Here is a 112,973-nt window from a genome sequence, read left to right as displayed (position 1 = left end):
GCCGAGCAGGCCGCCGAGCAGCGCGTTCAGCACGCCGCCATTGAGGCTCGCAAGCCGTGAGCCGATCGAGAAAGCAGCAAGCTTGGAGGCCGAGGCGGTGCCGACAGCTCTGAGATCGGGGGCGTTGGTGAACGTCATGGCGAAGGCCAGCTCGGCCTTCTGGGTGATGCCGACCTTGACGGCATCATAGGGCTGCGCACCGGCGGCGAACCGGCTGCTGAGCGGCACCGAGGCATCGGCAAGATAGGTGCCGGGGGAGAAATCGGCGACGGCGTCGAACTGCTTGAGATCTGATGTCAGCGGCAGGAAGCCCTTCTTCGTGACATATCCCGTGCCGTTGCGGACGGCGATGTTCAGTCCGTTCTCATCGAAATTGGTGACCAGATTTTCGGCGGCGTGGTTGATATCGGCGGCGGCAACGATGGCGCCGATGTCGCTCAATTGCTGGAGGCGGCGTTGCTGCAGCGTCATCATGCCGTAATCGACGCCGAGGCCTAACGAATAGAGGATGAGAGGAGCGCAGAGCGCCGCCATGATGGCGATATTGCCCGATGTATCGGCAGCCATGTGCGCCAGCCGGATTTTGAGTGGGCGCATCTCAGAGCCCTCCCATCCGGATGGTGGCAAAGCGCCGGATCATGTGGTCGGGCAGGGGGAATGTGTAGAGGTTCCAGATCGGCAGTTCGTTGGCGTCGTATTCTGCCGTCACGGTGAACCGGTTGGCATTGTCGGGATCCGTATTGACGGTGACGTGCAGCTTGCTTCTCTCGATCAGCGGATGGTCGATTGTGGACCGGCTGACGAAATCGTCGACCAGTTGCGAGCGCTCCTGGCTGTTCACCCCGGCAACGGCGGTGCGCGCCGCATCGGCGGTCAGCTGCTGCACCGCATGGGCGGCGCTGAGATAGATGCCGTAGGCGATCATCGTCAGGACTGCCATGAGGAAGAGCGGTGCGATGATGGCGAATTCGATTGCGGACGTACCACGCCGATTCAAAGCAAGCGCCGGAAACTATTCATTTTTCACCTCGCAGACTGATGGTGCTGGAGATCGACCAGTGGTTGCATCGTAAATCGCAAGGTCTTAAGTTTGAATTATCTAATAAACGTACTGGCTGTAGTGGTATTTAATAAAAAGATGAGTTTTACTTGATTTTTTCCGTGCTATGCCAGAACTATGTAAGTTAATCCAACTATTGGGAATTTCTCTGCTGATATGTGTGGTACACGTAAAGGGAAATGGTGACTCCCATTTTCCGCCGCTGCGATGGGCGCAAGATCTGTGGTCTTCAAGATTCCTGATGGTTTTGTTCAGGGAAATGGATTTGACCACGGTGGCGATCGGCGGCAACGTTCTGCCTGAACGATGAGAGGGCGGTCATGACGGAACGGCATACAGGCGGCTGCCTTTGCGGTGCGGTGCGATTTTCAATCTCGGCAAGGCCCGGACCTGTCGTCGGCTGCCACTGCTCGCAATGCCGCCGGCAGACGGGGTTCTACTACGCTGCGGTCAACGTGCCGCGCGCGACCCTTTCGATCGAGGGCGATGGGGCCATCCGCTGGTATCGGTCGAGCGAAGAGGCACAGCGCGGCTTCTGCTCCAATTGCGGCTCGGCGTTGTTCTGGCAAGGCGACCAATCGGCGGAAATTTCGGTCATGGCGGGGACCTTCGACGAACCGAGCGGCCTTGCCTTCGGCCATCACATCTACTGCGGCGACAAGGGCGATTTCTACGAGATATCAGATGGCCTGCCGCAATATGACAGGAATCCCCCGTGATTGACAAAGGTCGATCGCCGAGGCTAGGTTTGTCCTGCTGCGTAGGGCGCTTCGTCGAATTTCGAAAGGGCAATGCCCGCCTACACTGTATCAACAGTTGCGCCCATGCCGAATCTCGAAAACCTCAAAAAGCAAGCCAAGCAGTATTTGCGATGGCACCGCGAAGGATACTATCCTGTTGCAGCCGAGATCAGAGCTGCGTTGCCGCGCTTCCGTCATCTCGATGACAGGCAGGTGCTGGAGGCGCGCTTCAAGCTCAGCGACGCGCAGGACCTGATCGCACGTCAAATGGGTTTCGAGGGATGGCAGGCGCTCAAGACAGGAGCCGCAGCCATGACAGATCCGAAAAACCAGCCCGCACAACAAGCGATCCTGAGTTCGCTATCGGCGCAGTTGTTCGTCACCGATATCAAGGCGTCGTGCGAATTCTTCACCGGCAAGCTCGGCTTCAGGGTCGATTTCGTCTATGGCGACCCGCCGTTTTACGGGCAGGTCATTCGCGACAATGCGCAAATCGCTCTGAGGCTGGTATGCGAGCCCGTGTTCGTCGGTGATATCAGGCAACGGGAACATCTGCTTTCAGCCTCGATCGCCGTCGATACATCAGACGAGATCAAGCGCCTGTTCCTGGATTTCCAGGCCGCAGGGGTGTCCTTCCATCAGACCCTCAGGAAGGAGCCGTGGGGCGCCAGAACCTTCATCGTGCTGGATCCGGACGGAAATCTCATCCTGTTTGCCGGCCCGGGCGGCTGATCGTCGCGCTATAAGCGCTGCCTCAGCTTCTGGCGGAAAGTTCGGCGGTGAGACGGGCGAAGTCCTCGCGCAGCGCCGTCAATTCGGTCAGCACCCGCATGTCGATCTTCTGGTGCAGGGAGAGCACTTCGAGTTCGGCCTTGAGATTGACCTCGTAATCCTTGGCGGCCTCGAAGCGGTCGCGTTCGGCCTGGCGGTTCTGCGACATCATGATGATCGGCGCCTGGATGGCGGCGAGCATCGACAGGATCAGGTTGAGGAAGACGAAGGGATAGGGGTCGAAGGCCTCGCTCATCAGGATGATGGTGTTGATGATAGTCCAGACGACGAGGAAGGCAAGGAAGGCGAGGATGAAGGACCAGGAGCCGCCGACGCGGGCGATGCCGTCGGCGACGCGCTCGCCGAAGGAGGATTCGGCCGATAGGACGGCGTTGACGTCGGTCGAGATGACCTTGCGCGCGTGCGCTTTCGCCAGCACGCGCCTTTCGATGTCGCCGAGCTCGTCGGCGGGCTTGTCGAAATGATGGTGCAAGAAGTCCGAAAGATTAGACATGGCCTGTTTCCGATACCCGTTATCGATGCGGTCGCTTTCGGCGCCAGTATTCCGCTCCGAAGGTAAATTGCAATGCGTATCGGCGCCGCGGGGCTATCGGCGATTCGTTCATAAAAATTTCGTCACTGCCGGACGCCGCATTCGGCGCGAACGTGTTGCGGTCGCGGAACGTGCAGGCTAAATAAATGACATGACACAGGAAACCGCCCTTTCTGATATCTTCCGCATCGCGGTCGGCCAACTCAACCCAACGGTCGGCGATGTTGCCGGCAATCTTGCCAAGGCGCGCGAGGCGCGCGCTGATGCTGCCCGGGAGGGCGCGCATCTGCTTGTCCTGACCGAGCTTTTCATCTCCGGTTACCCGCCTGAAGATCTGGTGCTGAAACCCGCCTTCATCCGCGCCTGCTGGAAAGCCGTGGAGAGCCTGGCCGCCGACACGGCCGATGGCGGGCCGGGCGTCGTCATCGGTTTTCCCCGGCAGGACGAGATCGGGCGCTACAATTCCGTCGCCGTGCTCGACGGCGGCAAGGTGATTGCGGTGCGCGACAAGATCGACCTGCCGAATTACGGCGAGTTCGACGAGAAGCGCGTCTTCGACCAGGGCGCCATGCCGGGGCCGGTGAATTTCCGCGGCGTGCGCATCGGCATTCCGATCTGCGAGGATATCTGGGGCGATCTCGGTGTCTGCGAGACGCTGGCTGAAAGCGGGGCCGAAATCCTGCTATCGCCGAACGGTTCGCCCTACTATCGCGGCAAGGTCGATATCCGCCATCAGGTGGTGCTGAAGCAGGTGATCGAGACCGGCCTGCCGCTGATCTATGCCGCCCAGCTCGGCGGCCAGGACGAACTCGTCTTCGACGGCGCGAGCTTCGGCTTCAATGCCGACAAGTCGCTGGCCTTCCAGATGAGCCAGTTCGAGACCGCGCTTGCGGTGACGACGTGGAAGCGCGGCGAGGGCGGCTGGCGCTGCGCCGAAGGGCCGATGGCGCATATCCCCGAGCGCGAGGAGGCCGATTACCGCGCCTGCCTGCTCGGCTTCCGCGACTACGTCAACAAGAACGGTTTCAAGACAGTCGTGCTCGGCCTTTCCGGCGGCATCGACTCGGCGATCTGCGCGGCGATTGCTGTGGATGCGCTGGGTGAAGAGCGGGTGCGCACCGTTATGCTGCCCTACCGCTATACCTCCGAGGATTCGCTGAAGGATGCTGCCGATTGCGCAAGAGCGCTCGGCTGCCGCTACGACATCGTGCCGATCGAGCAGCCGGTGACGGGCTTCAGCAATGCGCTCTCCAGCCTTTTCGAGGGCACGGACAGCGGTATCACCGAGGAGAACCTGCAGAGCCGGGCGCGCGGCGTCATCCTGATGGCGATCTCCAACAAGTTCGGCTCGATGGTGGTGACGACGGGCAACAAGTCGGAAATGTCGGTCGGCTACGCCACGCTCTACGGCGACATGAACGGCGGGTTCAACCCAATCAAGGACCTCTACAAGATGCAGGTGTATGCGCTTTCCCGCTGGCGCAACGAAAACGTGCCGCCGGATGCGCTCGGACCCTCCGGCGAGGTGATCCCACAGAATATCATCGACAAGGCGCCGTCCGCGGAGCTTCGTCCCGACCAGAAGGACCAGGATTCGCTGCCGCCCTATCCCGTTCTCGACGACATCCTCGAATGCCTGGTCGAGAAGGAGATGGCGGTCGAGGAGATCGTCGCGCGCGGCCATGACGTCGCGACCGTCCACCGGGTCGAGCACCTGCTCTATCTCGCCGAATACAAGCGCCGGCAATCGGCGCCGGGTGTAAAGATCACCAAGAAGAATTTCGGCCGCGACCGGCGCTATCCCATCACCAACCGTTTCAGGGATCGCTGACCGCATCAATTCAAAGTGCAACAGCGTCCTTTACGCGTCTGAAAGGACGTGTGGCACTGTAGGATTTTCGGGAGGAAACATGCGCAGCTCGGTTGAGATCTACAATGTCAGGACGGGCAGGGCTCGCGAAGTCTGGCAGACGGACAAGTTGGTGGAAGCGCCGAATTTCTCGCCCGACGGTTCCTACCTGCTGATGAACGGCGACGGGCTGCTCTTTCGGCTGCCGCTTAACGGTGGCGAGGTGGTCCAGGTCGATACCGGCTTTGCCGTCAACTGCAACAACGACCACGGTATTTCGCCTGACGGCACCGAGATCGTCATCTCCGACAAGACCGAATTCGGCAAGTCGGCGATCTATATCCTGCCGATCGAGGGCGGCACGCCGCGGCTCATCACACAAAACCTGCCGTCCTACTGGCACGGCTGGTCGCCGGATGGCCGCCAGCTTGCCTATTGCGGCATCCGCGACGACGTCTTCGACATCTATACCATCTCCGTCGATGGCGGCGAGGAGACACGGCTGACGCATGGCGAGGGCCGCAATGACGGGCCCGACTGGTCCGCCGACGGGCAATGGATCTATTTCAACTCCAGCCGCACGGGGCTGATGCAGATCTGGCGCATCCACCCCGACGGCACGGGTCTCCAGCAGGTGACATCCGACGATCACGGCAACTGGTTCGCCCATCCGTCACCCAAAAACGATAAGGTGCTGATCCTCTCCTACGACCCCACCGTCTTCGACCACCCGCGCGACCTCGACGTGCGACTGCGGCTGATGGATATGGACGGCGGCAATCTGAAGACCGTGTTCGAGCTCTTCGGCGGGCAGGGCACGATCAACGTGCCCTGCTGGTCACCAGATGGTGACGAGTTTGCCTATGTTAGGTACTTCCCGGCGGCTTAGCGCGTCCGCCGCCGCTCGCGCGCGGACGCTGCCAGGTCCTCCAGCACGGCGACCGACATCTCCCAATCGATGCAGCCGTCGGTGATGGACTGGCCGTAGACCAGCGGCTTACCGGGAACGAGGTCCTGGCGGCCGGCGACGAGGTTGCTTTCGATCATCATGCCCTTGATATCGCTGTTTCCGCCAGCGACCTGCGCGGCGACGGATTTGACGACGATCGGCTGGTTCATCGGGTCCTTGCCGCTGTTGGCATGGCTGGCGTCGACGAGAATGCGCGGGGCAACACTGAGCTTGACGGCTTCGCCTGTGACGGCCTCGACGTCGGCTGCCTCATAGTTCGGCCGCTTGCCGCCGCGCAGTATAATGTGGCAGTCCTCATTGCCTGTCGTCGAGGCGATGGCCGCCTGTCCGTCCTTCGTCACCGCCGGGAAGTGATGCGGCTGTGAGGCGGCAAGGATCGCGTCGAGCGCCACGCGGACGCCGCCATCGGTGCCATTCTTGAAGCCGATCGGGCAGGAGAGGCCGGAGGCGAGCTGGCGATGGATCTGGCTTTCGGTCGTGCGCGCGCCAATCGCGCCCCAACTGACGAGGTCGGCGATGTATTGCGGCGTGATCGTGTCGAGGAATTCGACGCCGGCGGGAAGGCCCATGGCATTGATATCGAGCAGCAGGCGTCTGGCGATGCGCAAGCCTTCCTCGATGCGGTAGCTGCCGTCGAGATGCGGGTCGTTCATCAGGCCCTTCCAGCCGACGGTGGTGCGCGGCTTTTCGAAATAGACGCGCATGACGATTTCGAGATCGCCGGCAAGGCGCTGCCGCTGCTCCGCAAGCCGCGCGGCATAGTCCCTGGCGGCAACGGGATCATGTATGGAGCAGGGGCCGATGACGACGATCAGGCGATCGTCTTCGCCCCGGAGAATTTGGTGGATCGCATCGCGGTTGCTGGTCACGGTCTTGCTGACATCAGCATTGCGGGGAATTTCCGCGATGATATCGGCGGGCTTGGTCAGCGGGGTGATCTCGAGAATACGCAGATCATCAATGGTGTCGGACACGGGTATGCTCCTGTTTGGTCATACCTGCGCGGAACAAAAAAGCCGCCAGGTAGACTAGCGGCTGTTCGGGTTGTCGTCGCGTCGAATTCAGTTACGCATGGACCCGCGTCCGCTGTGAGGAGCGGTACCAATAAAATCGCGAGGCGTAGATAGAAGTGATCGACATGGTGCGTATGTAGTGTCACTGCCACGCGTTGTCACGCAGAATTTTCTGCCTGAAGATATCGCCCGAAACCACACGTGCTTCCGGGCGATATTTGCTCTGCTTCAATGAGCTGACGCAGTTCCCGAGATCACAGGGCGTCGACGTTTACGCCGATGGTGATGGCGCCGATCGGGGTGCCTTTGTCGTCTGAAATCGTGACGCTGGCCTGCGATTGCAGCGTCTGGGTCGATTCGTCTTTTTCGATCTCATCGACGAAGACGGCGTCCTTGCCGGCGCCGAAGGACTTCTGGAACTTGGCTTCGTCGCCCTGCCAGTAGTCTGACGTGACATCGCTTTGGCCGACATTCAGGCCCTTTGCATCCATGACGAAGATCTCGGTGATCTTGCCGCCGGACGCAGTCTTCTTTTCCTGAAGGAATTTAGACAGCGCATTACCCAGCACGCCGTCGATCATCGAATGGTCGGAACCATCGACCTCTGCACGCCATTTCTTGTCGAGCGCGTCGATATCACCAGCGCTCAGATTGGCGTTGGTGGCGTCCTGCGCCTTGAGGGCGTCGATGATGGCAGGGTCGCTCAGCCAGGGCTTGATATCGCTCTTCACATAGTCGGCGATCGGGGCAAGCTGGGCAGCATCCTGCGCCATGGAAACGCCCATGGGGAGAGCTGAAGCGGCGCAGGTTAAAAGCAATGCGGACATAATTTTCTTCATAACTGTTCCCTTCTGATGATCAGTTGTTGAGGAATGAGGCTTGAATGAAGATGACGTCAGAATTCTTCCCAGGCGCCGGGAGAAGCGGCGACGGCGGCACTTCCGGCATGCCGCTGCGCAACGACTCTCTGCTCCTGGCGAGGCTGACGAACGGGTTGAGCGGGTTTGGGCTCGCTGGCGGTAGAGGCACCGACAGTGAACCCGGCGGCCGAATTCTGCAGCAGGCGCCCCTGCGTCAGCAGTTCTTGGCAGGCCGCATTCGTTTCCTCGACCATTGCGGCATTCTGCTGGGTCGCCTGATCCATCTGGTTGATCGCGCCGTTGATTTCCTGCAGGCCCGTCGCCTGTTCGCGGTAGGACTGAACGATGGAGGCGATGCTGTCGCTGATGCGGTTGACCTGCTCTTCGATCTTCAGCAGGGCGTCGCCGGTTTGGTTGACCAGCCCGACGCCGGCAGCAACCTCTTGCCCCGACACGTTGATCAGGTTCTTGATTTCCTTCGCCGCAGTTGCGGAGCGCTGGGCGAGTTCACGCACTTCCTGCGCAACGACCGCAAAACCCTTGCCGGCCTCGCCGGCACGCGCGGCCTCGACGCCGGCATTGAGCGCCAGCAGGTTGGTCTGGAAGGCGATTTCGTCGATCACGCCGATGATGCGGCCGATCTGGCTGGATGAGGTCTGGATCCGGTCCATCGCGCCGATCGCGTCACGCACTACGGTCGCGGAGACATGAGCGCTGCGCTTGGTTTCCTCAACCAGTTGCCCGGCATTCTCGGCCCGTTGAGACGATGTTCTGACCGTCGTCGTCACTTCATCGAGGGCTGCGGCGGTCTGCTCCAAGGCCGCGGCCTGCTGTTCGGTCCGCCTGGCGAGCTGATCGGCGGAGGAGGCAAGCTCGCTCGACCCGCTTTCGACCGCGACCGAGGCGGTCTTGATCTCCGTCAGCGCGGCTGCGACCGCTTCGACCATGCGGTTGAAATCCTGCCGCAGCTTGTCGAATTCGGGGCCGAGATCTGCGAGACTGATAGAGAAATCGCCTGCCGCAAGCCGTTCCAATGCATTCGCAAGCGTGTTCATGACCAGCCGCTGCGTGTTGCTGGCCTCTTCCGTTAGCGATGCGTTGCGTGCCCGTTCGGCGTCGAGCGAGGCGCTCTGTTCGGCTGCGGCCTGTTCTCTTTCGATCTTCGCAATCGCCTCTTCGCGGAAAACTTCCAAAGCCCGCGCCAGGAAGCCGATTTCATCACCATTTTCGCGGTAGGTGACGGGAGAGGCGAGATCGCCTTTCTGCAAGGCGCTGATCCTGCCGCTGAGGATCCTGAGGGGGCGGCCAACGAGGCTGCGCATGGCGAGAAGAAATGCGACGACGGCCAAGGCTGTTATCGCCGACTGCGTGAGCAGCGAAATGACGACCTTCTGACGAACTTCGGAAGCGATTTTTTCGACAGACCAATTCGTGAGGACGTAACCGGTGGCCTTGCCCGACTTATCCAGCGGAAGCGGCGCGATGATCGTGACCACGCCTGTCGATACGCCGTCGTCGATTGTCGTTTTTTCCGGCTTGGCACCGAGGCGCTTCTTCAAATCGTCGGCAGAAGGCAAACCGCTGACGCCGTCGCGCGTCCACGTATCGACGGCCGCGAGGTCCGCATTGAATGCGGCGAACTGGACAAGGTCGAGCGAGGGATCATCCCGGTAGAGCGAATAAGCCTCGCGAACGGCGTTCGCCTTGCCCCATTTGACGCCGCCTGCGGCCAGGGATGCAAACTGCTCGGCATCCTTGGCCCAGTTCGCCTTGGCGCCATCGACCAATGCCCGGGTTTCGTACATCCAGCTATAGGCCGCGAAGGCGGAGATGCCGCAGAGATTGACGGTGACGATGATCGCTGCCAGCTTTGCCGTCAGGGGCATCGTTTTGAGAAATTCGAACATGCCGTGGGGCCTCGAATGCAAACGCGGTCGGCTAGTCCCCGACCGGCATATCAATACGGGCATCCACGCCGGCGATCGCAGCGCGAGCACTCATGCCCACGTCCTCCTTGCGACCCAAAACGCGCAATCTTAGTCTGTATTTTTTGTGTGAAGAAATGATAAATTGAAATGGACATCGGCGCGTCCGGCTGCTGTTTCCGGATTGCCGGGCCTCGATCGCCGCGGCGCTCCCCATCGCAACCGCCTTCCAGGAATAAAAGACTAAGAGCCGCGTTCCGCCATCGCCTCTTCGGGCTCGGCCTGGCGGTGCCTGCGGCGGCGTGTCGTCAGTTCCGCGCCGGTATCGCGGGGCAGGCGCAGGAAGGTGATGCAGGCAAGCGCCGAAATCGATGTCGCAGGCAGCTTGCCGCTGAGCCGGTTTCCTGAAATAGATGCATCGTCAGGTGCCCGCCGTCGCGGCGGGAGAATCGGGAATCCGGTGCAAGACCGGAACGTGCCCAACGCTGTAAGGCCGACGCCTGCCGCTCATCATGCCACTGGCTTTTTGCCGGGAAGGCTTGCGGCAGGGGGATGACGCCAAGTCAGAAGACCGGCCTGACAAGATAGACCCAACCCGCGCGGACGGCGGGCGGTTGCGTTGTTTGGGATTTGACGATGCGACCCTTTGATGAGGATGCCCTTTCGGCGGCATCCGGCTTTTCCTTGGCCGAACGCGAGGCCGTTTATCACGCGATCATGACGCGGCGTGACGTTCGCAGCCAGTTTCTGCCCGACCCCTTGCCCGATGACGTTGTGGAGCGACTGCTGACCGCCGCTCATCACGCACCATCCGTCGGCTTCATGCAGCCGTGGAATTTCATCCTGGTCAAAAGTGCGGAGGTGAGGACGCGGGTGCGGGATGCCTTTGCCAGGGCCAACGAGGAGGCGGCGTTGATGTTCGAAGGCGAACGGCGGCAGGCCTACCGTTCGCTCAAGCTCGAAGGCATCGTCGAGGCGCCGCTCGGCATCTGCGTGACCTGCGATCCGACACGCAGCGGCAGCGTGGTGCTGGGGCGCACGCACAATCCCAGAATGGACGCTTATTCCACGGTCTGCGCCATCCAGAATCTCTGGCTTGCGGCGCGGGCGGAGGGTGTCGGAATTGGTTGGGTCAGCATCTTTCGCGAAGGCGACCTGAAGACCATTCTCGGCATACCCCATCATGTCGAGGTGGTCGCCTGGCTCTGCGCCGGCTTTGTCGACCGGCTCTATGACGAGCCGGAACTCTCGGTCAAGGGCTGGCGGCAACGGCTGCCGCTTGAAGAACTCGTCTTCCACGATGGCTGGGGACGGAGCGAGCGCTGAACTGCGTCAAGCTGAACCGGATTCAGACGATCACTGCTGCTGCGGCTGCGGGCCGGGCGTTGCCGGATTGGCAAGATCGATCGAGCCCTGGTCACCGGCGAGGAATTGCGGGCCGACCTGGCGGACCTTGTTCTGGGTGGGATCGTAGGGACGCTCCGGGACGGATGGCTGCGGCACGGCTGCTGCCGCTGCATCTTTTACCGGCGGATTGGTGTGGAGAGTGGTGATCGAGCCCTGTTGCGGCGGTTGGCTCAGGGCCTGCTTGCCGCGCATCTCATTGTAATAGGCGGTGAGATTGCAGGCGCATGCGTTCTTTTCACCGGGCGCGCGGCTCTTGTAGGCGAAGGCGTTCTTCATCGCGCTGTAGGGCGTGCCCGTCGCGACAGAGATCATGTTCGAGGCTTCGGTGCTCGTCACGTCGCGATAGAAGAGCTGGGTCTCGATGCCGGGGCACATCTTGGCGCAGGTCTGGGCATCGCGGCCGAAATCGACCGAGGTGGCATTCGAGCTGATCGGAAAGAAGCCGCCGTCGCAGCTGCGCACGCAGATGGTGCTGACGGGCGAGAGCATATCGGCCCGCGGCAGGCCGTAGCGCGGGTCAACCTCTTCACCGCCGCCGAGCGGGATGAAGGTATCGGTGCGCATCGCCTGTTCCTCGATGCTCGGGGCGGGATCGTTGGCGCTGCGCTCGGACGGGGCATAAAAATTGTCGCTGTTGCAGCCGTTGCGCTCGAGGGCGGCGGTCAGTTCGCGGCGCGCATTGTTGCTGTCATCGGTCTGGTTGCGCAGCTCGTCACGGCGATCCTGGAGATAGCGGATATTGTCGATCATCCGGGCTTCGGCCTGCGAGAGCTCGGCGCAATAATCAGCATTTTCTCCGCCGATCACGACCATGCTGCCCGAGGTGCAGTCGAAACTGCGCATATCGTTGCGAACCTTGCGCAGTTCGAGGTTCTGCTCGGCCATGGCGTTGGCATATTGGCGCGCTTCCGGCCCGTTATTGTTGCCGATCGATCGCGGCAGATCGGCCAGACGGCCGCGCAGGTCGTTGCAGATGGCGCTCGTCTGCGCGGCGGCTGGTGCTGCCAGCGCAAGAAGGAGCGCGAGAGACAGGTTTCGGCGTTTCACGGCGTCGTCCCGGAATGAGAAATAATCAATCGGTCAAAGGTGCCGTCCATCCGCCACACGTTTTCTCTTAGCGTATTTCTCTTAAGAAGCTGGGATAAATTCCTAGCGCATTTTCGCAATTTTATCCAGCAGATACGGCAATCTTCCTTTGGGGAAGGTCTGGGGTAGCTTTGCGCTGGAAGCGGTCACAGCAACCGTCAATGGCAGTTCCCTTCTTCATCCGAATTGTTATTCTCACCGCTCGCTCCTGCGGGAAATTGGCTTTCACTGGGGATAGAACACAATGCGCTATATGCTCATGCTGCATGCCGACGAAGCTGCCGGGAAGGCCATAGCACCTGAAGACATGGCACGCTTCCTCGGCCAGATGTATGCCTATCAACAGGCGCTGGAGAAAGCGGCAGCATTCGTCTCCAGCAACGCGCTCGTCAGTTCCTCCGAGGCGAGTATCGTTCGCGTTCAAGGAAATGAGGTCAGTGTTCTGGACGGCCCTTATGCCGATGTTCGCGAACAGTTCGGCGGTTACTTCATCATTGACGTCGCCGATATTGATGAAGCCAACAAATGGGCGGCACGCTGTCCTGCCGCGACCTGGGGGACGGTCGAGGTTCGTCGTATCAGGGATGCGTCGGAATATGCAGGATGACGGATTCGGGTTCCACCCTTGCCCGATCCGTTGCAGAGCGGGTGGCACGCGAGAGCTATGGCCGCCTCGTTGCCTATCTTGGCGGGCGCTTGGGTGACCTCGCGTCTGCCGAGGATGCGCTCGCGGCGGCTTTCCTCGCGGCTCTGGAGAAATGGCCTGTCGATGGCGTGCCTGACAACCCCGATGCCTGGCTGCTGACCATCGCGCGCAGGCGCAGGCTCGACGACTGGCGCAAGGACAAAGTCAGGGCGAGGAGCGCCGATCATCTCGCTCTCATCACCGAGGAACTATCAGCGGCGGCGGAACGGGCTGAAGAAATCGCGGACAGGCGACTGGCGCTCATGTTTGCCTGCGCACATCCCGACATCGATGTCTCGGTACGAACGCCGCTGATCCTTCAGACCGTGCTGGGCCTGACTGCGTCAGATATCGCCGCGCGGTTTCTCGTCTCTCCGAAAGCCATGGGGCAGAGGCTCGTGAGAGCCAAGGCGAGGATTAAGGATGAGAAAATTCCGTTCGTCGTGCCGGAAAAAGAGGAACTGTCGAACCGCTTGCCGCCGGTGCTCGCCACCATCTACGCCGCCTATACGAATGGGTGGATGGACATTGACGGGGCGGAAACGCTTGGACAAGAGGCAATCTGGCTTGCACGCGTGGTCGTATCCCTGCTTCCGCAAGAGCCTGAACCGAAAGGTCTTCTCGCGCTGATGCTTTATGCGGAGGCGCGGCGATCATCCCGCAGGGCCTCTGATGGTGCATTTGTGCCGCTGGACAGCCAGGATGTCGGACTTTGGGATCATGAGCAATTGCGCCTCGCAGAAGGTCTCTTGCGAGAGGCAAGCGCAAACGGGCCGACTGGCCGCTACCAGATCGAGGCGGCCATCCAATCTGCCCATGTCGCGCGCCGTTTGAGCGGCATCGCAAACTGGCAAGCTGTGGTTTCCCTCTATGACGTGCTGGGCAGGATTGCTCCGTCGCCCGTGGTGACACTCAATCGGTCCGTGGCGCTCATGCGGATAGGCCAGGCAGATGCGGCTCTTGGCGACATATATGCGCTTGCCGGCGATCCGAGGATGGCTGACTATCTGCCCTATTGGACGGCCCGCGCGCGGATTTGCGCCGATCTAGAGAACCATGTCGAGGCGGCAGAGGCTTTCACGGTCGCCATCGGATTGTGTTGGTCGGAGGCGGAACGACGCCACCTCGAAGAACAGCGCTCAAAAGTTTTATGTTGACCACGAAGTTTTCTCACGGCGCCTGTCGAAATCGAGAACTCCTGCACGACATCCGTCTGTCCAACCAAGGAGTACGACATGACCAACACTTCAATAGCTGTACAGAGCATCTTCGCTTCCGCCACCGTTTCCAACTTTGACGAGGCCCTCGTCTGGTACGAAAAGCTCATGGGACGCCCCGCAGATGACAAGCCGATACCGGGCATGGCCCAGTGGCGTAAAATGGGCGGGGCCGGCCTGCAGGTCTGGAAGGATGACAAACGCGCCGGCAACGGGATGATAACGATCGTCGTCCCCGAGCTCGAGGCCGAGCGCGAAAGGCTTTCGCGCCTGGGCTTGCAACTCGTCAACAGAGTGGAAGGCGACTTTGGGGTCGTGGCTCAGATATTTGATGCGGAGGGCAACCGGATCAACCTGGCTGAGCCTCCCAAGGGATCTGTGAAGAACTGATTTCGCAGTCGCCGCTTCCAGACAATTAAGTCTTCGGCCCAGAGCAATGGCTGCTTTGGGCCGAAAGCAAAGGCTGGTGATGATTGAATAGCAAGAAGTGGCTGGCGCGGATCGCCCTGGCCGGCGCGGCGGCGAGCGAAGGCGAAAAGGGCGGAGAATGACAAGCATTTCCAACGAGCTTCACCTCCCTGCGACGATATTCGGCATACCGGCAGCCCAACACGGTCTCCATATCTTCGTGGACGGTTGTTATGATCCCGGTTCCGGGCACGGGGGCTGGGCTTTTGTTGCTTATCGCGATGTCGCGGAAATCGCCTCCGGCTTCGGTGGCGTCGGAGACTCCGCCAACAATTCGATGGAATTGGCCGCCGTCCTCAAGGCCGCAATATGGATCAACAGCGAGGCGACGGACGAAGCCGCGACCATCTGGTCGGATTCCATCTACGCCGTCACAGGCTGCAACATCAGGCGACATATCTGGAAGAACAATGGCTGGAAGAAAAGCAATCCGAACGGGAATGCTCGAAGCCGAAAATGCTGAACTCTGGAAAGCGGTCGATCTTCAGCTATCCCAGAATCCGTTGGTGACTATCGCCTGGTGCAAGGGCCATTCCGGCATATCAGGCAACGAACGCGCGGATGAGCTTGCGGATAGAGGACGTCTGTCGTTAGGGGGCGGATGACTTGGCGTATCCTCGACCTCTGCCGAGGATCTGCTGCAGCTAACGCCGATGCTCGGGACAAGCCCGAGCATCGCGAACGAGATTGGCAGCCTGAGCTTCCTTACGCCGGCTGCGATGCCTCGACGACTGCCAATGCCGCCATGTTGACGACGCCGCGGGAGGTGACCGAGGGGGCGAGGATGTGGGCGGGCATGGCGGCACCGAGCAGGATCGGGCCGACATGCAGGCCGTCCGTCATCGACTTGACCACGCCGAGCGTGATGTTGGCGGCGTCGAGGTTCGGGAAAACCAGCAGGTTTGCCTCGTCGTGCAGCGTCGTGTGCGGCATGACGCGCTTGCGCAGGGCTTCGGTGATGGCGCTCTCGCCGTGCATTTCACCATCCACCTCGAGATCGGGGGCTGCGTCGCGCACGAGCTGCAGGGCGTTGCGCATCTTCGTCGCGCTCTCGGATTCGCGCGAGCCGAAGTTGGAATGCGAGACGAGGGCGGCGCGCGGCGTGATCCCGAAACGGCGGATCTCCTCGGCCGCCAGCACCGTTGCCTCGGCGATTTCTTCGGCGCTCGGATTGAAGGTGACATAGGTGTCGGTGAAGAAGGTGGCGCCGCGCTGCGAGATCATCAGGCTGAGTGCCGAGAAATCGCGGACATTCTTGCGCTTGCCGATGATCTGGCGAACGTCCCGCAGGTGCTTCTCATAGCGGCCTTCGAGGCCGCAGATCAGCGCATCAGCTTCGCCGCGCCTTAGCGCCAGCGCGCCGATGACCGTGGTGTTGGTGCGCACGATGGTACGGGCGGCTTCCGGAATGACGCCGCGGCGGCCGACGAGGGAGAAATAGAGATCGACATATTCGCGGAAGCGCGGATCGTCTTCCGGGTTGATGACCTCGAAATCCTGCAGAGGACGGATGCGCAGGCCATAGCGCTTCAGGCGCGTTTCGATGACCTGAGGACGGCCGATGATGATCGGTTCGGCGATGCCTTCCTCGATCAGAACCTGGGCGGCGCGCAGCACGCGCTCGTCTTCGCCTTCCGAGAAGATGACGCGCTTGCGCTCCGCCGTCTTTGCCGCCGTGAAGATCGGCTTCATGATGAATCCGGAGCGGAAGACGAAGCGGTTCAACTGGTCGAGATAGGCGTCGAAATCCTGGATCGGACGGCGCGCTACGCCACTCTGTTCAGCGGCTTTCGCGACCGCCGGGGCGATGCGCAGGATCAGGCGCGGGTCGAAGGGCGAGGGGATCAGGTAGTCGGGGCCGAAGACCGGGGTCTCGCCGGAATAGGCGCGGGCGGCAACATCGGAGGGTTCTTCGCGGGCGAGGGCTGCGATGGCGCGCACCGCCGCCATCTTCATTTCCTCGTTGATCGTCTCGGCGCCGCAATCGAGCGCGCCGCGGAAGATATAGGGGAAGCAGAGGACGTTGTTGACCTGGTTGGCGAAATCGGAACGACCAGTGCAGATCATCGCGTCGGGGCGGGCAGCGCGAGCGAGATCCGGCATGATCTCAGGCGTCGGATTGGCAAGCGCCATGATCAGCGGCTTTTCGGCCATCTGCGCCAGCAGCTCCGGCTTCAGCACGCCGGCGGCCGACAGGCCGAGGAAAACGTCGGCGCCGCCGATGTTTTCGGCGAGCGTGCGCGTATCGCTCTTCTGGGCATAGACGGACTTCCACTCGTCCATCAGCTCAGTGCGGCCCTCATAGACGAGGCCCTCAATATCATGGACCCAGATGTTTTCGCGCTTGGCGCCGAGCGTCACCAGGAGATTGAGGCAGGCAAGGGCGGCGGCGCCCGCGCCTGACGCGACGATCTTGACATTCTCGATCGCCTTGCCGGCGAGCTCCAGCCCGTTCAGGATCGCGGCGGCGACGATGATCGCCGTGCCGTGCTGGTCGTCGTGGAAGACGGGGATCTTCATCTTCTCGCGCAGGCGCCGCTCGACTTCGAAACATTCCGGCGCCTTGATGTCCTCCAGATTGATGCCGCCGAAGGTCGGCTCCAGCGAGGCGACGGTCGAGACCATCTGGTCGACGCCGGGCGCATCGATCTCGATATCGAAGACGTCGATGCCGGCGAATTTCTTGAAGAGCACGGCCTTGCCCTCCATAACAGGCTTGGAGGCCAGCGGACCGATATTGCCGAGACCGAGGACGGCGGTGCCGTTGGAGATGACGGCGACGAGATTGGCGCGCGAGGTATATTCGGCCGCCATTTCGGGATTGTCGCGGATGGCAAGGCAGGGGGCCGCGACTCCAGGCGAGTAGGCGAGCGCCAGGTCGCGCTGGTTGCCGAGCGGTTTGGTTGCCTGGATCTCCAGCTTGCCGGGGCGGGGATAGCGGTGGAAGAAGAGCGCCTGCTCGTCGAGATCGCCACCCGGCGCGTCCTTCTCCGTCTTGGATTTTTCCTGGTGATCCATTGCCGCCTCCGTGCACGTCTTTTGGGGAGTTCCCTCCATACATCAATCGGATACGGGCGACAGTATGGAAATGGGGGAAGGAAGAAGTTTTCGGTCGAACATCCCGGCCTGACGGACGGGATGTTCATCTTGGCTATCGGCGGTAAGCCCTCAGGCGGCGATGTTGACCCAGGCAGGCGCGATAGCGGTTCCGCGGCCGAGGCCGTAGCCGAGGCGGATGTTGAGCATGCCGAGCGGTTCCAGAAGTGTCGCGGCGTCAAGGCCGCCGGTCTTTTCGACGGCAAATCCAGAGTCGACGACCAGACGGGAAACCCTTTCCACGGCGTCCTCATCATTTCCGGCGACGAATACCGGCACTTTCGCCGTGGCGTCGCGGGGCGCATTGAAGAGTTCGGCGAAGATGGTGTTGAAGGCCTTGACGACCTTGGCGCCGGCGGCTGCCTTCTGGATCTTCTCGGCGGCGGAAGTCTCGTGGCCGAAGAGCAGGCCGGAGAAATCAGGTTTCAGCGGATTGCTGATATCGACGACGATCTTACCTGCGAGGGACGGCAAAGCGGCAATTTCAAGCGCGCTCGCATAGGGAACGGCAAGGACCACGATTCCGGCGGCGGCGATCGCTTCCGTGATGGGCGCGCGCTCGACGCCGAGGCTTTCGGCAAGGCTGCGTGCAGCCGTATCGTTGCGGCCGGCGATAACGAGATCAGTCTTGCCGGCGAGACGCGCGGCCAAGCCCTTGCCCATGTTTCCAATGCCGATAATTGCTGTTTTCATTGTGCTTTCTCCTGTGATCCGATGGGATAACAAAGAGATACATCCAAGCAATCCATTCGTTAATTGCATTGATTGCGATAACAGACCTGCATAAAAGTATCGAATGACCGATCTTTTGAACCTGCAGACCCTCATTGCCGCCGCGACATCGGGAAGCTTTGCCGGAGCGGCGAAGCGGCTTGGCATTTCGCCCGCGATGGTTGGCCGACGCATCCAGGCGCTGGAGCAGGAATACGGGGTCAAGCTGATCGAACGCACCACGCGCACGCAGCGGCTGACCGAGATCGGGTCTCGTTTCCTCGTCAAGGCAAACAGGATCATCGACGAGCTGGAGGAGCTCAACGACATCTCCCGCCCTGATGCCGAGGCCCTGTCTGGACGCCTGCGTGTAAGCGCTCCGACGACGCTGGGGATCAAGCGGCTCGCGCCTGTCATGGCCGAGCTCGCGGAGCGGCATCCGGCGCTTTTCGTCGAGCTCAATCTCAGCGACCGCAATGTCGACCTCGTGGCCGAGGGTTACGATCTGGCGATCAGGATCGGCGAATTGAAGCCATCTTCCCTGATTGCGCGCCGGGTCGGCAGCTATCATTTCGTCTGCTGCGCCTCTCCGGCCTATCTTGAACGATTTGCTGCGCCGGAGCGGCCTGAGGATCTTCGCCTCGGCCGCTGCATCCTCAATCTCAATCTCGTTCCGCGCGACGAATGGCCGTTCGAGACGGAGGACGGAGAGAGTTTCACGGTCGCGGTGCGCGGCAACATAGAGATCGACAACGGTGAGGCACTCAGGACGGCAGCGCTCGCCGGCGCAGGCATCATCTACATCCCTGTCGATCTCGTTGCGGAAGACATAGCCGATGGAAGGCTTGTCGAGGTTCTCTCCGGCTGGCGAAAACTGGTGCTGCCGATCCACGCCGTCCATCCATCGCGTCGGTTCGTGCCGGGGCGGATCGGCGCGGTGATCGATGCCATCGCCCGCGGGCTGCGGGGTTAGATATCTGTCGGCTCGCGGCAGGGATTGCCGTCCGCGAACACCAATTTCCGAGTGAAGTCAATGGAATGCCACTTCTGCGGTTGCAGCCGCAGGGAGCTAATCCTTTTCGGAACTTGTTTGGCGGCCCCAGCAAGCGCAAAATGCCGCCGCGACGGGGCGGGGCGCCGGTTGCAAGGAGGAAATCATGGACAATTTGAACCTGACGACCCTGCAAAAGGGACAGACGATGGTCAATGACATGGCCATGGATGCGTTTGCCACTGGTTTTCGCGGCAGTCTCCTGACCAGTCAAGACGCCGATTACAACGAGGCGCGGGCGATCTGGAATGCGATGATCGATCGCCGGCCCGGCCTTATCGCGCGTTGCTCAGGTGCGGCCGATGTCATGCGCGCGGTGCGTTTTGCGCGCGACAACAATCTGCTTGTTTCGGTGCGCGGCGGTGGCCACGGCATTGCCGGCAATGCGGTCTGCGAGGGCGGCGTCGTCATCGATCTGTCGCCGATGAAATCGGTGCGGGTGGATCCTCAGACGCGCCGCGCCCGGATCGAACCTGGCGCCACACTCGGTGACGTCGACAAGGAAACGATGGCCTTCGGGCTGGCACTGCCGACCGGCATCAATTCCACGACCGGCATTGCCGGACTGACGCTCGGAGGTGGTTTCGGCTGGCTCACCCGCAAATTCGGGCTGACGCTCGACAATCTGCTTTCGGTTGACGTGGTGACGGCCGATGGTGAGCTGGTCAAGGCGAGCGAGACCGAAAAGCCGGACCTCTTCTGGGCGCTGCGCGGCGGCGGCGGCAATTTCGGCGTCGTGACCTCCTTCGAGTTCAAGCTCAACCCTCTCAATACAGAGGTTCTGGCCGGGCTGGTCGTGCATCCCTTCGCTGACGCGGAAAAGGTGCTCAGGGAATACCGGCAGGCATTGGAAGCAGCACCTGACGAACTGACCTGCTGGGTGGTGATGCGCCAGGCGCCGCCGCTGCCGTTCCTTCCGGCCGAATGGCACGGCAAGGAAATCGTGGTGCTCGCCATGTGCTATTGCGGGGATATCGCGGCGGGAGAAAAGGCTGCGGCCAGATTGCGCGGGATCGGAACGCCGATCGCCGATGTCGTCGGCCCGGTGCCGTTCACCGGCTGGCAGCAGGCATTCGACCCACTTCTGACGCCTGGGGCGCGCAATTACTGGAAGAGCCAGGATTTCGCCTCCCTTTCCGATGCGGCGATCGAGGTACTCCTCAACGCCGTGCGCAAACTGCCCGGACCGGAATGCGAGATCTTCATCGGCCATGTCGGCGGCGCCGCCGGCCGCGTTCCCACCGAGACCACCGCATTTCCGCAACGCAGCTCGCATTTCGTCATGAACGTGCATGCGCGCTGGCGGGAAGCCGGAATGGACGCAAGCTGCATCGGCTGGGCGCGCGAACTTTTCGAGGCAACCAAGCCGCATGCCGTGGGAACCGCCTATATCAACTTCATGCCTGAGGACGAGACCGATCGTGTCGAAATGGCATACGGCGCCAATTACCACCGCCTTGCCGAAGTCAAGCTGCGCTACGATCCGAACAATCTGTTCCGCATGAACCAGAACGTGAAGCCGATGGCGGCCGTGCGGGCTGCGTGAGAGGATTGAGCGAAGTCAACAAGGTGAAATTTCCGCCGCGCATGTTGATGCGCGGCGTTCCATGATGGGCGTTCGAAAGGTGCGATGCCATCGCTCCATGATGAGCCGGCTACTTATCGCCTTCCACTGAGTTGACCAACAGATGTTGGATTAGCCATTGCTATCGTTATCCGCCGGGCTTCGGCGTAATCGTCACCTCCGCGCCATAAGCGTCGCGCAGTTGGCCTTCCTGTCCCGGCTGCCGGTCGGCGGCCTGATGCAGCAGGATCGTCTCGTATCCTTGTGAACGGGTGCCTTCGATCAGCGTGATATCGGCATTCCCGGGGTTGTCGGAGCGTTCGAACCACTCGACAGGGCGGTGCAGGAAGTTCATTTCCACCGCCCGGTTGGTGACGCCGTGGCCGACGATTGCGACATTATGGTCGCTGCTCTCGGCATCGCGCATGACGGTCTGGAGGAACAGGCGCACGCGCTGCGCCACATCCGCCCGGCTTTCGCCATCCGGCGGCCGAGCGTAGAATTTGCCGCTGTTGCTGCGCAGCCGCGCCCATTTTTCGAATTCCTCGGGGAATTTCTGTTTCTGCTCGGCATGGTCGTAAATTTCGGTGAAGAGACCGAAATCCTGCTCGCGCAGGAGATAATCCTCCCTGACATCGCCAACGAAGTTTTCAGGCAGGGCTTCGAGCAATGCATCCTTGCTCTGGCGCGTGCGCAGAAACGGCGAGTACCAGATGTGCAGCTTCTGGAAGCCCGGGCTCGGCAATCCCTTCAGATATGAGGCGATCACGCCGCCGGCCTCGGCCGCCTGGCGATAGCCCCACTGCGTCAGCGGCACGTTGTGATCGCCGAATTGGCGATAGGCCCGTTCGTTGATGTTGCCGAGGGATTCGCCGTGGCGAACGAGGAAGAGACGCATCAGCCGTCCCGCTTTGTCGGATATGGAATCGCTGTCATCATGAACGCGCTTGACCCACAGGGCAACATTGCCGGCAGGATAGAAAGGGTCGAAGCGCTTGGTCTCCGCTCGCCCGACCGTCCTGATGGTCTTTTGCGTCGAGTGAGAGCGAGACGTTCCGGGTTCTCGCTCTGCTTTGCATGACCTTCCTAGATATCAGCGGCCTTGAAAGATCTTAATGAGCTTTGGTGTGAACCGGTGCGCCTTAATATCTAGGAAATCTTGATAGTTGGCGCGACCGGAGGTTATGGCCGCCAGATACCGCTGGCAGGCAACCCTCGGAGCGTCCTTGTCGGAGACGTTCGTCACAATCCCGGCAACACGACGCTCATTCGCATCGAAACCCTTTGAGCAGTCCTTGATGACTTCATTTCTCGCTCTCGCGCTGCCCTGCAGCAGCGTGACGGTCGCATCGTAGTCCTGCTGCGTCGGTACGCAGCCTGTAAGCAGTGCCATAGACATCATTATCGTCGCGGTGCGGGCGCGCATCATCAATTCCCCCGGTTAAGCCTCAATCGGCACTTGCTGTTAATTTGATTCTCGCTATGCGGGAAAAATCATGAGCCTGTCAACATGATCGGATCGTTGGTCGTTGATGTTGCGAGCTTCACTGCCGACCGGGTCCGGCCGGGATTATCTCTACGGAATGGACAGGTTTGCAGGGCTTTTCCCCAGCTTGTCATCTTCCTGAAACACGAGTCTGGTTTTGGAAGGCTAGATGAAAGATGGGACATGAGCCGTAGCTCGTGACAGACATGATGGAACCCAGACATTTCCGCACGCTCTTCATTTCCGATGTCCATCTCGGCTCGAAGGCCGCGAAGGCCGATTTCCTGCTGGACTTCCTGCGCTACCACGAAGCCGATACGATCGTGCTCGTCGGCGACATCATCGACGGCTGGCGCCTGAAGCGCAGTTGGTACTGGCCGCAGGTTTGCAACGACGTCGTCCAGAAGGTGCTTCGCAAGGCGCGCAAGGGCACACGCGTCGTCTACATCCCTGGCAATCATGACGAATTCCTGCGCGATTTCCCGGGCATGCATTTCGGCGGCATCGAGGTCGTCGAGCGCATGATCCATGACGGCGCCGACGGCAAGAAATACCTAATCCTGCACGGCGATGGATTCGACGTCGTCGTCCGCAACGCCCGCTTGCTCGCCTATCTCGGCGACTGGGCCTACGATACGGCGATCCGCATCAACATTTTGCTGGCGGCCGTGCGCCGTCGTCTCGGCATGCCCTACTGGTCGTTCTCGGCCTGGGCCAAGCTGCAGGTCAAGCATGCCGTCAACTTCATCGGCGAGTTCGAGCGTGTCGTGGCCGAAGAGGCCCGCAAGAGCGGCGCCGACGGCGTGATCTGCGGCCATATCCACCATGCCGTCATCCAGGATATGGACGGCATTCGCTACATCAACACCGGCGACTGGGTGGAAAGCTGCACTGCGGTGGCCGAACATGAGGACGGCACGTTCGAACTGATCACCTGGCGCGCGCTCGCCAGCGCCGTGCCGGCGCTTGCCGCCATCGAGATGCATGACGAGGGCGAACTGGCTCCGCAGGCTGCGTGATTTTGGCGCCGGCGCGTCCGCGGCGGCACTCCAGCAATTTAGCCGTTACCGTCAGGTGACAGGCCCTATTTATTTTCTAAAACGTTTCAGGAAGGCTATTTCTCGCAATAGTCGCCCCCGGGGTGGTGTGTTAGGACAGCGGCCAGTTTCCTTCAGGTCCAGCCATGATTCCCGCTCAACATTCCCCGAGTGAGGGAGCGCCGCCGCGCTTCCGGTTGCTCAGCGCGCTTTCCTATTGCGCACCGCTGCTCGTCAATGGCATCGTCCTGCCGTTCTTTCCCGTCTGGCTCGCAACCCACAGCTTCAGCGATCACGAGATCGGCATCATCCTTGCCATACCGATGGTGGTGCGCGTGCTGGTGGCGCCTGTCGTCGCCATGATCGCCGACCGTCTGAAGGAGCGCGCCGACGTGCTGCTCTGGTCGGGCGGACTGTCGCTGCTGACGGCGATCGCGCTCTACTGGACGACGAGTTTCTGGCCGGTGGCGATCGTCTTCGCGCTTCAGGGCGCCACCTTCGCGCCCTATCTGCCCGTCGTCGAATCGATCGTCATTTCGGGCGTGCGCCGCTGGGGGCTCGATTACGGGTCGATGCGCGTCTGGGGCTCGATCGCCTTCATCGTCTCGACCCTCGTCGGCGGCCAGCTGATCAGCCGGTGGGGCGGCAGCATGGTGCTTGCCGTCATGGTGTTCGGTTTTGGCATGACCGTCGTCATGGCGATCTTCTGTCCGCGCATCGGACCGACACGGCGGCGCGGCCAGCCGATCGACCTTCCCGCCGCCACCGGCAGCGGTTTGCGCGAGCCGCATTTGCTGCTGCTCCTGATCGGTGTCGCCATCCAGCAGTCGAGCCATGCCGTGCTCAACGCTTTTTCCTCGATCTATTGGCATCAGCTCGGCTTTTCCGGCACGGAGGTCGGCCTGCTTTGGAGCGCCGGCGTCGCTTCGGAGGTGACGGTGTTCTTCCTGTCGAAGCGGCTCAACCGGCGCTTCGACGCCTGGACGCTGATTCGCTTCGGCTGCGCCGTCAGCGTCTGCCGCTGGATCCTGTTTCCCATGAATACGGGCTTTGCCGGGTTCTTCCTGCTGCAATGCTTCCACGGCTTCACCTATGCCTTCGTGCATACGGGCGTGCAGCGACGGATCGTGGCGACGGTGCAGGAGACGAAGGAATCCTCGGCGCAGGGCGCCTATTTCTTCTATGTCGGCATGGCGATGGGGCTGATGACCATCGCGTCGGGTTATCTCTACGCCTGGCTGGGCGTCGTCAGCTATTACGTCATGGCGCTGATTGCGCTTTCCGGCCTCGGCCTCGTCATCTCAGCTTACTACCTTCAGCCCCAGAGGCTGCTTTCAGGCGGAAAAACCAGGGAAGCGGCGTAGCGCAGGCCGGGCTCGCGGTCGCGGGCCAGCAGCAGCGGACCGTCGAGATCCACGAAATCGGCATTCTGGGCGAGCAGCACGGCTGGCGCCATGGCAAGAGAGGTGCCGACCATGCAGCCGATCATGATGGCAAAACCGAGCCGCTCGGCTTCGGCTTTCATCGCCAATGCCTCTGTCAACCCGCCCGTTTTGTCGAGCTTGATATTGATCGCGTCGTAGCGGTCGGCAAGGCTTGCGAGATCACCGGTGTGATGGACGCTCTCGTCGGCGCAGACGAGGAGCGGGCGGCGGATTTCGGCAAGCAGGGCATCGCGGCCGGCCGGCAGCGGCTGCTCGACAAGGGCGACGCCGGCTTGCGCCGCGATATTCAGGTGACGTTCCAGCACCGCCTCCGGCCAACCCTCATTGGCGTCGAGGATGATTGCGGCATCGGGTGCGGCGGCGCGGACGGCGCGGATGCGGCTTTCATCGTCGCCGGTTCCGACCTTGACCTTCAGCAGTGCGCGGTCGGCATGTTCGCGCGCCTGCGCGGCCATCACCTCCGGCTCGCCGAGCGAGATGGTGTAGGCTGTCGTGAGCGGCTTTAGAGCGTCGAGGCCGAGGCGGGCGGCGACGGTTTGGCCTGTCTGTTTGGCTTCGAGATCCCAGAGCGCGCAATCGACGGCGTTGCGAGCCGCACCCGGCGGCATCGCCGACAAGAGATCACGGCGCGAAATGCCGGCCTCAACAAGCGGCCGCGCCGCCTCGATCTGGGCGAAAACGCTCTCCATGGTCTCGCGGTAGCGGCGGTAGGGCACGCATTCGCCAAGCCCCTGCGCCCCGTTTTCGGCGAGCATGCAGGTGATGACCTCAGCTTCGGTCTTTGCTCCGCGCGAGATGGTGAAGGTCCCGGCAATCGGAAAGGAATTCATCTGGATATCGAGGGTGCGCGGCATTATTGCTATCCTGCGAGCATGGAAATTGGACGTTGCTTCTGTATATTGACGCGCCGGACGAACGATCGTTTCCGCGATTCGGCAATGTCACTGTAAGCCTTGAGAGACACAAGTATCTTGAACGCCGAGAATCGCAACGCCGCCTCGCTTGACGTGGACGACCATGCCGATGGTTCGGGGCAGCATGTGCGTCTTCGCGGCAACTGGCGTAGCGCCTATGTGCATTTCGTGCTGCGCGATTTGGAAAAGCTGCTGCACCAGAAGGCCGGCGACCTGACGGTCGACCTCTCCGATATATCAGATATCGACACCGCCGGCATCTGGCTCCTGTGCCGGTTGAGAAAGGAAGAGGAGGCGGCCGGGCGCGCGGTTCGCTTCGTCGGTACCAATCCGCATATCGACGAAATGCTGGTGATGTTTTCCGAGGAGCCTGCTAAGGCCGAGCCGGAGCAGAAGGAAAAGGTCTCGCTTGTCGCGCGCATTTTCGCGCCTGTGGGCAAGATGACCTACGACGTCTGGGATAATTTCGCCGCCGCCATGTATATCCTGGGTTCGGCGGTGCGCGGCGCGCAGATGAAGTTTGGCCGCGGCAGCGGTGTTTCGCCGGCTTCGATCGTCAACCAGATCGACCGCATGGGCGTCCGCGCCGTTCCGATCATCCTGCTGATGTCGTTTCTGATCGGGGCGATCATCGCCCAGCAGGGCGCCTTCCAGCTACGGTATTTCGGCGCTGAGGTTTTCGTCGTCGATCTCGTCGGCATCCTGCAATTGCGCGAAATCGGTGTGCTTCTGACCTCGATCATGATTGCCGGCCGGTCCGGCAGCGCGATCACTGCCGAAATCGGCTCGATGAAGATGCGCGAGGAGATCGACGCGCTGAAAGTGATGGGGCTGAACCCGATCGGCGTCTTGATCTTCCCGCGGCTGGTGGCACTGACGATTGCGCTGCCGCTTCTGACGGTGCTGGCGAATTTCGCATCGCTTGCGGGGGCTGCCGGCGTGGCTTGGGGGTATTCCGGCATCACCTTCGCCAACTTCCTGTCGCGCCTGCATGAGGCGGTGACGCTGTCGACGGTCCTGTCGGGCATGATCAAGGCGCCGTTCATGGCGCTCGTCATCGGGATCGTCGCGGCGGTCGAAGGGTTGAAGGTCGGCGGCAGTGCCGAGTCGCTCGGTCAGCACGTGACGGCCGCGGTGGTGAAGGCGATTTTCGTCGTCATCCTGATGGACGGGCTTTTTGCGATGTTCTATGCAGCGATCGACTTCTAGCATGGCGGGCGGCGTGAACGAGCAACCGATCGAAAGCGAAGGACAGGGCAGGGATGTCGTGCTTTCGGCGCGCGACGTCACGGTCGCCTTTGGCCCGAAGGTGGTGCTCGACAATCTGAACCTTGATATCTATCGCGGCGAGATCCTCGGATTCGTCGGCGCGTCCGGCACCGGCAAATCGGTGCTGATGCGCACGGTGCTGCGGCTACTGCCGCGCCGCTCCGGCACGATCAAGATCCTCGGCCAGGATTTCGACGAACTCGACGAACCGCAGCGCAACGCACTCGACATGCGGCTCGGCGTGCTGTTCCAGCAGGGGGCGCTGTTCTCGTCGCTGACGGTGAAGGAAAATATCCAGGTGCCGATGCGCGAATATCTCGACCTGCCGCGCTCGCTGATGGACGAACTGGCGCATCTGAAGATCCGCATGGTGGGCTTGGCGGCTGACGCTGCCGACAAATACCCTTCGGAACTGTCAGGCGGCATGATCAAGCGCGCAGCCCTTGCCCGCGCTCTGGCGCTCGATCCGGAACTGGTTTTCCTGGACGAGCCGACCTCGGGTCTCGATCCCATCGGCGCGGCCGAATTCGACGAACTGATCGCCAACCTGCGCGATAGTCTGGGACTGACCGTGTATATGGTGACGCATGACCTCGACAGCCTGTTTTCGGTCTGCGACCGTATTGCCGTGCTTGGAAAGAAGCGGGTAATGGTGGAAGGCACGATCGACGACATGCTGGCCTATGACGATTCGTGGGTGCAGGCTTACTTCAAAGGCAAGCGGGCGCGGTCGATCGTACCGCGGAACGATGGCGCGCAGCACGGCAGCAGCGGGAAGTGACCGGATAAGATGGAAACCAAAGCCAATTATACGATTGTCGGTTTTTTCACGGTGCTGGTGATCGCGGCGGCCTTCGGCTTCGTCTACTGGATGGCCGAATATGGCCGCGGCGGCCCGATGACGGAGCTGATCGTGCGCATTCCGGGTTCCGCCAACGGCCTCAGCGTCGGTTCGCCGGTGCGCTTCAACGGCATCCAGGTGGGCTCGGTGCAGACGCTGTCGATCGATGCCGATGATCCGCAATATTCGCTGGCTTTCACTCAGGTGCGCACCGATGCGCCGATCTACCCTTCGACGAAGGCCGCTCTTGAAATCCAGGGCTTGACGGGAGCTGCCTATATCGAACTGTCAGGCGGCCGCAAGGGCGAGGAAAGTATCCTCCAACATGCGATCGACAACGGCAAACGCGCCGTCATCGTCGCCGACCAGTCGAGCGTCACCAACCTGCTGGCGACCGCCGACAAGATCCTCGACCGCGCCAACGATGCGGTCGGCGATCTTCAGGGCTTCATCCAGGATTCGCGCGGGCCGCTGACCGAGACCTTCAAGAATGCCGAGACCTTCTCGGATGCGCTTGCCAAGAATTCCGACAATATCGACTCTTTCCTGCAGAGCGTCGGCGAGCTCTCCAATACGGTGAAGGCAGTCTCCGGCCGTGTCGACTCGACGCTTCAAGCTGTGGAATCACTGGTGAAGGCGGTCGATGCTCAAAAGATCGACCATATCGTCTCCAATGCCGAGAAGATCACCGCCAACGTCGCCGATGCCTCCGGCGACCTCAAGGGCGCGATCCAGAAGTTCGACGAAACGGCCACGACCTTCAACGATTTCGGCAAGCAGGCGCAGGCGACCCTCGACCGCGTCGACACGCTCGTCGCCCAGATCGATCCGGCCAAGATCAAGGGCTCGGTCGACGATATCTCGCAGGCGACCAAGGATGCACGCGTGGCCGTCGCCTCGATCCGCGACGTCGCCAACACGGTTTCGGCGCGCCAGAAAGATATCGACCAGACGATCCAGGACGTGTCGCAGCTTGCCAACAAGCTGAACTCGGCCTCGACCCGCATCGACGGCATTCTCATCAAGGTCGACGCGCTGCTCGGCACCGACAATACGCAATCGCTGTTTACCGAAGCGCGCGATACGCTTGAGTCCTTCAAGAAGGTCGCCGACAATCTGAATTCACGGATCGGCCCGATCGCCGACAATCTGCAGAAATTCTCGAGCGGCGGCTTGCGTGACGTGCAGACGCTCGTCAACGACATGCGCGGAACCGTCAGCAATCTGAACGATACGATCACCAACTTCGACCGCAATCCGCAACGCCTGATCTTCGGCGGGGAGACGGTCAAGCAATATGACGGCCGGACGCGGCGTTAACAGGGGAAGTCAGGGGTAGCCTAATATGGTCGCATCGCATCTGTTGTCGCGCCGTTCATGGATCAGGGGAACGGTGATCGCGCTGCCGCTGACGGCGCTGATCCTTTCCGGGTGCGGCACGTCGGCCAAGAACGACACCTACGACCTGTCCGCCGCCGTCGATGGCGACGGACCCGCGGCCAAATCCCGCCAGATCCTGATTGCCGGCCCGACGGCGCTGAAGGCGCTCGACAGCGAGCAGATCCTGATCCGCGTTTCGCCCTCGGAAATCCAGTATCTCTCTCGCGCGCAATGGGGCGACAAGCTGCCGCGCATGGTGCAGTCCAAGCTGGTGGAGGCTTTCGAGAATTCCGGCAAACTCGGCGGCGTCGGCATGCCGGGGCAGGGACTGGCGATCGACTACCAGGTCGTCACCGATATCCGTTCCTTCGAGATCGACGCTTCGAGCGGCAACCAGGCAGTGGTCGAAATCTCCGCCAAGATTCTCAACGACCGCAACGGCTCCGTGCGCGCCCAGAAGGTGTTCCGCGCCATGGCGCCGGCAGGCGGTGGTAATGACGGCTTCGTCAAGGGTCTCGACCGCGCCTTCTCCACCGTTGTCTCCGAGATCGTCAGCTGGACGCTGCGTTCAATCTGAACTGGAATTCTGCGGCCGCCTCGCAAATATCGAGGGTTGTCAAATCCGGAAAATGTTTGCCTCCGTGGCGTAAGGCTGCCATCGTATTCAAATTCTTCATGAATTTGTGGAACGCATCATATGGTCCCATTTCAGGAGAATGCGGCATGGTGGTTGCGCGAGTATTCGGGAAATCGTCACCGGAAGCGATCCAGCGCGAAAATGATCGGCTGGCGGCGCTGCAACAACTCGATCTCCTCGACACGCCTAGGGACGAAGGCTTCGAACGGATCGTACGCCTGATAAAGCAGATATTCTCCGTCGACATCGGCATCGTATCGCTGATCGATGCGCATCGGCAATGGTACAAGGCCTGCTCCGGTTTTTCGGCCGACGAGGTATCGCTTGAAGACACGTTCTGCCGCTGCGTGGTGGATTGTGACGAGCCTGTTATCGTGCTGGATGCCACCAAGGATTTTCGCTTTTCGAAACATCCTTCGGTGACGGGCGAGGGCCATATTCGCTTTTATGCCGGCGTGCCGCTGAGAACGAAGACCGGGCACATGATCGGAACGGTATGCGCGATCGACCGCAGGCCAAGATCGTTCAACAGCAAAGATCTCGCCATTCTCACGGAACTGGCGGGGGCTGCGATGGACCGCATCGAGATCATGCAATCTGCCGCCACCGACGGCCTGACGGAGGCGATGACGCGCCGCGCCTTCAAGCAGGAAGCCGATCAGCTGATTTCGCTCGCCTTGCGGCACCAGCATGATCTTTCATGCATCGTCTTCGATATCGACCATTTCAAGCAGGTGAACGATACGCACGGACATGCCGCCGGTGACGAGGTTCTGAAGGCCGTCGCCTCGATCTGCAAGACGGTCCTTCGTGTCGGCGATCTGTTTGGCCGTATCGGTGGCGAGGAATTCGCCGTCATCCTTCCGCATGTCGATCGGGAAGGAGCGGCCGCGGTCGCCGAAAAGCTCCGAGCCGCCATCGCCTCTGAACCCATTTTCGGCGATCATGGCGCTCTGAATGTCACGGCCAGCCTTGGAACATCGGCTCTTTCTATTGTCAGCAAGGATATCGAGACCCTGCTCGCCCAGGCGGATGCCGCCATGTATCAGGCAAAGCACGGCGGACGGAATCGCTGCATGTCCTGGAGTTCGATTCATGCCGATCATGCCATCGGCGCTCGACGGCGGGTGCTGAAGGCGGGCTCGATCATGTTCAACGACCGGCGCTCGACCATCGACTGCACCGTCAAATCCCTCGGTTCGGAGAGTGCCGGCCTTTCAGTCTCGAATACGGCAGGCATTCCCCCGGAATTCATTCTCGCCATCAAAGGGGAAGGCTTCGAGACGAGTTGCAGGGTGATTTCGCAAGACCGGCAACATCTGGAAGTGGCTTTCCGATAGACGGGGATAGCGACTTATTTCGTCGGCTGTGTATCGGTCATCGTCGCGCCCGGCTGGCCGCCTGCGGTTGCGGAAGCGGTGGCGGCCGATGACGACGGCAGGTAGCTGTCGAGCAGGCCTGCCATCTTGTCGTCGCGGATGCTGGCGGTTTTTTCGCCCATGACGACGCCGACTACGCGGCGGCCATCCTTCAGGGCAGATGTCACGACATTATAGCCTGAGGCATCGGTGTAACCGGTCTTGATGCCGTCGACGCCGTCATAGCGATACATGAGATTGTTGTGGCCACGTAGCTTCATGCCACGGAACTGGAAACCGCGCATGGAGAAGAGTTTGAATTCCTCTGGGAAATCCCGCATCAGCGAAACGCCGAGGGTCGCCATATCGCGCGCCGTCGTGACCTGCTCCGGATCGGGAAGGCCCGACGGGTTCTTGAAGACCGTATCCTTCATACCGAGCTGGTGCGCCTTGTCGGTCATCGCTTTGGCGAAAACCTCTTCGGAGCCGCCAAGCTGCTCGGCAATCGCCACAGCCGAATCATTGGCAGACAGCACGACAATGCTTTCGACCGCTTCACGCAGCGTCACCTTGCGGCCGGCGCCGATGGCAAGCTTGAAGGGCTCCTTGCCCTCGGCGTTTTCCGACATGGTGAGCTTCTGATCCCACGTCATGCGTCCCTCGTGCAGGGCTTCGAAGGCAAGATAGAGCGTCATCATCTTGGTCAGCGACGCCGGATAGTTCAGCTCGTCCTGATTGGAGGCTTCAAGCACCTGACCTGACTGCGCATCCACCACGAAACTTGCCTGGCCCGCTTCAGCCAGCGAGAAAGCGCCGAGCAGGAAGGCCGATGAGAGTGCTGCGGCAAGAAGGCTGGGTATCGTCTTGGTCATCAATGTTGCTGTCTCTATCGTTTGCACGGTCGAATGAGTGTTCACCTAATTGTAGCGCATCGAAAAGGTTTGTGACGAAAAGAAGGACGGAGGGCAATAAAAAGAGACCATCCACAGCTGGTTTCCAGCGTTGCGCCGTCTTCAGTTTTGACAATGATGCGCGCCGCACGTAGAGAATTCGCTATGAGCCTGAAAAGCGCGCCTTCCTCCCGCAATGACCGCACCTGCCTGCAGGCTGCGATCGTGCGCGCTTTTGGCGGACGAGGTCTCCGCGTCCTGCTGTGACGCGCGGGCGCAATCGGCGTCCGGCGCGCTGCTGGACGTAAAGCCCCTCACCACGCCAATCAAGGTTGCCAGGGAGACAGGCACCGTGCTCAATCTTTATCATGTCAATTCGCTCGTCCATTGGGAGGAGCGCGAAATCCGTCTGCGCGATCATATGATCGACTTCTTCTCGCAAGAGGTTCGCAGCTTTCTCAGATCCGCCAATGCGGCCTGGGATGTCAGAAGGGTCGAGGCGCCGGCGCTGATGCCGCGGGCCTTGGTTTCCAGCGCCTATTCCAACGCCGATATCTGGGTGCAGGAACAGCTTTCCATCAGCGATACCGCGCTTGTGCTGAGGCCGGAGACGACGCCGTCGACTTATGCCTATATGCAGCATGTTCTCGGAAATCACTCGAAGACGCGGCTGCCGCTCTGCGTCTGGCAGGCGGGCAGGTCTTACCGCCGCGAGCAGGAGCAGCCGACGAAACACATGCGGCTGAAGGAGTTCTGGCAGCTCGAATTCCAATGCGCCTTCACAGCTGACAGCGGCAACGACTATCACGCCGCCTGCCTCGAGCCGGTGCGCCGCATGATCGCGTCGCTGATCCATCTGCCGACGCGGGTCGTCCCGTCGGACAGGCTGCCTGCCTATTCCGAGGTAACGATGGATATCGAGGTCGACAATGGCGACAAGTGGATGGAGGTCTGCTCGATCTCGCGGCGCACCGACTTTCCGCAGCGCTACCGGTCGCAGCCCAAGAAGGGAGCGGCCGTCGATCACGACGTCCTCGTGCTCGAAATCGCCATCGGTCTCGACCGGTGCGTCTATAACTGGAACATAGCGTCCGATCGATAGAGCGTGGGGAACCGGGCCGCTTAGCGGCCCCGGCTCTCTTCTTTTCTCGCCGGCGTTTCCCTACAAAGGAAGAGGCCGTTGAAGCGCCGGCGCAGATTCATGATGGAGTGACAGACCATGTTGATTATTCTTGGTGGGTTGCCGGGTAGCGGAAAAACGACCGTTGCCCGCGCGCTCGCGAGACGGCTGGGAGCCGTGCATGTGAGGGTCGACACGATCGAGCAGGCGATCAGAGCGTCAGGCGATCCTTCAATAGACATCGGCCCGGCAGGTTATGTCGTCGCTTATGGGGTTGCGGAGGATAACCTCACTCTCGGCAGCGTCGTGATCGCAGACTCGGTCAATCCATTGGAGATAACCCGCGACGCCTGGCTGGCGGTGGCGGCGCGATCCGGTGTGACCGCGGTCGAAATCGAGGTGATCTGTTCCGACAAGATCGAGCATCGCCACCGGGTCGAGACGCGGAAAACCGACGTCGAAGGTCTTATCAAACCGACGTGGCAGCAAGTCGTCGACCGAGTATACGACGACTGGGGGAATAGGCCCATCACAGTCGATACGGCTGCGAAGGATACGCAGGAGATCGTCGACGCGTTGATCGTCAGACTGGGGATTGATCGCCCGCTTCCGATTTGATGTCTATTTTTTGTGGGGCGTGCCGAGGGATTCCTCTTCTGCTCGCTGCGGCTGTGCCTGCTGGAGCTTTATGAAAAGGCAATGTCGGCGGTGGGGCGGATTTCTACCGCTGCCTTGCCTGCGTCAAAACCGTCGAGCGTTTCATTGTGGTGGGCGATAATCTCTGAGAAGGTGAGGGTCGCCGTATCGCCCGTGGTGTGACCATCGGCAATCAGCGTTACGTCATATCCGAGGAAAACGGCGCGTCTGACCGTCGTGTCGACGCAGAACTGCGACATGCAGCCGCCGATGATGAGGTGGGTGACCGACCGTTCGTTCAGGCGTTCGGCTAGATCGGTCTCGAAGAAAGAGTCGGCGCTTTTCTTGTGGACGACGACTTCGCCTTGTCGCGGAGCAATCTCCTCGCGCAGAGCCCATCCTTCCGTGCCGACGGCCAACCGATGGCTGCTGTCGCCGTCATGTTGCACCAGCACGACGGGCACGCCCGTCCGCCTCGCCTTTTCCTGGAGCGATGCAAGCCGAGCGACAGTCTCATCGAGTGCGGCATCGACATGCGGCTGGCGCTCCGGCGTGGCTTTTCCGGAGAGAATAGCATTCTGCACATCGATGATCAGCAGGGCCTTGGTCATTTCTGATGCCTCAATCAGGATGGCTCGCGGTCGCGGTCTTGCGACGAACGAAAGCCGCCTGACATGTGCGCGGCGGCTTTCTGTTCAATTCGTTTCGCCTGAGATCGCTTGTTATAAGCAGGCTCAGCTGAGCCTGCCCGCTGCGTGGGCGAGCATGGTGTAGACCTTGCCCGTATCCGAGGTGAGGTAGGACTGCGTCACCGTCCGGTTCGGATCGGTGCGGGCGACGTCGGCGAGCAGCTTTTCGAAATCACCGATATAGCGATCGACGGCGGTGCGGAACTCCGGTTCGCGGTCGTATTTGCGCTTGATCTCGTCGAAGGTCTGCTGGCCCTTCAGCGTGTAGAGGCGACGGGTGAAGACGTCGCGTTCGCCGCGCTGATAACGGCGCCAGAGATCGACCGAGGCATCGTGATCGATGGCACGGGCGATATCGACCGACAGCGAATTCAGCGATTCGACGACGTGGCGCGGATTGCGAGCGTCGTTGCTGCGCGCGGTGGGTGCGGCCGTTTCGGCCGGGCGGGCCGGGGCGCGGGCGGGCGCCTCTTCGGCGGCTTCTTCTCGCGATGCGCCGCGCAGCAGATCGCTGATCCAGCCGCCGCTTTCCGGATGGGCCGGCTCCTGGCGAGCTGTTTCCTGGCGCGCGGGTGCCGGCTGCGGGGCGGGGCGCTGGGGAGCGGCAACCGGTGCTGACGGCGCGATCGTTCCGCGCAGGCCCGTCGCTTCGATCGGCGGGCGGGCAGCCGGCTGCTGCGGCTGGGCTGCGGCCGGCTGGGCGGGACGCGGGGCCGGCTGGGCCTGGGCGAGCGAGCGAGCGGCGGGTTCGGAGATCTCGAGCTGCTGGCTGGTGCGGCCGACGAGCTGGGAGATATCCTGCAGCGCCTTGATCTGCTCCGCGACCGCCCGGCGCATGGCCGAGGCGCTTTCCTTGGCTTCCTCGGGAAGGTCGAAGGCGCCTCGCTTCAGTTCGGCGCGGGTGGCGTCGAGCTCGTTGCGGATATCGGCGGCAGAGCGACGGATATCTTCGGTGGCGCCGGAGAAGCGGCCGACTGCATCTTCCACCGCTTCGCGCAGCGCCTCGCGCATGTGCTGGGCGGCGCCGTCCGAGGCACGGCCGGCTTCGCCGAGCATACGCTCGACTTCCGACAGCGAGGCAGTAAGACCGCCGCGAATACGGTTGGAGAGATCGCCGGAGCGGCGTTCGACATTGGCGAAGGTTCCGTCGATCGTCGTATTGGCCTCGTCGCCTGCCCGAGTGATCGCCTCGCGCATCGTCTCGGCCGCCTCCTGGGCGCGCTTCTCGGTTTCGGTGAGAATGCGGCCAATATCGGTGAAGGAGGATTGTACGCCCTGGCGCAGATTGCCGGTGACCTGGTTGGAGCGCTGCTCTGCCCGCTCGAACACTGTCTCGATCATGCTGCCGAGGCCGAGCATGGTCTTTTCGATCTCTGCGGAGCGCGTAACGAGGCCGACAGAGAGCGTCTGCAGCGCGCTTTCGCGCTCTTCGAGCGTCGAGGCGAGGTTGGACTGGGCGGCGCCGAGAAGCTGCGAGGCCTGCGTCAGGACCTTGGAGTGTTCGTCGAAGCGGCCGATGATGCCCCCGACCTGTGCGAGCGTCTGGCCCGAAATGTCGGAGAGGCGATCGACCTTGCCTTCGAGAAGCCTGGTAGAGGCCGAGACCATTTCGGCGGCCTTCGTGGCAGAGTCGGCAAAGCGCGTGGTGGTGTCGCCGAGACGGCCATCGACGCTCGTCAGTTGCTCCGCGGCACGGTTCATCATCATCGCCATCGCCGCACTGCTTTCCGACATGCGCTCGACGAGGCCGTTGACGTTGGCGACCAGGCTGTTCTCGATGGCGCTGACGGCATTGGCAACATTTTCGGTGCGGGCGGCAACGGCGCTGGCAAGCGCTTCGTTTTCGGCACGCAGACGGTCGGCGCTGAGGTTGGCGGCCGCGGTGATGCGGGCGGCGGCCTGCTCGCCGGCATCCGTGTAGCGATCGAGGATCGGGCGGGCGGTCTCGTCGAGGATGCGCGTCAGTTCGACCGAGCGGCCAGCGAGCATCGAGTTGAGGTCGCGGGTGCGCTCATCGAGCACCGTGCGGATCGAGTTGCCGCGCGCTTCGAGCGCCCGGTCGATGTCGGAGAGCGTCGTATCGATCTCGCGGGCTCGTTCTTCGAGATTGGAGCGGATGGCGCTGCTGCGGGCTTCGAGCGCCCGGTCGACATCGGCCATGGTGGCGGAAATCTCGCTGCCGGCGCCCGAGAGCGTCGAGCGGATGGCGTTGCCGCGGGTTTCCAGCGACTGGCCGGCATCCGACAGCACCTTGGAGATGGCGTTGACCTGGGTGCCGACGATGGTTTCGGCTTCGGCGACCTTGTTGACGATGGCGTTGCCGGCTTCCGAGAAGGTCTGCGCGACGGCAGCGGCCTGGCTTGCCAGTCGGTTTTGCGCTTCCGACACGCGGGTGACGATCTGCGAGGAGCGCTCATCCATGGTGCGCGTGAATTCGTCGCTTTTGGCGTTGAGGTCCTCGGCGAATTGCTGGCCAGTTTTGCCAAGCAGTTCGGTGGTTCTCGTCGCTTCGCCTTCCATTCCCTGGGCGGCTTCGGCAACTGCGCTGCGCAGCGTCGAGGCGAGACCGGCGGCCTTGCCTTCGATGGTGCGGTTGACCGCATCGAGGCCGATGGTCAGGGCGCGGTCCATGGTGGAGAGGCGTTCCTCGATGCGTGCATTGCCGCGATCCAGGGTTTCGCCGAGGCTTGCCGTGCGGCCCTCGATGGCGCCCGTCAGCGTGGTGGAGCGGCTGTCCAGCGTTTCGGCCAGATTGGCGGTGCGGCTGTCGATCGCCTGGGTGAGGGTCGCGGCACTGCCTTCGAGCGTGGCCGAAATACGCCGTGTGGTGTCGTCGCTCAGCGCGCCGAGGCGGGAAATGCCGTCGGAAAGCACGCCGGAGAGCTGACCACTCACCGCTTCGACCTTTTCGGCAACGCCGCCGACGCCGTCGCGGATGCGGTTCTCGATCGCCGCAAGGCCGGATTCCACCCGCGATCCGGTTTCTTCGAAACGGCCGGTCAGGCTTTCCACAGATTGGTCGAGATGGGCCGAGAAGCTCTGGGCGGAGGTCGAGATCGCGTTTGCCGCCTCCTGGAAGCGGCCGGCGATCTGGCCGGCGCCGGCATGCATGCGGTCTTCCAACGTTTGCGCGCCGGCATCGATGGCCTGGCGGATCGCAGCCTCGCGTTCCTCCAGCGACATCTCGAGCATGCTGACGCTGGTCGCTACCGAGGTGCCGATGCTGGTCGCCTGCTCGGAGAGCGTATCGCTGATCAGAGCATGGGCCTGGTTCAACGACAGGTCGATGGCGTTGGTGCGCTCCTCGAGCGTCGTGCGGATGCGTTCATGAGCGGAGGCAAGGCCACCCTCGATGCGCGTCGCGGCCTGGTCGGCAAGGCCTCCGAGACGCGCATGGGCATCGGTCAGTCGGCCTTCGATGCGGCCGGTCAAGCCGCCGACGATATCCTCGAAGCGGGCGCTGCCGGCATCGAGAGCGCCGGCGAGAGCCGCGCTATGCTCCGAGAGCGCGTTTTCGAGCCGCTGCTGGTTGTCGGTATAGGCGTCGCGGATAGCGTCGGTCTTGTCGGCGAAGGCGCCAGCGACGCGTGCTTCGGCGCCGGCGACAGCTTCCATCATGGAGTTGCTGCGGGCTTCGAGCGCGCTGTCGAAGCGGCTCTGGTTGTCGTCGAGCGAAATGGCGAGCGCCATGGTCTTTTCGTCGAGCGCATCGGTGAGCCGGTCGTGGCTTGCCGCAACGGCGCCGACGATCGCGGCAGTACGGTGTCCCAGTGCTTCCTCCAGGCGAGCCTGGCCCTCGGTCAGCGACGCGGCGAGCGCGTTCGCCTTCTGATTGAGCACACCGTTCAGGCGTTCATGCGTGCCGGAGACGGCATTGGTGATCGCATCGGCACCGCTCGTCAGCGTCTCCTCGAGACGGCTCTGGCTCTCGTTCAGCGAGATGGCAAGCGCCATCGACCGATCGTCGAGCGTTTCGGACAGGCGGTCATGGGTGGCCGAGACCGCGTTGAGGAAGGACTCCGAGCGGGTCTCCAGCGTGTCCTGCAGGCGGCTCTGGCCCTCGTTCAGCGAGGCGGCGAGCGCCGATGCCTTCGTGTCCAAGGTTTCCGAGAGACGCTCATGCGTGCCGGAGACGGCCTTGAGGAAGGCTTCGGAGCGGGCTTCCAGCGTGCCTTCGATCTGCGACTGGCTCTCATTGAGCGAGATGGCAAGCGCCATCGCCTTCTCGTCCAGCGTCTCGGAGAGGCGGTCATGGGTACCGGAGACAGCGTTCAGCAGGGCGGCCGAACGGGTTTCCAGGGTATTCTCGATACGCGCCTGGCTCTCGCTCAAGGAAATGGCGATCGCCATTGCCTTTTCGTCGAGCGTTTCGGCAAGGCGGTCGCGCGTGCCGGAGACGGTGTTCAGCAGCGCCTCGGCGCGTGTTCCGAGTGCGTCCTCGATGCGGGCATGGCGCTCGTCGAGCGAGGTCGTAAGCGCAGCCGCCTTGCTGTCCAGCGTTTCCGACAGGCGGTCATGGGTGCCCGAGACGGCGTTGAGGAAGGCGGCAGAGCGGGTTTCGAGCGTATCCTCGATGCGGCTCTGATTTTCGTTCAAGGAGATGGCGAGCGCCATCGCCTTCTCGTCCAGCGTCTCGGAGAGGCGGTCATGGGTGCCGGAGACAGCGTTCAGAAGGGCTGCCGAACGGGTTTCCAGCGTATCCTCGATACGGGCCTGGCTTTCGTTGAGCGAAATGGCAAGTGCCATCGCCTTTTCGTCGAGCGTCTCGGCAAGACGGTCATGGGTGCCCGACACCGTGTTGATGATGGCGTCGGCGCGGGTTGCCAACGCTTCCTCGAAGCGACCGTGATGGGTGGCCAGCGCATCGACGAGCGCGCCGCCGCGCTCGGCCATCACGCTGTCGATGCGGCTGTGCGCCGTGCCGAGCGCCTCGGTGATTTCGGCTGCGCGCGCAGCAAGCACGCCGCTCAGTTCCTCCGCGCGGCCGCCGAATGCCGACGTAACCTGCTCGGTGCCGGCGGCAACGGCGCTCGTCAGATCGGTCGTGGTGGTGCGCAGCGTGTCGCGGAACTCGGCCGAGCGGGCCTGAAGATTGTTCTGCAGCTCGGAGCTGCCCGATGCAAGCGCCAGCGCGATGTCCGATGTGGCGTTCTGCAGCGCAGAGGTCAGTTCGCCGGTGCGGCTGGTGAGGGCGGTGGTAATTTCCTCCGCCCGTGCGCCGACCGTGCTTTCCAGCATTTCGTGGCCGGTGGCGAGTGCGGTCGCAAGCGCCAACGACTGGTCTGTCATCGACGAGCCGAGACGGTCAATGCCGGAACTCAGGATGCCGTCGATCGAATCCGAGCCGCCGGTCAGCGTCTCGTTGATGCGGGCGAGGCTTTCCATCAGCTTGGTGTCGAGCGAGCCGGTGCGCTTGTCGAAGGCGCTGGTGAATTCGGCGACCCTTTCGTCGAAGGCGGTCGACAGCTGGGCGACGGTCGTCTGCAGCCGCTCCTCGAAGAAGCCGGAGCGCACGTCGAGATCCATCACGGCATCGTCGGCGGTGGTCTGCAGGCTCTGGCGGAAGCTTGCGCCCTTTTCGTCGAGCGCGCTATTCAGCTTTGACAGCACGTCGTCAAGCGTGCCGCCGATAGTGCGTTCGCCCGATGTCAGGCTCTCGTTGATCTCGCGGGTGCGGGCGATCAGGATTTCGTTGAGCTGATGCGTGCGCTCGTTCAGCGCCGCGTTCAGCTTCTCGGTGCTGCTGTCCATCGTCGAGGCGCGTGTCTCGAACTGGCTGAGCAGCCTTTCGCCATGTTCGTTGAGATTGACCGAGAGCGCTTCGAGGCGGTTGTCAAATTCGGTGGCAAGCGCAAAACCGGATGCGTTGAGTGTCTGGAGCAGGCTGTCGGTCTTGGCGGCAAGTAGGCTGCCCATGGACTGCAGGGCGCTGTCGGATTTTTCCAGGATCGTCGCCGCGCGCGTATCGATCAGCGATGCGAAGGCTTCGCCCGATGTGGCGAGCCGCACCGCGATCTCCTCGGTCGCAAGCGACAGTTCTTCCTTCAACTGGTCGTGGACGCTGCCGATCGAGGTGCGGATGCGGTCGGCATGATTGACGATCGCCTCGCGCTCGGAGCCGAGTTCGTGGACGAGGCCGCGGACACGCAGCTCGTTGTCGGCATAGGAGCGCTCGAGGGCATTGACCTCGGAATGGACAAGCGTTTCCAGCTCGGAGGCGCGCGCGATAGTGCGCTCGATGCCTTCGTTCATGGCAGAGACTTCGCGACGCACGGCCTGGCCGACCGTCATGATGCGCTCGGAGGCGATGGTTTCCGGCTCCGCCAGACGAAGTGCCACCTCCGCCATGGAACGGGCGGCGTTGCGCATGTCCTGGGCGCGGGAGATCATGATGGCGAAGGCGTAGAACATCATCACGGGAATGACGATGCCGACCAGGCCGGCGATGACGCCGGGCAGGGCGACGAGATCGGCGATCGAACGGATCTGCCAGATCTGCGGTGAATAAAGCAGCGACATCAGGCCGAGGCCGGCCATGACCCAAAGTATGGAGAACAGGGTGGCGGTGCGCATCGCCGAGCGGCTGGAGGCGCCGTCGAAGGATTTCAGGATAGAGGCGGGCGTGTTGCGGCTGGCATCGTTGGCCGGCGCGAAGGCCGGAGCCCTGGAAGCCTGCTCGCCCGCAGCACTGCGGCGGTTACGGCGTTGCGCTTCTTCCTGGGCCTGCTGATTACGCGCATTCGATGGGTCAGACACATTAGCCTCCGGGGCCTCAGGCGCGCTGCCGCGGCGAGACGGCACGTTTTCCTTGCCGAAGTCGATCTGGAGCGCTTCGTCCAATGCCTTGAACGCCTTGTCCTCGATCGACTCATTATATTTGTTGTTCGCCATTCGTATGCCTCGTTACTGTCAGCCAGCCGGACACCGCATCCCGGGCTTCCGCATCACCCGGGGACAACTTTGCCGTTCCAGCCCTCCCCCCCAACGACGGACGGATAAGCATGTCATTTCAGAGTAGATAGCCGCTTTTTCAAACGGAAGGTATCAAAACACTACCATTATCCACTCACTCGGCAAAGGCGCGTACCATAAACCCGCTCCACCAGTATCGTAGTGACACATCTGGGCTCTTCACACAATTAATGAAGGCTTGAGATTCATGGCTCGTTAACCCGTTGTTAACATCTTTGAATCCGAGGAGCCGCTTAAAAACCAATAATTTAGGGATATTTAACGGACGTTAACCATGTGGCGAGATTTCCGCCCTCGCTGTGCCGGAATTTAACGTGATGGCCACCCTGTCGTCGCAGAACTGTTGCAAGTGCGGACGACAAGCGACGGGGAAATTGGCACATGGCAGCATTGAGCATCGTATTCGAGACGCCGGATAATGCAAAGGGACCGTGTCCCTCCAAGGCTCGGCCGATCGATCTGGTCCACCTCGCAAAACAGACGATGGGCGACAAAACGCTCGAAATCGAAGTCCTTCAGATGTTTGCGCGCCAGGCGCGCGCATGCCTTCAGGACATTGCGAGCGGAGAAACCAGCCGCGCCGGCGCGGCCGCGCACCGGCTGAAGGGGGCTGCAAGCTCGGTCGGCGCGTTCCGCGTGTCGGAGACGGCGGAAGCCATCGAGGAAAACGGGACCGATGCCGGCACGATGGCAGCGCTCGGCGCTGCCGTCATCGACGCCGAGAATTTCATCCTGAAGCTCTGCCGCGGCTGAGCCGCTTCCGGGCACAAAACATGAGGCCCGTTGTTTCATTGCGAAACCACGGGTCTTTTTGCGACGTCCGATATGACGCTTTGAAGACGGCGGGCAAAGGCCCGATCTGCGAGGCTATGGCCAATTTCGCCGATGTTGACTGACGCGTCGAATTATCGGAAGAAAATCCGCCCATCCATTTGAAGACCGGAATCGTCCTGATGCCCAAACTTACCATCGTCGCCTTCGACGGCACGCGCTTCGACCTCGACGTCGACCAAGGCTCCACCGTGATGGAAAACGCAGTGCGCAATTCGGTGCCCGGCATCGAGGCCGAATGCGGCGGCGCCTGCGCCTGCGCGACCTGCCACGTCTATGTCGACGAGGAGTGGACTGAGAAGGTCGGCCAGCCGGAGGCGATGGAAGAGGACATGCTCGACTTCGCCTTCGACGTGCGCCCGACGTCGCGGCTGTCCTGTCAGATCCGGATGAAGGCCGTCTATGACGGGCTTGTGGTGCACGTGCCGGAACGACAGGCCTGACGCGCGCCGCGCATCAACCGCAGTCGCTGCTCAATATCCCTACAGTACAAAAAAGACGCCTCGCGCGCTGGTGCGAGCGAGGCGAGGCGGGCGCATTACCTACGGATGAGGGAGGAACATCCGCGGCTTCGGAACGCGCCAGGAGAACCCAGCGATGAAAGTGCAGGTGCCGTACCTGAACTTTCGAATGTGTTCATATTAACGCGTTCCGGTTGAGTCTGCCAGAATGAAAAATGACCATTGAATCGCTGGGGAGGACGCAAGTTTCGCACAGGTTTCGTTGTGCAGCTAAGCTTTTTCGCTCGCAGCCTGCTTGAGAAAGCCTTATTTTTCGCCGGTTCGACCTCTGATTCGATTGTTCAGCAATCTCAGCATACGCTTCTGGAAGTTGACCGCTTCGACCCGGTCGAAGCGCGCCTGCAACTGGTCGTGCTCCTCTATACCGCGAGCTGATTCGTTGGAAACGAGCTCCTGCATGGTCTCGCAGCTGCGCTGCGGCGGCAGGGCGCGGATGGCGCGCTCCATGGAGCGGGCCTGATTGCGGGCGATCTCGGCATGGCGCTCCTCGTGACGCTTGATATCGCTCGACAGGGCATCCCAGATCATCGACAGCTCCTTGCCCGCGCCCATGCGGTTGCTCCAGCGCGGCAGGATGATCTGGGTGTGGACGGTAACCTTGACGTTGCCGATGCGGCAGCGGCCGTCGTCCTGGATATAGGTGGCCTCGCCGCCGAAACGGATCTTGGTGGCGCCGGGATGGCGTGCCGAGGAGCCGCTCGCCGTCGGGCCGCGCCGGCTGAGTTCGCGGTCCAGCTCATCCGCGGTTTTGCCGCGAATGTCGAAATAGGAATAGCTTTTCGATGCGATCACTTCAGCAGCGGCCGGCCCGCAAAGGGAAAGACCAATGGAAAAGACCATAGGAAGGACCATATAACGCACTGCAAGCGGCATTCTGAACGCAACCCGTGTTGAAATCGACGGGAGCTTGGGGCATAGCCACCGCAAGCGCAATATCGGATGACGGTTTTTTCGTCATCAATAGGATAAGTCTGGTGACAGGGCTCGAAGGCATTTTATGGCGCGTCGCCCATGGCCGTGAGATCGAACTCGGCCGTCGTTCGACGATCATGGCGATCATCAACGTGACGCCGGACTCCTTTTCCGACGGCGGACGCTTCGAGACTGTGGATGCAGTCGTCGAGCATGCGCTGAGGGCGGTGAGCGAAGGTGCTGCCATTATCGACATCGGCGGGGAATCAACCCGGCCGGGGGCTGCAGCCGTTAGCCCTTCCGAGGAACAGGCGCGCGTGCTGCCCGTCATCGAGGCGCTACGCGGGCGCACCGAGGCGCTGATCTCCATCGATACCTATCGCGCCGAGACGGCGCGGCTTGCAGTCAGCGCCGGCGCCCATATCGTCAACGACGTGTTCGGGCTGCAGAAGGAGCCCGATATCGCCAATATCGCCGCGGCGACCGGGGCAGGGCTCTGTATCATGCATACCGGCCGCGACAGGGCGAAACTTCCCGACGTGATCGCCGACCAGGTGCACTTCCTCAAACAATCGCTTGCTATCGCAACGGCATCAGGCGTCAACAGCGACCGTATCGTGCTTGATCCCGGCTTCGGCTTCGCCAAGGAGACGGCGGAGGAGAACCTGGAACTGATGGCGCGTTTCTCCGAACTTTCCCGCTTCGGCCTGCCGCTGCTCGCCGGCACGTCGCGCAAGCGCTTCCTCGGCGCGGTGACGGGGCGTGAGGCGCCGGACCGGGACGCGGCGACGGCTGCATCAAGCGCCCTGCTCAGACTTCAGGGAGCTGCGGTTTTCCGCGTGCACAATGTCGCAATCAACAGGGATGCACTCGACATCGCCGATGCTATGCTGAATGCGCGCCAGGAATTCGAGAGGAAGCGGCCGACATGACCACCTACACGATCACGCTGCAGAACTGCGCCTTCTTCGCGCGCCACGGCGTGCATGACGAGGAGGAATTTCTCGGCCAGCGCTTCTTCGTCGATGCCGAGCTCGATGTCGTCGCGGGTGAGGCGCTGGAAAGCGATTCCATCAACGATACCGTCAATTACGGCATCGCCTTTACCGTGATCGAGGAAATCGTCACCGGCAAGCGGCGCTACCTGATCGAGGCCCTGGCGCTCGATATCGCCAAGGGGCTCTGCCAGACGTTCCCGCAGGTCCGAAGGGCGAAGATCACGGTGCGCAAGCCGAATGCGCCCGTGCCAGGCGTGCTCGATTTCGTGCAGGTGAGCGTTGAGCATTTTGCCTGACACCGCATTGCAATCGGCGACCCTCGGCCTCGGCGGCAATATCGGCGATCCCGTCAAGGCGATGGCGGCCGCACTGCAAAGGCTGGACGCGCGGGATGACTGCCGGGTCGCGGCGGTCTCGCGGCTCTATCGCACGCCGCCCTGGGGCAAGACCGACCAGTCGTTCTTCTTCAACGCCTGCGCTGCCGTCGAAACCCGGCTCGATCCGGAAGCGTTGCTCGATGTCTGCCTGTCCATAGAGCGCGAGATGAAACGTGAGCGTATCGAGCGCTGGGGTCCGCGCACGCTCGATATCGACGTTCTCACCTATGGCGATGTCGCGCAGGACGCGCCGCGGCTGGAATTGCCGCATCCCCGCATGACCGATCGTGGGTTTGTGCTGATGCCCCTTACCGATATCGCACCCGATCTTCTCGTCCGGGGCAGGACGGTGAGCGACTGGCTTGGCGATGCCGAGGTGGCGGGCATCGAAGTCGCCGACGAAAGCCGGGACTGGTGGCTCAGGGTTTGAAAAAAGCCCCCTGAAACGGAAAACGGCGGGAAACCCGCCGCTTCAGGAAAATCCCGGAATGCCGTTCCTTATTCGATGGAACCGACGGCCATTTCGTCAACCTGCCGGGTCAACGTCAGGCCGATGACAGGGATCATCTGGCTTTCGACCTTGACCGAGACGGTGACGTTCATCGTCTTGTCGTCACGCACGCGGGCAATCATCGCGCCGTTCAGCTTGGCGCGGTTGATGCCGACGACGACGGTGTCCTCGGTGACGGCGCCGGAGACGACGTCGAGGCCCTTGCCGGCGGCACCGTCGAGGAACTTGCCTTTGTAGGTGGAGCCGGACTGCGAAATGACCGCGGTCATCGGCTGCTTGAAGACGCCGACCCGGCAGGTGCCGTCGAGCTTGATGCCGGCGCTGCTGTCGCCTGTGGGCTCACCGATCAGGTTGCAGGTGAATTTCGTGCCCTTGTATTTGCCGGCGACGATCTCACCGGGGCCTTTCCAGGAGCCGGTTACGGAATCGAAGAAGGCCTTGTCACGGGTCGCAGCGCTGGCTGCCGGAGCGACATCTGCCACGGGAGACAATGCCGCGGCGGCCAGGCCGCAAACGAAGAGAAACTTGCGCGAATACATGGATTTTCCTTGGCAAACACCACTCACGAACTGGCTGCAAGTTTTGCCGAATAATGGTTAATCCTTCCTTTCGATTGCGCCCAAATACGAGGCGACACACGCCTTTCACACAGCGCGGATTTTAACATCCTGCCATTATGGCTTTGAATCCACTGAAATTTCCTTCTCCTGCCGTTACGGAAGGCGAAAATTACAGAATCGCCTGATCGCTTAAGGATTGTTGCCGCGCGGTGACATGGAGGGCGTGAGATCGCCGATGAAGTCGCCGATTCCCGGCCGCTTGAGGGCGCGGAAGGCGAGCGGACGGCAGAGATCCATCGCCGCGATTCCGATGCGGGCGGTCATCAGGCCGTTGATGACGCCTTCGCCCAGTCGGGCCGAGAGCTTGGAGGCCAACCCATGGCCGAGCACCTGCTGGACGAGGCTGTCGCCCATCGCAATCGAGCCGGTGACCGCGAGATGAGCCAACACGTCCCGAAGCAGGCGGAACATGCCGAGCGTGCCGGGACGGCCGCCGTAGAGCTCGGCCATGGCGCGGATGAGGCGCACGGCCTCATAGAGCACATAGAGCAGGTCGACGACGGCGCGCGGGCTGACGGCGGTGACGATCGAGACGCGCTTGGAAGCGTTGACGATCAGAGCGCGGGCTTTGCGATCGAGGGGGGCAAGCAGTTCGCGTTCGGCCAGCGCAATCAGATGCGGGGGATCGATGACCTCGCCTTCGGTCGCTTTCAGCGTCGCGCGGCCCTTCGATGTCTCGGGATTTGCCGAGAGCAGCGCGGTCAACTGCGCGACGACTGCGCGTGCCTTGACCGGGCGGGTTTCGAGGATCGCCGCCTCGGCTTCGGCCTTGATCTTCTGGACGGCGGCAAGGCGCATCATGCCCGCAGTCTCCCCGATCACGAGGGCAAGCACGGCAAGGATGCCGACCGCGAGCACGGCAAGGGCCGCATATCCCAGCCAGTCGGCGCGGGTGAAGAGATCGCGGATCAGGCTGTCGGTCCAGAGGCCGACGGCAAGCGAGAGCAGGATGCCGAAAGCGCCGGCGGCGATTTTGCCGAAGGAGGTCCGGCGCCTGTGCGGCGCAGCAACGGGAACCGCGCTCAGATCCTTGTCGGGATTGAGGAAGGGATCGTCCTCATCAGGTGTGACGACGATATGTTCGGAGAAGCTTTCCGGCTTGCGCCGCTCAACTGCCTGGCGGCCGTTGTCGGGCGGCGCGGCGGCCTCGTCCTCATAGTGGAAAGCGGCGGGCGGGCGGCGCGGCGGATCGGATGGAGGCTTGCTCATGCGAGACGATCTCCGAACAGGAACTGCATGGCGCGGTCGAGGCGGATATGCGGTACCGAGAGCTTGATGCCACCGCCGGTTTCCTCAAGAAGTGGCGGGCGGAACCTGACGACGTTGACGTCGGGCAGGGGCTCGCCGGCCTCGCCTGAGGCGATGCGGGCAAACAGGCTTTCCGGATCCTCCGGCAGGTCGCCGGGAAAGATCGCGGTCTTTCTCTGGCCGTCGAATCGCTCGACCCCGATGGTTTCGCCCTCCATCGGCGTGCCGACGATGACAGGCAGCTCATGGCCGTTGCGCTTGACCGTTGCCTCGCGGGTGGCGCGCACCGAGGCGAGCGCCATGACGTCGATGCCGGCACCGGCCATGCCGATGCGGGCGATGGCGCGATCGACGAGGCGTCGGGTCAGCGCGTCGAGCCGGTCGTGGCTTTCATGGTGGAGATGATCGGCCTTGGTGGCAGCGACCAGCACGCGGTCGATTCGGCGCCCGAGCAGGGAGGAAAGCAGCGAATTTGTGCCGGGACGGAAGCAGGCCAGGACATCGGTCAGCGCGCGCTCCAGATCCTGCACGGCTTCGCGGCCGCGGTTCATCGCCTGCAGCGCATCGACCAGCACGATCTGGCGGTCGAGCCGGGCGAAATGCTCGCGGAAGAAGGGTTTGACGACGACCGATTTATAGGCCTCGTAGCGCCGCTCCATCATCGCCCAAAGCGAGCCGCGGCCGGAATGTCCCTGCGCCGGCAAAGCCAATGGCGCGAAGGTCAGCGCCGGCGATCCTTCGAGATCGCCGGGCAGAAGCAAGCGGCCTGGCGGTAGGGTGGAGAGCGAGCGTTCGTCGGCCTTGCAGGCTTTGAGATAGTCGGCAAAGGCGTTAGCGAGGTCGCGGGCGACCATCTCGTCCGCGCCGGCATGAATATCGGCGGCGCGGGTGAGCGCCAGCCACCCATGCGACAGCTCTGAGCGGATGCCGGTTTCGGCGAGCGCGATCGTCTCTTCGCTGAAGGTGCGGTAATCCTTGCCGAGCAGGGGCAGGTCGAGCAGCCATTCGCCGGGATAATCGACGATGTCGATCGACAGCCGGCCGGGGGAAAACAGGCGATTCCAGCCGCTGGCGCTCTGGTATTCCAGCGTGATGCGCAGTTCGGAGATGGCGCGGGTCGAATCCGGCCAGATCCGCTCCTTCACGAGCGCACGGATATGATCCTCGTACTGGAAGCGCGGCACGGCATCGTCCGGCTGCGGCTCAAGGCGCACGGCCGAGACGCGGCCTGACTGCACCGGCTCGAACAGCGGCAGGCGGCCGCCATGCAGCAGATTATGGACCAACGAGGAGATGAAGACCGTCTTGCCGGAGCGGGAGAGGCCGGTGACGCCGAGACGCACGGTCGGATTGACGAGGCCGCTCGCCCGGTCAGCGAGATTATCCAACGCGATGCGGGCGTCGTCGGCAAAAGATGTCAGGCGTGGCGGCAAGGCGCAATTCCGATTGGTGACTGCCGGCAATATAGGAAGGGCGCGCCGCCCGCAAAAGAAGCGCCGCGCTTTTGCTTGAATTGCACCAAAGATTCAGACGACCACGAAATCGGTGAGACGCCAGGCGGTGGCGGAAGCGTCGAAATCGATGACGGCAAGGCCAGCCGTCGGAAAGCCGCCGGGAAGGGCGCTCACCATCGCCTCATGACCGATCAGCGCCTCAAGAGCCTGCTCCATGGTCGGATTGTGGCCGATCAGCATGACGGCCTCCTCCTCCTGCGCATCGACGATCTCGATATAGTTGTCGACCGTGGCGTTATAGAGCGCGTCGACATAACGAACCTCGAGCGACAGGCCCATCGCCCGGTACACCGCATCGGCGGTATCGCGGCAGCGCTGCGCCGTCGAGCTGATCAGCAGATCGGGACGGTAGCCCTTGTCGGCGGCCTTGTCGGCGATGATCTCGGCATCGCCATAGCCCTTTTCGTTGAGCGGCCGGTCAAAATCGCGCTGTCCGGGTTCGGCCCGGGCAGACTCGGCATGACGCAGGAGATAAATGCGGTTGGGCGGAGGCAAGGGTACGGTCATGGGCAAAATCCGGGATCCAGCGGGTCTTTTCAGTATCGGTTGCATTTCGCCGCCGTCAACCGCCAGCCATGCGGAGGCTCCCAAAAGGTGGCCGACAACACGGCGTTTTGAAGGCGAAGCAAAAAACGGCGGCCGGAATAATGGTGAGAAAATAGACCGTTAGCCGAAAAATGTAACAGATTTAAAAATCTGTTTACCTGTCGTATTTGGCTTGAATCGCGGATAGCGCTTGGGATATACAGCCCGCCAAGAGATGTTCTTCAGGAGAATCGCGTTGAGTGAGAAGATCGATCTTAGCAATTACGTTCCCTCGGAAGAGGAAGAGTTCATGAACGTAAACCAGCGTGCCTACTTCAGGGCAAAGCTGGTTGCCTGGAAAAATGATATCCTTAGAGAAGCGCGCGAAACACTCGACCATCTGGCCGAGGAGAGCGCAAACCATCCCGATCTCGCCGACCGGGCGTCATCGGAAACAGACCGAGCGATCGAACTTCGCGCCCGCGACCGGCAGAGAAAGCTGATTTCCAAGATCGACGCTGCATTGCAGCACATCGAAGACGGCACCTACGGTTATTGTGAGGAAACCGGCGAACCGATCGGCCTCAAGCGTCTCGACGCACGCCCGATCGCGACGCTGTCGATCGAGGCGCAGGAGCGCCACGAACGCCGCGAAAAAGTCTACCGCGACGAGTAACGGTTTTCATGCAAGCTTGAGAGTCATAAGGCGCCGCGATCCGTTCGCGGCGCCTTATCCAATTACAGCGGGCTTCCGGTCGCCAGGGGTTTCCACCACTGCTCCCGGCCCGTCTCGGCGGCGAGGTCAACCGCAACCCTGGTGCCGTTCCTGATCCGCCGTCGCAGGATGTCGGCTCGGTCCGAATCCGTTCGTAACATACCTTCCTGGTGAAGAGCTTGCAGCCGCGTGCGGGACACTTTCAGCTCGGACGCCAGCAGGCGGTCGAGGCGCGTGCTTGATGGAAACGGGACCATCAGTTCGATTTCCAGCCTCGTCCAATCAGATGTTTCCTGCCGAATCTCTTTTGCGATGTCGAATTCGGCAAATTCGTCCACACGCTGCGACTTGGGCCTGAGGGCCTCGAGATTGAAGGCTTCCGCCCGAATCCAATCCGGATCGTTGGACTGCAATGCTGCGAGGGTTGCGGGATCGATGTCGCGAACATTCCGGCGTTCGAAGATCGGACGGTTCCATGTCTTTTCGCAGGCCAGGCATTTGTAGATGAGCCAGGCGTCGAGCCTGCGGCCATTGGCGTTGAGCCGGATCTTGTCGCTGCATCGGAAAGCTCTGAGGCCTCCGCATCCGCTGCATGCAATCCAAGGCTGGGGCGCTGTTTTGGGTAGAATGGTCCATCGGACCTGAAGGGTACTGCACATATCGTCTTGGTCTTCCGTTCGGAAGTCCACCACGATGGTGCTTGAGAAAGCCCTTGCGGGCACGGTGTGGCGATGTTCTGGGCGGCGGAAGAGCTGAGACAGCGGAGCTGCACATGGCACATGTCAACAATGCCAAACCGGTCTCTCGCCACCACCCGGTGAACATGTTCATACGCCGTCAGCATGCCCGCTGTCCGGCAATACGGGTGAAACTGGAGTGAGACCGGTATTTACTTAGGCAAAGTGCAACCTCGATGCGCCAACGCTCTTCACGCTCAGGGATAACAAATTATCCGCGTGAGATGGAGCCCCCTGAGGCATCGGGAACCGAAAGTCGCAGCAATGCGGCTTTTATGCAACTTGGTGATGAAAGAGGCTCGGCTTTCGCGCCCGCTCACTTGTCGCGATTGACGCTCATTTCACCGAAGATACGGGCGACTTCCTTCTGCAGCTCGGTATCGGCGCCGGTGATCGGCGCAAGGTCGGGATCGCGGCGCGGCAGGTTGCCGGGCTGCGGTGCTGCCTGGCGGGGCGTCTGATTTGCCGGAGCCTGGACGACGCGTTCGGCCGTCAGGTTATTCGACATTTCCTGCTCCAGCACGCGCTGGAAATCACGTCGGATCGCTGCCGATTGCGCCGCCGCGTCGTCCACGGCCTCGGCTGTACGCGCCGCCGCCGGCATGTCCTGGACAGGCGGGGCGGAAACTTCGGGCTCGATGCGCTGTTGCGGCAGCACGCGCTGGCGGGCGGCGTCGAGGATCTCGGCCGCGCTCGCGGCATCCCGGAACGACGCGGGCTGCGCTGCCGGAGGAGCGGCGGGGCGCTCCGGCGGGCGGGGCTGTGGCGCGGCGGCGCGCAGCGGAATGTCGCGTTCGGCCGAAACCGGAGCCGCAACGGGAGGCATCACGGGTTCCGCTGGAAGGGGGCTCGTCGCCACGGGCGGCGCGGCGACCGGCTGGGCCGGCGGTTCGGGCCGCGGGCGCGGTTCCAGCGAGGCTGGCGCGGAGAAGGAAGGTTCTGCGGCCGGCTCGACACGGGCAGCAACCGGCCGCGGCGAAGGGGCGGGCGGTGTATCCGGCCGCACGGTCGATACGGGGCGCTGCTCTACCGGCTGCGGGCGAAAGGCGCTTTCCGGCTGTTCGGCCGCCGCGGGCAGGATGCGGCTTTCAATTACGACATCGGTCGGGCCGCCGATCATGATCAGGTGCTCGACGTCGTCGCGGCGCACCAGCACCAGCCGGCGGCGGGTATCGACGGCCGCTGCGTCCAGGACCTGCAGGCGGGGCTGGCGGTTGCGGCCGCCACGCACGAAGGGCGAGGGCGCGCGGTTGCGGATCACCCACAAAACGACGATGAGCAGGAGAAGCGCCAGTCCGACGCCACCGGCCGCAAGCAGGAAACGACCGCCGTAAGCTCCGACAACATCATCCAACATAGTCACTCACTCCATTTCACATCAGGCACATATTGACGACTTTTCCGTTCCTTAGGCAAGGGCCGCCGGTTCTGTCCAGTCACGTGTGGACGCGATTTCGTGTTGTGCCGGGTCGCGCTTGCCGACATTGCACCTTTGCGGGCAACGGTGGCAGGCTTCAGGGGCAGATGGCGTTCTTGTCTGTGAATTCAAGCAGTCTTGCCGACTACCGCTGTTCTTGCGGGCGTGGCAAATTGCTAAGAAGAAAAGAGTGCCTGATTCCTGCTTCGTCCTCGTGCTAGTGACTGAGAAGGAAGGGTTTATGTGAGGAATACATGACGAAACCGCGTCAGGCCGACGACTATAACGCACCGCTTGTGGATCGTGGGGGGCGTTCTGGCACGGTTTTGCGCATTCTTCTGCTTGCGCTCGTGTTGATCGCGGCCGCCGGCGGCTTCGTCGTCTTCAAGCGGTCGCTTGATAACGAGATTGTGCTCGGCGGCCTCGGCGTGCTCGCGATGGTCGGCATCTTCTTTCTGGTGTCCTCGGTCATCGGCTTCATCGAGGTGATGCCGCAGCGCCAGTCCGACAGCCTGGCGCGCTCTTTCCTCAACAGTCATCCCGACGGCACGCTGATCACCGACGAAAAGGGCAGGATCATCTATGCCAACGCCGCCTATGGCGCGCTGACCGGTGCGCGCAAGGCGACCGAGGTGCAGACGCTGGAAACGTTGCTGTCTCGCCACCGCGAATCCAACGAGGCGCTCTACAGGCTGGTTAACGGCCTGCGGGAGGGCAAGGAGGGCAGCGAGGAATTCCGTCTGCTGCGCGCTGTCGGGCCGGGCAGCAACAACTCCGGCGCGCACTGGTACCGGCTGAAGGCACGGCTGCTGCATCCGGAGGAGAACGGCAGCAAGCCGCTACAGATCTGGCAGATCACCGACATCACCGCCGAACGCGACGACCAGGAGCGTTTCTTCAAGGAATTGCAGAACGCGATCGACTATCTCGACCATGCACCGGCCGGTTTCTTCTCCGCCGGCAGGAAGGGCGAGATCTTCTATTTGAATGCGACGCTTGCCGAGTGGCTCGGCCTCGACCTGACCAAGTTCGTGCCGGGCTCGATGACGATCGGCGATGTCGTGGCTGGCGAGGGGCTGGCGCTGATCCAGTCGGTGCAGGCGGAACCCGGCCTGAAAAAGACCGTGACGCTCGATCTCGACCTGCGCAAGACCAACGGGCAGAGCCTGCCGGTACAGATCATCCACAGCGTCACCTCGATGCGCGATGGCGCACCCGGTGAAAGCCGGACGATCGTGCTGGCGCGCGAAAAGGGCGACGAAAACGGCCACTCGGCGTCGGCCGCCGCCATGCGTTTCACCCGCTTCTTCAACAATACGCCGATGGCGATCGCCTCGGTCGACGGTGACGGACGCATCCTGCGCACCAATGCGCCGTTCCTGAAGCTGTTTTCGGGCGTCGTCTCGCGTGACGATCTCGAAAAGCGGCCACATCTCGAAATCATCGTCCAGGAGAGCGACCGGCCGCAGCTGGCCGAGGCGCTGGCGGCGGCGAAAGACCGGCAGGGCGACATCGCGCCGCTCGACACCCGCACGCCGACCGATGAGGCGCGTTATTTCCGCTTCTATGTCAATGCCGTCATCGACCAGAGCGACGAGGCGCCCGAGGAGGCCGCGATCGTCTATGCGGTCGAGGTGACCGAACAGAAGGCGCTGGAAGCGCAGATGGCGCAGACGCAGAAGATGAATGCGGTGGGAACGCTTGCCGGCGGCATCGCGCACGACTTCAACAACGTGCTGACGGCGATCCTGCTTTCCTCCGACCATCTGCTTCTGCAGGCGCGGCCCTCCGATGCGAGCTTCGCCGATCTGATGGAGATCAAGCGCAACGCCAACCGCGCCGCGGTGCTAGTGCGACAGTTGCTCGCCTTCTCGCGCAAGCAGACGATGCGGCCTTCGGTGCTGAACCTTACCGACGTCGTCGGCGACCTGCGCATGCTGGTCGACCGTTTGCTTTCCGGCACCAACGTCAAGCTCGACGTGCAATATGGCCGCGACCTCTGGCCCGTCAAAACGGATCTTTCGCAGTTCGAGCAGGTGCTGATCAATCTCTGCGTCAATGCGCGCGACGCCATGCCCGACGGCGGGAAGCTGACGCTGCGCACCCGCAATCTGACCGCCGCCGAGGTCGCCGCCTTCAACTATTCCTACATGCCGGCCGAGGACATGGTGCTGGTCGAGGTCGCCGACAATGGCACGGGCATTGCGCCCGAGATCATGGACAAGATCTTCGAGCCGTTCTTCACCACCAAGGACGTCGGCAAGGGCACCGGCCTCGGCCTCGCCATGGTCTACGGCATCGTCAAGCAGTCGGGCGGTTACATCCAGCCGGAATCCGAAGTCGGTAAAGGCACGACCTTCCGCGTCTTCCTGCCGCGCCACATTCCGGAACCGGCGGTTGCGGGCGAGGTGGATGCGATCGCCGAAGTCGGCGCGCGGCCCGAGGCACCGGCGGCGCAGCAACCGGAGGACCTGACGGGATCGGCCGTCATCCTTCTCGTCGAGGACGAAGAGGCGGTGCGACGCGGCGGCAAGCGCATGCTGGAAACGCGCGGCTATACCGTGCACGAGGCGGGCTCGGGCGTCGAGGCGCTCGCCATCATGGAAGAGCTTGACGGCAAGGTCGACATCGTCGTTTCCGACGTTGTCATGCCCGAAATGGACGGCCCGACGCTGCTGGGCGAGCTGCGCAAGACCTATCCCGACCTGAAATTCATCTTCGTGTCGGGCTACGCCGAGGATGCCTTTGCCCGCAACCTGCCGCCGGATGCAAAGTTCGGATTTTTGCCGAAGCCTTTCTCGCTGAAACAGCTGGCCGTCGTCGTCAAGGAAACGCTGGACGGGTGAGCCGCGGTAGGCGTTGTGCCGTGTCCGCCCCCGAGGGGGCTGGAACGGCACTACCTATCTGCCAAGGCGATTCCGGCCGGACCCAGTTAATCCTCATTCCCCAGCGCGACCGCAATCTCAGCCGCAAGCCGGGCATTGTTCTCAACCAGTGCAATATTCGTCTTGAGGCTCTGGCCGTCCGTCAGGTCGAAAATGGTCGAGAGCAGGTAGGGCGTGACCGCCTTGCCGGTGATCTCGTCGCGCTCGGCGCTGTCGAGCGCCCGCTCGATATAGATTTCCATCTCTTCGCGCGCGATCTCGTCGGCTTCGGGCACCGGATTGGCGACGAGCATGCCGCCGTCGATGCCGAGCTGTTCGCGCACGGTCTGAAAATTGGCGATGGCGGCCGGGCTGTTCAGCGACAGCGGGCTTGATATGCCTGAGGAGCGCGACCAGAAGGCAGGGAATTCCTCGCTCTCATAGGTGACGACGGGCACGCCGCGGGTTTCGAGAACTTCCAGCGTTTTCGGAATGTCGAGGATCGCCTTTGCGCCGGCGCAGACGACGATGACGCCGGTGCGCGCCAGTTCCTCCAGATCGGCTGAAATGTCGAAGCTCTCCTCGGCGCCGCGATGCACGCCGCCGATGCCGCCCGTTGCAAAGACGCGGATGCCGGCGCGGGCCGCTGCAATCATCGTCGCCGCGACCGTGGTGGCGCCGGTGCGGCGCTCGGCGATCGCGAAGGCGAGATCGGCGCGCGACACCTTCATCACCTCGGTCGCCTTGGCGAGCTGTTCCAGCTCGTTCGCTTCAAGGCCGATATGCAGCGTGCCGTGAATGACGGCGATCGTTGCCGGCACCGCGCCCTGTTCGCGGATGATTGCCTCGACGCTGCGGGCCATCTCGATATTGCCAGGATAGGGCATGCCGTGGGTGATGATGGTCGATTCCAGCGCCACCAGCGGTGCGCCGCGCTGTTTGGCGCTCGCGACCTCCTTCGAATAGGCGATCGGCAGAAGAGGGGAGATGGGCTTGGTCATGGTCGTGTCCTGTGATCGACAGAGCATGATGCCGAAAAGTGTGAGCGGTTTTCGGACGACATCATGCTCAACTATTTAATTCGCCGCTTCAATGCAGAATTCGGGCCGCGGGAACAAGGGCAAGCGCCTCATTCAAGAGGTCCGGCGTCAGATTTTCATTGACGGCGTGCCGCGACTGCACGGTGAGGATGGCGGCGGCCGCGCCATAGCGGACAGCTTCCTCGAGCGGCAGGCCCGCCATCAAGGCCGCAAGCGTGCCGGCGGCAAGGGAATCGCCGGCGCCCGTAACATCGGCGACCGTATCGGCGATCGGCGGCTGCAGTGTCACCGCGCGGCCCTCGCAAATCGCAACCAGCTCGCGCCGGCCACGGGTGACGACGGCGCTTTTGATGCCGATCTCGTTTAAAAGCGGCGGCCAGCCGCCCGCATCCTCGGGCCGTTCGCCGGTAAGAGCGGCGGCTTCGGCCTCGTTGAGGAACAGGTAGTCGATATCCCCGATGCAGGGTGTCAGCCTGACAACCTTCGCCGGCGAGATGGCGATCGCCGCGACGGGCTTTTGGAGGGAGTTTGCCTTTGCAACGATCGCCGCGATCGTCTCTTCCGGCAGGTTGGCATCGAAAAGAATGAAATCATGGGCGGCGAAGGCTTCCCGCACCCAACGAATGGAAAGACGGCGCGGCACGAAGAAACGATAAAGCTCCATGTCGGCAAGGGCGATGACCAGATTGCCGTCCTTCTCGATAATGGCGGTGTAGCTCGGCGTCTTGCGATCGAGGAAGACGAAAGGCCGGTCGTCGATGCCGGCAAAATCGGCGGCTTCGCCGACCATCTCGCCCAAGGGATCGCCGCCGCGCGGCGAGATCATCGTCACCTGAAAGCCGAGCCTTGCGAGATTGCGCGCCGCATTGAAGCCACCGCCGCCGGGCTCCTCGAACCATGTGCCGGGGTTGCTGGCGCCCGGCGCAGTCTCGCCTGAGATGCGGCCGCGCCGGTCGATATGGGCGCCACCGAGAACGAGAATCTTTCTTTTCATTTCAACCGCTCTCCATATCCTGGACGAGCGAATCGGAACGCCGCAACTTGGTGCATCGCACCCGGCGCATGCGGTCTAAGCCGTTGCTTTGCATCGATAAAACAAATATAGAACACGGATCGTTTTACCTTTTTCTTTCAATTGTTTGATCGCCTATTGCGAGAGTGGAACAAATAGGGTACAAACTCGACATTGCTTGAGCGGCTTCAATAACCTAAAGGTGGATCGGATGTCTCAGAATTCATTGCGGCTGGTAGAGGACAAATCGGTGGACAAAAGCAAGGCGCTTGAAGCGGCACTCTCACAGATAGAGCGGTCGTTCGGCAAGGGCTCGATCATGAAACTCGGCTCCAACGAGAATGTTGTCGAGATCGAAACGATTTCGACCGGCTCGCTTGGCCTCGATATTGCACTCGGCGTTGGTGGCCTGCCGAGGGGGCGCATCATCGAGATCTACGGGCCGGAAAGCTCGGGTAAAACGACGCTTGCTTTGCAGACCATTGCCGAAGCGCAGAAGAAGGGTGGCATCTGCGCCTTCGTCGATGCCGAACATGCGCTCGATCCGGTCTATGCCCGCAAGCTTGGCGTCGATCTGCAGAACCTTCTGATCTCACAGCCCGATACCGGCGAACAGGCGCTTGAAATTACCGATACGCTGGTGCGCTCCGGCGCTGTCGACGTTCTTGTCGTCGACTCGGTCGCCGCGCTGACGCCACGCGCCGAAATCGAAGGCGAGATGGGCGACAGCCTCCCCGGCCTGCAGGCCCGCCTGATGAGCCAGGCGCTGCGCAAGCTCACCGCTTCGATCTCGAAGTCGAACACCATGGTCATCTTCATCAACCAGATCCGCATGAAGATCGGCGTTATGTTCGGTTCGCCTGAGACGACGACGGGCGGCAATGCGCTGAAATTCTATGCCTCCGTGCGCCTCGATATCCGCCGCATAGGCTCGGTGAAGGAGCGCGAAGAGGTGATCGGCAACCAGACCCGCGTCAAGGTCGTCAAGAACAAGATGGCGCCTCCCTTCAAGCAGGTCGAATTCGACATCATGTATGGCGAAGGCGTATCGAAGACCGGCGAACTCGTCGATCTCGGCGTCAAGGCCGGCATCGTCGAAAAATCGGGCGCCTGGTTCTCCTATAACAGCCAGCGTCTCGGCCAGGGCCGCGAAAACGCCAAGACCTTCCTGCGCGACAATCCGGATCTTGCCCGCGAGATCGAGCTGTCGTTGCGCCAGAATGCCGGCCTCATCGCCGACCGCTTCCTGCAGAACGGCGGACCGGAGGCCGATGACGGCGATGGCGCCGCGGAAATGTAATTTTAGCGTTCAGTTCGTCCGCCAATCCATTTGAAAGCCCAGGCCGGCCGCATTCTTGATCAGAATGCGGCTGGTTTTGTTTGTCGGCTGGACAGTGGCGGAGGTGAACGTTAAAAGCCGATGGATTTAGATTGACCTGCCTCGGGCAGCATTGAAGGGCATAGAATGAGCGGCGTGAACGATATCCGGTCGACCTTCCTCGACTATTTCAAGAAGAACGGCCACGAGATCGTTTCGTCGAGCCCGCTGGTGCCGCGCAACGACCCGACGCTGATGTTCACCAATGCCGGCATGGTGCAGTTCAAGAACGTCTTCACCGGCCTGGAAAAGCGCCCTTATTTCACGGCGACAACCTCGCAGAAGTGCGTGCGCGCCGGCGGCAAGCATAACGACCTCGACAATGTCGGCTACACCGCGCGCCACCTGACCTTCTTCGAAATGCTCGGCAATTTCTCCTTCGGCGATTATTTCAAGGAGAATGCGATCGAGCTTGCCTGGAAGCTCGTCACCGAAGGTTTCGACCTTCCGAAGAACCGCCTGCTGGTCACCGTCTATTCCGAGGACGAGGAAGCAGCGACGCTCTGGAAGAAGATCGCCGGCTTTTCCGACGACAAGATCATCCGCATCCCGACCTCCGACAATTTCTGGCAGATGGGCGATACCGGCCCCTGCGGCCCGTGCTCCGAAATCTTCATCGACCAGGGCGAGAACGTCTGGGGCGGCCCTCCCGGCTCGCCGGAGGAAGACGGCGACCGGTTCCTGGAATTCTGGAACCTTGTTTTCATGCAGTTCGAACAGACCGAGCCAGGCGTACGCAACCCGCTGCCGCGCCCGTCGATCGATACCGGCATGGGCCTGGAGCGCATGGCTGCCGTTCTGCAGGGCGTTCAGAGCGTGTTCGACACCGACCTTTTCCGCACGTTGATCGGCACCATCGAGGATACGATGGGGGCCAAGGCAGAGGGCAGCGCCAGCCACCGCGTCATCGCCGACCACCTGCGCTCCTCGGCCTTCCTGATCGCCGATGGCGTGCTACCGTCGAACGAAGGCCGCGGCTATGTGCTGCGCCGTATCATGCGCCGCGCCATGCGCCATGCCCAGCTTCTCGGCGCCAAGGAGCCGCTGATGTACAAGCTGCTGCCGACGCTGGTGCAGCAGATGGGCCGCGCCTATCCGGAACTGGTGCGCGCAGAGGCGTTGATCTCCGAAACGCTGAAGCTCGAAGAAAACCGCTTCCGCAAGACGCTGGAGCGCGGCCTGTCGCTTCTGTCGGACGCGACCACGGATCTTTCCAAGGGCGATATGCTGGATGGCGAGACCGCCTTTAAGCTCTACGACACCTACGGCTTCCCGCTCGACCTGACGCAGGATGCACTGCGCGCTCGCGAAATCGGCGTCGATATATCAGGCTTCACTGATGCCATGCAGCGCCAGAAGGCTGAAGCACGGTCGCACTGGGCCGGTTCCGGCGAAAAGGCGACGGAAACCGTCTGGTTCGAGCTCAAGGAAAAGCACGGTGCAACCGAATTCCTCGGTTACGACACGGAAGCTGCCGAAGGCGTGGTGCAGGCGATCGTCAAGGATGGTGCCGTTGCGACTGAAGCCAAGGCCGGCGATAAGGTGCAGATCGTCGTCAACCAGACGCCGTTCTACGGTGAATCCGGCGGCCAGATGGGCGATACGGGCATGATCTCGTCCGACCACGGCAAGATCGAGATTTCAGATACACAAAAGAGGGGCGAAGGCCTGTTCGTGCATGTGGGCATAGTCGTCGATGGTGTGATCAAGGCTGGCGATGCGGTCGTGCTGACGGTCGACCACGCCCGCCGTTCGCGCCTGCGCGCCAACCACTCGGCGACGCACCTGTTGCACGAGGCGATGCGCGAAGTGCTCGGCACCCATGTTGCGCAGAAGGGCTCGCTGGTTGCGCCCGAGCGCCTGCGTTTCGACGTTTCGCATCCGAAGCCGATGTCGGCCGAGGAGCTGAAGGTCGTCGAGGACATGGCCAACGAGATCGTGCTGCAGAATGCGCCCGTCACGACCCGCCTGATGAGCGTCGACGATGCAATTGCCGAAGGTGCGATGGCGCTGTTCGGCGAGAAGTACGGCGATGAAGTGCGCGTCGTGGCGATGGGCGAGGGCGTGCGCGGCGTCAAGGCCGGCAAGCCTTACTCGGTCGAACTCTGCGGCGGCACGCATGTGTCGGCGACCGGCCAGATCGGCCTCGTGCGCATTCTCGGCGAAAGCGCCGTCGGTGCGGGCGTTCGTCGTATCGAAGCGGTGACCGGCGAGTCGGCGCGTGAATATCTGGCCGAGCAGGACGAACGCGTGAAGACGCTTGCCGCCTCGTTGAAGGTTCAGCCGTCCGACGTTCTCTCGCGCGTCGAAGCGCTGATGGACGAGCGCCGCAAGCTCGAGAAGGAACTGGCCGACGCCAAGCGCAAGCTCGCCATGGGCGGCGGGCAGGGCGGTTCGGGCGACGCCGTGCGCGAGGTCGCCGGCGTCAAGTTCCTCGGCAAGTCGATCTCGGGCGTCGATCCCAAGGATTTGAAGGGGCTTGCCGATGACGGCAAGACCAGCATCGGTTCCGGCGTCGTCACGCTCATCGGCGTTTCCGATGACGGCAAGGCAAGTGCGGTCGTCGCCGTGACGCCTGATCTCGTGGGTCGTTTCAGTGCCGTTGATCTGGTGCGCGTCGCTTCTGCCGCACTTGGCGGCAAGGGCGGCGGCGGCCGTCCCGACATGGCGCAGGCCGGCGGCCCGGATGGCGCCAAGGCCGACGAGGCGATCGAAGCGGTTGCCGTGGCGCTCGCCGGCTGAGAGAAGAATTTCGAAAGGCGGAAGCTCGGCTTCCGCCTTTGTTTGTTGATGGACCGTGCTCTCGGTTCGCCGTCTCCAGCAAGACGGCCACTACGGCGTCTTCTTCGGCGCAACTCAGGTCGCTAAAATCGACCTCAAAAGCTTGGACTGAGTGTCAGGTATGTCTCCGGGCTTTACATCAGGCCGAGGATGACGGTGAGTGTCGCGGCCTTCTCGCCAAACTGACCGTCTGCGCCGCAGAATAGCGCGTTGGGTGCTCCATCAGGCAAGCACGGCCTCGCCCTGCGAGGCCCCTTGCGGGGCACCTCAGGGATGAGCCTCTCTCGAATGTTGGCCTCCAGAGCCGGCAAGTCAGCAGGATTTGTCAAATCCGGATATGGTTCTCTGCGGTCGATCGATTTGCACGAGGTTTGACATGAATGGCGAAACGGCATGGGCACTTTATGAAAACCGCCTGCGGCGGGTTTCGGCCTATATTCACGACCACCTCGACGAGGAGCTGGATATGGAGCGCCTCGCCGAAATCGCCTGCATGTCGAGCTATCACTGGCACAGGATCTACCGGGCGATTTACGGTGAGACGTTGGCGGCGACCGTCAAGCGGCTCAGGCTGCATCATGCGGTGGGTGAGATCGTCCGCACGGAACTTGCCGTCAGTGAAATTGCGAAGCGATCAGGCTATCCCAATCTCCAATCCTTCAATCGCATCTTCAAGTCGGTCTACGGCATGCCGCCGGCCCGCTACCGGAAAGAGGGAAGCCACACAGCCTTCGAACCCTCACCTAACGGAAAGACCAAAGCCATGCTGAACGTTACCATACGCGAAATCGGATCGATCAAGCTGATCGGCGTTGCCCATACCGGTTCTTACATGCAGATCGACAAGGCCTTCGAGACCCTGTTCGGCACCCTTTACGCCCGCGGCCTCGCCAGGCCAGATATGCGGATGATCGGCGTCTATCTCGACGATCCTGACATCGTGCCGGAGGAAAAGTTGCGCTCGATCGCCTGCGTCACCGGCGCTGCCGACGTGCCGGTCGAGGCGCCGTTTGAGCGGCGGGTGATCGAGGGCGGCGATTATGCCGTGCTGCGCCACAAGGGTCCCTATGCCAATATGCCCAAGTCCTATCAGTGGCTGTTTGCCGAATGGCTGCCGAAATCCGGCCGGCAGCTGAAGGACCGGCTGATGTTCGAGGAATATCTCAACAATCCGCGCGACGTGCCACCGACAGAGCTTCTGACGGATATTCACATGCCGCTCGTCTGACGGAAGATATCTCCTGCGCGGCGATAGCCCAGAGTGTTGCCGCGTCTTTGCGTATCCGAAAGGACACGGCGCTGTAGCCGCCGCGCGGGATTTGACGGTCAGGCGGCCTGCATCGCCTTGCCAGCCTCGTCGTCCAGCGCTTTGGCACGCTTGTGGGCCTCACGCTCGCTGATGCGGCCGAAATAATCGATGAAGGCCTGGCGCTTCTCGATGCTGCCGAAATCAAGGCCCCAGCCGATATGGGAGCCGACATAGACGTCGGCGGCAGTGAAGCGTTCGCCGGCGACGTAGGTCGAGCCGGAAACGGCCATCTCAAGCGCGTTCATGACGTCGCCGAAACTGCCGCAGCCAGCCATGCGCAGGCGTTCCGGGGGAACTTCGAAGCCGAGAGCCTTCATCGTCACCGCCGATTCAAGGGGGCCGGCGGCAAAGAACATCCAGCGGTAATAGGAGGCGCGTTCCTCCGGCCTCGGCGCCAGGCCCTTTTCGGGAAAAGTGTCGGCAAGATAGGCGCAGATCGCCGCGCATTCGGTGACGACGGTGTCGCCGTGGCGAATCGCCGGCACCTTGCCCATCGGATTGACCCGGAGATATTCCGGCGCCTTCATGGTTCCGCCGAAGGTCAGAAGTTCGGTGCGGTAAGGCTGGCCGATCTCCTCCAGCATCCAGCGCGCGATGCGGCCGCGCGACATTGGGTTCGTATAGAATACCAGCTCGTCAGTCATGACGTCCTCCTCGTGTGCCCTTGTTTTCAGTGTTGTCGTCGCCCGGAATCAAAAGTGCGGCGAGGTCTTTGTGCAAGCCCCAGGCCTAAAGCACCTTTCGGTATTGAATGAAACCGGAACGCTCGGCGATCCTGTCATAGAGGCGCTGCGCGGTGGCATTGCTCTCGTGCGTCATCCAATAAAGCCTGCCGGCGCCGTTTTGCCGCGCCAGCCCGGCGACAGCCTCGATCAGTGCTGCGCCAGTGCCGAGCCCGCGTTGATTGTCCTCGACATAGAGATCCTGCAGATAGCAGGTCCATTGCGGCAGCCAGCAGGAGCGGTGGAAGATCGCGTGCACGATACCGACGAGGCGGCCGTCGTCGTCAAAGGCGCCGAGCGCATGCATCATTTCATCGGGATCGTGGAAGCGGGCCCAGGTAAGATCGGTCGTCTCGGCAGGGATGGCCACTTCGTAGAAACGCTGGTAGGCCGCCCATAAGGGTTCCCAGGCGGCACGGTCAGAAGGTTCGAGCGGGCGCACGGTCGCCGTCATTTCCTGTTCTCCCAAAATGAAAACGGCGGGGAAATCCCCGCCGCTTCAATGCTACCCCGAAAGGAGAGGCTTACGCCATGGCCTTCTGCAGGTTCTGGTCGATCTTGTCGAGGAAGGCAGTGGTGGAGAGCCACGGCTGATCGGGGCCGATCAAGAGCGCAAGATCCTTGGTCATGAAGCCGGATTCGACGGTGTCGACGCAGACCTTTTCCAGCGTCGAGGCGAAGCGGGCAAGCTCGGCGTTGTCATCGAGCTTGGCGCGGTGGGCGAGACCGCGGGTCCAGGCGAAGATCGAGGCGATCGAGTTCGTCGAGGTTTCCTGGCCCTTCTGGTGCTGGCGGTAGTGGCGGGTCACTGTGCCGTGGGCGGCTTCGGCTTCGACTGTCTTGCCGTCGGGCGTCAAGAGAACCGAGGTCATCAGGCCGAGCGAGCCGAAGCCCTGGGCAACCGTGTCGGACTGGACGTCGCCGTCATAGTTCTTGCAGGCCCAGACGTAGCCACCGGACCACTTCAGCGCGGAGGCGACCATGTCGTCGATCAGGCGATGTTCGTAGGTGATGCCGGCTTCCTTGAACTGATCCTTGAATTCGGTCTCGAAGACTTCTTCGAAGATGTCCTTGAAGCGGCCGTCATAGGCCTTGAGGATGGTGTTCTTAGTCGACAGGTAAACCGGCCACTTGCGCATCAGGCCGTACATCATCGAGGCGCGGGCGAATTCGCGGATCGATTCGTCGAGGTTGTACATGGCCATGGCGACGCCGGCGCCTGGAGCGTTGAAGACTTCCTTCTCGATGACGGTGCCGTCTTCGCCGACGAACTTGATCGTCAGCTTGCCCTTGCCGGGGAATTTGAAATCGGTGGCACGGTACTGGTCGCCGAAAGCGTGACGGCCGACGACGATCGGCTGCGTCCAGCCGGGAACCAGGCGCGGAACGTTGCGGCAGATGATCGGCTCGCGGAAGATGACGCCGCCGAGGATGTTGCGGATCGTGCCGTTCGGGCTCTTCCACATTTCCTTGAGGTTGAATTCCTTGACGCGGGCTTCGTCGGGCGTGATCGTCGCGCACTTGATGCCGACGCCGTACTTCTTGATGGCGTTGGCGGCATCGACGGTGACCTTGTCGTTGGTGGCGTCGCGGTTTTCGACCGAGAGGTCGTAATAGTCGATATCGAGGTCGAGATACGGATGGATCAGCTTATCCTTGATGAGCTGCCAAATGATGCGCGTCATTTCATCGCCGTCGAGATCGGCGACGGGATTGGCGACCTTGATCTTGTTCATGTATCTGCCTCGTTCGAGCTTGAATGGGGACGGGGTCCCGGGTGGGTTATGTGATGAGGAGCGCTATAGCATTGTGAACCCGGAACGCAAAGCTGCTACGGGTTCGACAATGCGTTTTTGCCGCCATTGCCAAGCGCGGAAATCTGGCTAGTGTCCGGCCTGATTTGCCCCGCCCGGAACATTCGACCATGAAGACTATTGCCCTCATCATCACCAGCCTTATTGCCTTTTCAGGCGTCGGCCACGCCGCCGATGCCACAGCTCCGGTCAAGGAGATCATGGAGGCGACCAAGAATAACTGGGCTGACAATAACAGCGACTGGACCGATATCTTCGACGCGAGCCGGCTCGACCATCTCTACAGCAAGGATTTCGTGGCGAGATATCAGGCAGCCGCGCAGTTTCCCGCGGTCGACGACGACGGCATATCGCCATTCGATTACGACGTCATCGTCAACGGCCAGGACGCGTGCCCGCTGCAGGATCTGACGATGGCGGCGGCGGCGCCGGTCAACGGGACGACCGAGGTGACTGTGCGCTTCCAGAAGTCCGCCTGCTCGGACGCGCCCGATGCCAAGGACTATACGACCGTTCGCTTCGAGGTGGTCGAGGAGGGCGGCAATGCGGTGATCGACGATATCATCACCGAGAATATCGAAACGCAGGCCCGTGATTCCCTGAAGGCGACGATGGCGCTGATTGCCAAGGGTCAGTAAGCGCGCGACATTCGATCCGTGCTGGGAGGGTGGAAGCCGGCGGTTTGATTTCCGCTCCCGCGGCGGTATCTATCGATGCTTCATGGCATGAGGGGCTCATGCATTTGTTTTCCGGTTTTCAGTTCCGCGACTGGCTGCTTGCCAACGATCCGGCGCTTTCGCGCCTGCGCATGGGCTTGCGGGTAACGCTGACAATCGTTCTTTCCTTCCTGATCCTGCTTGCCATCAAGACCCTCATCCTGCCGTTGCCGACCGCAGCCTTCGGTCTCGGCATCGTATTGTCGATCGAGGGTGGGGTGGCTGTGCGCGACAAGGGCAATTCGCGCCAGTTGGTGACACGGCTCTTCGGTTGCGTCGCAAGCCTTGCGGTCGTCGGCATTGCGGCGGGGCTCGAGGATCGCCGCCTTTTCTCCGATCTCGTCTTCCTCCTGATCATCGCGCTCGCCTCGGCAGGGCGGGTGTTCGGGCCGCGCGGCTTTGCGATCGGCATGTTCGCCTTCACCTCCTATTTCATGGGCGCCTATTTCAAGCCGTCGCTTGCCCAACTGCCTGAAGTGGCGATCGGCCCCGTCGTCTCTGTGCTCGTCGGCCATGTGGTGAGGGCGGTGCTCTTGCCGGACGACTGGCGGCGCGACCTGCTGCGATCGCTCGAGAGCGTCAGGGGCCGCATCAACCAGATCCTCTTCAAGCTCGCCACCCTTGCCGGCAGCGCCGAGATCGGGGAAGCCGATCGTCAGGAACTGCGCCTGCTGGAAGATCGGCTGAAGGAAGTGGTGCTGATGGCCGAAACCTTCATCCCGCGCCCGCCAGCTGGTGTCTTTGACGGTGCGGCCGATCCCGCCGCCGAGCTGGCGATCCGGCTCTTCGATGCGCATCTTGCCGCCGAGAGCGCGATCGTGCTGAGCTTCCAGAGCCCGCCGCCCTTCGCCCTCGTCCATGCGGTAATCGAGGCCGAAGCAGCTGAGCTCGCAAGATACGAGAGCGCGACCGAAGCCATCGTGGATCAGCCGCAGGGCGAAACCGTGCGGGCGCTGCTCTGGCTTGGCGAGGCGCGGCAGCAGCTGACGCAGGCGATCGCCGAGGGACAGGCATCCGGGTTTTCCGGCATCGATGCGGTCAAGGAAACGGCTCAACCCCAGCCGATCGACTTTTCGTTTGCCAATCCGCTGCTGCGCTCGGCACTGCAGATCACGCTCGCGGCGGCGATCGCCATGAGCTTCGGCCTGCTCTTGTCACGCGAACGCTGGTTCTGGGCAGTGCTTTCCTCCTTCCTTGTCTTCACCAACACCAATTCGCGCGGCGACACGGCGATGAAGGCGCTGTCGCGCTCGCTCGGCACCGTGTTCGGCATCGCCATCGGCCTGGCGCTCGCAACGCTGATTTCGGGTGAACCCGCGGTTGCCATTCTGGTCGCAGTCGTCTGCATCTTCCTCGCCTTCTATTTCCTGCAGGTTTCCTACGCGACGATGACATTCTTCATCTCGATCGTACTTTGTCTGGTCTATGGCATGACCGGCGTACTGACGCTCGATCTCCTGAAACTGCGCATCGGGGAGACCATGATCGGGGCCGCGGCCGGAACGGCCGTCGCCTTCGTCGTCTTTCCCACACGCACACGCGGCGCGCTCGATTCAGCGCTTGCCCGCTGGTTCGAGGCGCTGCGCGAGTTGCTCGGCGCGATGGGCGAAGGCAAGCGCGGTTTCGAGCTGATTGCGCTGTCACAGAGGATCGATGCCTGCTACCGCGACATCACGGTGGCGGCGAAGCCGCTCGGCTCCTCCTGGTCGGTGGTGACGCGGCCGGGCCAGATCCGCCAGACGCTGGCGATCTTCCTGTCCTGCACCTATTGGGCGCGCATCCTGGCAAGGAACCACGAAGCGCCAGCTGTCGACGATGACCAAAAGAGATTGATTGCGGCCGATCTGGCGCTGATCGACCATGCGGCTCCGCGCGGCTCGACCTGTTTCTTCATGGCGCGGAAGACATCGCGGACAACGGGACGACATCTGCCATTGTCGCGCGAGGGCGCCAGGCTCGGGCTCGAAATGATCGGTTCGGCGCTGGAAAGGCTCTATCCGCAGGCCGACGTCTTGCCGTTTGCACCGGGCGAGGCTATTGCGCGCTCGAAACAGGGATAGAACCATGGCAGGCACGAACAGCGAGCGTCAACTTCTGGCCGAAGGGCCGGCCATCATTCTGGTCGAGCCGCAGATGGGCGAGAATATCGGCATGGTGGCGCGCGCCATGGCGAATTTCGGTCTTGCCGAACTTCGCCTTGTCAATCCGCGCGACGGCTGGCCGAACGAAAAGGCGCTGGCGACCGCCTCCAAGGCCGACCATGTGATCGAGACGACCAAAGTCTACGACACGCTGGAACAGGCCGTCGCCGATCTCAATTTCGTCTATGCGACGACGGCGCGTGAGCGTGACGGCTACAAGCCGGTGCGTTCGCCGGTCATTGCCGCCGAAACGCTCAGGGCGAAATTCCGGGCAGGCGAGGGCACCGGCATCCTCTTCGGGCGCGAGCGCTGGGGGCTGACCAACGAAGAGGTGGCACTTGCAGACGAGATCGTCACCTTTCCCGTCAACCCTGCCTTCGCCTCACTTAATATCGCCCAGGCCGTGCTGCTGATGTCCTACGAATGGATGAAGTCAGGCATGGAGGATCTGGGCGACGTGCCTTTTCAGGCGATCGGGCAGACGCCTTCGACCAAGGAGCAGCTGTTCGGCCTGTTCGATCAGCTCGAAGAGGCGCTTGATGCGCGCGGTTATTTCCACCCTGCCGGGAAAAAGCCGAAAATGGTCGACAATCTCCGTGCTGTTCTATCCCGCCGGGCTTTCACGGAGCAGGAAATCAGCGTGTTGCGCGGCGTCATCTCCTCCCTCGACCGCTTTTCGCGCAAGAGCCCGCGCGGCGGCCGGTTCCCGACAGCGGCCAAGGAAACACCGCCCGATGACAGCGCCGACGCATAAGCTGAAACCCGTCCTCGTCTTCGATTCCGGCATTGGCGGGCTGACCGTGCTGCGAGAGGCGCGTGTACTGATGCCCGAGCGCGGCTTCATCTATGTCGCCGACGATGCCGGCTTTCCCTATGGCGGCTGGGAGGAACAGGCGCTGAAGGAACGCATCATCGGGCTGTTCGGCCGGTTGCTTGAGGAATACGACCCCGAAGTCTGCATCATCGCCTGCAACACCGCCTTCACGCTCGTCGGCGCCGACCTGCGCGCCGCCTTTCCCCAAATGACGTTCGTCGGCACCGTACCGGCGATCAAACCGGCGGCAGAGCGCACGCGTTCCGGCCTTGTCTCGGTGCTCGCGACGCCCGGCACCGTGAGGCGGGCCTATACACGCGATCTCATCCAGTCCTTCGCCCAGCAATGCCATGTCCGGCTCGTCGGTTCGGAAAACCTCGCGCGTATGGCCGAGACCTATATTCGCGGCGATGCGGCCTCCGATGAGGCCGTGCTTGCCGAGATCGACCAGTGTTTCGTCGAGAAGGACGGTCGCAAGACCGATATCGTCGTGCTGGCCTGCACGCATTACCCCTTTATGGCTAACCTCTTCCGCCGCCTGGCCCCCTGGCCTGTGGACTGGCTTGACCCGGCCGAAGCGATCGCGCGACGCGCCCGCACGCTGGTGCCGTTGGTCGCCGATGCCGTGCATCCAGACAATTTCGACTTTGCGGTCTTTACATCAGGTCAGCAGGATTTCGCGACGCGACGGCTGATGCAGGGGTTTGGCTTGAAGGCGTAACGCCGCGATTTGACGCTCGGATGATTTGTGGGTACAATTGCACCCACAGAATAGAGGAGCTGATATGGCCCAGAATGCTCACAAAGACGATACGCTGAAGATCCGCGTGGACCGGCCAACATTCGAGTTGATGGAAACCGCGCGCAATTACCTTCATCTCGACAAGAGCAAATTCATCCGTGAAAGCATTCGCGAAAAGGCGGAGGCGGTGATTGCCGACCATACCAGAACGCGCTTTACGGCCGAGGACTGGGAAGGCTTTTTTGCGGCATTCGACGAGCCGGCCAAGCCGACGGAGCGCATGGTCAATGCTGTCCGGAAATATCGCGATATCGTCGGCGGCTCATGAAATTCGAACTGCTGGATCCGAAGCGGCATGACCGGGAGGGATTCGATTGCGGCGTCGACGCATTGAATACCTATCTCCAACGCTTCGCCAATCAGGATGTCAGGCGCGGCCTTACGCGCGTCTATGTTCTCTGCGAGGAGGCACGGATTGCCGGCTATTTTTCGCTGAGCGCTCATTCGGTGTCCCGTCAGGATCTTCCGCCAAAGATCCAGGTAGGCCCCTATGAGGAATTGCCGTTTCTGATGCTGGGCCGCCTCGCCGTTGATCGCAATTATCAGGGCCAGGGTCTTGGAGATACGCTGATCGTCCATGCCTTCGCGATCACGCGATCGGCCGCTGGACAGATCGGAATTCTGGGCATGATTGTTGATGCGAAGGACGAACGCGCGGCAGGATTCTATGAACGCTTCGGTTTCCAGAGGCTTTCGGGCACTGCGCTTCGGCTTGTCCTGCCGATCACGGCGATGGATCATCTTCTCGGATGAGCGCGGAATTGTCCTGTGGGTTGGTGAAATTCGGTCCTGAAAGATAGCGCATTCTTTGATAGACGGGGCGCTGCCGTTTCGGAAGAATGGCGCTTCGTTCATGTGAGTCTCTTCGCCGCGAGGATCAGCATTGCAGGTTGGCATCGATATGGGATTGGCGTCCGGCAGCCCGGCGACGCTCGATATCGAAGAGCTGCTGGCGACCCGTCTGCTCGTGCAGGGCAATTCCGGATCGGGCAAATCGCATCTCTTGCGCCGCTTGCTCGAACAGTCGGCGCAATGGGTGCAGCAGGTCATCATCGATCCCGAGGGTGATTTCGTCACCCTCAGCGACAGGTTCGGCCACGTCGTCGTCGATGGCGAGCGGACCGAGGCGGAGTTGGCGGGCATTGCCAACCGTATCCGCCAGCATCGCGTTTCCTGCGTGCTGACGCTCGAAGGTCTCGACATCGAGCAGCAGATGCGCGCCGCCGCTGCTTTTCTCAACGGCATGTTCGATGCCGACCGCGAATACTGGTATCCGGTCCTCGTCGTCGTCGACGAAGCGCAGATGTTTGCGCCATCCGTGGGGGGCGATGTCTCGGAAGATGCGCGCAAGATGTCGCTCGGCGCGATGACCAATCTGATGTGCCGCGGCCGTAAGCGCGGGCTTGCCGGGGTGATCGCGACACAGCGGCTTGCCAAGCTTGCCAAGAACGTTGCCGCCGAGGCCTCGAACTTCCTGATGGGCCGCACTTTCCTCGATATCGATATGGCGCGCGCCGCCGACCTGCTCGGCATGGACCGGCGGCAGGCCGAAATGTTCCGCGACCTGAAGCGCGGCAATTTCGTCGCCCTCGGGCCTGCCTTATCGCGCCGGCCGCTGCCGATCCAGATCGGCGCGGTGGAGACCTCGGCACGCTCCTCCAGCCCGAAGCTGATGCCGCTGCCGGACGCGCCACAGGATGTCGAGGACCTGATTTTCACGCCTGATCCGGAAGAGTTCCAGCGCCCGCTGGTGCGTCGCACGCAGCCGGCGCCGCGACCGACGACGGATATTCTTGCCGAACTCTCGCGCTCGACGCCGGCCGCATCCGCGGCACCAGCCGAAGCGCGTGCGAACCAGATGGAAGTCTCCGCCGAGGAACGGGAGGAGCGCCTCGCCGGCGTACTCGCCGAGATACTCGAGGATCCCACCTCGGGCTTCCGCACCGATTCGGTGCTCTACCAGGATTTTCTCGTGCGATTGCGCATGCGCCGCGTACCGGGACCGCCGATAGCGCTGCCGGATTTCCGTCGGCGCGTGGCGGTCTCACGCTCGGGTGTCGATGCGGAAACGGCCGGAACGGAAGCCTGGACAACGGCGCTATCGTTGTCATCTGGTGTCACCGACGATCTGCAAGGCGTGTTCCTGATGCTCGCCAAGGCGGCCGTCTGCAGTGAGGTGTGCCCGTCGGATGCCCGCATCGCCCGCGCCTACGGCACCCATTCCGCTCGCCGCGCCCGCCGTCTGCTCGGCTATTTCGAGGAGCAGGGGATCGTCGTCGTGCACACGGATTTTTCCGGTAAGCGCATCGTGGCGTTCCCGGACATGAATTGCCAGACGGCGCCGGGCGACGCCAACGCGCCAGATACGGGCGATCAGCCGCTGGCGGCGGAATAGTAGCTCTTTCGAGTTTTGCCGCTGTTGACATTTTCATGACGGAGCTCTAAAGACCGCGCCAAGCACCGGGCAGCAATGTCCGGTGTTTCATTTGACATGTCCCGTGGATCGTTCCTGTTCGCTAACCGGAACATCCTGTCAGATCTCGGCAGAGATCAGAGGAGGGCGTGTTTCCTTCGTGCGGTTTGGCAACAGACCGTCATAAACCTTTGAAAGGAAATGCGATGAGCAAGCGCGAATCGTCCAAGTACAAAATTGACCGCCGTATGGGCGAAAACATCTGGGGCCGTCCGAAGTCCCCGGTGAACCGCCGCGAATACGGCCCGGGCCAGCACGGCCAGCGCCGCAAGGGCAAGCTTTCGGACTTCGGTGTGCAGCTACGCGCGAAGCAGAAGCTCAAGGGCTACTACGGTGACCTGCGCGAAAAGCAGTTCCGCGCGATCTTCGCCGAAGCCGACCGCCGCAAGGGCGACACGTCTGAAAACCTGATCGGCCTGCTGGAATCGCGTCTCGACGCGATCGTCTATCGTGCCAAGTTCGTTCCGACGGTCTTTGCTGCCCGTCAGTTCGTCAACCATGGCCACGTGACCGTCAATGGCGTGCGCGTCAACATCGGTTCCTACCGCTGCAAGGCCGGCGACGTCATCGAAGTTCGCGAGAAGTCGAAGCAGCTCGTGACCGTTCTGGAAGCCGTCAGCCTCGCCGAGCGCGACGTTCCTGATTACATCGAAGTCGATCACAACAAGATGGTCGCCACTTTCGGTCGCGTTCCGACGCTCAGCGACGTTCCGTTCCCGGTCGTCATGGAACCGCATCTGGTCGTCGAATTCTATTCGCGTTAAGAAGAACCAGGCGTTTTCGCTTATGGAAAAGCCGCTCTTTCGGGCGGCTTTTTTGTTATCTGGAGAGAAGCGATGGCGGATTTGCAGGCGACCCTCGATAGCATCTACACCGATATCCTGCCGCGGATCGGCGAGGGTAAGGTGGCCGACTATATTCCCGAGCTCGCCAAGGTCGATCCGCGGCAGTTCGGTATGGCGATCGTGACCGTCGACGGCAAGGTCTACCGTGTCGGCGATGCCGGCATCGCCTTTTCGATCCAGAGCATATCCAAGGTCTTCATGCTGACGCTGGCGCTCGGCAAAGTCGGCGAAGGCTTATGGAAGCGTGTCGGGCGCGAACCGTCCGGATCGGCTTTCAACTCGATCGTCCAGCTCGAGCACGAGAGCGGCATTCCGCGCAATCCCTTCATCAATGCCGGCGCGATCGCCGTCAGCGACGTCGTCATGGCCGGCCATGCACCGCGCGAGGCGATCGGCGAATTGCTGCGCTTCGTGCGTTATCTCGCCGATGACGAATCGATCACCATCGACGACAAGGTGGCACGCTCGGAAACGCAGACGGGATATCGCAATGTCGCGCTCGCCAATTTCATGCGCGCCTACCGCAATCTCGATCATCCCGTCGATCACGTGCTCGGCGTCTATTTCCATCAATGCGCGCTGTCGATGAGTTGTGAGCAGCTGGCGCGTGCCGGGCTGTTCCTGGCGGCGCGCGGCAGCAATCCGATGACCGGCCATTCGGTGGTCTCGCCCAAGCGGGCGCGGCGCATCAACGCGCTGATGCTGACCTGCGGCCATTACGACGGCTCCGGCGATTTCGCCTATCATGTCGGCCTGCCCGGCAAGAGCGGCGTCGGCGGCGGCATCTTCGCGGTTGCGCCCGGCATCGCCTCGATCGCGGTGTGGTCGCCGGGGCTGAACAAGGTCGGCAATTCGCAGCTCGGCGCGGTGGCGCTGGAGATGCTGGCGGCGCGCACCGGCTGGTCGGTTTTCGGCGATTGAGACTGTGTTGGCGAAGGGCTTTCTGCTAAGGCAAGCATGAATCTTCGATAGGACGAAGCAATGAATATCGCAGCCGATATCGCCGATGACCTGGAAAGCGGCGAAGCCGACAGCGGCATCGGCCATGCGCTGTTTGCCGATGCACCGCGTTCCGTCTCCTTCAACAAGCTGCGCAAGCGGCTGCTGCGGCAGGTGCGCCAGGCCTTCGACGATTTCGACATGTTGAAGGGGCAGAAGCGCTGGCTGGTCGGCCTTTCCGGTGGCAAGGATTCCTACGGGCTGCTGGCGCTGCTGCTCGATCTGCAATGGCGCGGCCTGCTGCCGGTCGAGCTCGTGGCCTGCAATCTCGACCAGGGGCAGCCGAACTTTCCGAAGCATGTGCTGCCGGAGTATCTGACCAAAATCGGTGTGCGGCATCGGATCGAATATCGGGATACCTATTCGATCGTGAAGGAGAAGGTGCCGGAAGGCGCCACCTATTGCTCGCTCTGTTCGCGGCTGCGGCGCGGCAATCTCTACCGCGTCGCGCGGGAAGAGGGCTGCGATGCGCTGGTGCTCGGCCACCACCGTGAGGACATTCTCGAAACCTTCTTCATGAATTTCTTCCACGGCGGACGGCTTGCCTCCATGCCGGCGAAACTTCTGAACGACGAGGGCGACCTGATGGTGCTCCGGCCGCTTGCCTATGCCGCCGAAGACGATCTCGCCAAGTTTGCCGCCGCCATGCAGTTTCCGATCATCCCCTGCGACCTCTGCGGCTCTCAGGACGGGTTGCAGCGCAATGCGATGAAGGACATGCTCGCCGATATTGAGCGGCGCATGCCCGGCCGCAAGGACACGATGCTGCGGGCGCTTTCGCATGTGAACCCGTCGCACCTGCTTGACCCGAAACTCTTCGACTTTTCCAGCCTTGGCGTCACCGATCCTTCATGAGGGCGGGCTATGCAGGCTGCCCATTGCATGAAGGACAGATTTCGCATGACTATTTCAGACACGGATATTCTTTTCCTCGGCGAGTGCGTCAGGCAAGCGGCGCAAGCCGAGATCATGCCGCGTTTCCGCAATCTCGGCGCTGCCGACGTCTCGGAAAAGACCTCGGCCACCGATCTGGTGACGCAAGCCGATCTGCTTGCCGAACACAGGATCACAGCCGCACTGAAGGAGCGCTTTCCCGCAGCACTCATCGTCGGCGAGGAGGCCTATGACGCCGACAAGTCGGTGGTGCCCGCACTTGCCGATGCCGAGCTTGCCTTCGTCATCGACCCTGTCGACGGGACGTTCAATTTCGCCGCCGGGCTTCCCGTTTTCGGAACGATGCTTGCGGTGACCGTCAGGGGCGAGACCGTCGCCGGCATCATTCACGATCCCGTTCTTGGCGACACGGTGACGGCGATCAAAGGGGCAGGAGCCTTCCTGACGCGGCAAGACGGGCAGTCGAGCAAGCTGAAGGTGGCGGAACCCGCGGCACTGAACCAAATGGTCGGCGGCATGTCGTGGGGTCATATGGACGAGCCGGACCGTTCACGCACCTGCGCCAACATGGCAAAGGCCCGCATGACCTTTGCTTTCAACTGCTCGGCCTACGAATACTGGATGGTTGCCTCCGGCAAGCTGCATTTCATTGGGCATTCGAAGCTGATGCCATGGGACCATCTGGCCGGCGTGCTTGCGCATCAGGAGGCCGGCGGCCATACGGCGAAGTTCGACGGAACGCCCTACAGGCCGGGAGAGATTTCCGGTGGCATCATCTCGGCGCCGGATAGGGAAAGCTGGCAGACGATCCGCAGGGAAATCATCGGCCACTGATAAACCGAAGAGGAATTTGCCATGACGACTGCCATAGACACAATGACCCTTGCCGATCTTCTGCGGCAGGCAGCGAAAGCCGAGATCCTGCCGCGCTTTCGCAGGTTGGGCAGCCGTGATGTCCGCGCCAAGACGGAGGCGACCGACCTGGTGACGGAAGCCGATGAACAGGCCGAAAGAATGCTGAAGGCAGAGGCCGCGCGCCTCTGGCCGGAAGCACTCTTCATCGGTGAGGAGTCGGTTTCGTCAGATCCCGCTCTGCTCCACAAGCTCGACGGCGCGGATCTTGCCGTCGTCGTCGATCCGGTCGATGGCACGTTTAACTTCGCCTCCGGCATTCCGGCCTTCGGCGTCATGGCCTCGGTCGTGTCAAAGGGTGAGACCGTCGCCGGCATCATCTACGATCCAATGGGCGACGACTGGGTCATGGCCGAAAAGGGCGGCGGCGCCTGGCTGCAGCGGCCGGACGGCGAAGCGGAGCGGCTGCACACCGCCGCGCCGGTTGCGCTCGACCAGATGGTCGGCATGGCCTCCACCGGTTACCTGCCACAGGAAAAGCGCGCCGTGATCCTCGGCAATCTTGCCAAGGTGCGATTCCTGACCAACTATCGCTGCGCGGCCCACGAATACCGGACCTTTGCCGGCGGGCATGTGCATTACCTCATGTACAACAAGCTGATGCCCTGGGATCACCTTGCCGGCACGCTGATCTCGCAGGAGGCGGGTGCTTATGCAGCCCGTTTCGACGGCTCGCCCTACCTGCCGCACCATCTCGACGGCGGGCTGCTGATTACACCAGACAAGGCTTCGTGGGAGGTGCTTCGGCGCGAGGTTTTCACGGTCTGAAGGCATGAAAACCGGCCGCAAAATTCGAATTTGCGGCCGGTTCCTGTGGGAGTAATCTTTTCAGCCAGGAAGCGGGCCTTGTTCTCCCGCCCCGCGTATCAGCCGTAGAGCTTTTCCATAAGGAAGTTTTCCAGGCTTTGACCACGCTTCTCGACGATTTGCTTCGTGATCAGGCGAAACCCTCTGCGCTCGAAAAACGGACGGGCGGTTCGGCTGGCCTCCGTATAAATTCGGCTGAATCCCAGCTTCAAGGCTTCCTCCTCGACCCGGCTCAGCAGACCGCTTGCAATTCCAAGCCCCTGGAATTCAGGGTGGACGAACATCATGTCCAGGCATCCGTCGCTGGTCAGGTCTGAAAAGCCTGCGGGCTTTCCTTCAATTTCAGCGATCCAGGCTGGCCTGCTTATCCTGCGCGCCGCCCACAAACTGCGATCTTCGACTTGCGCCCAAGCCTCTATCTGAGCCGGCAAATAGTCTTTCGAGGAAACCTCGCGAATGGCGCGCAGGAAAATTTCGATCGTCGCAGCCGCGTCGCTCGGTGCATAAGGCCTGATCAGAATTCGCTCGTCCATCGGGAATGCCTTGAACCGGCCCAGCGGGCCTGCTTCAGAAATGGGCCGCACCCGGATCGAGCTGAGGGCTGTCGCCGGGATGGGTGAAGAGCTTGCCGTTTTCCGCCCAGAGAGTGGCTGCGATCGTCACCAGACCGAAGAGCGCGAAGCCGCCAAAGAGGGGCTGCACCGTGCCGTTGAACATCTGGCCGACCAGGCCGCCGAGGATGGCGCCGAAGGTCGTTGAGACGAAGCCGGTGATGGCTGTCGCCGTACCGGCGAGATTGCCCATCGGCTCGAGGCTGATGGCGGTGAAATTGGTGGCGATCACGGCGAACATCATCAATACAACGGTGAAGATGCCGTAGGCGACGGCAAAATCCGGCTTGCCGGCCAGCGAATGGAAAAAGCCGACGGCAGACAGCGCCGTGAAGATCAGGAGGGCGGCGTGCGAGATGCGGCGCATGCCGAACTTGCGCACGAAGAAGCCATTGGCGAAGTTGGCGACGGCGATGCCGCCGGCGGTCGCAGCAAAAGCGATCGGCAGCCAGTCGCCAAGGCCGTAGACCTCGCCGAAGACCTGCTGCACCGAGATCACATAAGCGCTGATGACGCCGGTGAACATGGTGAGGCCGATCATGTAACCGCAGGTGATGCGGTTCGTGAGCACGGTCTTGAAACCATCCATGACAGAGCTGACCGACAGTGGCAGGCGCTCTTCCGGCGGCAGCGATTCCTTCAGCCTGAGAAGAGCCCAGACGAACAGGATCGAGGCGACGATGCCGAGCAGGATGAAGATCCAGTGCCAGTTGGCGTAGATGATGATGAGCTGGCCGACGGAGGGGGCGACGATCGGCACGATCATGAAGACGATCATGACATAGGACATGACGCGGGCCATTTCGCGGCCGCCGAAGCAGTCGCGCACGATGGCCATGGTGGTGATGCGCACGGCCGCGCCGCCCACACCCTGAACGAAGCGCATGACCAGCAGCATTTCGAAGCTGCCGGTTGCCGCAGCGGCAAACATGCCGAGGACATAGCAGGCGAGGCCGCCAAGCAGGATATTGCGACGGCCGAACGTATCCGAAAGGCTGCCGAAGAAGATCTGCGAGAAGCCAAACCCTAAGAAGAAGACGCCGATGATGAGCTGTGCGTCGTTGGTATTGGTGACGCCGAGGGAGTGGCCGATATTGGGCAGCGCCGGCAGCATGCTGTCGATCGCCATGGCGATGCTGGCGGTCATGATGGCGATGGTGACGACGAATTCGCCGAAGCCCATGCCGATGCGGCGGGAGCCCTGGTTTTCCTGGTGCGGTTTATGCGGCGGCGTCATGTGGTGAAATCCCGTATGCGAATGAGGCCGGTCGTTCAGACGGCAGGGTTATGCTGTTGGAAGAGCCGGCCCTTCTCGGCGATCAGCACGAAGATCAGCCCGACGATCGACACGGCAAAATAACCGGCCACCATCGGCAGCGCGGTGCCGTCGAAGGCCTGGCCGATGCCGGCCCCGATGATGGCGCCGCCGACCGTGCTCATGAAACCGAGCACGGAGGAGGCGGTGCCGGCGACGTGGCCGAGTGGCTCCATGGCGAGCGAGTTGAAGTTCGAGCCGATCCAGCCGAACTGGAACATGGCAAGGCCGAAGAATGAAATGAACAGGGCAAAGGGCATCGGCTCCGTGCTCACCATCTGCACGATCAGCCAGATGGTGTTGATGGCGATGAAGCCGAGGAGCGAACCGTGCGATAGGCGGCGCATGCCGAGCTTGCCGACGAAGCGCGAGTTGAAGAAGGACGACAGCGACATGAAGATCGCAACGGCGGCAAAGGCAAAGGGGAAATAGATCCCGAGGCCATAGATGCCGACATAGACCTGCTGCGCGGAATTGATGAAGCCAAACAGCGCGCCGAAGATGAAGGTGCTGGCGATGGTGTAGCAGAGCGCCATGCGATTGGTCAGCACGAGCTTGAAGGCGCCGAAAATCGAGCGGGCGGTGAAGGGCCTGACATTGGCGGGATGCAGGGTTTCCGGCAGGCGCAGGTAAGCCCAGACGGCGATAGCGGTCGCCATGGTGGCGATGAAGAGGAAGATCAGGTGCCAGTTGCCGAAGAACATGACGATCTGGCCGGTGCCGGGCGCAATCACCGGTACAATCATGAAGACCATCATGATGAGCGACATGACTTCCGCCATCTGCCGGCCGCCATAGATATCGCGGACGATGGAAATGGTGATGACGCGGGTGGCGGCCGAACCGATGCCCTGGATGAAGCGCAGCACCAGCAGGCCAGCGAATGATGGAACGAAAACGATTCCGATGGCGGAAGCGATATAGATGACAAGGCCGATCAACAACGGTGTACGGCGGCCGAAGCGATCGGAAAGCGGTCCATAGAAAAGCTGGGCGCAGCCGAAGCCGAGCAGGTAGGTGGAAACGACGAACTGGCGGTGATTCTCGCTTTCGACGCCGAGGCTTGCACCGATCTGCTGCAGGGCCGGAAGCATGATGTCGATCGCCAGCGAATTGATGGCCATCAGGAAGGCGGCAAGCGCGATGAATTCACGCTTGCCCATGGGCAGGCGGCCCGCGGACACGGCTTGCGATGAATCTGTCACAATGAAATTCCCATAAACAGGCCAAGGCGCTGCTTACCGCAGCGCCCCGGACTCAAGAAACAGATTTGGAAACCGAGCGGACGCCCGGAGACCGGTCAGGCGGCGCCGCGTACGGCGATGCCATTTTCCTGGAGATGCTGCTGCAGCTCACCGGCCTGGAACATTTCCCGGACGATGTCGCAGCCGCCGACGAATTCGCCTTTTATGTAAAGCTGCGGGATCGTCGGCCAGTTGGAATAATCCTTGATGCCCTGGCGGATTTCCGAATCGGCGAGCACGTTAACGCTCTTGTAGTCGACGCCGATGTAATCGAGAATCTGCACGACCTGCCCGGAGAAACCGCACTGCGGAAACTGCGGCGTGCCCTTCATGAAGAGGACGACGTCGTTGCTCTTGATTTCGTTGTCGATGAATTCGTGAATGCCGCTCATAGGACCTGATCCTTTCAACAGGCGGGTTAAAGGCCCGTCGTTTCAATCGTTGCCTTTAGATAGCATGCGACGGCAGGAATTCCAGCCGCCCGAACCAAAAAAAGACCAATCCGGCCAGCCGCCGCCGGGATTGTTGCCATCGCGTTACGGTTGCCGGGCGAGATAGGCTTGAATCTGGTCTATTTCAATATCTGTGAAGTGATTGAAATCCCATTGCGAAACCTCGGTCATGACCCCGAGATCACGCCCGCCGACACCCTTGCCGGTGCGCAGCAGCGTCTTGAAATCGGCAGGCGAATAGGATTGCGCCAGCGGCCGCAGCGCCGGCGCCACGAAGACTTCCGACTGCTTCTCCGTGTCGAGATTGTGGCAGTGGCTGCAATCGGTCCTGAAGGCATATTCGCCGATGTCGGCGGGACGCGCGGCGGCGGGCGTCATGGAGACAGGGACGAGATCGGCTTCAAAGGGGATCTTGTCGAGCGCAAGGCCGATCCGACCGACCGGCCCCCATTGCGTCGTTCCGTCCACCGCATCGGGAAGCTGCTTGAGGCTGCGCAGCCATGCGATCATCGCCGCTATGTCGTCATCGGCAATATTCGCAAAGTTGCTTACCGGCATGATGAAGACGCCCGTGCCATCCTTCTTGACGCCGTGGCGGATGAGGCGCACGAGTTCGGCATCGCTATACATAGGCACGAAGCGGGTCAGGTTCGGCGCGACGATGCGACCGACGCCCGGCTCGTCGACCAGCACGTTGCCGGCATCGCGATGGCAGCCGCCGCACATAAACGTGCGGGCGCGGCGTTCTGCCTCCTCGGGAGAGAGTGTTGTCTTGACCGTGAAGTCGGTCGCCGCAACGTCATAGGTCCTGGCAAGGCGCCTTTCCGACAGGACGTAGACGCATGCGACGGCGATGAGACAGATCGCAATGACGGCCGGCAGAGTGATTTTCAAAATGCGCTTCACGGTTCAGCCCCTTGGTGACGTTGAGGAGGCGCATAGGCCGGATGCGGGCTCTTCCGTTGTCGGAGCCCGACGATCCGCAAAGCGCTCAGATTTTGATTTCACGATGCCTCAGCCGCGGCGCTGGCGGCTACGGCCGGCGGTGGTGCGGCGCTTGCTGACCTGTTTGCGGGCGGCAGGTTTGCGCTTGGCGGAGGTTGCCTTGCGTGAGGCCGTTGTCGTTGCAGTGGGGTGCGTCTTGCGCCTGCTGCGCTTCGTCGTCACACGACCGGTGGTTTTCTTCAGGATTTCCTTCAGCACTCTGTCGACGACGCCCGATATCAATTCTTTGACAAGATCGGCCACAAAACCCCTCCGTTCGTGGTGGAAACGACATGGTCGCTATTGAATTCCGGAAGAGTTCGGTTAGCAAGACGGCTTCGAGACCATCCCTGCTTTTTCGCCGATATCAGCGGCGCAACAGCAAGATAGCAGCAATATGCCGGCCATCGAGCCGGCCGGAAGAGTGGAATGAAACTGATCGAGAAGCGGGTCGTCCTGCATTTCCCGGGCTTCGAGCCGCTCGACGGCGCGGCCCACAGGGCGCGCTACGAGCGTTCGGCCAGACAGAGCGCCGCCGTCTGGGGCTATTCGATCGAGACCGGCGCTCCGGAGGCGGGAAGCGATCCCCTCAGTTTCGAGGTCACGACGGGCAACGGAGCCGGAACCTATCCACCCGGCTGGCGGACGAAGAGCCGGATCCACATGGTCGATCATGATGTTTTCGTGCGCAGGCTGCGCAGCGGCAACACGCTGAGCCAGATCATTGCCGGTTTCCGCAGCTTCATACAGATCGTGCTGGAAGGCGGGATGCTGGGATATTTCCGCCATGCGTGGCGCTTTGGCCTGTTCTTCCTCTTTCCGTTCCTGTTGACGGCGCTGGCGATCGTGCTGGCGGCGCAAATCGCTCTCTTGCCTTATAGTTTCGGCTTTTCGCCTTGGCACGTGCTCTGGAGCGGGCCGCTGGGACTCTGTTTCTTCATCTTCGCCTTCCTGCCATTTTCCGAACGTTTCCATACGCTGCATCTCTTTGCCGACTGGGAAATGGCGGTGGCGCTCGGCCGGGTGGACCGGGCAGATTTCAACGAATGGCTGGAAGACCGAGCCGATGCCGTTCGCAGGGCGCTTGACGAAGAGGCTGACGAATATGTGATCTCCTCGCACAGCATGGGATCGAATGTGGCTGCCCATGTCATCGGCATATTGCTCGAAAGGGAGCCCGATCTCTTCAAGGGCAAGCGCGTGGTGTTCGCCACCCTCGGCAGCGCCATCCTGCAATGCGCTCTGTTATCGTCGGCGACGCAGCTTCGCGCGCGCGTCGGCCTGATCGCCCGCTGTCCCGATATTTCCTGGCTCGACGTCCAGTGCCTGACGGATTCGATCAATTTCTACAAGGTGCCGGTCGTTGCCGTCTCCGGTCATCCGGACGCGCTCCAGGCGAAGATGATCCTGATTCGCGTCAAGCAGATGCTGACGCGCGAGCACTACCGCAAGATCCGCAAGGACCAGCTGCGAGTACATCGCCAATATGTGCTTGGCCCGGACCTTCAGGCGCCCTTCGATTTCACGCTGATCACATCAGGGCCGATGCCGGCGTCGGTTTTTGCCAGCCCCGATGAAAAGAGGATGCCCGGCTGAGAGCGGCCTTTTCGCGGAAGGCATTCCGCACAAGGCCCGATGCATCAGCTTGTTCTTGACGCAATGCGGTGAGGCGTCGTAACTGGGCGCGACGGTTCCCCGAGGATGACTCCAAAGGGATTAATAGGGAACACGGTGAGGACGACCCAATAGGGATCAAGACCGTGGCTGCCCCCGCAACTGTAAGCGGATTGCCGATCATCCCAGGATGATCGGTTTGCCGATCCTCCTGAGGTGAGCACCGCTGCTCATCCCCCAGGGCCTCTGGCCATGCCACTGCGAAGGTTTTCGCGGGAAGGCAGATGATCGGCGCATATCCGCAAGCCAGGAGACCTGCCGTCAATCACGATCCAATCAACCGGGCGGGGATGCCTGGAAAGGAACAGACATGATTGACCTGAACCTTCGCCGAACTCCGGCACGAATCCGTCTCGATTGGGTTTTTCGCCGCTAGCGTCCGTTTGACTGTGCCTTGTCCCGCGCAGCCGCGCGCGGCACGGCAGGCCTAGCCATTTTCCTCCTTATCGAGATTTTCCATGCGCCAGTTTCTCACGAGCCTGACGTTTGCCTTCGGGCTGACCGGCCTTGCAGCGCCGAGCCTTGCTGCAACCCAATATCCATTGACCATCACCAATTGCGGCCAGCAGGTGACTTTCGAAAAGGCCCCGGCAACGATCGTTTCGATCGGCCAGGGCATGACCGAAATCCTGTTTTCCCTGGGACTGGCGGATAAGATCGCCGGAACCGCCGTCTGGGTCGGCCCCGTCCTGCCGCAATATGCTGAAGCCAACAGCAAGATCAAACGCCTTGCCGACAACGATCCGAGCTTCGAATCCGTCGTCGGCGCGGAGCCCGATCTGGTGGCGGCCGAATTCGAGTGGCATGTCGGCGCGCAGGGTTCCGTCGGCACGCGCGAACAGTTCTCCGGGCTTGGGATCAACACCTATGTCGCGCCCGCCGACTGCGTCGCCAAGGTCAATACTGACGGCGGCGACGGCGTGCGCAAGGAGTTGTTCACGATGGACCTGATCTATCAGGAAATCGCCGAACTCTCCGAAATCTTCGACATCAAGGACCGCGGCGATGCCTTGATCGCCGATCTCAAGAAGCGCGAGGCCGATGCCGTCGCCTTGATATCGGGCGCATCGGCCAGGAAGCTGCCCGTTGTCTTCTGGTTTTCCAGCAAGGAGGTCAACGGCGATGCCTTCATCGCCGGAAAGAACGGCGCTCCGGCCTATATCCTGAAGACCCTGGGTGCGGCGAATGTCGTCACAACCGAAGAGGAATGGCCGCTGGTCGGCTGGGAGACGATTGCTCAGGCCAATCCCGCAGTCATCGTCATCGCTACGATGGACCGCAGGCGCTATGCCGCGGATGATCCCAAGGTGAAGCTCGGCTTTCTGGAGAATGACCCCGTCACCCGCGAGCTTGCTGCCGTCAGGAACAAGCGCTTCGTGATGATGGACGCGCAATCGATGAACCCGACGATCCGGACGATCGACGGCATCGAGATCCTGGCAAAGGGCATCAAGTCGTCGGGTCTCGCCCAGTGAACAAGACGCTCCTGAAACGGGAGGGATGGTGGACGCTTGCCGCGCTCACTATTGCCGCCTTCGTCCTCCTGGGGCTGATGATCAGTCTGGCCGTCTCGGTCGGCGAAATATCGATCCCACTTCAAACGACTGTAAAGGCCGTCTCGAACCGGCTCTTCGGGACCGGTTTCGAACTCAGCCGCATTCATCAGGGCATCATCTGGGATTATCGCCTCAGCCGCGCGCTGGTCGCCGTCAGTGCCGGCGCCTCGCTGGCGCTCTGCGGCGCCATCCTGCAGGCATTGCTGCGCAATCCGCTGGCCGAGCCTTACGTTCTCGGCATTTCGGCAGGCGCTTCGACGGGTGCGGTCTGCGTCATGATCCTCGGTTTCGGTTACGGCGTGCTCAGCCTGTCGAGCGGCGCGTTCATCGGTGCGGTGATCGCCTTTCTGCTGGTCGGCGTGCTTGCTGCCGGGGCCGGCGGCACCAGCGAGCGCATCATTCTGTGCGGGGTTGCCGGGTCGCAGCTCTTCAATGCGCTGACCTCCTATATCGTCACGACATCAGCAAATGCCGAGCAGGCGAGGGGTGTCATGTTCTGGTTGCTCGGCTCGCTCAGCGGCGTTCGCTGGCCGGATGTCTATCTCTCTGTGCCGGTTGCCGTGATCGGCTTCCTCGTCTGCCTTGCCCATGTGCGCGCCCTCGATGCTTTCGCTTTCGGCACGGATGCTGCCGCATCGCTCGGCATTGCGGTCAGGCGTGTCCAGATCGTGCTGCTCGGTGCGACCGCCGTGATGACGGCTGTTGTCGTCAGCATGGTCGGCTCGATCGGCTTTGTCGGCCTCGTCATTCCGCATGCCGCGCGTTTTCTGGTCGGGCCGGCCCATAGCCGGCTGCTGCCGGCCACAGCGCTCGGCGGCGCCCTCTTCATGGTCGCGGCCGATATCATCTCGCGGATCATCATTCCGCAACAGATTCTGCCGATCGGCGTCGTCACTGCGCTCTTCGGCGCTCCGGCCTTCGCGGTCATCCTTTACGGTTTCAGGAGGACCGCATGAGCATCATTGTCGACAGGGTGAGCGTTGCTGCCGGCAATGCGCTCATCGTCAACGGTGTCAGCCTTGCCGTGGAAAAAGGCAAGGTACTCGGCCTGCTCGGGCCGAACGGTTCGGGAAAATCGAGCCTGTTGCGACTGATCTGCCGGCTGAGAAAGGTACAAAGCGGCGTGATCCGGCTCGGGGAGGACGATATCTCGACGATATCGAGAGCCGAGCTTGCCCGCCGCGTCGCCTTCGTCGAGCAGCAATCGACGACCGACACGCAACTGACCGTCAGGGATGTCGTACGTCTCGGCAGGACGCCGCATCGTGGACTGCTGTCGTCCTGGGCTGCTGATGACGATCTCCGCGTCGACGAGGCTCTTTCCCGTGTCGATATGCAAGATCGGGCCGCGCAGCTCTGGCAGACGCTCTCGGGCGGCGAACGCCAGCGCGTCCATATCGCACGAGCGCTCGCGCAGTCGCCAAGCGAACTCCTGCTCGACGAGCCGACCAATCACCTCGATATCCAGCACCAACTGGACATTCTTTCCCTTGTCTCGAAGCTCGGCATAACCTGCATCGTCGCCCTGCACGACCTCAATCTGGCGGCAATGTTCTGCGATAGCCTGGCCGTGCTGGAGAAGGGAAAGCTCGTTGCCGCGGGAGCAGCCGAAACAGTGCTCACCGAGGGGTTGATCGGCCGCGTCTTCGGTGTCCGGGCACATGTCGAAAGATCTTCGATCCATGGCCGCTTCCATATCCAATACAGGATGGGATGAGCCAGAAGCGCTCCATTCGGAGCGTTGCGGACCCTATTCCGGCGCCGAAGTCTGGAGGGCCAGGGCGTGCAGTATGCCGCCCATGTTGCCCTTCAGCGCCTCGTAGACCATCTGGTGCTGCTGCACGCGGCTCTTGCCGCGGAAGGCTTCGGCGACGACTTCGGCGGCGTAGTGATCGCCGTCGCCCGCCAGATCGCGGATCGTCACCTTGGCACCGGGAATCCCAGCCTTGATCATGTCTTCGATATCGCCGGGTTTCATGGCCATGATCGTTACTCCTTGCGCATTATTCCGCGGCAAGTTCGCCGCGGCCTTCCATGAAATCAGGGAACCACGATTCATGGGCATCGCGCAATTGCTGAATCGGCAGCGAGATGAGATCGCCGACGACCAGCGCCGTTCCCCCGACCGTGCCGAGACGGCGGAAGGGAACGCCGGCGCCTTCCGCGTTGGCACAGACGAAATCGGCAACATCGCTCGGCACCGTCAGCACGTAACGAGCCTGGTCTTCACCGAAGAGCAGCGCATGCGGCGCACCTCTGCTTTCGCCGAGATCGATGGTCAGGCCCTTGCCCGATGCCATTGCCATTTCGGCAAGGGCAACGGCGAGGCCGCCCGAAGAAATGTCGTGGCAGGCCGTCGCCTGGCCGTTGCGGATGACGGAGCGGACGAAATCGCCGTTACGGCGCTCGGCGAACAGATCAACCTCCGGCGCCGGACCTTCGCGGCTGGCAAGCACGTCTCTGAGATAGACGGACTGGCCGAGATGGCTGCCGTCGACGCCGATCATGACGACCTTGTCGCCGTCATTGGCGCTGCCGATGCGCACCATCTTGCGCCAGTCCGGCAGCAGGCCGACGCCTGCAATCGTCGGCGTCGGCAGGATGGCGACGCCGTTGGTCTCGTTGTAGAGCGAGACGTTGCCGGACACGATCGGGAAGTCGAGCGCGCGGCAGGCTTCGCCAATGCCCTTCACGGCCTGAACGAACTGGCCCATGATCTCGGGCTTTTCGGGATTGCCGAAATTGAGATTGTCGGTGGCGGCGAGCGGCTCGGCGCCCGTCGCGGTGATGTTGCGCCAGCATTCGGCGACCGCCTGCTTGCCGCCTTCGAAGGGATCGGCCTCGACATAACGCGGCGTGACGTCGGAGGAGAAGGCAAGAGCCTTGCTCGCATGGCCGTCGACGCGCACGACGCCGGCGTCGCCGCCTGGAAGCTGCAGCGAATTGCCCTGGATCAGCGTGTCGTACTGCTCGTAGACCCAGCGGCGGCTCGATTGGTTGGCGGAGCCGACGAGCCGAAGCAGCGCCTGCCCGTAATCCTCGGGTGCCGCCACGAGGTTGGCGGGCAGGGGAGCCTGCTTGCCGGATTCGCGCCAGGGACGGTCATATTCCGGCGCCTGGTCGCCAAGATCCTTGATCGGCAGGTTGGCGACTTCCTCGCCCTGGTGCATGACGCGGAAGCGCAGGTCGTCTGTCGTCTTGCCGACGATGGCGAAATCGAGACCCCACTTGACGAAGATCGCCTTGGCTTCCTCTTCCTTCTCCGGCTGCAGCACCATGAGCATGCGCTCCTGGCTTTCCGACAGCATCATCTCGTAGGCCGTCATCCGCTCTTCGCGCACCGGCACCTTGTCGAGTTCGAGCAGGATGCCGAGATCGCCTTTGGCGCCCATTTCGACGGCCGAGCAGGTGAGGCCGGCTGCACCCATGTCCTGGATGGCGATGACCGCACCGGTCTGCATCAGCTCGAGGCAGGCTTCGAGCAGGCACTTTTCGGTGAAGGGGTCGCCGACCTGAACCGTCGGGCGCTTTTCTTCGATCGACTCGTCGAATTCGGCCGAGGCCATCGTCGCGCCGCCGACGCCGTCGCGGCCGGTCTTGGCGCCGAGATAGACGACCGGAAGACCGACGCCCTTGGCTTCGGACAGGAAGATGGCGTTGGATTTCGCGATGCCGGCGGCAAAGGCGTTGACCAGGATGTTGCCGTTGTAGCGGGCGTCGAATTCGACTTCACCGCCGACCGTCGGCACGCCGAAGGAATTGCCATAGCCGCCGACGCCGGAGACGACACCGGAGACGAGGTGGCGGGTCTTCGGATGATCGGGCTCGCCGAAACGCAGCGCGTTCATTGCTGCGATCGGGCGGGCGCCCATGGTGAAAACGTCGCGCAAAATGCCGCCGACGCCGGTCGCAGCGCCCTGGTAGGGCTCGATATAGGAGGGGTGGTTGTGGCTCTCCATCTTGAAGACCACGCAATCGCCGTCATCGATATCGACCACGCCGGCATTCTCGCCCGGGCCCTGGATGACGCGCGGCCCCTTGGTCGGCAGCGTGCGCAGCCATTTCTTGGAGGATTTGTAGGAGCAGTGCTCGTTCCACATAGCCGAGAAGATGCCGAGCTCGGTGAAAGTCGGTTCGCGGCCGATCAGATCCAGAATGCGCTGGTACTCGTCCGGCTTCAGGCCATGGCTTGCGATGAGTTCCGGCGTGATCGGGATGGTGTTTGGAATGGTCATGAGCGGAAAGTTCCTGGCGCGTTTTGCGCTGTCTTTAGCTTATGTAGCGGCGGCGCGCGACAGGAAAATGCCCGCCGTCAACAGAGGGCGGGCAGACTTTCTTCACAAAGCGGCGGCCGCTCAGAATTTGTAGCCGATCTGCAGGCCGGCGCGCGTCATGCCGTCGTTCGGCCCGTCGCAGAGATTGGCATGCGAGGAGTGGGCGATCTGGGCCATCACGTTCCAATTGCGGGTGAAACGATAGCCAGCGCCGAGATATTCGTGAAACAGGACGCGGCAGCCGAGTTCCGGACCGTCACTATCGCCATCGAGATCACCGGTGTGGATCACGCCGCCGAAGCCGGCTTCGGCAAAGAGCTTCTCGTTGAAATCGACCGTCCAGGTGAAGCCGGTGAAGAATTGGGTGGCTTCGCCGGAGGTGCCGATCGAGGTGCCGAGATGGACACGGGGGTGCAGCAATTGCTGCTGCCAGCCGACAGCCTGATCGTAGCCGAATGGATCGAAGAGGGCGGTAATTTCCGGAAAGACGCCGTTTTCCCGGGAATGGCCCGATTGTACCGAGGCCGATGCGCCGAAGCGCAATTCATCGAAAATCTGTTCACTTGCACTTGCGGAGCCTGTCACAGCCAAAAAGCCGGTAACCGCTGCCACTGACGCTATACCCAACAAGCGCAGAGCGACTTTGCCGAAGTCGATCTTCATTTGCTGTCCTTTGATTCCCTCATCCGTGGGATGTGAGAGAGGTATCATGGAGTGTCGATGGGTAAAGCGCAGCGGCTCAGCGCCGGGATTTTTTTGGAACTATGAGGTGTATTTGCAACAGATCATATTTCGCCATCATAGGCGGAGCCGCCGTTTTCCAACAGCCGGCGCAGGATCATCAGGCCCGCGATCAGCTCTTGCCCCGTCTTCGGCGAGGAGAAGCCGACGCGGACGCGGTAATAGGTTTTTTCGCTACGCGCCGTCTTGAATTCGTCCTCGTCGTCGACGAGCACACCATCACGGTAAGCGGCGTTCTTGAAGGTGCCCGACATCCAGGGCTCCGGAAGTTTCAGCCAGAGGAACGGCGCATGCTGGTGTGATTCGAAATCGAAGCCCGCCAGCTGTTCGCGGGCGAGCCGGACACGCCGGGAGAGTTCCTTGACGCTCTCCTTGCGGATCTCGTGCGCCTTTCCGCTTTCGACGAGCCGCGCGCAGGTTTCCGCCAGGATGAAGGGAAGGCCGCCAGTGACCATCCTGTGGGTCACCTTGATGCGCTGCGCAAAATGCGGCGGGCAGGCGACCCAGCCACCGCGCACGCCGGCGGCGACCGATTTCGAAAGGCCGTTGACGAGGAAAGTGCGATCGGGCGCGATCGAGGCAAGCAGCGGCGTCTCGTCATCGGCCATGCCGCCGTAAAGATCGTCCTCGATCAGCCAGACGCCGTGTTTCCTCGCGATTGCAGCGATTGCGACGCGCCGCTCATAGGGCATGATCGTCAGCGTCGGATTGTGAACGGTCGGCATCAGGAAGGCGAGCTTCGGATGCTGCTGCTGGCAGAGCCGCTCGAAATCATCGGGGATGATGCCGCATTCGTCGGAATCGACCGTCAGCGTGCGACGACCGAGAAGGCGGGCGCTGCGGCTGATTTGGGTATAGCTGAGATTCTCGAAGACGATCTTGTCGCCCGGCGCCGAAACGGCGGCGATGACTGATATCGCAGCCGCATGCGCGCCGAGCGTCGGCACGATGTTTTCAACCTCCGGCGTCCAGCCGCTGCGGGCAAGCCAGAGACGGCCGGCTTCGAACCAGTTGCGTGGGAAGCTCCGGGAATAGGAGGAGATCTCGGCGAGATGCTGCTCGCCGATTTCGGCGAGGATGCCAGCTATGATCTTGCCCTGCCCGAGATCAGGGGCGGCTGTCGTATCGAAGCGGATCTTGTTTGCCGGCGCATCGTGGAAACGGGTCCCGCCGAGCGAGACAGCCAACGGATCCATCTGTTCGCCGGGCGGCGTCTCGGAACGGTTCAGCACATAGGTGCCGCGCCCGACTTCGCCGGCAACCAGGCCACGCTCGTGCACCAGCGCATAGGCGCGGCCGATCGTCCCGATCGTCACGCCGATATCGTAGGCCAGGTTGCGCTGCGGCGGCAATTTGCTGCCGGCGGGTAGGGCGCCGCTCGATATGGCGGATTCAATGCTGTCGGCAAGCCGGAGATAGACCGGCCCGGAGCCGCGGGAAAGATCAGGAAGCCAATTTGTCATGGTGACAATTGCTTATATTGTCACATTGTACCTGTCAAGTTTAAGAGTCAATTCCAACGGATCGCCGAAAGGATTCCTGGAATGTCTGCCTTACCTGAAATCAAAATGCCGATTGTATCAATTGCCTCCTTCGAGGACAGGAGAATGGTTGCCGTGCCGGCCGCACCCGCCGAGGCGGCGACGCGCCTGGGCCGGATCTGGGCGGCTGTTCTTCTCTGGCATGAAAAGCGGGAAGGTCGGCGTGCGCTGAGAAACCTGACGGCCAGCGAGCTCAAGGATATCGGCGTGTCGCAATCCGAAGCGGCACGCGAAATCGGCAAGTCGTTTTTCTGGGACTGATCGCTGCGATCAGTTGCAGGCCTTGCCGCCTGCCGACCAACGATTGACGTCAGCGGCAACACGACCGGCGACCGGCTCCTGCATCATCGGGCCGAAGGCCTGAAGACGTGCCGGGCTTCCTTCGGCCTGGACGACGAGCAGCGGCCGGCTTTCCGGGCTGCCCTTATGAACGAGCAGGATGCGCGGCCGGCCGGAGAAGGAATTGAGCTCCGGCGCGAGTTTATAGGCAGCAAAGGCCGGATCGCCCGATTTGAACCAGCAGGCATTGGCGCCGAGCGCTACGCGTTCCATCGTCGGCAGCGCGCCGCGGTTGGGACCGGCTGTCGGCGCCGGCGTCTGGCAGGCTGCCAGCATGGCTGCGAGAACAGTCGACACGGCGGCGTTTGCGACGGAGAGGCGAGGGCGCATTGGTCTTGCTCCAGGGATGAAGGCCTTGCATGTCTTACGCACGGCACGCGTGCCGGCGACATGCATCAGGGCGCGAGGCTCAGGCGGCGATGACGTCGAGCGCGGAGGCGAAGAGACCGCGGCCGTCCGAACCGCCATGGGCGGCTTCGATCAGGTTTTCGGGATGCGGCATCATGCCGAGCACATTGCCCTTTTCGTTCATCACGCCGGCAATATCTTTGATCGAGCCATTCGGATTAGTGCCCTCGGCATAACGGAACACCACCTGGCCATTGCCTTCGATCTTCGCCAGCGTTGCTTCGTCGGCGAAATAATTGCCGTCGTGATGGGCGACCGGGCTGCGGATGACCTGACCCTGCGCATAGGCGCGGGTGAAATCAGTATCGGCGTTGACGACTTCGAGCTTGATCTCGCGGCAGACGAATTTCAGCGAGGCATTGCGCATCAAGGCACCGGGCAGCAGGCCGGCCTCGACGAGGATCTGGAAGCCGTTGCAGACGCCGAGCACCTTCACGCCCTTTGCAGCCTTGTCGATGATCGCCTGCATGACCGGCATGCGGGCGGCGATCGCGCCGCAACGCAGGTAGTCGCCGTAGGAGAAGCCGCCGGGAATGACGATCAGGTCGACATCGGGGATATCGGTTTCCGTCTGCCAGATCGTGACCGGCGCTTTGCCCGAGATCTTGGTCAGGGCTGCGATCATGTCGCGGTCGCGGTTAAGGCCCGGAAGTTGAACGACGGCTGATTTCATGGGGTCCCTGCGTTTCGCGAAAGATATTGAACTGGAACGCTTTCGGTGAGCCATACTCCATTGTCGGAGACAAAGAAAGAATGGCCCTCTGAAAACATGCGGGCCGCATCCACCCGCAGGATGACATATTCACCCTTGCGGCGCATTGCGACGATTTTCGCCGTTTCGACATCCGCCGACAGATGAACATGATGCCGCTGCATCTTCTTTAGGCCCTCGCGCTCGATCGAGGACCAGCTCGCCAGGGACGTGCCATGAAAAAGAACGGCTGGCGGCTCGACCTCTTTCAAGGCGAGGTCGACCTCGACGCTGTGACCTTGATTTGCGCGAATTCTGTTATCGGCGAGCGTGAAGCGCTTTTTTGGATTGTTTGCGATGATCTCGATAATATCGGCGCGGGAGACGTCATATCTATACGTCAGCGCTTTTTCGAATTCATCGAACGATACCCAGCCCTCGCCATCCAGCGTCAGACTCGCGGCTTCTGGCGCATGACGCAAAACATAGCTCATATATTTCGAGACTTCCGTCTCCAGCTTTGTTTTCATCATGACGCCAAATCTTCAAAGTCCGCCGGACAGCCGGGCCGTGATCATCAGTCGATTGCGATTGCGAAGTTCTCGATCACCGTGTTGGCGAGCAGCTTTTCGCACATGGCCTTGAGGTCGGCCTCGGCCTTGGCCTTGTCGGCGCCCTCAAGCTCGAGGTCGAAGACCTTGCCTTGTCTTACATGGCCGACGCCCGAGAAGCCGAGGGCGCCGAGCGCGCCTTCGATGGCCTTGCCCTGCGGATCGAGAACGCCGTTTTTCAGCGTGACGGTGACACGAGCCTTGATCACTTTGTCTTTCCTGCCTTACTTGACGAGAACCGGGCCGGTGCCGCGCACGGGCTCGTTTTCATTGATGATGCCGAGACGGCGCGCGACTTCGGAATAGGCTTCCAGCAGCCCGCCGAGATCGCGACGGAAGCGATCCTTGTCCATCTTCTCGCGGGTTTCGATATCCCAGAGCCGGCAGCTGTCCGGCGAGATTTCGTCAGCGAGGATGATGCGCATCAGATCGCCTTCGAACAGGCGGCCGCATTCGATCTTGAAATCGACAAGCTGGATGCCGACGCCGAGGAAAAGGCCGGTCATGAAGTCGTTGACGCGGATGGCGAGCGCCATGATGTCGTCGAGCTCGGCGGGATTGGCCCAGCCGAAGGCGGTGATGTGCTCTTCCGAGACCATCGGGTCGTCGAGTGCGTCGGACTTGTAATAAAATTCGATGATCGAGCGCGGCAGGACGACGCCTTCCTCGATACCGAGGCGTTTGGCGAGAGAACCGGCGGCGACATTGCGCACGACGATCTCCAGCGGGATCATCTCCACTTCCTTGATCAGCTGCTCACGCATGTTCAGCCGGCGGATGAAGTGAGTGGGGATGCCGATCTTGTTCAGATGGCTGAAGATATATTCGGAAATGCGGTTGTTGAGGACGCCCTTGCCGTCGATAACTTCGTGTTTCTTCTTGTTGAAGGCGGTGGCATCGTCCTTGAAGAACTGGATCAAAGTGCCCGGCTCCGGGCCCTCATACAGAATCTTTGCCTTGCCCTCGTAGATACGGCGGCGACGGTTCATCGTGGTTATTCTCTGTTGTTGGCGCTCTTGGGATAGCGCGAGTGGATCGATCTCGTGGCGTCCCCTTAAAGGAAAAGAGAGTGTTTCACAATCCGCCTGTCGCTCCTTCCCCGGTTTCCAGATTTCGTGGCCCCGGATTCCGGATTTTACGGAATACCGCCAAGAGAATCGAATGAATTCGCCAGATGAGTCTAGCGCCTTTTCCTTTACGGTGAAATGAAGGCGAAATGGCGGGCCGTTTATGCAGGCTTTTATTTGGCGGCTCTGCTTCGCAGCGCGCGGCGAAGCTGCGTCTGCAGGGCGCGGGCGGCCGTTTGCCTATGGCGCCAGCTTCCGGCGCGGATGAAGGAGGGGATCTGCATGGCCGGCATCGGCCGGGCGAGCGCATAGCCCTGCAGCATGTCGCAGTCGAGTTCTTCGAGAATACGGACATGCTCCGCCGTCTCGACACCCTCGGCGATGACGAGGATATCAAGCGAACGGCCGATATCGATGATCGAGCCGACGAGCTTACGCTGCTCGGCCGATTGCGGCAGCATACGGATCAACTCGCGGTCGATCTTCAACGTCTTCGGGCTCAGGCGCAGCAGGCTGACGATCGAGGCGTGGCCGGTGCCGAAATCGTCGATCTGGATGTCGATGCCGAACTTGCGCAGCTTTTTCAGGTTTGCAGCCACCGCCTCGTCGCAATCGTCGAGCGAGATCGACTCCAGCAGTTCGAAGGAAATGCTGCCCGGCGGGATCTTGAGGGCTCGAAGCTTCTTGCCGAGATCGGGATCGGCGATCCGCCTGGCGGAGACGTTGACCGATATTTTCGGGACGGACAGCCCGTCCTTGATCCAGGCGCTGCGGTCGGCCAGCGCGCGCTCCAGGATCAGGGCATCGATGGTCGAAACGACGTCGAGATCCTCGGCGATAGCGAGGAATCTATCGGGCGTTAGCAGCCCGTGTACCGGATGCTGCCAGCGGGCAAGCGTTTCGACGCCTGCGACATCCAGTGTGCGCGCATCGAACTGCAGCTGATAGAAGGGCACGAATTCATTGCGCTCGAGGCCGATCAAGATCTCGTCGGCGAGCTGCTTGGCGGAAACCACGTCGCGGCGGTCGGACGCCGAGAAGAATTCGAATCGATTGCGGCCGAGGCCCTTGGCCCGATAAAGCGCGATATCGGCGTCGAGCAGTATCTGCTTGGCGTCGAGCTTCGGACCGCTGTCGACAGCGATGCCGATGCTGGCGCCGAAACGGCAGTCGTGCCCCTCATATCTGACGGGTTTGCGCAATTCGCGGATGACGCGTTCGGCGAGGCTGGCGATCTTCTTCGAGGCGGCATCGACGGCGCAAAGGATGACGAATTCATCGCCGCCGATGCGGGCAACGAAATCGGCGGCGCGGACGGAATTTCTCAACACGCCCGCTGCATGCTTCAGCATGGCGTCGCCGGCCCGATGGCCGAGCGTGTCGTTGATCTGTTTGAAGCGGTCAAGATCGATATGCAGGATCGCCAACGCCAGGCCCTTGGCCCGGCATTCGGCCGAGCGGTCGTCCAGCATCTTGTCGAGATAGCGGCGGTTCGGAAGGCCGGTGAGGTAATCGTGCAGAGCCAGGTGCTCGATGCTTTCCTTAGCGGCCTCGAGTTCATGGTTGCGGGCTTCCGCCAGATCCTTGGCGCGCTGCAGCTCGTCGCGAAGCCTGACTTCCTCAGTCACATCCCAATTGGCGCCAATGAGCTTACGGTGACCGTTTCCGTCGATGAAGAAGGCCGAGCGGGCGCGGATGACGCGTTCAAGGCCGTCGCCGCGGATGATGCGGTATTCCTGCTGGAAATCACTGCCGCTTTCGACGCTGCGGTCGGCCAGGCCAAGGACGCGCTCGCGATCGTCGGGGTGCAGGCTTTTTGCCCAGACGTCGCCGGCAATCCGGCGGGCGGCGCCCTTCAGCCCGTAGATGGCGATCAAGCGGTCGTCCCACTCGACCATATCCTCCTCGATGTCGGCCTCGAAGACGCCGATGCGGGAAATCTCCAGGGCCAGATCGAGCCGGCGTGACAGGCGCGACAGCGTCTCCTCCGCCTGCTTGCGGGCGGTGATATCGGTATCCGTGCCGACGACGCGTGTCGGCACGCCTGCCTCGTCCCATTCCACGCAGGCGCCACGGCATTCGATCCAGATCCAGTGGCCGTCCCGGTGGCGCTCGCGATATTCGAAGATCTGATAATCAGGATCGCCGGCGTTCTGCCGATCGATGGCATGCGCGATGAAATCGCGATCATCGGGATGGACGAGCTGCAGCCAGGCATCGTAATCGCCGGCAACTTCCTCGTCCGGCGCCATGCCGCGCATGGTTTTCCACGTCGGGGAGTAATATTTCCGATCCAGGCGGTAGTTGTGATCCCACACGCCGAGGTCCGAGCCGACGAGCGCATAGTTCCAGCGGCCCTCCCGCTCGGCCAGATCGGAGCCGTCGGCCGCTGCGGCATCGCCATGCGGATCATCGGCCTCTGGATGGGCTTTCTTCACGGGCATTCTCGCTTATTGCATCTCGATGCAGTCTGCGGTCATTCCATTAAGAAAGACTTAGAAAGCAATCGCTCAATTAACGAGAAGGTGGCTTTTCCTCAATCAGGCGGTGAGCCGACTGAGGAACTGGGCAAAGACCATCGTGCCATCCGGCCAGGGCCCGTGACCGGAATCGGTATTGATATGACCGGACTCGCCGGCATCGACAAGGAAGGAGCCCCAGCTGCTGGCGATGTCGTCAGCATGGTCGTAGCTGCCGAACGGATCGTTGCGGCTCGCCACCGTGATCGAAGGGAAGGGCAGCGGCTCGCGCGGGTAGGGGCCGAAGGTCATCAGGTGCTTCGGGCGGATCTCGGGATTGGCGACATCGGGCGGGGCGACGAGAAAGGCGCCCGCCACCGGCTTACGGAAATGCGGGATGGCGTGGATCACCGAGGGCACGCCCAGCGAATGGGCGACGAGAACGACTGGCCGCGTCGAGGCGTTCACCTCCTCGGCGATGCGGGCGATCCAGTCCTCGCGGACCGGCTTCGTCCATTCGGCCTGTTCGACGCGCCGCGCCGTGCTGAGCTTTGCCTCCCAGCGGGTCTGCCAATGGCCGGGACCTGAGTTGGTGTAGCCGGGGATGATGAGGATATCTGCGTCTGAGGCTTTCATAGTGCCGCCGATGTGAGAAAGCTTGTCCCGGATGTCAAGAGGGGGAGGTCAAGGCAGACGGCGACACGGGCGCTGAAAGTTGCTATATTGCTCCAGTGCCGGTTGCGGATTTCGTGTCGGCTTGCCCGCCGATGCTTTCCGCCGCCGATCAGGTCTCGGCTGAGGAGGAGAAAGCCATGGCGGCATTTCATGTCATGACGGGTGCGGGTGAAAGCTTCGCGCGGCCCGTGGTCAATCGCATCGGCATCGCCGACGTCTTCGATGCGCTGAAGCGCGGATTCGATGATTTCATGGAGAAACCATCCCACTATGTGTTTCTCTGCCTGATGTACCCGATCGCCGGCGTTTTCCTGACGCTGTGGACCTCGGGCGCCAACCTTCTGCCGATGGTTTTCCCGCTGATGGCGGGCTTCGTGCTGATCGGTCCGATCGCCGCGATCGGCCTTTACGAGATCAGCCGCCGTCGCGAGGCTGGCGTCGACATGTCGTGGACGCATGCGCTTGATGTGCGCCATTCGCCGGCGCTGCCGGCGATCGTGGCGGTCGGGCTGATGCTTCTTGCCCTCTTCGTCGTCTGGCTGGTAACGGCGCAGACGCTTTACAGCAACCTGCTCGGCGAAGTGTTTCCGCGCACCATGGGCGATTTCACCCGCCAGGTCTTCGGCACGCCCCAGGGCATGCAGCTGATCATCTGGGGCAATCTCATCGGCTTCGTTTTCGCACTCGTCGTGCTGGCAATATCGGTCATCACCTTTCCGTTGCTGCTCGACCGCGATGTCGGGGCGGTTTCCGCCGTCGTGACCTCGATCCGCGCCACGCTCATCAATCCGGTGCCGGTGCTGCTCTGGGGCCTGATCGTGGCCGCACTGCTCGTCATCGGCACGATCCCGGTCTTTGCCGGTCTTGCGCTCGTCATTCCGATCCTCGGCCATGCGACCTGGCATCTCTATCGCAAGCTGGTTGCGCGGGAAGCCGCGTAACCACGGCGTTGCCCCTGGGTTTCGGTCGCAACTCGATCCCCGGGGGAACCTTCGGACCTGCCTCGGAGTTTTTTAGCACGGACTTCGAGGCAGGATTTCAGAGGTAGTGATGAAGCATCTGTTTGCCCACTTCGCAACAAAGACATCGGAATGGGCGGGCAAACCCGTCGTCTTCATCCTGGCGCTGATGGTCGTCGTCATCTGGGCGGCGCTCGGCCCCTTTTTCGGCTATTCGGAAACCTGGCAACTGATCATCAATACCGGCACAACGATCATCACCTTCCTGATGGTTTTCGTGCTGCAGAACGCCCAGACGCGCGACACGCGAGCGATCCAGGCCAAACTCAACGAAATCATCCTGACAAGCCACGCCGAGAACCGCTTCATCGGCATCGAGAATCTTGACGAAGAGGAGCTGAAGCGTCTCGACGAGTTGGTGGCCAAGGCCGCCAAAGGCAGGGGTGAGAGGGAGGCCTGCATGACAGAGGAAACAGCCGAGGCCGCACCGTCGAAAAAGGCGGTGGCGAGGAAGCGACGAGTTTCCGCCAAGCCGGCGAAGCAGAAATAAAAACGGCGCCACCGGACCGCCGACAGTGTCTGCCAACCTTCTTCGTCATGCTCGGGCTTGTCCCGAGCAACTGCAGCCGTTGATATGTAGCAGATCCTCGGCACAAGGCCGAGGATGACGCCAATTAGACAGCGATGGCGCCTTCAGGGCGTTGCAATATCGCTATCGGGGATCGCTCATGCCTTCCCAAACACCCTGCGGAAGATCGTGTCGACATGCTTGGTGTGGTAGCCAAGGTCGAACTTCTCCCGAATATCCTCCTCCGAAAGCGCGGCGCGAACTTCCGCATCAGCGAGCAGCTCTTCCAGGAAATCCTTGCCCTGTTCCCAGACCTTCATGGCGTTGCGTTGTACCAGGCGGTAGGCGTCCTCGCGGGAGGTGCCGGCCTGGGTGAGCGCCAGGAGGACGCGCTGGGAGTGGACGAGGCCGCGGAATTTGTTGAGGTTCTTTTCCATGTTCTCGGGATAGACCAGCAGCTTTTCGATGACGCCGGCGAGGCGGGAGAGGGCGAAATCGAGGGTGACTGTCGCATCTGGGCCGATCATGCGTTCGACCGAGGAGTGGGAGATATCGCGCTCGTGCCAGAGGGCGACGTTTTCCATGGCCGGCATGGCATAGGAGCGGACCATACGGGCAAGGCCGGTGAGGTTTTCGGTCAGAACCGGGTTGCGCTTGTGTGGCATGGCCGAGGAGCCCTTCTGGCCGGGCGAGAAATATTCCTCGGCTTCCAACACCTCGGTGCGCTGTAGATGGCGGATCTCGGTCGCCAGGCGCTCGATCGACGAGGCGACGACGCCAAGCGTGGCGAAATACATGGCGTGGCGGTCACGCGGGATAACCTGGGTCGAGACCGGCTCGGCCTTCAGGCCGAGAGCCTCGGCGACATGTTCTTCGACGCGCGGATCGATGTTGGCGAAGGTGCCGACGGCGCCCGAGATAGCGCAGGTCGCGACTTCCTCGCGGGCGGCAACCAGGCGCTGGCGGCAGCGCTCGAATTCGGCATAGGCGAGCGCCAGCTTGACGCCGAAGGTGGTGGGCTCGGCATGGATGCCGTGCGAGCGGCCGATGGTGACGGTGTCCTTGTGTTCGAAGGCGCGGGTCTTCAGCGCTTGGAGCAGCCGGTCGATATCGGCGATGAGGATGTCGGTCGCGCGCACCAGCTGGACGTTGAAGCAGGTGTCGAGCACGTCTGACGAGGTCATGCCCTGGTGGACGAAGCGCGCATCCGGGCCGACGATTTCGGCGAGATGGGTGAGGAAGGCGATGACGTCGTGCTTGGTGACGGCCTCGATCTCATCGATGCGCGCGACGTCAAAGGTGGCGGCGCCGCCTCTTTCCCATATCGTTTTTGCCGCCGATTTCGGGATGACGCCGAGCTCGGCCAGCGCGTCGCAGGCATGCGCCTCGATCTCGAACCAGATGCGGAACTTGGTTTCGGGAGACCAGATGGCGACCATTTCGGGCCGGGAATAACGCGGGATCATGGGCGGCTGCCTTCATTCAAGAGGTTTGAGCGTCTGAGACGCAATTCCCGGCAAAATCGCTTCGCGCTTTGCCTGGCAAAACCGCTGGGCACTTTTGTCGAAATTGCTTTAGCGCCCCTGTAGCAAAGACGGGCGGCAATCTCAACGCATGCGTTTGGCAAGATGATAGCTGCTTGCGACAAGGCAGACGAGCCCCAGCGGCAGGAAAAGGCGTAGGCCGATCACCAGGAACTGGTAGACGGCGCTGACGCTGGTGAAGACGAATTGGACGACCCAGACGACGCTGCCGAAGGGGGCGTGCCAGCGCGAATAGAAGATCCGATATTCCATGGCGAAGAGGAAGGCGGTCATGAGGATCGTGGCCGCCGTCAGCGTCACGAAGAAGGCGGCAAATCGGGCTTCCGACGGCCTGTTATAAGCGAGGAAGCGGGCGACCGGCAGAGCAAAGGGCCAGGAGAGCAGGCCACCAAGGAAATAGAGTGCGGCCACCTCGCCAAGACGGCTCGTCTGCAGGCCGTTGCGCAGGTAGAGACCGAGCATGGCGGCGGCCAGCATCTGCATGCCCCAGAGCAATGCGCCGGCAAAGAGATCGGGGTAGGGCGGCTTTGCCGCCCGAAGGCGATCCATGCTCAGGGATGAACCGGAACGGCAATCCAGCGTCCGTTCCTTGCCGCATCAAAGGCGAGGATCAGGGCGATATGGACCTGGTTTGCGCCTTCCGGCTGGTAAACCATGGCGCCGCCGATCCTGTATTCCACCGAACAGGTGCGCTCGGCCGGAACGGCCGTCACCTGCTTCGCCGCCTGACGGTTCGGAACGCCTTCCTTCTCGATCATCTGCAGGCTGAAGCCGAGGATCCGCTTGTCGACGGCAGCGCAATCCTTCGGCGCCGCCACCGGCATCTCGCCGAGCGCGAGCGTGTAAGGCGCCTTCGGCGGACCATCGGTCGCAAGTGTTGTGTAGCGGAGCGTCTTCGAGGGAGAGCCAAGTTCGGTCGGCGGGTTGAAGGCGGCGATCAGGCCGGGATTGGTCAGAAGATCGTATTTATCCATCTGGCTGCGCGCTGCCGTGAGGTTCTGACGCCGCGCCTTGGAAAGATTGGCATCCTTGTCGGTCAGGTCGGTGCGGAACGGCGTGCCCTCGAGATATTCGCCGCTGTCGGTATCGATGAAATAGGTTTCGGAATAGGGGACGTTGCCGGTCTCCTTGATGCCGAATTCCTGGAACGCAAAGACCTTGCCGTCGCCGGAAAAGCCGATCGGCTGAATGCTGGCGATGTCGCCGGCAAGTGACATTCCGGGCAGGCCGGCGAGTGCGGCGGCAAGCATGCCGCCCATCATCAAATGCTTCCTCATGCTCGTGCCCCTTCGGCTGCCTGACGCAGATCGGCGACGGTCTTGCGATAAGCCTCGACCGTATCGCCCTTGAAAATTGCCGAGCCTGCGACGAGGACGTTGCCGCCGGCGCGTGCGATCAGTGGTGCCGTTTCCACCGTGACGCCGCCGTCGACCTCGAGTTCGATCGGACGGTCACCGATCAGTGACTTTGCCGCGGCGATCTTCGCCGCCATCGCCGGAATGAACTTCTGCCCGCCGAAGCCGGGATTGACCGACATGATCAGGATGAGATCGACATCGTCGAGCACATTCTCGATTGCGCTGAGCGGGGTTGCCGGATTGATCGTCACCCCGACCTTCTTGCCGAGATTGCGGACGGTCTGCAGTGAGCGGTGCAGATGCGGCCCGGCTTCGGCATGGACGGTGATGCGGTCGCAGCCGGCCTTGGCGAAGGCTTCGAGATAGTCATCAACAGGCGAGATCATCAGGTGGCAGTCGAAAGTAGCATTCGTATAGGAACGCAGCGACTTGATGACATCAGGGCCGAAGGAGATGTTCGGTACAAAATGGCCGTCCATCACGTCGAGATGGATCCAATCGGCGCCGGCGGCCGTCACGTCGCGCACCTCCTCGCCGAGCCTGGCGAAATCCGCCGCGAGGATCGAGGGGGCAATACGAATGGGCAGCGTCATCAGGTCTTACTCCGTATGGGCCGCCATTTGACCGCGGCGGCCGGATTCAAGGCTGGCGGCCGGTTATTGTGTCGGCGCGGCAGGTGGAAAAAAGCCGTTGCCCCGCCATTCGAGCAGGCGGTAGAAGTTTTGCGAAAGTTCATGCCCGCCGGTGAAGGAAATGGTGCCAACCGGCGTCTGGAATGTCGTGCCGAGAAGCGCCTCCTGCAGGGGCTTGCCGGCCGCAGCGGCGGCTTCCGCTGCCTGTCCGGCAATGAGTGCTGCGGCCAGTGACGGCAGGACATAACCTTCCGGCTCAGTGCCTTTGGCGCGCAGCGCCTCGGCTGCTACCGCACCTTCCTGAAACAAAGCATATTCGGGCAGGGCGACGGCGCGCACGCCATCGGCGAGCGGCAGGGGCTGATTGGCGGCGCGCATGGCATCGCCGCCGAGGATGGAGAGCGGGATGTTCTCCACCTTGGCATCACGGGCGATGACGGCGACATCGTTGCGGTCGCCGCCGATGAAGACCCTGGTGGCGCCCGCCCGCTTCAGGCGGCGGACGAGGGCAATCTGCTGCTCCTGTCCCGGACGGTAGGTATCGGTGAAAACAGGCTTGAGACCGTTCTGCTCCAGTGCGTTGCGCACCGCTTCCGTCAGTTCGCGGCCATGAATGGTGCCGTCTTCGATCAGGGCAATCGGATCGGCCGCCCAGTTTTTCAGGATCACCTCGATGGTCTTTGCCGCCTCGGCGCCATCGGCGGGCGCCATCCGAAAGAGCGGCCAGCCGTTCTTCAAGGCATCCTCCATCAGGATGCGGGAGCGTACGGAGACCGTGATCGCGGGAATATTGGCGTCCTTCAGCTTCGGCAGCGCGCCTTCCAGCGTTTCGCTGCAGAGGAAGCCGACGGCGACCTGGACTTTCGCATTGACGAGCGCATCGGCAACCGCCGCACCGCTATTGTCCTCGCAAGTCTCGTTAACGGTCACGAGGCTGTTTCCCGATTGCTGGATCTCGAAAGCGGCGCCGGCGGCAATCTGCGCGCCGAGCAGGCCGAGCGGCCCGCCCTGAGGGGCGACGACGCCGATCGTCACGCCGGCCGCATGGCCTTGCGCCGCCGCTACCAGCAGCGTCAGAAATGCTGCTATGCCACGCAGGTTGATCATGAAAGGCGGAGATCCCTAGCCATCGTCCATGCCCTTTTATCCGCAAGGCCGCGATCGTCAAAGAAAAACAAGCAAAAGGCAGCGCTTTTCAGCCGTCCTATTGTAGAAAAGGTAACCGATGCTCGCCATATTGGCGCAATGGGAAGAGGATTCCAGGCATATCGGGCGCACGGAGAAGCAGGTGTTGAACAGGCAGCATATCGACCCCGGCCTTTATCGCGATGCCATGAGCCGCTATGCTGGCCATGTGCAGCTCGTGACGACGGTGATGGAAGGCATGCGCCGTGGCGTCACCATCACCGCCGCCTGCTCGGTTTCGGACAATCCGGCCTCGGTGCTGATCTGCCTAAATAACACCAACCCGAAGAACGAGATCTTTTTCCGCAGCGGTATCTTCGTACTGAACACGCTTGGCGCCCATCACCAAGGCGTTGCCGACGCCTTCTCCGGGCGCACGGCGCTTACCGATGAGGAGCGTTTCGCCGGCGCCCGTTTCGACATGCTCGTCACCGGCGCACCCGTCCTTGCCGATGCGCTCGCCGCTTTCGATTGCCGGGTAACCGACATCAAGGAAATGCCGACCCACAACGTCATATTCGGCGAGGTCGCCGCCGTCCGCTTCAGCGAAAAGCATCCGGCGCTCATCTATATGAACCGTGATTATCACACGCTGTGATTGGCCTGGCCGGGATTTCGAGGAGATAGAGCATGGACAATGCCGGGATCGAGGAAATGTTTCAGGGCCTCGGGCCGGTCACGGTCAAGCGCATGTTCGGGGGCAAGGGCATCTATCATATGGGGCGCATCATTGCCGTCGAAGTGCGCGACGAGATGCTGCTGAAGGCAGACGAGAAGAGCGCCCCGGAGTTTGCCGCTGCCGGCGCCACGCAATGGGCCTATGAGGGCAAGAAGGGCAAGCCGGTGAAGATGCCCTACTGGTCGATTCCCGACGAAGCTTACGACGATCCCGATCTGATGGCGAAATGGGTGCGGCTTGCCTATGAGGCAGCGCTTCGCGCCGAATAGCTAGCCGCGTTCGGCCGAGGGCAGGGCTGCTATCGCCGCCTTCGTGAAGGCAGACAGCGGTTCCGGCAAATCCGTCAGGGGAAACCAGCCGAAATCCGAAAGCTTGTCCGGCTCGGTCAATTGCGGTTCGCCCTCGACGTCGCGGGCGAGATAGAGAATTGAAATCCAGTGCTGGCGGTCGGCATCGAGGATCTGTTCGGTCATGCCGATGCGTTCGATGCGGCCGATCGTCAGGCCGGTTTCCTCTTCGGCCTCGCGGCGGGCAGCTTCCTCGGCCAGCTCCATGTGGTCGACCTTGCCGCCGACGATATTCCAATAGCCGGCTTCAGGTGGACGCATGCGTTTGTAGAGAAGGATCCTGCTGTCGCGCAGAATCACCAGGCCGACGCCGAGGCCCGGAAAATCGAGGCCGGGCCTGCCCATCGGATGTTCAGACCTTGGCGCTGCCGGCGATGAGCATGAAGGCGGGGATATCGTCGCCGAAGCCGACCGGGGTCGGGCCGTCGTCGTGATCGCGATGACGGCGGCGATCGCGGCTGTCATCATTTGCCGGGTAAGGCCGATTGTTGCGCGCATTGTTTTGCGGCTTCTGCTCTGCTTTGCGCTCGTTTTTCAAGACCTCGGCCTTTGCTGGTGCTGCTGCGATCACTTCGACGCCATTATCCTGTATGTCGTTATCAGATTTATGACTCGTGGCGCTGCGGCTACCGCGTCCGCGGCCCTTCTCGCCCCGATCATCCCGTCCACCACGCTCGCGACTGTTGCGGCGCGGGCGTTCGCTATCCCGGCTGTCTTCCGCCGGCGGCGGCAGTGAATTCACGTCACCGCTCAGCCATTCGACTTTCTCGCCGATCAGCTTCTCGATCGCGTCGACGAACTTGGTGTCGCGCTTGGTGACGAGAGTGAAGGCAGCGCCCGAGCGGCCGGCACGGCCGGTGCGGCCGATGCGGTGGACGTAATCTTCCGAATGAATCGGCACGTCGAAATTGAAGACGTGGCTGACATCGGGAATGTCGAGGCCGCGGGCGGCAACGTCAGAAGCGACCAGAAGCTGCAGATTGCCGTCACGGAAGCTCTGCAGCATCATCGTGCGGGAGCGCTGGTCCATGTCGCCATGCAGGGCGCCGACGGAGAAGCCGTGGCGCTCGAGCGAACGGAAAAGATCAGCGACATCCTTCTTGCGGTTGCAGAAGATGATGGCGTTCTTCAGCTCGGTCTGGGCGCGGACCAATTCGCGCAGAACTGCGCGCTTCTCGTAGTCCTTGCCGTGCGAGGCGACGAAACGCTGCGTGACGGTCTTTGCGGCCGAAGCCGGCTTTGCCACCTCGATACGCTCGGGATTCTGCAGGAAGCGGTCGGCAAGCTTCTGGATCTCCGGCGGCATGGTGGCCGAGAAGAACAGCGTCTGGCGGGTGAACGGGATGAGCTTGGCAATGCGCTCGATATCGGGGATGAAACCCATGTCGAGCATACGGTCGGCCTCATCGATAACGAGGATCTCGACGCCGCTCATCAGGAGCTTGCCGCGCTCGAAATGGTCGAGCAGGCGGCCGGGCGTGCAGATCAGCACGTCGGCGCCGCGTTCGAGCTTGCGGTCCTGATCCTCGAAGGAAACGCCGCCGATCAGGAGGGCGACGTTGAGGCGATGGTTCTTGCCGTATTTCTCGAAATTCTCCGCGACCTGAGCGGCCAGTTCACGCGTCGGCTCGAGGATCAGCGTGCGGGGCATGCGCGCACGGGCGCGGCCCTTCTCCAGAAGCGACAGCATCGGCAGAACGAAGGATGCGGTCTTGCCGGTGCCGGTCTGCGCGATGCCGCAAATATCGCGACGCTCGAGCGCAAAGGGAATAGCCCCCGCCTGAATAGGCGTGGGGATCGTATAGCCCGCGTCGGTCACAGCGGATAACACTTTTTGGCTCAAGCCAAGGTCAGCGAATGTCGTCAAAGGGAAAACTGTTTCCGTTCCGGTTCGGCCGAACTCTGAACGAGTCGGCGGGATTGCATGCCGCAATGCAGCGCGACATAGCCCCGAATGCCCGGCAAGTCAAGAAATAGAGAGACCTCACCCCGTGCAGAGTGAAGCGATGGTTACCGGCGGCTATTACTTTATATAGGTGGCGAGTTTAAGGCCTGCATTCATGAAATATACTGGATCGACCGCACGGCCATCCTGGCGCACTTCATAATGCAGATGCGTGCCCGTCGAACGGCCGGTGCTGCCGGCAAGCCCGATGACATCGCTGCGGTCGACTATGTCGCCGACTTTGACCAGAACCTCGGACATATGCCCGTAGCGCGTCGAGATGCCGTTGCCGTGATCGACCTCGACCATGTTGCCGTAACCGCCGGTCCAGCCGGCGGAGATTACCTTGCCGGGCGCCGTCGGGCGAATCTTCTCGCCCGGCGAAAAGCGGAAGTCGATGCCGGAATGGAGGGCCAAACGGCCGAGGAAGGGGTCGCGGCGATTGCCGAAGGGACTGGTCATTTCCTTGCCAATGGCGGGATTGCGGAAGGGCAGGGATTCGGCGGTGCTGCGCACGGCTTCGAGCCGGGTCAGCGCGCCATCGAGCGCCACCAGCGAATTGTTGAAGTCGTCGTTGCTTTCCGGCTCGACATAAGGGCCGCCGACGGCGCTGTCATCCTCGTCCTGCTTGGCAGCGACCTCGGGCATCGGGATCTTGAAGCGGGTCAGCACGCTCTCGATGGCGTTGGCGGCGTTGCCGGCATCGCTCGTCAATTGCTCGACGCGGTTGCGCTGGTCCTGTTCGACATCTTTCAAGGACAGCGTCACCTTCGAGAAGATGCGGTCGGCGCGGTCCCCGACGGTTTCGGCAGCCGGCACATAGGCGAGCGTCGAATTGTCGGGCGTCGCATCGGCGGGCGCGCCGCTCGCCAGTTGCTTCTCGATCGCCTCGATGCCGCCACCGGTCAGCGAGGCGCGTTTACCCTTGATGTCAGGGGCGTAGGACTGGACCGGCGAAGACGGCGCCTGCGCGGCACCGTCCTTGTCGGTCAGGCCGGAGCTTTCAGCCCGGTCGAGGAGGTTGTCGAGCTTGCCATGGCGCGAGGTGAGCGCCATCTGCTGCTCCATCAGCTTGTCGACCTTGTCCTCGACCACCTGCTGGTCGAGAAGCTGACGCGAGGTGATGCGGTCGACCTGAGCGCGAAGCGCGGCGATACGATCCTCGTAGTCATGCTGCATCCGGGCCTGGCGCGCCATGGTGGCGCCGATGAGATCGTCGCGCAGCACGAGATAGGACGTGGCCAGGAGATAGCCGATCGAGAAGACACCGACGAAACAGAAGGCAAGTGCGGCCATCCACGGCCGGACCGTCATGTGGCGGACCTTGTCGCCACTTGCCAGGATGAGGATATGTTCCTGCGCCCGCTTGCCGAATACCCGGTGCTGATGTCCGCTGTTCACGCAGGCTCTCCCGATTGATGCTCTACGCCTCTTTCGGAAAATTAGACACTGTTATGGTTAACGAATGCTTTCGCTGTCGCCGTCGGGCCAGAAATTGCGGGCATGCGCTGCACGCCGGACATTTCAGGCGTGGCTGATTGATGCGAGCGAGCGGTAGAAGGACGGCGTCAACCCGGCCTCGGCGCGGGCGAGATCGTTGAAGGGCGGCTTCAGCGGTCCGCGGAAATTGGCGCGCACCAGCTCCTGGAAGGCCTTAGCCGGATCGCGCTTCTCGCGGGCGCAGAGGAAGCGGAACCATTTGGCGCCGACGGCGACATGACCTTTCTCGTCGTTATAGATGACATCGAGGACATCGGCACTTTCGAGATCGCCGGTCTCGCGCATCTTCGCCTGCAGCGACGGGGTGACGTCGAGGCCGCGGGCTTCGAGAATCAGCGGCACGACGGCAAGTCTTGCCGTCAGGTCGTTGCGCGTCGAATGCGCCGCCTGCCAGAGCCCGTCATGGGCAGGCAGATCGCCGTAATCGGCTCCGAGGTCGTTGAGGCGGGCTCGCACCATGCGGAAATGCTTCGCTTCTTCGAAGGCGACCTGCATCCAGCCGTCGAAAAAGGAGTTCGGCACCTGCTCGCTGGCGAATCGCGCCACGATATCGAGTGCCAGATCGACGGCGTTGAGCTCGATATGAGCGATGGCGTGGAGCAGGGCAATGCGGCCTTTCAGCGTATGCAGCGAACGCTTCTCCACCTGGGTCGGCGGCGTCAGTACCGGTTTGTCGGGACGGCCCGGCCTTTCGGGCAGGGCGGCGTCGAGCGGCGAGCGCAGCGATACCCGGCGCGCGAACCAGCGGGTGGCGCTTTCCTGCGCAAGCGCCGTCTTGCGGTCGAGATCGGCGGCGCGGATGGCATCGATCGCGCCACCGCGCAGCGAGGTTATCGCGAGATCGCCGGTCACGCGGCGAGGTTCCTCACCGCTTCGAGCACGGTTTCGGCATGACCCTGTACCTTCACCTTCTGCCAGATGGTGGAGATGATCCCGTCCCGGCGGATGAGGAAGGTGGTGCGCTCGACCCCCATGAAATTGCGGCCATACATGCTCTTTTCCTTCCAGACGCCATAGGCCTGCAAGGTCGTCTTCTCTTCGTCGGAGGCGAGCGCCACCGAAAGACGGTGCTTCCTGATGAATTTGTCGTGGCAGGCGGCCGAATCGGGCGACATGCCGATGACGGCGGCACCCGCCGCGTCGAACTTGGGCGCGAGCGCGGTGAAAGCCAATGATTCGGCCGTACAGCCCGTAGTGTCATCCTTGGGATAAAAGAACAGCACGAGCGGCTTGCCGTGGAAATCGGCAAGCGAAATGCGCCCGCCGCCATCACGGGGGAGGTTGAAATCGGGGGCCATGGCACCGATGCCGGGAACCGCCATTATGAAAACCTTTCTTTTGCCGGGTTTGTGGATGACACACTCTCTCCCCGAATTATATATTGGACGGAAACCCGTCCAGCATGGCCGGGTTCAATTCTTCATTTAAGGGAGAGCCCAAGGGCGCATGTCAGCCATCCGCGGCGAAAAGGTCACGTTTCGCAAGAAGGATATCGTTGCGCTGGACCGCTTGCCGTCCGCCCAGGCCGAGGATCCGATCATCGTCCATTGCCCGCCGCCGCGCTCTTCGATGCGCCGCACGGCGAAGCTGACTTCAGGCTTCCTGGGACTGATTCTCCTCATTCTCTCCGCCATCGTCTTCACCGTCGAAAGCGGCATGTTCGACAAGCCCCTGTCGCAGCAGGCCCAGGCAGCGCTGAACGGCGCGGCCGGACCGCGCTACCGCGCCGAGGTCGGCTCCACCGTCGTCCGCTTCACCTCCGGCTTGCGGCTGGCGCTGGAAGCGCGCGACGTCAACATGATCGACCAGGCGAGCGGTCAGCACGTATCGACGACGGGCTCGGTGCGCCTGGTGCTCGATCCGCTGCAGCTATTCCGCGGCCGTATTGCCGTCACCGATATCGAAGCGGAGGATATCGCCCTCGACACGGCGCTTCTGCCCTCCGGCAATCCGATCAAGCTCGACGATCTGCGTATCGACGCGATGCCGGCGGCGATGGAGAGGATATTCGCGCAGTTCGACATGTTCGACGGCATCGTCACGCGCGGTTCGACGAATTCAGTGCGCATCTCCGGCATCGACATCAAGCTTGCCGATACCGCGAACGGCCCGCTGTCGCTCGTCGTCGACAATCTCGTCTTTGCCCACGCCGGCCCAACCTCCCTGCAATTGAGCGGCGAGGTCGCGCTCAACGGAGAGGTGGCGGAACTCGACGTGCTGGCCGAGAAGGAAGACGGTCACGTCTCGAAGGTGGTGGCGACGCTCAAGCACGCCGACCTCACACCCTTCACACTGAAACGCAACGATCAGGGCGTGATACGGCAGGGGCTCAACACCTTCGCAGACCTGACGGTGTCGGCCACCAGGGCGGGGGATGGTGTTTCGCCGTCGCTTGCGGCGACGATCGATGTCGATCCCGGCCTGATCTATACGGATGGCGATGCGCAGGAGCTGTCGGGCGGCCAAATCAACCTCGTTTACGATTTCACCAAGCAGACGCTCGAGATCGCCAAATCGAACGCCCGGTTCGGTGCGACCACGCTTCCCCTCAACGGCGCGCTGATCGATCTCGACAAGCTGGATCCGAAGGCAGGCAAAGGTTTCGGCATCGACCTTCTGATCAGCGGCGGTACGGCCGCCCCCGGCGGTTCCGGCGAACAGCCGCTCTCCTTCGATATTCAGGCGACCGGGCGCTACATGGTCGCCGGCCGGGAATTCCAGTTTCCCAATATGACCGTCTCCAGCCCGCTGGGAGCGCTCTATGGATCGCTGCATGTCAAACTCGGCGACAAGTCACCCGAGATCAGCTTCGCCGGCCAGTCGTCGCAGTTGCAGACGACGGCGATCAAGCAGCTCTGGCCGTTCTGGATGGCGCCCAAGGTGCGCACCTGGGTGCATGGCAACCTTTTCGGCGGCACGGTGACCGACGCCGCCATTTCAGTCTTCATCCCCTTCGGCCGGCTGGACGAGGCAGCCGGCGGCAAGGGATTGAAACTCGATGCCAACCAGATCCGCATCGGTTTCGACATCACGGGCGCGCGAATGAATGTTGCCGGTGAGATCCCGCCGATCCGGGATACAGCGGCGCATTTCGACCTGACAGGCCCCGTCGCGACGATCGAGATCAAGAGCGGCATGTCCTATTTCCCCTCCGGCCGGTCCGTCGGTCTCGGGCAGGGGACATTCGTCATACCGTCAGCCTACGACAAGCCGCTGATGGCCGACATCGATCTTGCTGTGTCAGGTGCGGCGGACGCCATCGGCGAGCTCCTAACCTACAAGCCGATCCGGGTGCTGCAGCGTGCCGGCTTTACGCCCGACGATTTGAAGGGACACATCGAGGCGAATGTGAAGGCGCATTTCGGCCTGCTCTCCTCGCAAAACCCGCCGCCGGCCGACTGGAAGGCGGCGATGAAGCTTACCGACGTCGATCTTGCCAAGCCGTTTTCCGGCCGCACGATCAGCAATGTCACCGGCATGCTGAACGGCGATCCGAAACGGATTACGCTCGATGCCAAGGGCGAGATCGACGGCATTCCGGCCGATATCGATCTCACCGAGCCGGTCGAGGCATCCTCCGACGTGAAGCGGGAGCGCGTGATCACCGCGACGCTCTCCGAAGACCAACGCAACAAGGTGATGCCCGGACTTTCCGGCATCGTCGGCGGCAATCTGAAGATGGTGCTGACGCGGATCGACGACGACCGGCAGAACGTCCAGCTCGACCTGACCAAATCGCTGCTCGACCTACCCTGGATCGGCTGGTCGAAAGGCAGCGGTATTGCCGCCTCCGCCGAATTCGAGATATCCGGTCCACCCGACAATTCGCAGATCAAGAATTTCCGGCTGAAGGGCGACGGTTTCGGCGCCAGCGGATCGCTGAATGTCGGCAAGACAGGACTGATCTCGGCGGATTTCGACAGCATCAAACTTTCCTCGCTTGACGATTTCGCCCTCTCGGTGAAACGCAGCAAGGGCAGTTTCGATGTCTCCGTCTCCGGCGACAGCGCCGATGCACGGCCGGTCATCGCGCGGCTGAAATCGGGCTCGGACAGCGACGGCAATGGGGATGCCGGCGACACCAGCGTAGCGTTACGCGCCAAGCTGAAAAACGTTATCGGCTTCAACGACGAGAAGGTCGGCAATTTCCAGGCGCAGATATCGCTGCGCGGCGACAAGCTGCAGGCACTCAGCTTTTCCGGGGTCACCGATAGCGGCGAGGCGGTGGTCAGCCAGATGAAGGATGGCGGCGTCATCAACATCACCAGCGGCGATGCCGGTGCGGTATCGCGTTTTGCCGATCTCTATCAGCACATGCAGGGCGGACTTCTCAACCTGGCGATCCGGCTGGGTGCGCAGGGCGGATGGGACGGTTCGCTCGACGTGCGCCGCTTCTCGATCGTCAACGAGCAACGCCTGCACTCGATTGTCTCGACCCCGGTTGGACAGGAGCAGCGCAGCCTCAACGAGGCCGTCAAGCGTGACATCGACACCTCGTCGCAGCGTTTCCAGCGCGGTTTTGCCCGCGTCGTTTCGCGCGACGGCATGATCGGCATTGAGAACGGCGTGCTGCGGGGCGATCAGATCGGCGCAACTTTCCAGGGCGTAGCGCGCGACCGCAACGGCAACATGGACATGACCGGCACCTTCATGCCGGCCTACGGG

106 protein-coding genes, 1 pseudogene and 2 riboswitches (2 of these 109 only partly in view) are annotated in these 112,973 nt (G+C 61.9%); of the genes and pseudogenes, 53 read left to right on the top strand and 54 right to left on the bottom strand.

Features of this window, described 5'->3' with window-relative positions:
* Positions 1-597: the beginning of a pilus assembly protein TadG-related protein gene (locus tag EFD55_RS14865; protein WP_125845814.1), read on the bottom strand. 1,140 nt of this gene lie to the left of the window's left edge; only the first 597 of its 1,737 coding nucleotides appear in the window; the start codon lies at positions 595-597; its stop codon lies beyond the left edge, outside the window.
* A 1-nt stretch (position 598) separates the two neighbouring features.
* Positions 599-940 (bottom strand): TadE/TadG family type IV pilus assembly protein, encoded by a 342-nt coding sequence (locus EFD55_RS14860; protein WP_245438472.1) that lies wholly within the window; start codon positions 938-940, stop codon positions 599-601.
* Between the two features lie 440 nt (positions 941-1,380).
* Here EFD55_RS14860 and EFD55_RS14855 point away from each other — a divergent pair, with 440 nt between their 5' ends.
* A complete protein-coding gene (locus tag EFD55_RS14855; RefSeq protein ID WP_125845812.1) occupies positions 1,381-1,779 on the top strand; it encodes a GFA family protein in 399 nt (132 codons plus the stop codon).
* A 105-nt stretch (positions 1,780-1,884) separates the two neighbouring features.
* Positions 1,885-2,532 (top strand): VOC family protein, encoded by a 648-nt coding sequence (locus EFD55_RS14850; protein WP_125845811.1) that lies wholly within the window; start codon positions 1,885-1,887, stop codon positions 2,530-2,532.
* A 22-nt stretch (positions 2,533-2,554) separates the two neighbouring features.
* Here the strand turns inward: EFD55_RS14850 and EFD55_RS14845 are convergent, their stop codons facing one another.
* The gene (locus EFD55_RS14845; protein ID WP_125845810.1) at positions 2,555-3,085 is read right to left on the bottom strand and encodes a DUF1003 domain-containing protein; all 531 of its coding nucleotides are present in this window, start codon (positions 3,083-3,085) and stop codon (positions 2,555-2,557) included.
* 190 nt (positions 3,086-3,275) lie between these two features.
* On the opposite strand from EFD55_RS14845, the gene EFD55_RS14840 reads away from it, so the two are divergent.
* Positions 3,276-4,955 (top strand): NAD+ synthase, encoded by a 1,680-nt coding sequence (locus EFD55_RS14840; RefSeq protein ID WP_125845809.1) that lies wholly within the window; start codon positions 3,276-3,278, stop codon positions 4,953-4,955.
* A gap of 79 nt (positions 4,956-5,034) precedes the next feature.
* The gene (locus EFD55_RS14835; protein WP_125845808.1) at positions 5,035-5,862 is read left to right on the top strand and encodes a TolB family protein; all 828 of its coding nucleotides are present in this window, start codon (positions 5,035-5,037) and stop codon (positions 5,860-5,862) included.
* Here the strand turns inward: EFD55_RS14835 and EFD55_RS14830 are convergent.
* The 3 genes from EFD55_RS14830 to EFD55_RS14820 form a co-directional block, all read right to left on the bottom strand.
* Positions 5,859-6,917, bottom strand: a complete 1,059-nt coding sequence (locus EFD55_RS14830; RefSeq protein ID WP_125845807.1) for a 3-deoxy-7-phosphoheptulonate synthase — start codon at positions 6,915-6,917, stop codon at positions 5,859-5,861. The genes EFD55_RS14835 and EFD55_RS14830 overlap by 4 nt on opposite strands.
* 293 nt (positions 6,918-7,210) lie before the next feature.
* Positions 7,211-7,795 (bottom strand): hypothetical protein, encoded by a 585-nt coding sequence (locus EFD55_RS14825; protein ID WP_125845806.1) that lies wholly within the window; start codon positions 7,793-7,795, stop codon positions 7,211-7,213.
* Between the two features lie 56 nt (positions 7,796-7,851).
* A complete protein-coding gene (locus EFD55_RS14820; protein ID WP_125845805.1) occupies positions 7,852-9,723 on the bottom strand; it encodes a methyl-accepting chemotaxis protein in 1,872 nt (623 codons plus the stop codon).
* 424 nt (positions 9,724-10,147) lie between these two features.
* Positions 10,148-10,335: riboswitch (cobalamin riboswitch) on the top strand.
* Between the two features lie 42 nt (positions 10,336-10,377).
* On the opposite strand from EFD55_RS14820, the gene bluB reads away from it, so the two are divergent.
* Positions 10,378-11,067, top strand: a complete 690-nt coding sequence (gene bluB, locus EFD55_RS14810; protein ID WP_125845804.1) for a 5,6-dimethylbenzimidazole synthase — start codon at positions 10,378-10,380, stop codon at positions 11,065-11,067.
* A 30-nt stretch (positions 11,068-11,097) separates the two neighbouring features.
* Here the strand turns inward: bluB and EFD55_RS14805 are convergent, their stop codons facing one another.
* The gene (locus tag EFD55_RS14805; RefSeq protein WP_125845803.1) at positions 11,098-12,195 is read right to left on the bottom strand and encodes a DUF2865 domain-containing protein; all 1,098 of its coding nucleotides are present in this window, start codon (positions 12,193-12,195) and stop codon (positions 11,098-11,100) included.
* Between the two features lie 283 nt (positions 12,196-12,478).
* Here EFD55_RS14805 and EFD55_RS14800 point away from each other — a divergent pair, with 283 nt between their 5' ends.
* The 4 genes and pseudogenes from EFD55_RS14800 to EFD55_RS14785 all read left to right on the top strand — a co-directional run bounded on the left by EFD55_RS14800 (position 12,479) and on the right by EFD55_RS14785 (position 15,209).
* Complete coding sequence (locus EFD55_RS14800; RefSeq protein ID WP_125845802.1) at positions 12,479-12,841, top strand: YciI family protein; 363 nt, start codon at positions 12,479-12,481, stop codon at positions 12,839-12,841.
* On the top strand, positions 12,838-14,076 hold the full coding sequence (locus EFD55_RS14795) for an RNA polymerase sigma factor (RefSeq protein ID WP_125845801.1): 1,239 nt from the start codon (positions 12,838-12,840) through the stop codon (positions 14,074-14,076). The genes EFD55_RS14800 and EFD55_RS14795 overlap by 4 nt, the downstream gene beginning before the upstream one ends.
* 78 nt (positions 14,077-14,154) lie before the next feature.
* Complete coding sequence (locus EFD55_RS14790; RefSeq protein ID WP_125845800.1) at positions 14,155-14,526, top strand: VOC family protein; 372 nt, start codon at positions 14,155-14,157, stop codon at positions 14,524-14,526.
* A 157-nt stretch (positions 14,527-14,683) separates the two neighbouring features.
* Positions 14,684-15,209, top strand: a pseudogene (locus tag EFD55_RS14785) (ribonuclease H family protein).
* A gap of 100 nt (positions 15,210-15,309) precedes the next feature.
* On the opposite strand, the gene EFD55_RS14780 reads toward EFD55_RS14785, so the two are convergent.
* A complete protein-coding gene (locus EFD55_RS14780) occupies positions 15,310-17,622 on the bottom strand; it encodes an NADP-dependent malic enzyme (protein ID WP_125845799.1) in 2,313 nt (770 codons plus the stop codon).
* Between the two features lie 150 nt (positions 17,623-17,772).
* Positions 17,773-18,393 (bottom strand): NADPH-dependent F420 reductase, encoded by a 621-nt coding sequence (locus tag EFD55_RS14775; RefSeq protein WP_125845798.1) that lies wholly within the window; start codon positions 18,391-18,393, stop codon positions 17,773-17,775.
* Positions 18,394-18,496: 103 nt separating this feature from the next.
* Here EFD55_RS14775 and EFD55_RS14770 point away from each other — a divergent pair, with 103 nt between their 5' ends.
* Both EFD55_RS14770 and EFD55_RS14765 read left to right on the top strand, forming a co-directional pair.
* Positions 18,497-19,384 carry a LysR family transcriptional regulator gene (locus tag EFD55_RS14770; RefSeq protein WP_125845797.1) on the top strand — a complete coding sequence of 296 codons (888 nt, stop codon included), beginning with the start codon at positions 18,497-18,499 and terminating at the stop codon, positions 19,382-19,384.
* A 184-nt stretch (positions 19,385-19,568) separates the two neighbouring features.
* The gene (locus EFD55_RS14765) at positions 19,569-21,008 is read left to right on the top strand and encodes an FAD-binding oxidoreductase (protein WP_125845796.1); all 1,440 of its coding nucleotides are present in this window, start codon (positions 19,569-19,571) and stop codon (positions 21,006-21,008) included.
* Positions 21,009-21,174: 166 nt separating this feature from the next.
* Here EFD55_RS14765 and EFD55_RS14760 read toward each other — a convergent pair whose 3' ends face one another.
* Together EFD55_RS14760 and EFD55_RS14755 are read right to left on the bottom strand one after the other, a co-directional pair.
* Positions 21,175-21,924, bottom strand: coding sequence for a histidine phosphatase family protein (locus EFD55_RS14760; RefSeq protein ID WP_125845795.1), 750 nt, complete (start codon positions 21,922-21,924; stop codon positions 21,175-21,177).
* 195 nt (positions 21,925-22,119) lie between these two features.
* The gene (locus EFD55_RS14755) at positions 22,120-22,452 is read right to left on the bottom strand and encodes a hypothetical protein (RefSeq protein WP_125845874.1); all 333 of its coding nucleotides are present in this window, start codon (positions 22,450-22,452) and stop codon (positions 22,120-22,122) included.
* 266 nt (positions 22,453-22,718) lie between these two features.
* Between EFD55_RS14755 and EFD55_RS14750 the strand changes: the two genes are divergently transcribed.
* On the top strand, positions 22,719-23,531 hold the full coding sequence (locus tag EFD55_RS14750; RefSeq protein WP_125845794.1) for a UDP-2,3-diacylglucosamine diphosphatase: 813 nt from the start codon (positions 22,719-22,721) through the stop codon (positions 23,529-23,531).
* Positions 23,532-23,695: 164 nt separating this feature from the next.
* The gene (locus EFD55_RS14745; RefSeq protein WP_125845793.1) at positions 23,696-24,913 is read left to right on the top strand and encodes an MFS transporter; all 1,218 of its coding nucleotides are present in this window, start codon (positions 23,696-23,698) and stop codon (positions 24,911-24,913) included.
* Here the strand turns inward: EFD55_RS14745 and dgcA are convergent.
* On the bottom strand, positions 24,865-25,848 hold the full coding sequence (gene dgcA / locus EFD55_RS14740) for an N-acetyl-D-Glu racemase DgcA (protein ID WP_125845792.1): 984 nt from the start codon (positions 25,846-25,848) through the stop codon (positions 24,865-24,867). The genes EFD55_RS14745 and dgcA overlap by 49 nt on opposite strands.
* Positions 25,849-25,947: 99 nt before the next feature.
* On the opposite strand from dgcA, the gene EFD55_RS14735 reads away from it, so the two are divergent.
* From EFD55_RS14735 to EFD55_RS14715, 5 genes are all read left to right on the top strand, one after another.
* On the top strand, positions 25,948-27,117 hold the full coding sequence (locus EFD55_RS14735; protein WP_183736720.1) for an MlaE family lipid ABC transporter permease subunit: 1,170 nt from the start codon (positions 25,948-25,950) through the stop codon (positions 27,115-27,117).
* A gap of 1 nt (position 27,118) precedes the next feature.
* Positions 27,119-27,958 carry an ABC transporter ATP-binding protein gene (locus EFD55_RS14730; RefSeq protein WP_125845790.1) on the top strand — a complete coding sequence of 280 codons (840 nt, stop codon included), beginning with the start codon at positions 27,119-27,121 and terminating at the stop codon, positions 27,956-27,958.
* A gap of 9 nt (positions 27,959-27,967) precedes the next feature.
* Positions 27,968-29,338, top strand: coding sequence for an MlaD family protein (locus EFD55_RS14725; RefSeq protein ID WP_125845789.1), 1,371 nt, complete (start codon positions 27,968-27,970; stop codon positions 29,336-29,338).
* Between the two features lie 25 nt (positions 29,339-29,363).
* Entirely contained in the window at positions 29,364-29,975 is a 612-nt protein-coding gene (locus EFD55_RS14720; RefSeq protein ID WP_125845788.1) for an ABC-type transport auxiliary lipoprotein family protein, read from the top strand.
* Between the two features lie 146 nt (positions 29,976-30,121).
* On the top strand, positions 30,122-31,375 hold the full coding sequence (locus tag EFD55_RS14715; RefSeq protein ID WP_125845787.1) for a sensor domain-containing diguanylate cyclase: 1,254 nt from the start codon (positions 30,122-30,124) through the stop codon (positions 31,373-31,375).
* 14 nt (positions 31,376-31,389) lie between these two features.
* Here the strand turns inward: EFD55_RS14715 and EFD55_RS14710 are convergent, their stop codons facing one another.
* Complete coding sequence (locus EFD55_RS14710; protein WP_125845786.1) at positions 31,390-32,265, bottom strand: D-alanyl-D-alanine carboxypeptidase family protein; 876 nt, start codon at positions 32,263-32,265, stop codon at positions 31,390-31,392.
* A 370-nt stretch (positions 32,266-32,635) separates the two neighbouring features.
* Between EFD55_RS14710 and EFD55_RS14705 the strand changes: the two genes are divergently transcribed.
* Positions 32,636-33,385 (top strand): aminoacyl--tRNA ligase-related protein, encoded by a 750-nt coding sequence (locus EFD55_RS14705; RefSeq protein ID WP_125845785.1) that lies wholly within the window; start codon positions 32,636-32,638, stop codon positions 33,383-33,385.
* 117 nt (positions 33,386-33,502) lie between these two features.
* Entirely contained in the window at positions 33,503-34,021 is a 519-nt protein-coding gene (locus EFD55_RS14700; RefSeq protein WP_125845784.1) for a P-loop nucleotide/nucleoside kinase family protein, read from the top strand.
* 68 nt (positions 34,022-34,089) lie between these two features.
* On the opposite strand, the gene EFD55_RS14695 is transcribed toward EFD55_RS14700, so the two are convergent.
* The gene (locus EFD55_RS14695; protein WP_125845783.1) at positions 34,090-34,650 is read right to left on the bottom strand and encodes a cysteine hydrolase family protein; all 561 of its coding nucleotides are present in this window, start codon (positions 34,648-34,650) and stop codon (positions 34,090-34,092) included.
* Positions 34,651-34,773: 123 nt separating this feature from the next.
* A complete protein-coding gene (locus EFD55_RS14690) occupies positions 34,774-41,619 on the bottom strand; it encodes an apolipoprotein A-IV repeat region-like domain-containing protein (RefSeq protein ID WP_125845782.1) in 6,846 nt (2,281 codons plus the stop codon).
* A 462-nt stretch (positions 41,620-42,081) separates the two neighbouring features.
* On the opposite strand from EFD55_RS14690, the gene EFD55_RS14685 reads away from it, so the two are divergent.
* Both EFD55_RS14685 and EFD55_RS14680 read left to right on the top strand, forming a co-directional pair.
* Positions 42,082-42,453 carry an Hpt domain-containing protein gene (locus EFD55_RS14685; protein WP_125845781.1) on the top strand — a complete coding sequence of 124 codons (372 nt, stop codon included), beginning with the start codon at positions 42,082-42,084 and terminating at the stop codon, positions 42,451-42,453.
* Between the two features lie 200 nt (positions 42,454-42,653).
* Positions 42,654-42,974 (top strand): 2Fe-2S iron-sulfur cluster-binding protein, encoded by a 321-nt coding sequence (locus EFD55_RS14680; protein WP_003540151.1) that lies wholly within the window; start codon positions 42,654-42,656, stop codon positions 42,972-42,974.
* Between the two features lie 324 nt (positions 42,975-43,298).
* Here EFD55_RS14680 and EFD55_RS14675 read toward each other — a convergent pair whose 3' ends face one another.
* A complete protein-coding gene (locus EFD55_RS14675; protein WP_125845780.1) occupies positions 43,299-43,925 on the bottom strand; it encodes a DUF922 domain-containing Zn-dependent protease in 627 nt (208 codons plus the stop codon).
* Positions 43,926-44,026: 101 nt separating this feature from the next.
* Here EFD55_RS14675 and folP point away from each other — a divergent pair, with 101 nt between their 5' ends.
* From folP to folK, 3 genes are read left to right on the top strand one after another with little or no spacing between them, the layout of a single operon-like run.
* The gene (folP, locus tag EFD55_RS14670; RefSeq protein WP_125845779.1) at positions 44,027-44,896 is read left to right on the top strand and encodes a dihydropteroate synthase; all 870 of its coding nucleotides are present in this window, start codon (positions 44,027-44,029) and stop codon (positions 44,894-44,896) included.
* Positions 44,893-45,258, top strand: a complete 366-nt coding sequence (gene folB / locus EFD55_RS14665; RefSeq protein ID WP_008525873.1) for a dihydroneopterin aldolase — start codon at positions 44,893-44,895, stop codon at positions 45,256-45,258. The genes folP and folB overlap by 4 nt, the downstream gene beginning before the upstream one ends.
* Positions 45,251-45,769 (top strand): 2-amino-4-hydroxy-6-hydroxymethyldihydropteridine diphosphokinase, encoded by a 519-nt coding sequence (folK, locus tag EFD55_RS14660; RefSeq protein ID WP_183736725.1) that lies wholly within the window; start codon positions 45,251-45,253, stop codon positions 45,767-45,769. The genes folB and folK overlap by 8 nt, the downstream gene beginning before the upstream one ends.
* A gap of 68 nt (positions 45,770-45,837) precedes the next feature.
* On the opposite strand, the gene EFD55_RS14655 is transcribed toward folK, so the two are convergent.
* From EFD55_RS14655 to EFD55_RS14640, 4 genes are all read right to left on the bottom strand, one after another.
* Positions 45,838-46,389 carry a hypothetical protein gene (locus EFD55_RS14655; RefSeq protein WP_125845778.1) on the bottom strand — a complete coding sequence of 184 codons (552 nt, stop codon included), beginning with the start codon at positions 46,387-46,389 and terminating at the stop codon, positions 45,838-45,840.
* Between the two features lie 210 nt (positions 46,390-46,599).
* Positions 46,600-47,679 (bottom strand): YcjF family protein, encoded by a 1,080-nt coding sequence (locus EFD55_RS14650; protein ID WP_125845777.1) that lies wholly within the window; start codon positions 47,677-47,679, stop codon positions 46,600-46,602.
* Positions 47,676-49,151 carry a YcjX family GTP-binding protein gene (locus EFD55_RS14645; protein WP_125845776.1) on the bottom strand — a complete coding sequence of 492 codons (1,476 nt, stop codon included), beginning with the start codon at positions 49,149-49,151 and terminating at the stop codon, positions 47,676-47,678. The genes EFD55_RS14650 and EFD55_RS14645 overlap by 4 nt, the downstream gene beginning before the upstream one ends.
* Positions 49,152-49,244: 93 nt before the next feature.
* A complete protein-coding gene (locus tag EFD55_RS14640; RefSeq protein WP_125845775.1) occupies positions 49,245-49,739 on the bottom strand; it encodes a SixA phosphatase family protein in 495 nt (164 codons plus the stop codon).
* A gap of 274 nt (positions 49,740-50,013) precedes the next feature.
* Between EFD55_RS14640 and dksA the strand changes: the two genes are divergently transcribed.
* Positions 50,014-50,433, top strand: coding sequence for an RNA polymerase-binding protein DksA (gene dksA, locus EFD55_RS14635; protein WP_125845774.1), 420 nt, complete (start codon positions 50,014-50,016; stop codon positions 50,431-50,433).
* Positions 50,434-50,495: 62 nt separating this feature from the next.
* Here the strand turns inward: dksA and EFD55_RS14630 are convergent, their stop codons facing one another.
* Both EFD55_RS14630 and EFD55_RS14625 read right to left on the bottom strand, forming a co-directional pair.
* Positions 50,496-51,131 carry a DUF1062 domain-containing protein gene (locus EFD55_RS14630; protein WP_125845773.1) on the bottom strand — a complete coding sequence of 212 codons (636 nt, stop codon included), beginning with the start codon at positions 51,129-51,131 and terminating at the stop codon, positions 50,496-50,498.
* Between the two features lie 394 nt (positions 51,132-51,525).
* Positions 51,526-52,572, bottom strand: coding sequence for a flagellar biosynthetic protein FliO (locus EFD55_RS14625; RefSeq protein ID WP_125845772.1), 1,047 nt, complete (start codon positions 52,570-52,572; stop codon positions 51,526-51,528).
* 308 nt (positions 52,573-52,880) lie between these two features.
* On the opposite strand from EFD55_RS14625, the gene cckA reads away from it, so the two are divergent.
* A complete protein-coding gene (cckA, locus tag EFD55_RS14620; protein ID WP_125845771.1) occupies positions 52,881-55,472 on the top strand; it encodes a cell cycle histidine kinase CckA in 2,592 nt (863 codons plus the stop codon).
* Positions 55,473-55,558: 86 nt separating this feature from the next.
* On the opposite strand, the gene EFD55_RS14615 is transcribed toward cckA, so the two are convergent.
* Both EFD55_RS14615 and EFD55_RS14610 read right to left on the bottom strand, forming a co-directional pair.
* Complete coding sequence (locus tag EFD55_RS14615) at positions 55,559-56,491, bottom strand: pseudouridine-5'-phosphate glycosidase (RefSeq protein WP_125845770.1); 933 nt, start codon at positions 56,489-56,491, stop codon at positions 55,559-55,561.
* Positions 56,492-56,579: 88 nt separating this feature from the next.
* Positions 56,580-57,524, bottom strand: coding sequence for a carbohydrate kinase family protein (locus EFD55_RS14610; RefSeq protein WP_125845769.1), 945 nt, complete (start codon positions 57,522-57,524; stop codon positions 56,580-56,582).
* A gap of 229 nt (positions 57,525-57,753) precedes the next feature.
* Between EFD55_RS14610 and recA the strand changes: the two genes are divergently transcribed.
* The 4 genes from recA to EFD55_RS14595 all read left to right on the top strand — a co-directional run bounded on the left by recA (position 57,754) and on the right by EFD55_RS14595 (position 62,929).
* Complete coding sequence (recA, locus tag EFD55_RS14605; RefSeq protein WP_125845768.1) at positions 57,754-58,842, top strand: recombinase RecA; 1,089 nt, start codon at positions 57,754-57,756, stop codon at positions 58,840-58,842.
* 165 nt (positions 58,843-59,007) lie between these two features.
* Positions 59,008-61,662 (top strand): alanine--tRNA ligase, encoded by a 2,655-nt coding sequence (gene alaS / locus EFD55_RS14600; protein WP_125845767.1) that lies wholly within the window; start codon positions 59,008-59,010, stop codon positions 61,660-61,662.
* Positions 61,663-61,717: 55 nt separating this feature from the next.
* A complete protein-coding gene (locus tag EFD55_RS34385; protein WP_502362133.1) occupies positions 61,718-61,813 on the top strand; it encodes a hypothetical protein in 96 nt (31 codons plus the stop codon).
* Positions 61,814-62,077: 264 nt separating this feature from the next.
* A complete protein-coding gene (locus EFD55_RS14595; RefSeq protein WP_125845766.1) occupies positions 62,078-62,929 on the top strand; it encodes an AraC family transcriptional regulator in 852 nt (283 codons plus the stop codon).
* A 98-nt stretch (positions 62,930-63,027) separates the two neighbouring features.
* Here the strand turns inward: EFD55_RS14595 and EFD55_RS14590 are convergent, their stop codons facing one another.
* The 3 genes from EFD55_RS14590 to EFD55_RS14580 all read right to left on the bottom strand — a co-directional run bounded on the left by EFD55_RS14590 (position 63,028) and on the right by EFD55_RS14580 (position 65,468).
* The gene (locus EFD55_RS14590; RefSeq protein WP_125845765.1) at positions 63,028-63,654 is read right to left on the bottom strand and encodes a glutathione S-transferase family protein; all 627 of its coding nucleotides are present in this window, start codon (positions 63,652-63,654) and stop codon (positions 63,028-63,030) included.
* An 85-nt stretch (positions 63,655-63,739) separates the two neighbouring features.
* On the bottom strand, positions 63,740-64,186 hold the full coding sequence (locus tag EFD55_RS14585; RefSeq protein WP_125845764.1) for a GNAT family N-acetyltransferase: 447 nt from the start codon (positions 64,184-64,186) through the stop codon (positions 63,740-63,742).
* 70 nt (positions 64,187-64,256) lie between these two features.
* Positions 64,257-65,468: an NADP-dependent isocitrate dehydrogenase gene (locus tag EFD55_RS14580; protein WP_125845763.1), complete on the bottom strand. Its 1,212-nt coding sequence runs from the start codon at positions 65,466-65,468 to the stop codon at positions 64,257-64,259.
* Between the two features lie 188 nt (positions 65,469-65,656).
* Here EFD55_RS14580 and EFD55_RS14575 point away from each other — a divergent pair, with 188 nt between their 5' ends.
* The 12 genes from EFD55_RS14575 (at position 65,657) to EFD55_RS14520 (ending at position 76,910) form a co-directional block, all read left to right on the top strand.
* Positions 65,657-66,184, top strand: coding sequence for a hypothetical protein (locus tag EFD55_RS14575; protein WP_125845762.1), 528 nt, complete (start codon positions 65,657-65,659; stop codon positions 66,182-66,184).
* A gap of 98 nt (positions 66,185-66,282) precedes the next feature.
* Positions 66,283-68,322, top strand: a complete 2,040-nt coding sequence (locus EFD55_RS14570) for an FUSC family protein (protein WP_125845761.1) — start codon at positions 66,283-66,285, stop codon at positions 68,320-68,322.
* A 4-nt stretch (positions 68,323-68,326) separates the two neighbouring features.
* Positions 68,327-69,157: an RNA methyltransferase gene (locus EFD55_RS14565; RefSeq protein ID WP_125845760.1), complete on the top strand. Its 831-nt coding sequence runs from the start codon at positions 68,327-68,329 to the stop codon at positions 69,155-69,157.
* Positions 69,138-69,938: a glutamate racemase gene (murI, locus tag EFD55_RS14560; RefSeq protein ID WP_125845759.1), complete on the top strand. Its 801-nt coding sequence runs from the start codon at positions 69,138-69,140 to the stop codon at positions 69,936-69,938. The genes EFD55_RS14565 and murI overlap by 20 nt, the downstream gene beginning before the upstream one ends.
* Before the next feature lie 64 nt (positions 69,939-70,002).
* On the top strand, positions 70,003-70,287 hold the full coding sequence (locus tag EFD55_RS14555; protein ID WP_125845758.1) for a type II toxin-antitoxin system TacA family antitoxin: 285 nt from the start codon (positions 70,003-70,005) through the stop codon (positions 70,285-70,287).
* Positions 70,284-70,772: a GNAT family N-acetyltransferase gene (locus EFD55_RS14550; RefSeq protein ID WP_125845757.1), complete on the top strand. Its 489-nt coding sequence runs from the start codon at positions 70,284-70,286 to the stop codon at positions 70,770-70,772. The genes EFD55_RS14555 and EFD55_RS14550 overlap by 4 nt, the downstream gene beginning before the upstream one ends.
* A gap of 130 nt (positions 70,773-70,902) precedes the next feature.
* Positions 70,903-72,414, top strand: coding sequence for a helicase HerA domain-containing protein (locus tag EFD55_RS14545; RefSeq protein WP_125845756.1), 1,512 nt, complete (start codon positions 70,903-70,905; stop codon positions 72,412-72,414).
* A gap of 224 nt (positions 72,415-72,638) precedes the next feature.
* Positions 72,639-73,256, top strand: a complete 618-nt coding sequence (rpsD, locus tag EFD55_RS14540) for a 30S ribosomal protein S4 (protein ID WP_004676212.1) — start codon at positions 72,639-72,641, stop codon at positions 73,254-73,256.
* A gap of 72 nt (positions 73,257-73,328) precedes the next feature.
* The gene (locus EFD55_RS14535) at positions 73,329-74,258 is read left to right on the top strand and encodes a glutaminase (RefSeq protein ID WP_125845755.1); all 930 of its coding nucleotides are present in this window, start codon (positions 73,329-73,331) and stop codon (positions 74,256-74,258) included.
* Positions 74,259-74,318: 60 nt separating this feature from the next.
* Positions 74,319-75,191, top strand: coding sequence for a tRNA 2-thiocytidine(32) synthetase TtcA (gene ttcA, locus EFD55_RS14530; RefSeq protein ID WP_125845754.1), 873 nt, complete (start codon positions 74,319-74,321; stop codon positions 75,189-75,191).
* A 45-nt stretch (positions 75,192-75,236) separates the two neighbouring features.
* A complete protein-coding gene (locus tag EFD55_RS14525) occupies positions 75,237-76,064 on the top strand; it encodes an inositol monophosphatase family protein (protein WP_125845753.1) in 828 nt (275 codons plus the stop codon).
* A gap of 21 nt (positions 76,065-76,085) precedes the next feature.
* Positions 76,086-76,910 (top strand): inositol monophosphatase family protein, encoded by an 825-nt coding sequence (locus tag EFD55_RS14520; protein ID WP_125845752.1) that lies wholly within the window; start codon positions 76,086-76,088, stop codon positions 76,908-76,910.
* Positions 76,911-77,008: 98 nt separating this feature from the next.
* On the opposite strand, the gene EFD55_RS14515 is transcribed toward EFD55_RS14520, so the two are convergent.
* The 6 genes from EFD55_RS14515 to EFD55_RS14490 form a co-directional block, all read right to left on the bottom strand.
* The gene (locus EFD55_RS14515) at positions 77,009-77,482 is read right to left on the bottom strand and encodes a GNAT family N-acetyltransferase (RefSeq protein WP_125845751.1); all 474 of its coding nucleotides are present in this window, start codon (positions 77,480-77,482) and stop codon (positions 77,009-77,011) included.
* Positions 77,483-77,516: 34 nt separating this feature from the next.
* Positions 77,517-78,797, bottom strand: coding sequence for a multidrug effflux MFS transporter (locus tag EFD55_RS14510; protein WP_125845750.1), 1,281 nt, complete (start codon positions 78,795-78,797; stop codon positions 77,517-77,519).
* Positions 78,798-78,832: 35 nt separating this feature from the next.
* Positions 78,833-80,038 carry a multidrug effflux MFS transporter gene (locus tag EFD55_RS14505; protein WP_125845872.1) on the bottom strand — a complete coding sequence of 402 codons (1,206 nt, stop codon included), beginning with the start codon at positions 80,036-80,038 and terminating at the stop codon, positions 78,833-78,835.
* A 137-nt stretch (positions 80,039-80,175) separates the two neighbouring features.
* Entirely contained in the window at positions 80,176-80,511 is a 336-nt protein-coding gene (gene grxD, locus EFD55_RS14500; RefSeq protein ID WP_125845749.1) for a Grx4 family monothiol glutaredoxin, read from the bottom strand.
* Between the two features lie 144 nt (positions 80,512-80,655).
* Positions 80,656-81,477: a c-type cytochrome gene (locus EFD55_RS14495; protein WP_125845748.1), complete on the bottom strand. Its 822-nt coding sequence runs from the start codon at positions 81,475-81,477 to the stop codon at positions 80,656-80,658.
* 108 nt (positions 81,478-81,585) lie between these two features.
* On the bottom strand, positions 81,586-81,819 hold the full coding sequence (locus tag EFD55_RS14490; protein ID WP_125845747.1) for a hypothetical protein: 234 nt from the start codon (positions 81,817-81,819) through the stop codon (positions 81,586-81,588).
* Positions 81,820-81,984: 165 nt separating this feature from the next.
* On the opposite strand from EFD55_RS14490, the gene EFD55_RS14485 reads away from it, so the two are divergent.
* The 4 genes from EFD55_RS14485 (at position 81,985) to EFD55_RS14470 (ending at position 86,502) form a co-directional block, all read left to right on the top strand.
* The gene (locus tag EFD55_RS14485) at positions 81,985-83,151 is read left to right on the top strand and encodes a hypothetical protein (protein ID WP_125845746.1); all 1,167 of its coding nucleotides are present in this window, start codon (positions 81,985-81,987) and stop codon (positions 83,149-83,151) included.
* 75 nt (positions 83,152-83,226) lie between these two features.
* Positions 83,227-83,506: riboswitch (cobalamin riboswitch) on the top strand.
* Positions 83,507-83,687: 181 nt separating this feature from the next.
* Positions 83,688-84,704, top strand: a complete 1,017-nt coding sequence (locus EFD55_RS14480; RefSeq protein WP_125845745.1) for an ABC transporter substrate-binding protein — start codon at positions 83,688-83,690, stop codon at positions 84,702-84,704.
* Positions 84,701-85,741 (top strand): FecCD family ABC transporter permease, encoded by a 1,041-nt coding sequence (locus EFD55_RS14475; RefSeq protein ID WP_125845744.1) that lies wholly within the window; start codon positions 84,701-84,703, stop codon positions 85,739-85,741. Before EFD55_RS14480 ends, EFD55_RS14475 begins: the two co-directional genes overlap by 4 nt.
* Positions 85,738-86,502 (top strand): ABC transporter ATP-binding protein, encoded by a 765-nt coding sequence (locus EFD55_RS14470; protein ID WP_125845743.1) that lies wholly within the window; start codon positions 85,738-85,740, stop codon positions 86,500-86,502. Before EFD55_RS14475 ends, EFD55_RS14470 begins: the two co-directional genes overlap by 4 nt.
* Before the next feature lie 33 nt (positions 86,503-86,535).
* On the opposite strand, the gene EFD55_RS14465 is transcribed toward EFD55_RS14470, so the two are convergent.
* The 4 genes from EFD55_RS14465 to EFD55_RS14450 form a co-directional block, all read right to left on the bottom strand.
* Positions 86,536-86,769, bottom strand: a complete 234-nt coding sequence (locus EFD55_RS14465; RefSeq protein WP_003579540.1) for a BolA/IbaG family iron-sulfur metabolism protein — start codon at positions 86,767-86,769, stop codon at positions 86,536-86,538.
* A gap of 19 nt (positions 86,770-86,788) precedes the next feature.
* On the bottom strand, positions 86,789-89,020 hold the full coding sequence (gene purL, locus EFD55_RS14460) for a phosphoribosylformylglycinamidine synthase subunit PurL (protein WP_125845742.1): 2,232 nt from the start codon (positions 89,018-89,020) through the stop codon (positions 86,789-86,791).
* A 120-nt stretch (positions 89,021-89,140) separates the two neighbouring features.
* On the bottom strand, positions 89,141-89,722 hold the full coding sequence (locus EFD55_RS14455) for an acyloxyacyl hydrolase (RefSeq protein WP_125845741.1): 582 nt from the start codon (positions 89,720-89,722) through the stop codon (positions 89,141-89,143).
* 122 nt (positions 89,723-89,844) lie between these two features.
* A complete protein-coding gene (locus tag EFD55_RS14450) occupies positions 89,845-91,263 on the bottom strand; it encodes an aminotransferase-like domain-containing protein (RefSeq protein ID WP_125845740.1) in 1,419 nt (472 codons plus the stop codon).
* Between the two features lie 81 nt (positions 91,264-91,344).
* On the opposite strand from EFD55_RS14450, the gene EFD55_RS14445 reads away from it, so the two are divergent.
* Complete coding sequence (locus tag EFD55_RS14445) at positions 91,345-91,602, top strand: DUF1127 domain-containing protein (RefSeq protein WP_125845739.1); 258 nt, start codon at positions 91,345-91,347, stop codon at positions 91,600-91,602.
* A 9-nt stretch (positions 91,603-91,611) separates the two neighbouring features.
* Here the strand turns inward: EFD55_RS14445 and EFD55_RS14440 are convergent, their stop codons facing one another.
* The 7 genes from EFD55_RS14440 to EFD55_RS14410 all read right to left on the bottom strand — a co-directional run bounded on the left by EFD55_RS14440 (position 91,612) and on the right by EFD55_RS14410 (position 97,552).
* On the bottom strand, positions 91,612-92,010 hold the full coding sequence (locus tag EFD55_RS14440) for a hypothetical protein (RefSeq protein WP_125845738.1): 399 nt from the start codon (positions 92,008-92,010) through the stop codon (positions 91,612-91,614).
* A 79-nt stretch (positions 92,011-92,089) separates the two neighbouring features.
* On the bottom strand, positions 92,090-92,761 hold the full coding sequence (gene purQ, locus EFD55_RS14435; protein WP_125845737.1) for a phosphoribosylformylglycinamidine synthase subunit PurQ: 672 nt from the start codon (positions 92,759-92,761) through the stop codon (positions 92,090-92,092).
* Positions 92,758-93,312, bottom strand: a complete 555-nt coding sequence (locus tag EFD55_RS14430) for an RNA 2'-phosphotransferase (RefSeq protein WP_125845736.1) — start codon at positions 93,310-93,312, stop codon at positions 92,758-92,760. The genes purQ and EFD55_RS14430 overlap by 4 nt, the downstream gene beginning before the upstream one ends.
* Before the next feature lie 44 nt (positions 93,313-93,356).
* On the bottom strand, positions 93,357-93,599 hold the full coding sequence (gene purS, locus EFD55_RS14425; RefSeq protein ID WP_125845735.1) for a phosphoribosylformylglycinamidine synthase subunit PurS: 243 nt from the start codon (positions 93,597-93,599) through the stop codon (positions 93,357-93,359).
* A 15-nt stretch (positions 93,600-93,614) separates the two neighbouring features.
* Positions 93,615-94,379, bottom strand: coding sequence for a phosphoribosylaminoimidazolesuccinocarboxamide synthase (purC, locus tag EFD55_RS14420; protein ID WP_008526002.1), 765 nt, complete (start codon positions 94,377-94,379; stop codon positions 93,615-93,617).
* 251 nt (positions 94,380-94,630) lie between these two features.
* Positions 94,631-96,901: a putative bifunctional diguanylate cyclase/phosphodiesterase gene (locus EFD55_RS14415; RefSeq protein WP_125845734.1), complete on the bottom strand. Its 2,271-nt coding sequence runs from the start codon at positions 96,899-96,901 to the stop codon at positions 94,631-94,633.
* Between the two features lie 96 nt (positions 96,902-96,997).
* Positions 96,998-97,552, bottom strand: coding sequence for an RBBP9/YdeN family alpha/beta hydrolase (locus tag EFD55_RS14410; protein WP_125845733.1), 555 nt, complete (start codon positions 97,550-97,552; stop codon positions 96,998-97,000).
* A gap of 176 nt (positions 97,553-97,728) precedes the next feature.
* On the opposite strand from EFD55_RS14410, the gene EFD55_RS14405 reads away from it, so the two are divergent.
* Entirely contained in the window at positions 97,729-98,532 is an 804-nt protein-coding gene (locus EFD55_RS14405; protein ID WP_125845732.1) for a DUF2189 domain-containing protein, read from the top strand.
* A gap of 109 nt (positions 98,533-98,641) precedes the next feature.
* Complete coding sequence (locus EFD55_RS14400) at positions 98,642-99,100, top strand: low affinity iron permease family protein (RefSeq protein ID WP_125845731.1); 459 nt, start codon at positions 98,642-98,644, stop codon at positions 99,098-99,100.
* A 176-nt stretch (positions 99,101-99,276) separates the two neighbouring features.
* Here the strand turns inward: EFD55_RS14400 and purB are convergent, their stop codons facing one another.
* The 5 genes from purB to EFD55_RS14375 form a co-directional block, all read right to left on the bottom strand.
* Positions 99,277-100,584: an adenylosuccinate lyase gene (gene purB, locus EFD55_RS14395; protein ID WP_125845730.1), complete on the bottom strand. Its 1,308-nt coding sequence runs from the start codon at positions 100,582-100,584 to the stop codon at positions 99,277-99,279.
* A 141-nt stretch (positions 100,585-100,725) separates the two neighbouring features.
* A complete protein-coding gene (locus EFD55_RS14390) occupies positions 100,726-101,211 on the bottom strand; it encodes a hypothetical protein (RefSeq protein ID WP_125845729.1) in 486 nt (161 codons plus the stop codon).
* A gap of 2 nt (positions 101,212-101,213) precedes the next feature.
* The gene (locus EFD55_RS14385) at positions 101,214-101,939 is read right to left on the bottom strand and encodes a DUF2259 domain-containing protein (protein ID WP_125845728.1); all 726 of its coding nucleotides are present in this window, start codon (positions 101,937-101,939) and stop codon (positions 101,214-101,216) included.
* Positions 101,936-102,613, bottom strand: a complete 678-nt coding sequence (gene rpe / locus EFD55_RS14380; protein WP_125845727.1) for a ribulose-phosphate 3-epimerase — start codon at positions 102,611-102,613, stop codon at positions 101,936-101,938. Before rpe ends, EFD55_RS14385 begins: the two co-directional genes overlap by 4 nt.
* A 63-nt stretch (positions 102,614-102,676) precedes the next feature.
* Positions 102,677-103,759 carry a branched-chain amino acid ABC transporter substrate-binding protein gene (locus tag EFD55_RS14375; RefSeq protein WP_125845726.1) on the bottom strand — a complete coding sequence of 361 codons (1,083 nt, stop codon included), beginning with the start codon at positions 103,757-103,759 and terminating at the stop codon, positions 102,677-102,679.
* Between the two features lie 181 nt (positions 103,760-103,940).
* Between EFD55_RS14375 and EFD55_RS14370 the strand changes: the two genes are divergently transcribed.
* Both EFD55_RS14370 and EFD55_RS14365 read left to right on the top strand, forming a co-directional pair.
* Entirely contained in the window at positions 103,941-104,435 is a 495-nt protein-coding gene (locus EFD55_RS14370) for a flavin reductase (protein ID WP_125845871.1), read from the top strand.
* Between the two features lie 32 nt (positions 104,436-104,467).
* A complete protein-coding gene (locus tag EFD55_RS14365) occupies positions 104,468-104,785 on the top strand; it encodes a TfoX/Sxy family protein (protein ID WP_125845725.1) in 318 nt (105 codons plus the stop codon).
* On the opposite strand, the gene EFD55_RS14360 is transcribed toward EFD55_RS14365, so the two are convergent.
* The 5 genes from EFD55_RS14360 to EFD55_RS14340 all read right to left on the bottom strand — a co-directional run bounded on the left by EFD55_RS14360 (position 104,786) and on the right by EFD55_RS14340 (position 109,630).
* Entirely contained in the window at positions 104,786-105,208 is a 423-nt protein-coding gene (locus EFD55_RS14360; protein WP_125845724.1) for an NUDIX domain-containing protein, read from the bottom strand.
* A gap of 7 nt (positions 105,209-105,215) precedes the next feature.
* Positions 105,216-106,730, bottom strand: a complete 1,515-nt coding sequence (locus tag EFD55_RS14355) for a DEAD/DEAH box helicase (RefSeq protein ID WP_125845723.1) — start codon at positions 106,728-106,730, stop codon at positions 105,216-105,218.
* Between the two features lie 156 nt (positions 106,731-106,886).
* Positions 106,887-108,209: a peptidoglycan DD-metalloendopeptidase family protein gene (locus EFD55_RS14350; RefSeq protein ID WP_125845722.1), complete on the bottom strand. Its 1,323-nt coding sequence runs from the start codon at positions 108,207-108,209 to the stop codon at positions 106,887-106,889.
* Between the two features lie 123 nt (positions 108,210-108,332).
* Positions 108,333-109,160: a ferritin-like domain-containing protein gene (locus tag EFD55_RS14345; RefSeq protein WP_125845721.1), complete on the bottom strand. Its 828-nt coding sequence runs from the start codon at positions 109,158-109,160 to the stop codon at positions 108,333-108,335.
* Entirely contained in the window at positions 109,157-109,630 is a 474-nt protein-coding gene (locus EFD55_RS14340; protein WP_125845720.1) for a peroxiredoxin, read from the bottom strand. Before EFD55_RS14340 ends, EFD55_RS14345 begins: the two co-directional genes overlap by 4 nt.
* A gap of 124 nt (positions 109,631-109,754) precedes the next feature.
* Here EFD55_RS14340 and EFD55_RS14335 point away from each other — a divergent pair, with 124 nt between their 5' ends.
* Positions 109,755-112,973 carry the 5' portion of a YhdP family protein gene (locus EFD55_RS14335; protein WP_125845719.1) on the top strand. It continues 180 nt past the right edge of the window, so the window shows 3,219 of its 3,399 coding nt (coding positions 1-3,219); the start codon lies at positions 109,755-109,757; its stop codon lies beyond the right edge, outside the window.

This window comes from Rhizobium pisi (assembly GCF_003938655.1).
GTDB classification, from domain to species: domain Bacteria; phylum Pseudomonadota; class Alphaproteobacteria; order Rhizobiales; family Rhizobiaceae; genus Rhizobium; species Rhizobium pisi.
This window is presented reverse-complemented; position numbering and strand designations above follow the sequence as displayed.

Excerpts from the sequence above, each read along its gene's own strand:
- purB (WP_125845730.1), bottom strand. The coding sequence starts at position 100,584 with ATGATCCCGCGTTATTCCCGGCCCGAAATGGTCGCCATCTGGTCTCCC.
- purL (WP_125845742.1), bottom strand. The coding sequence starts at position 89,020 with ATGACCATTCCAAACACCATCCCGATCACGCCGGAACTCATCGCAAGC.
- EFD55_RS14440 (WP_125845738.1), bottom strand. The coding sequence starts at position 92,010 with ATGCGCCCTCGCCTCTCCGTCGCAAACGCCGCCGTGTCGACTGTTCTC.
- EFD55_RS14485 (WP_125845746.1), top strand. The coding sequence starts at position 81,985 with ATGAAACTGATCGAGAAGCGGGTCGTCCTGCATTTCCCGGGCTTCGAG.
- EFD55_RS14575 (WP_125845762.1), top strand. The coding sequence starts at position 65,657 with ATGAAGACTATTGCCCTCATCATCACCAGCCTTATTGCCTTTTCAGGC.
- EFD55_RS14430 (WP_125845736.1), bottom strand. The coding sequence starts at position 93,312 with ATGATGAAAACAAAGCTGGAGACGGAAGTCTCGAAATATATGAGCTAT.
- EFD55_RS14690 (WP_125845782.1), bottom strand. The coding sequence starts at position 41,619 with ATGGCGAACAACAAATATAATGAGTCGATCGAGGACAAGGCGTTCAAG.
- EFD55_RS14455 (WP_125845741.1), bottom strand. The coding sequence starts at position 89,722 with ATGAAGATCGACTTCGGCAAAGTCGCTCTGCGCTTGTTGGGTATAGCG.
- alaS (WP_125845767.1), top strand. The coding sequence starts at position 59,008 with ATGAGCGGCGTGAACGATATCCGGTCGACCTTCCTCGACTATTTCAAG.
- EFD55_RS14510 (WP_125845750.1), bottom strand. The coding sequence starts at position 78,797 with ATGACGCCGCCGCATAAACCGCACCAGGAAAACCAGGGCTCCCGCCGC.
- EFD55_RS14800 (WP_125845802.1), top strand. The coding sequence starts at position 12,479 with ATGCGCTATATGCTCATGCTGCATGCCGACGAAGCTGCCGGGAAGGCC.
- EFD55_RS14850 (WP_125845811.1), top strand. The coding sequence starts at position 1,885 with ATGCCGAATCTCGAAAACCTCAAAAAGCAAGCCAAGCAGTATTTGCGA.
- EFD55_RS14795 (WP_125845801.1), top strand. The coding sequence starts at position 12,838 with ATGACGGATTCGGGTTCCACCCTTGCCCGATCCGTTGCAGAGCGGGTG.
- EFD55_RS14720 (WP_125845788.1), top strand. The coding sequence starts at position 29,364 with ATGGTCGCATCGCATCTGTTGTCGCGCCGTTCATGGATCAGGGGAACG.
- EFD55_RS14680 (WP_003540151.1), top strand. The coding sequence starts at position 42,654 with ATGCCCAAACTTACCATCGTCGCCTTCGACGGCACGCGCTTCGACCTC.
- rpsD (WP_004676212.1), top strand. The coding sequence starts at position 72,639 with ATGAGCAAGCGCGAATCGTCCAAGTACAAAATTGACCGCCGTATGGGC.
- purQ (WP_125845737.1), bottom strand. The coding sequence starts at position 92,761 with ATGAAATCAGCCGTCGTTCAACTTCCGGGCCTTAACCGCGACCGCGAC.
- EFD55_RS14375 (WP_125845726.1), bottom strand. The coding sequence starts at position 103,759 with ATGATCAACCTGCGTGGCATAGCAGCATTTCTGACGCTGCTGGTAGCG.
- EFD55_RS14695 (WP_125845783.1), bottom strand. The coding sequence starts at position 34,650 with ATGACCAAGGCCCTGCTGATCATCGATGTGCAGAATGCTATTCTCTCC.
- EFD55_RS14565 (WP_125845760.1), top strand. The coding sequence starts at position 68,327 with ATGGCAGGCACGAACAGCGAGCGTCAACTTCTGGCCGAAGGGCCGGCC.
- EFD55_RS14730 (WP_125845790.1), top strand. The coding sequence starts at position 27,119 with ATGGCGGGCGGCGTGAACGAGCAACCGATCGAAAGCGAAGGACAGGGC.
- EFD55_RS14470 (WP_125845743.1), top strand. The coding sequence starts at position 85,738 with ATGAGCATCATTGTCGACAGGGTGAGCGTTGCTGCCGGCAATGCGCTC.
- EFD55_RS14550 (WP_125845757.1), top strand. The coding sequence starts at position 70,284 with ATGAAATTCGAACTGCTGGATCCGAAGCGGCATGACCGGGAGGGATTC.
- EFD55_RS14585 (WP_125845764.1), bottom strand. The coding sequence starts at position 64,186 with ATGACGGCGACCGTGCGCCCGCTCGAACCTTCTGACCGTGCCGCCTGG.
- EFD55_RS14450 (WP_125845740.1), bottom strand. The coding sequence starts at position 91,263 with ATGACAAATTGGCTTCCTGATCTTTCCCGCGGCTCCGGGCCGGTCTAT.
- EFD55_RS14520 (WP_125845752.1), top strand. The coding sequence starts at position 76,086 with ATGACGACTGCCATAGACACAATGACCCTTGCCGATCTTCTGCGGCAG.
- EFD55_RS14775 (WP_125845798.1), bottom strand. The coding sequence starts at position 18,393 with ATGAAAACAGCAATTATCGGCATTGGAAACATGGGCAAGGGCTTGGCC.
- folB (WP_008525873.1), top strand. The coding sequence starts at position 44,893 with ATGACCACCTACACGATCACGCTGCAGAACTGCGCCTTCTTCGCGCGC.
- EFD55_RS14765 (WP_125845796.1), top strand. The coding sequence starts at position 19,569 with ATGGACAATTTGAACCTGACGACCCTGCAAAAGGGACAGACGATGGTC.
- EFD55_RS14340 (WP_125845720.1), bottom strand. The coding sequence starts at position 109,630 with ATGGCGGTTCCCGGCATCGGTGCCATGGCCCCCGATTTCAACCTCCCC.
- EFD55_RS14840 (WP_125845809.1), top strand. The coding sequence starts at position 3,276 with ATGACACAGGAAACCGCCCTTTCTGATATCTTCCGCATCGCGGTCGGC.
- EFD55_RS14630 (WP_125845773.1), bottom strand. The coding sequence starts at position 51,131 with ATGTGCAGTACCCTTCAGGTCCGATGGACCATTCTACCCAAAACAGCG.
- EFD55_RS14855 (WP_125845812.1), top strand. The coding sequence starts at position 1,381 with ATGACGGAACGGCATACAGGCGGCTGCCTTTGCGGTGCGGTGCGATTT.
- EFD55_RS14780 (WP_125845799.1), bottom strand. The coding sequence starts at position 17,622 with ATGGATCACCAGGAAAAATCCAAGACGGAGAAGGACGCGCCGGGTGGC.
- EFD55_RS14700 (WP_125845784.1), top strand. The coding sequence starts at position 33,503 with ATGTTGATTATTCTTGGTGGGTTGCCGGGTAGCGGAAAAACGACCGTT.
- EFD55_RS14515 (WP_125845751.1), bottom strand. The coding sequence starts at position 77,482 with ATGGACGAGCGAATTCTGATCAGGCCTTATGCACCGAGCGACGCGGCT.
- EFD55_RS14760 (WP_125845795.1), bottom strand. The coding sequence starts at position 21,924 with ATGCGTCTCTTCCTCGTTCGCCACGGCGAATCCCTCGGCAACATCAAC.
- EFD55_RS14755 (WP_125845874.1), bottom strand. The coding sequence starts at position 22,452 with ATGCGCGCCCGCACCGCGACGATAATGATGTCTATGGCACTGCTTACA.
- EFD55_RS14535 (WP_125845755.1), top strand. The coding sequence starts at position 73,329 with ATGGCGGATTTGCAGGCGACCCTCGATAGCATCTACACCGATATCCTG.
- EFD55_RS14710 (WP_125845786.1), bottom strand. The coding sequence starts at position 32,265 with ATGACCAAGACGATACCCAGCCTTCTTGCCGCAGCACTCTCATCGGCC.
- EFD55_RS14685 (WP_125845781.1), top strand. The coding sequence starts at position 42,082 with ATGGCAGCATTGAGCATCGTATTCGAGACGCCGGATAATGCAAAGGGA.
- EFD55_RS14750 (WP_125845794.1), top strand. The coding sequence starts at position 22,719 with ATGATGGAACCCAGACATTTCCGCACGCTCTTCATTTCCGATGTCCAT.
- EFD55_RS14445 (WP_125845739.1), top strand. The coding sequence starts at position 91,345 with ATGTCTGCCTTACCTGAAATCAAAATGCCGATTGTATCAATTGCCTCC.
- EFD55_RS14410 (WP_125845733.1), bottom strand. The coding sequence starts at position 97,552 with ATGAAAGCCTCAGACGCAGATATCCTCATCATCCCCGGCTACACCAAC.
- cckA (WP_125845771.1), top strand. The coding sequence starts at position 52,881 with ATGACGAAACCGCGTCAGGCCGACGACTATAACGCACCGCTTGTGGAT.
- EFD55_RS14595 (WP_125845766.1), top strand. The coding sequence starts at position 62,078 with ATGAATGGCGAAACGGCATGGGCACTTTATGAAAACCGCCTGCGGCGG.
- EFD55_RS14385 (WP_125845728.1), bottom strand. The coding sequence starts at position 101,939 with ATGAGGAAGCATTTGATGATGGGCGGCATGCTTGCCGCCGCACTCGCC.
- EFD55_RS14675 (WP_125845780.1), bottom strand. The coding sequence starts at position 43,925 with ATGCCGCTTGCAGTGCGTTATATGGTCCTTCCTATGGTCTTTTCCATT.
- EFD55_RS14790 (WP_125845800.1), top strand. The coding sequence starts at position 14,155 with ATGACCAACACTTCAATAGCTGTACAGAGCATCTTCGCTTCCGCCACC.
- EFD55_RS14845 (WP_125845810.1), bottom strand. The coding sequence starts at position 3,085 with ATGTCTAATCTTTCGGACTTCTTGCACCATCATTTCGACAAGCCCGCC.
- bluB (WP_125845804.1), top strand. The coding sequence starts at position 10,378 with ATGCGACCCTTTGATGAGGATGCCCTTTCGGCGGCATCCGGCTTTTCC.
- ttcA (WP_125845754.1), top strand. The coding sequence starts at position 74,319 with ATGAATATCGCAGCCGATATCGCCGATGACCTGGAAAGCGGCGAAGCC.
- EFD55_RS14725 (WP_125845789.1), top strand. The coding sequence starts at position 27,968 with ATGGAAACCAAAGCCAATTATACGATTGTCGGTTTTTTCACGGTGCTG.
- EFD55_RS14825 (WP_125845806.1), bottom strand. The coding sequence starts at position 7,795 with ATGAAGAAAATTATGTCCGCATTGCTTTTAACCTGCGCCGCTTCAGCT.
- grxD (WP_125845749.1), bottom strand. The coding sequence starts at position 80,511 with ATGAGCGGCATTCACGAATTCATCGACAACGAAATCAAGAGCAACGAC.
- EFD55_RS14415 (WP_125845734.1), bottom strand. The coding sequence starts at position 96,901 with ATGCCCGTGAAGAAAGCCCATCCAGAGGCCGATGATCCGCATGGCGAT.
- EFD55_RS14860 (WP_245438472.1), bottom strand. The coding sequence starts at position 940 with ATGGCAGTCCTGACGATGATCGCCTACGGCATCTATCTCAGCGCCGCC.
- murI (WP_125845759.1), top strand. The coding sequence starts at position 69,138 with ATGACAGCGCCGACGCATAAGCTGAAACCCGTCCTCGTCTTCGATTCC.
- EFD55_RS14590 (WP_125845765.1), bottom strand. The coding sequence starts at position 63,654 with ATGACTGACGAGCTGGTATTCTATACGAACCCAATGTCGCGCGGCCGC.
- EFD55_RS14405 (WP_125845732.1), top strand. The coding sequence starts at position 97,729 with ATGGCGGCATTTCATGTCATGACGGGTGCGGGTGAAAGCTTCGCGCGG.
- rpe (WP_125845727.1), bottom strand. The coding sequence starts at position 102,613 with ATGACGCTGCCCATTCGTATTGCCCCCTCGATCCTCGCGGCGGATTTC.
- EFD55_RS14365 (WP_125845725.1), top strand. The coding sequence starts at position 104,468 with ATGGACAATGCCGGGATCGAGGAAATGTTTCAGGGCCTCGGGCCGGTC.
- EFD55_RS14770 (WP_125845797.1), top strand. The coding sequence starts at position 18,497 with ATGACCGATCTTTTGAACCTGCAGACCCTCATTGCCGCCGCGACATCG.
- EFD55_RS14580 (WP_125845763.1), bottom strand. The coding sequence starts at position 65,468 with ATGAACAAGATCAAGGTCGCCAATCCCGTCGCCGATCTCGACGGCGAT.
- EFD55_RS14745 (WP_125845793.1), top strand. The coding sequence starts at position 23,696 with ATGATTCCCGCTCAACATTCCCCGAGTGAGGGAGCGCCGCCGCGCTTC.
- EFD55_RS14835 (WP_125845808.1), top strand. The coding sequence starts at position 5,035 with ATGCGCAGCTCGGTTGAGATCTACAATGTCAGGACGGGCAGGGCTCGC.
- EFD55_RS14525 (WP_125845753.1), top strand. The coding sequence starts at position 75,237 with ATGACTATTTCAGACACGGATATTCTTTTCCTCGGCGAGTGCGTCAGG.
- EFD55_RS14480 (WP_125845745.1), top strand. The coding sequence starts at position 83,688 with ATGCGCCAGTTTCTCACGAGCCTGACGTTTGCCTTCGGGCTGACCGGC.
- EFD55_RS14820 (WP_125845805.1), bottom strand. The coding sequence starts at position 9,723 with ATGTTCGAATTTCTCAAAACGATGCCCCTGACGGCAAAGCTGGCAGCG.
- EFD55_RS14655 (WP_125845778.1), bottom strand. The coding sequence starts at position 46,389 with ATGTATTCGCGCAAGTTTCTCTTCGTTTGCGGCCTGGCCGCCGCGGCA.
- EFD55_RS14505 (WP_125845872.1), bottom strand. The coding sequence starts at position 80,038 with ATGGGCAAGCGTGAATTCATCGCGCTTGCCGCCTTCCTGATGGCCATC.
- EFD55_RS14615 (WP_125845770.1), bottom strand. The coding sequence starts at position 56,491 with ATGACCAAGCCCATCTCCCCTCTTCTGCCGATCGCCTATTCGAAGGAG.
- EFD55_RS14390 (WP_125845729.1), bottom strand. The coding sequence starts at position 101,211 with ATGGATCGCCTTCGGGCGGCAAAGCCGCCCTACCCCGATCTCTTTGCC.
- EFD55_RS14555 (WP_125845758.1), top strand. The coding sequence starts at position 70,003 with ATGGCCCAGAATGCTCACAAAGACGATACGCTGAAGATCCGCGTGGAC.
- EFD55_RS14640 (WP_125845775.1), bottom strand. The coding sequence starts at position 49,739 with ATGACCGTACCCTTGCCTCCGCCCAACCGCATTTATCTCCTGCGTCAT.
- purC (WP_008526002.1), bottom strand. The coding sequence starts at position 94,379 with ATGAACCGTCGCCGCCGTATCTACGAGGGCAAGGCAAAGATTCTGTAT.
- EFD55_RS14610 (WP_125845769.1), bottom strand. The coding sequence starts at position 57,524 with ATGAAAAGAAAGATTCTCGTTCTCGGTGGCGCCCATATCGACCGGCGC.
- EFD55_RS14465 (WP_003579540.1), bottom strand. The coding sequence starts at position 86,769 with ATGGCCATGAAACCCGGCGATATCGAAGACATGATCAAGGCTGGGATT.
- EFD55_RS14715 (WP_125845787.1), top strand. The coding sequence starts at position 30,122 with ATGGTGGTTGCGCGAGTATTCGGGAAATCGTCACCGGAAGCGATCCAG.
- EFD55_RS14400 (WP_125845731.1), top strand. The coding sequence starts at position 98,642 with ATGAAGCATCTGTTTGCCCACTTCGCAACAAAGACATCGGAATGGGCG.
- EFD55_RS14650 (WP_125845777.1), bottom strand. The coding sequence starts at position 47,679 with ATGAGCAAGCCTCCATCCGATCCGCCGCGCCGCCCGCCCGCCGCTTTC.
- EFD55_RS14570 (WP_125845761.1), top strand. The coding sequence starts at position 66,283 with ATGCATTTGTTTTCCGGTTTTCAGTTCCGCGACTGGCTGCTTGCCAAC.
- recA (WP_125845768.1), top strand. The coding sequence starts at position 57,754 with ATGTCTCAGAATTCATTGCGGCTGGTAGAGGACAAATCGGTGGACAAA.
- EFD55_RS14360 (WP_125845724.1), bottom strand. The coding sequence starts at position 105,208 with ATGGGCAGGCCCGGCCTCGATTTTCCGGGCCTCGGCGTCGGCCTGGTG.
- dgcA (WP_125845792.1), bottom strand. The coding sequence starts at position 25,848 with ATGCCGCGCACCCTCGATATCCAGATGAATTCCTTTCCGATTGCCGGG.